This is a genomic window from Methylobacterium sp. WL1, from assembly GCF_008000895.1.
Lineage (GTDB): Bacteria > Pseudomonadota > Alphaproteobacteria > Rhizobiales > Beijerinckiaceae > Methylobacterium.
The window spans coordinates 2,070,562-2,180,557 of record NZ_CP042823.1 but is presented as its reverse complement, the minus strand read 5'-3'; the positions used below and the strand labels follow the sequence as shown (position 1 = coordinate 2,180,557).

Sequence of the window (109,996 nt, the reverse complement as noted above, 5' to 3'; positions counted from 1 at the left end):
GCGCGCTCCGGTCGGCGGCACAGATGATCTCCTACGAGGTCTCGCTCGGCTTCGTGATCATCTGCGTGCTGCTCTGCGCCGGCTCGCTGAACCTCTCGCGCATCGTGATGGCGCAGGACACCAGCCTCGGCCTGTTCGGCTGGTACTGGCTGTGGCTGTTCCCGATGTTCGTGGTGTTCTTCATCTCGGCGCTCGCCGAGACCAACCGCCCGCCCTTCGACCTGCCGGAGGCCGAGTCGGAACTGGTGGCCGGGTACATGGTCGAGTATTCCTCGACGCCCTACCTGCTGTTCATGCTCGGCGAGTACGTCGCCATCATGAGCATGTGCGCGCTGGGCACCGTGCTGTTCCTGGGCGGCTGGCTGTCGCCGATCCCGTTCGCGCCGTTCACCTGGGTGCCGGGCGTGATCTGGTTCATCCTGAAGGCCAGCTTCCTGTTCTTCCTGTTCGCGATGGTGAAATCCATCGTGCCGCGCTACCGCTACGATCAGCTCATGCGCCTCGGCTGGAAGGTTTTTCTGCCCATTTCGCTCGTCTCGGTGGTGGTCGTGGCCTTCGTGTTGAAGCTCACCGGCCTGGCCCCGGGCGCGTGATCCAACGCAAACCGGAGATCACGGCATGAAGCTGGATCAGGTCGCCAAGAGCCTTCTCTTGAAGGAGTTCGTGTCGGGGATGATCCTCGGCATGCGCTACTTCTTCAAGCCGAAGGCGACCATCAACTACCCCTTCGAGATGGGCCATCGCGGCCCGCGGTTCCGGGGGGAGCATGCGCTGCGGCGCTATCCCAACGGCGAGGAGCGCTGCATCGCCTGCAAGCTCTGCGAGGCGATCTGCCCGGCCCAGGCCATCACCATCGAGGCGGGGCCGCGCCGCAACGACGGCACCCGCCGCACCACCCGCTACGACATCGACATGGTGAAGTGCATCTATTGCGGCATGTGCCAGGAAGCCTGCCCGGTGGACGCCATCGTGGAGGGGCCGAACTTCGAATTCTCGGTCGAGACCCGCGAGGAGCTGCTCTACGACAAGCAGAAGCTCCTGTTGAACGGCGATCGCTGGGAGCGTGAAATCGCGCGCAACATCGCGATGGATGCGCCGTACCGCTAGGGCATCATCCCGAAAGGCGGTTGCCGGCTTTCGAAAAAAGATGATGCGACGCAAAGAGATAGCGCGTCGTACCGGTTCCGTTGCCCGGGATGATGCGCTAGAGCCATGCCGGGGGTGCTGTTGTGCCACCGGCGACCGGGTTCTATAGACGGGCCGCCCGCTGCGGCCCGTTTCCACGCAAGGCAGAAGGGGCCGCTCCGGCGGCCGATCCCGACGAGCGCATGACTGCAGCAGCCGCCTTCTTCTACCTGTTCGCGAGCGTCACGGTCGCGTCGGGCTTCATGGTGATCGCCTCGCGCAATCCCGTCGCCTCGGTGCTGTTCCTGATTCTCGCCTTCGTGAACGCCGCCGGGCTGTTCGTCCTGATGGGCGCCGAGTTCCTGGCGATGATCCTGGTCGTCGTCTACGTCGGCGCGGTCGCGGTGCTGTTCCTGTTCGTCGTGATGATGCTCGACGTGGACTTCGCCGAGCTGCGCCAGGGCTTCCAGCAATACCTGCCGGTCGGCGGCCTGATCGGGGCGATCTTCCTGGTGGAGCTGCTCCTGGTGGTGGGCTCCTGGACCATCGATCCGGGCCTCGTGCAGGCACCGCTGGGCAACGTCGCGGCGGCCGAGAACCTGACCAACGCCCAGGCGCTGGGCCGGGTGCTCTACACGGATTACGCCTACTTCTTCCAGCTTGCGGGCCTGATCCTGCTGGTGGCGATGATCGGCGCGATCGTGCTCACCCTGCGCGACCGCCCGGGCGTCAAGCGCCAGAACATCGCGGTCCAGAACGCCCGCACCCAGAGCATGGCGGTGGAGACCCGCAAGGTGCCCTCCCGCCAGGGTGTCGAGGTCTGATGCGCGATTTGATGCAAGGCGGGGGATACGAACGATGATCGGCCTGAGCCACTATCTCACCGTCGCGGCGATCCTGTTCACGCTCGGCGTGCTCGGGATCTTCATCAACCGCAAGAACATCATCGTCATCCTGATGTCGATCGAGCTGATCCTGCTCGCGGTGAACATCAACCTGGTCGCCTTCTCGACGCAGCTGAATGACATCACCGGACAGGTCTTCGCCCTGTTCGTGCTGACCGTCGCGGCCGCCGAATCAGCGATCGGCCTCGCCATCCTCGTGGTCTTCTTCCGCAACCGCGGCACCATCGCGGTCGAGGACGTGAGCATGATGAAGGGCTAGAGCACCCTTCTCCACGCGACCCGATTTCGCGGCCCCGCGTATACGGGCCTCGCGCATACGGGCCCCGAGTGACAATCCGGACGCCGCCCCGCGGCCGGCCCGGATGACGGACTGCAAGAGAGCGATGTATCACGCGATCGTCTTCTTCCCGCTGATCGGCTTCCTGATCGCCGGCCTGTTCGGCCGGTACATCGGGGCCCGGGCCTGCGAGTACATCACCACCGCGTTCCTGGCCTTCACGGCCCTGATCGCCTGGGGCGTGTTCCTCGACGGCGGCCATGCCGAGCGGGTGCAGGTGGCGTCCTGGTTCTCGGCCGGCGACCTCCAGGTCGACTGGGCCTTCAAGGTCGACGCGCTGACCCGGGTGATGCTCGTGGTCGTGACCACGGTCTCGACCCTCGTGCACCTCTACTCCGTCGGCTACATGCACGAGGATCCGCACCGGCCGCGGTTCTTCGCGTACCTGTCGCTGTTCACCTTCGCCATGCTGATGCTGGTGACGGCCGACAATCTCGTGCAGATGTTCTTCGGCTGGGAGGGCGTCGGCCTCGCCTCCTACCTGCTGATCGGCTTCTGGTACGAGAAGCCCTCCGCGAACGCCGCCGCCATGAAGGCGTTCATCGTCAACCGGGTCGGCGATTTCGGCTTCTCGCTGGGTATCTTCCTGGTCTTCGTTCTGACCGGCTCGGTGGCGTTCGACGCGATCTTTGGCAAGGTCGATGCGATCAAGACCCTGAGCTTCCACTTCCTCGGCTATGACTGGAACGCCCTGACGCTGGCGTGCCTGCTGCTGTTCATGGGTGCCATGGGCAAGTCGGCGCAGTTCCTGCTGCACACCTGGCTGCCCGACGCCATGGAGGGGCCGACCCCGGTCTCCGCGCTGATCCACGCCGCCACGATGGTGACCGCCGGCGTGTTCATGGTCGCCCGCCTGTCGCCGCTGTTCGAGGAGGCGCCGAACGCGCTGATCGTCGTCACGGTGATCGGCGGCATCACGGCCTTCTTCGCCGCCACGATCGGCCTGGTGCAGAACGACATCAAGCGGGTGATCGCCTACTCGACCTGCTCGCAGCTCGGCTACATGTTCGTGGCGCTCGGCGTCGGCGCCTACTCGGCCGGCGTGTTCCACCTGTTCACCCACGCCTTCTTCAAGGCGCTGCTGTTCCTCGGCGCCGGCTCGGTCATCCACGCGATGCACCACGAGCAGGACATGCGGAACATGGGCGGCCTGCGCTCCCACATCCCGTTCACCTGCGCCATGATGGCGATCGGCTCGCTCGCGCTGATCGGCTTCCCGTACACGGCCGGCTACTACTCGAAGGACGCGATCATCGAGGCCGCCTACGCCTCGACCCGGCCCGGCCACACGCTGGCCTTCCTGTGCACCGTGGTGGCGGCGTTCTTCACGTCGTTCTACTCCTGGCGTCTGTTCTTCATGACCTTCGAGGGCCCGGCCCGCTGGGGCATCCACGGATCGCATGATCACGCGGCCCCGGCTGTCGCGCATGCCGGCACCTCCCATGCCAGCACCACCCACGCCGCGATGGCGCACGAGGCCGACGGCGCCCCGGGTCATACCGAGGGCGTGGCCCACGACGATCACGGCCACGACGTCGAGCCCGCCCACAAGAGCGACCTCGTCGCGGACGACCATCACGGGCACGGCCATCACGGCGACCACACGCCCCACGAGAGCCCCCTGGTGATGACGATCCCGCTGGCGATCCTCGCCTTCGGCGCCCTGTTCGCCGGGATCATCTTCCACGACCGCTTCATCGGGTCCGGGATGGACGCGTTCTGGGGCCATGCCCTGGCGCACGGCCCCGAGAACCACATCATGCACGAGATCCACGAGGTCCCGGCGCTCGTCTCCTACGCGCCGCTGATCATGCTGATCCTCGGCTTCGTCCTGGCGTTCTGGATGTACATCCGCCGTCCGGAACTGCCGGGTACGCTCGCCGCGCAGCATCCGTCGCTGTACCGGTTCCTGCTCAACAAGTGGTACTTCGACGAGCTCTACGACCGGATCTTCGTGCGTCCGGCCAAGGATTTCGGCCTGTTCCTCTGGAAGCAGGGCGACGGGAAGATCATCGACGGCCTCGGTCCCAACGGCATCGCGGCGCGGGTCGTCGACGTGACCCGCGGCGTCGTCCGCCTGCAGACCGGCTACGTTTACCACTATGCCTTCGTCATGCTCATCGGCGTGGCCGGCCTGATCAGCTGGTACCTGATGGCCGGCCTGCCCAAGGGTGTTCACTGACATGCTCGGCCTCGGAATCCTCTCCGGCCTGCTGATCGTCCCGCTCTGCGGCGCGGCCTTCATCCTCACCCTGAAGGGCGACGAGGAATCGGTCGCGCGCAACACCCGCTGGGCTGCGCTCGCCACGACGATCGTCACCTTCGTGCTCTCCCTGGTGGCCTGGGGCCGTTACGACGCCACGTCGTCGAGCTTCCAGCTCGTCGAGTCGCACCCGTGGCTCGCCGAGACGATCCGGTTCAAGCTGGGCGTCGACGGCTTCTCGATGCCTCTGATCCTGCTCACCACGTTCCTGATGCCGTTCTGCATCGGTGCGTCGTGGACCTCGATCCACGTCCGGGTGAAGGAATACTTCGTCGCGTTCCTCGTCCTCGAGACGACGATGATCGGCGTGTTCGCCTCCCTCGACCTGGTGCTGTTCTACCTGTTCTTCGAGGCCGGCCTGATCCCGATGTTCCTGATCATCGGGATCTGGGGCGGCCAGCGGCGGATCTACGCCAGCTTCAAGTTCTTCCTCTACACTCTGCTCGGCTCGGTGCTGATGCTACTCGCCGTGATGGCGATGTACTGGCAGGCCGGCACCACCGACATCCCGACCCTGCTGCAGTACCGCTTCCCGGCGAACATGCAGACCTGGCTGTGGCTGGCCTTCTTCGCGTCGTTCGCGGTGAAGATGCCGATGTGGCCGGTCCATACCTGGCTTCCGGACGCCCACGTCGAGGCGCCCACGGCCGGCTCGGTGATCCTGGCGGGCATCCTGCTGAAGATGGGCGGCTACGGCTTCATCCGGATCTCCCTGCCGATGCTGCCGGTGGCGAGCCACGACTTCGCCCCGCTGGTCTTCGCTCTCTCGGTGATCGCGATCATCTTCACGTCGCTCACCGCGCTGATGCAGACCGACATCAAGAAGCTGATCGCCTACTCGTCGGTCGCCCATATGGGCTTCGTGACGCTCGGCCTGTTCACCTTGAACGAGCAGGGCATCCAGGGCGCGCTGTTCCTGATGATCTCGCACGGCATCGTGGCGGCGGCGCTCTTCCTCTGCGTCGGCGTGGTCTACGACCGGATGCACACCCGCGAGATCGCGGCCTATGGCGGCCTCGTGAAGCGGATGCCGCTCTACGCGGTGGCGATGATGGTGTTCACCATGGCCAATGTCGGCCTGCCCGGCACCTCCGGCTTCGTCGGCGAGTTCCTGTCGATGCTGGGTGCCTTCAAGGCGAACCCGACCGTCGCGTTCTTCTCCACCTTCGGGATCATCCTGTCGGCCGCTTACGCCCTGTGGCTGTTCGCCCGGGTGATCTACGGCAAGCTCGAGAAGCCCAATCTTCAGGGCATTCTCGATCTCGACACCCGCGAGAAGATCATCCTGGCGCCGCTGGTGGCGCTGACGATCTATTACGGCGTGCACCCGGCCCCCGTGCTCGATGTCTTCGCGCCCTCCACGGAAGCGCTGATGACCGGCATGAAGGCCGCCCTCGCCAACACCCAGACCGCGGCCGCCGCGCTGCCGCTCCCACGCTGAGACGGAACAGATGCCCACCGTCCACTCCGTCCTGCCCTCGCTGGCGCCGCTGCTGCCCGAGCTGATCCTCAGCGTCGGCGTGCTGCTCATGATCCTGTACGGCGCCTGGCGCGGCGACCGCTCCGCCGAGACGGTGAGCATCGGCGCCCTGGTGCTGCTGCTGCTGGCGCTGTTCGTCGTCCTGTCGCAGCCGACGCACGGCCGGGTCACCACCCTGTCGGGAGCGTTCGTCTCCGACGCGTTCTCCAAGGTGATGAAGTCGCTGGTGCTGCTCGGCTCCGCGTCGACGATCCTGCTGGCGCATGACTTCTTCAAGCGCGAGCGGATCGACCGGTTCGAGTTCCCGGTGTTGATCGTGCTCTGCACCATCGGCATGATGGTGATGGTCTCGGCCAACGACCTGATCGCGCTCTATCTCGGGCTGGAGCTGCAGTCGCTCGCCGCCTACGTGATCGCCGCGTTCCACCGGGACGACGCCAAGTCGACCGAGGCCGGCCTCAAGTACTTCGTGCTCGGCGCGCTGTCCTCCGGGATGCTGCTCTACGGCGCCTCGCTGATCTACGGCTTCACCGGCACGGTCTCGTTCCCCGGCATCGTCTCGGCGCTGAACGAGAATGCGGGCCTGGGCATCGTGCTCGGCATCGTGTTCGTGGCCGCGGGCGTCTGCTTCAAGATGTCGGCGGTGCCGTTCCACATGTGGACGCCCGACGTGTACGAGGGCTCGCCCACCCCGGTGACCGCCTTCTTCGCCACCGCGCCCAAGATGGCGGCCGTCTCCATGACGGTGCGGGTGTTCATCGGCGCCATGCCGGACGTGACGGCGATCTGGCAGCAGATCTTCATCTTCGTCTCGGTGGTCTCGATGGCGCTGGGCTCGTTCGCGGCCATCGGCCAGCGCTCGATCAAGCGCCTGATGGCCTACTCATCGATCGCCAATATCGGCTACGCGCTGATCGGGCTCGCCTGCGGTTCCGAGGAGGGGATCAGCGGGCTCGTCACCTACATGATCATCTACCTGGCGATGACGCTGGGGACCTTTGCGATCATCCTGTCGCTCCGGCGCCGGGACGTGATGTTCGAGTCGATCGAGGACCTGTCGGGCCTGTCGCGCACCCATCCCTGGCTGGCCTTCTGCCTCGCCGCGATGATGTTCTCGCTGGCCGGCATCCCGCCGCTCGCCGGGTTCTTCGCCAAGTTCTACGTGTTCGCGGCCGCCATCAAGGCCGGCCTGGTTACGCTGGCCGTGATCGGCGTCGTGACCAGCGTGGTCGGCGCCTACTACTATCTGCGGCTGGTCAAGATCATGTATTTCGACGAGCCGAAGGAGCCCTTCGAGGCGATGGCGCCCGGCCTGCGCGTGGTGCTGGCCCTGTCGAGCGTGGTCGTGGTGCTGTTCTTCCTGCTGCCCGGACCGCTGGTCGGCGTCGCCGGCCGGGCGGCCCGGTCGCTGTTCTAGGCCCGGTGCGTCCTGCGGCCCTTCCGATGCACCTGGGGCCTGCACGGAAACGAACGCCTTGAGCTACCGTCTCGGACCCGAGGCGCGTGCCCAGGGCCACCGCCTGCACGTTCACGGCACGCTGGGCTCGACCAACACTGAGGCCATGGCCCAGGCCCAGGCGGGTGAGACCGGTCCACTCTGGGTGGTGACCCAGCGGCAGGAGGCGGGCCGGGGGCGCCGTGGAAACACCTGGGCGTCGCTGCCGGGCAACCTCGCGGCGAGCGTGCTCTGGCCGGTGGCCGGGGTGGCGCCCGAGCACTTGGCCGAGCTCGGCTTCGTCGCCGGCCTCGCCCTGATCGAGGCGCTGGAGGCGACCTGCGGCACCCTGCCGGATACCCGGGGCGCGCCTTGCGCACGATCTCTGGCGTTGAAATGGCCGAACGACGTGCTGCTCGGCGGCGGCAAGCTGGCAGGGTTGCTGCTGGAAGCCGAGACGCTGCCGGGGGGGCGCAGAGCCGCGGTCGTCGGCTTCGGCGTCAACGTCGCGGCGGCCCCGGAGGGACTCGGCGCAACGAGCTTGGCCGCGACGGGTTACGCGGGCGGCTCCGAAGCGCTACTGGAACATCTCTCGGACCGGATGGCCGTGCGAGCACGCGCCTGGGACCGAGGACGGAATTTCGCTCCCCTGCGCGAGGATTGGCTCGCGCGGGCCGCGGGTCTTGGGTCGGAGATCGCGGTGCGGAGCGGCGGACACATCCTGCGGGGCGTGTTCGAGACCATCGACGAGGGGGGGCGGCTCGTGATCCTCGCCCCCGACGGAAAACGGCATACCGTGACGGCGGGCGAGGTGCATTTTGGAACGGCCGCGACGGCGGCATGACGTTGGACGACGACAGATGGTGATGGGACAGGAGGAGCTGGTCTTCCTGCCGCTCGGCGGCGTGGGCGAGATCGGGATGAATGCGGCCCTCTACGGGTTCGGTCCGGAGAAGGGCCGGAAGTGGATCATGGTCGATTGCGGCATGGGCTTCGCCGGCGAGGAGCAGATGCCGGGGATCGACCTGATGTTCCCCGACCTCTCCTTCATCGAGGAGAGGCGGAAGGACCTGCTGGGGATCTTCATCACCCACGCACACGAGGACCATATCGGGGCGATCTCGGAGCTGTGGCCTCGCCTCAAGGTGCCGGTCTACGCGACCCGCTTCGCCAAGAACCTGCTTGAGACCCGCCGCCTCTCGGAGCCCGGCGCCCCGAAGGTCGAGCTGCGCGAAGTGAAGCCGGGCCGCCGGGTGACGGTCGGCCCGTTCGAGCTCGAATACGTGCCGGTCTCGCACTCGATCCCCGAGTCGAACGCCATCGCGATCCGCACCGCCGCGGGCCTCGTGGTTCATACCGGCGACTGGAAGATCGACCCGACCCCCGTGGCCGGCGAGGTCACCTCGCCCGAGGCGTTCACGGCGCTTGGCGACGAGGGCATCCTGGCGCTCGTCTGCGACTCCACCAACGTGGTGCGCGAGGGCTTCTCGCCGAGCGAGCGGGAGGTCGCCGCCACCCTCAAGACGCTGATCGCGGAGTCGCCCCACCGGGTCGCGGTCACGACCTTCGCGTCAAACGTGGCGCGCATCCGGGCCGTGGCCGAGGCGGCCGTGGCCTGCGGCCGCGAGATCGTGGCGGTCGGCCGGGCCATGGACCGGGTGATCGATGTGGCCCGCGAATGCGGCTACCTCGACGGCCTGCCCGAGTTCCGCCGCTCGGATTCCTGGAAGAACCTGTCCCGCGAGCGGGTCGTGGCCCTGCTCACCGGCTCGCAGGGCGAGCCGCGGGCGGCGCTCGCCCGAGTCTCCCGCAAGGACCATCCGGATATCAGCCTGGCTGCCGGCGACCGGGTGATCTTCTCGTCGCGGGCGATCCCCGGCAACGAGCGCGACGTCGGCTCAATCATCAACGACCTGATCGAGCAGGGCGTCGAGGTGATCACCGACCGGACCGAGCTGGTCCACGTCTCCGGCCACCCGAGGCGGGACGAGATGGTCGAGATGTACAAGTGGACCCGGCCGGGCACATCCATCCCGGTCCACGGCGAGGCGCTGCACCTCGACGAGCACGCCCGCTTCGCCCGGGCCCAGGGCGTCCAGAACGTCGTCAAGGCCCGCAACGGCAGCCTCGTCCGCCTGAGCCCCGGCAAGCCCGAGGTGATCGACCACGTGAAGGCCGGCCGCCTGTTCAAGGACGGCAACGTCCTGATCGACGAGAAGGACCGGGCGATCCCCGAGCGGCGCAAGCTCATGCAGGCCGGCCTGGTCTCGGTGGCCATCGCCATCGACGAGGACGGCGTCGTGCTGGGTGATCCGGCGGTGGACATCATCGGCCTGCCCAATCGCGGCCGCTCCGGCGAGCCGTTGATCGAGACGGTGGTCGATGCGGTCTCGCGCACCCTGTCGGGGATGTCGCGGGGCAAGCTCAAGGACTCGGAGGGCGTCGAGAAGGCGGTCGACCGGGCCGTGCGCACCGCCGTCAACGAGGTCTGGGGCAAGAAGCCGGCCTGCCACGTGCAGGTGGTGGAAGTCTGAGCGGTCATCCCGAAAGGCCGGTTCCGGCTTTCGGAAAACGATGCCGCGCAACCAAAGACCGAGCGCATCGTCCGGGTTCTGATATCCAGGACGACGCGCTAGGATAAAAGAACGAGACGACGGACCACGGCAGGTCCCACCCAATCCCCTCATCCTGAGGTGCCCGGCGATCGGAGATCGCTGGGCCTCGAAGGAGCCCTCCAGCCGGCCGCGCGATCCCTGGAGGTCTCCTTCGAGGTTGCTGCGCAGCACCTCAGGATGAGGTCGGCATGAGGGAGACGCGGGACCAGCCGATCGGGGCGTCAACGGGAGGAACCAAAAATGATCGGTCGGCTCAATCACGTGGCCATCGCCGTGCAGGATCTCGAGGCGGCCTGCGCCGTGTACCGCGACACCCTGGGCGCGACGATCACGCCGCCCCTGCCGCAGCCCGAGCACGGGGTCACGGTGGTGTTCGTCGAGCTTCCCAACAGCAAGATCGAGCTGATGGCGCCCTTGGGCGAAGGGTCTCCGATCGAGGCCTTCGTGGCCCGTAACCCGGGCGGCGGCGTCCACCACGTCTGCTACGAGGTCGAGGACATCCTGGCCGCCCGCGACCGGCTGAAGGCCCAGGGCGCCCGGGTGCTCGGCACCGGCGAACCGCGGATCGGCGCTCATGGCAAGCCGGTCCTGTTCCTGCACCCCAAGGACTTCCTCGGCACGCTCGTCGAGCTGGAGCAGGTGTGAACCGGATCCTGACCGCCCTGACCCGCTCGACGCCGGCGACCCTGGCCGCCGTCGCCGTGCTGGTGGCCGCCTTCGTGACCGTGGCCGTGAGCCAGTTTCGGCTCACGATCGGCGGGGCGATCGCGCTCTACTTCGTCGTGTGGTGGACGCTGCTCTTCGCGGTCCTGCCGCTGCGCAACCAACCCGAGACCCGGCCCGGGCACGTGGTGCCGGGCCAGGATCTGGGCGCCCCGGCCCGTCCGCGTCTGCGCGAGAAGGCGATTTGGACGACGCTGGTGGCCGGCGTCGCCTTCCTCGCCGCCCTGGCCATATTCCCGCTGACGGGGCTGTAGGGGGCGCGCCGCCGACGCGGCGACCGGTTCGGCGGCAGAGCGCGTTCCAGCGAACATTTCGAGCGTACGGGCAGCGGCCCCGAAGCTCCGGACCTCCCTGTCCGCCGAGAGGCGGCGACGTCACGCATCGCCTTCCGCGAAGTGCACCCTCGCGGCTCCGGCCTAGGCAGGTCGGAGGCAGCGTGCGCTCGTGCGGGAGGACGGACCCGCGCAGATCTCGGCCGGCGCCTGGGTCCCCGCGTCCCGTGTGGCTGGAGCGTCCTGGGCCATGCCCCCGGCTCCGCGGGCGCATGAGGACCAGGACACGCGTGCGGACGCGGCACGACGAACGTGGCGACGGACAAAGGCCCGCAAGCACCGGCGGCCGGCGGATCCGGCCACCGGCGTAAAACAACGGTGATCGGGCAGCACACGCCCTGGGCCGATCCCTCGCCAAGGAATAAAAAAACGTCTACACGGCCGCTCCCCGAACACGCCGACATGACGACGCTTACCTGCCGCGTATGCAGGACTGAGCCTGGAGAGCCTGAACCATGCCGATTCTCACCTTCCCCGACGGCAACACGCGGGAGGTCGCCGCCGGCACCACCGGCCGCAGCGTGGTCGAGGGCATCGCCAAGTCGCTGGCCAAGCGGACCGTCGCCATGGCGCTCGACGGCACGGTCGCCGACCTCGACGATCCGATCGCCCGGGACGCCCGCATCGAGTTCCTCGACCGGACCGACCCGCGCAGCCTTGAGCTGATCCGCCACGATTGCGCGCACGTGCTGGCCGAGGCCGTCCAGAGCCTGTGGCCGGAGACGCAGGTCACGATCGGCCCGGTGATCGAGAACGGATTCTACTACGATTTCTACCGCGAGACCCCGTTCACGCCCGAGGATTTTCCGAAGATCGAGGCGAAGATGCGCGAGATCATTGCGCGCGATGCCCCCTTCACGAAGGAGGTCTGGAAACGCGAGGACGTGCGCGCGCTGTTCGAGGGCAAGCAGGAGAAATTCAAGGTCGAGCTGGTCGACGCGATCCCGCCCGGCGAGGATCTGAAGATCTACCGGCAGGGCGATTGGTTCGACCTGTGCCGCGGCCCGCACATGACCTCGACGGCCAAGGTCGGCGCCGCCTTCAAGCTGATGAAGGTCGCGGGCGCCTACTGGCGGGGCGATTCGAACAACCCGATGCTGACGCGCATCTACGGGACCGCCTGGGCGGCCCAAGCCGACCTCGACGACTACCTGCACCGTCTCGAGGAGGCCGAGCGCCGCGACCACCGCCGCCTCGGCCGGGAGATGGACCTGTTCCACTTCCAGGAGGAAGGGCCGGGCGTCGTCTTTTGGCACGCCAAGGGCTGGACGATCTTCCAGGAGCTGATCGCCTATATGCGCCGCCGGCTGCGCGGCGACTATGCCGAGGTGAACGCCCCGCAGATCCTCGACAAGGCCCTGTGGGAGACCTCCGGCCACTGGGGCTGGTACCGGGAAAACATGTTCGCCGCGCAGTCGGCGGGCGACGAGGCCGAGGACAAGCGCTGGTTCGCCCTCAAGCCGATGAACTGCCCGGGCCACGTGCAGATCTTCAAGCACGGCCTGAAATCCTACCGCGACCTACCCCTGCGGCTGGCCGAGTTCGGCGTGGTGCACCGCTACGAGCCCTCGGGGGCCATGCACGGGCTGATGCGCGTGCGCGGCTTCACGCAGGACGACGCCCACGTGTTCTGCACCGAGGACCAGCTCGCCGACGAGTGCCTGAAGATCAACGACCTGATCCTCTCGACCTACGCGGATTTCGGCTTCGACCAGATCGTCGTGAAGCTCTCGACCCGGCCCGAGAAGCGCGTCGGCTCGGACGCGCTCTGGGACCACGCCGAGGACGTGATGACCCGGGTGCTCGCGCAGATCGAGGCGCAGTCGGCCGGCCGGATCCGCACGGAGGTCAACCCGGGGGAGGGCGCGTTCTACGGGCCGAAATTCGAGTACGTGCTCCGCGACGCCATCGGGCGCGACTGGCAATGCGGCACCACGCAGGTCGACTTCAACCTGCCCGAGCGATTCGGTGCCTTCTACATCGACGCCGACGGCACCCGGAAGCCGCCCGTGATGGTGCACCGGGCGATCTGCGGCTCGATGGAGCGGTTCACCGGCATCCTGATCGAGCACTTCGCCGGGCATTTCCCGCTCTGGTTGTCCCCGGTCCAGGTGGTGGTGGCGACGATCACGGGCGAGGCCGATGCCTACGCGCGCGACGTCGTGCGGGCCCTGGAGCGGGCAGGGCTGCGGGTCGAGGCGGATCTGCGCAACGAGAAGATCAACTACAAGGTCCGGGAGCACTCGCTCGCCAAGGTGCCGGTCCTCCTCGCGCTCGGAAAGCGCGAGGCCGAGGAGCGCACGGTCTCGATCCGGCGGCTCGGCAGCCAGCAGACCCGCTCGCTGCCCCTCACGGAGGCGGTGGCGGCCTTCGTGGCGGAAGCGACCGCCCCGGACCTGCGCCGGGCGCAAGCCGTGGCCGACACGGTCCCGACCAGCGACACAATCCTCGACGGGCATCACGGCGTCCACGCGACGCCGTGACGTTTGGGGGCGGATGGACCGTCGGCCCGCCAAGATGAATCGGCGCAGAGTGAAGAATCAACCGATCCCCGCGGCGGGCATTCGCGGGGATCAGTTGGGGCCGGCGCAGGCTTGCCCGGTCGAGCCGGGCAACCCTAAGTCATCGACCCTGATCGCCCACACGCGTCGATTCACGCGACTTCCAGAGGGATTGGAGCCTGTGTCGCGGAGTTTCGGTGCGAACGCCGTTTCGTCAAGGTAGGCGAAAGGAATCCCATTCTAAGTCGCCCCGGTAGCAGTCTTCGGCGGATCCTCCGGCCATCGAGCAGGAGCCAGGATCCCGCCGGGTGCTTGAAGGGGGTCGCCATGAAGGCGCGGGCGGGCAGGGTTTCGGCGCGGCTGGAACGCCATGAGCGGGCGCCGATCGCCGCCTCCGGGGGCTACGGGTTCCGTCGCGACCGGCGGCTCGGGGCCCGGATCGTCCGGGCCCTGGACAGCCTGCCGCTCGGCTTCTGCCTGTTCGATGTCGGCGACTGCCTGGTCTTCGCCAATGCCGGCTACCGGCGGATCTTCGGACAGACGGCCGGGCAGGCGCGGCCCGGCATGCATGCCCGGACCCTCATCGCGCTCAACACGGCGCGGGGCCTCAAGGCCGATCAGGACCCGGCCAGGATCTGGGCGGAGCGGCGCCGGATCCTGGCCCGGCGCGATCCCGAGACCGTACTGCAGATGCTCTCGGACGGGCGCCAGGTCGCCCTCACGCTTCAGCCGCAGCCGGATGGCGGCTGGATCGCCCTCTACGAGGACGTGACCGAGCGCCGGCGGATGGAGGCGCTGCTGCGCCACAGGGCCGATCACGACCCGCTCACCGGCCTGCCCAACCGCTCCCTGTTCGAGACCCGCCTCGACCGGGCGGCGGCCGAGCCGGGCGGCTGCGCCCTGCTGTGCATCGACCTCGACGGCTTCAAGCCGGTCAACGACGTCTACGGCCACGCCACGGGCGACGCACTGCTGCGGCAGGTGGCCGAACGGCTCCGGGAGGGTCTCGACGACCGGGATACCGCGTCCCGCCTCGGCGGCGACGAGTTCGCCCTGCTGCTGGACGACACCCCGCTCGCGACCGTGCTGGACTTGGCCCACCGCATCCACCGACGGCTCACTGAACCCTACGATGTCGGGGCCGATCGGCCGGTCCTGATCGGGGCCGCCATCGGCATCGCCTGCGCACCGGTCCACGCCACCCAGGCGCAGATCCTCGTCGCGCAGGCCGACGCGGCGATGTACCAGGCCAAACGGCTGGGCCAACCCTGCCTGTGGGACGCCACGCTGCGCCTCGGCCTCGCGCCGGTCGGTCCGGTGGCCCCGTGACGGCCGGCGGCCCCGCTCACCGGGCCTTGTCGTGCTCGGCGAGACCGACGGCCTTGTAATCGTAGGTGGGGTAGAACTCGGTGCGGTATGCGCCCCAGGCGGTATCCTCGAGGACGCGGTTGATTTCGCGGAGCCGGGTCGCGGGCAGCCGCAGGACAATGATCTGCCCGATGCCCATGACGACGTTCCAGGACACGACCTCGACACCCGGCGGCGGGAAGGCCTTGTAGAAGCCCTGCTTGGCCAGCTGCGCGTTCAGCTCGGAAAGCGGACGCGACTGGTCGTGCCGCAGGAAGACCGTGAGCAGGATGGCGTTGTCCGGCGTCGCCGGGGCCGAGCCCGCCTGCGGCGGCGGCGGCGTCTGGGCCATGGCTGGAAGCGCCGTCGAGCAGGCCAGCAGCGCAAGCGCCGCCAGACCCGTCCGGGTCGCGATCCTCAAGCGTCTCATGCGTTCTCCCCGCTCCTCCGAACCGGCGCGACACCAACGCGCCACGCCCGCTTTCGTCGCAGCACGCGCGACCGGCGGCCCGGGTGTTCAGTCCGGCTCGACATCGTAGGACAGGCGCAGCCGCAGGCGGACGGCGCCCTGCTCGTCCCGGACGGCGATCACGTAATCCTGCCGCACCCGCGGGTCCGAGAGCCCCTGCGCGATCCGGGTCATCATGCGCACCGCCTGCGCCTGCGCGGCGGCGAGATCGGGCAGGTCGAAGCCCTTCTGGTCACGAACTAGGTTCGCACCATCGTGGAGATCGATGAAGTATCGGGGCACGGATATTGGCTCTGGAGACGCGATCGCGCGCCAGCATCGTGCTACGTTGTTTCTACGTAGTGTCCAGTGGGCGAAAGATGCATTTCGCCCCCGGCGTATACCTGCCGCGGTCCAGGCCTCGGTGAGATGCGTCAACCGCCCTGCAGGCTCTCGGCGAAGTCTTCCGGCACCTCACCGAACTGGCCGAGGATGGTCACGCCCTCGAGCTCGCCGGTCTCGTCGTCGGCGACCACCTTCAGCGCCGCCGCGCCCGGCATCCGGGCGGCCAGCGCCTCGGCCTTCTTGAGCGCGCCGAACTCGCTCTGGGCGGGCTCCTGCCGGGCCGGCCTCAGTCGCTTCCGATGCAGCTCGAACGGCTGCACCACGAATGTCGTCTTCATCGCCATCCGCTTCCTTTGAAGCACGCGGCGCGGTTGCGATAGGGCGTCCCCGCGAAAGATGGCCGCCGGCTCGCCGGGGGCGGCGACGCGTCCGGCCGTCCCCGGTCAGAGGCTGCGGGTCGTGACGCCGAGCGCCAGCAGCAGGTAGGCCCCGATGAAGAACCATTGCCGGTGCGCCACGACCGTCCGCCCGACCATCGGGATGCGGGTGTAGAGGCTGGCGACGGCAAGGCCGATGAGCACGGCCGAGACCAGGAAGGTGAGCAGGCGCGGGGCGGACAGCGTGGGCATGCCCCATGCTCGCGCCGGGACGGTTACCGGCGCGTTACCGGTCGAGCCCCGGAATGCGGGGCCGGTCCGGTGTGAGCGGGCCGGTGGAGCCCGGCAGCAACCCGACCTGAGCCAGCCACAGCGCCATGATTGCCCCGGCGATCAGGGTCGCCAGCGAGGCCAGCCGGCCGGTCCAGCGCCGCGTGATGATCATAACGGCCAGGACGACCAGAAGGGCGAGGAGGAGAACGAGCAGGAGCATGGTTGGCCAATGCCATGCCCGAGCCCGCGCGTCACCGCGGCGACGACCGCCTTTCAAAGACTAATCGCCTTGAAGTTGAGAATATCGGGGCACCCCAATCATGCAAGGTGCGGAGCCGGGGAGGGCTGGCGCCGGACGCCACCGGGGGATCGCGGCTGTGCCTTAACCATGACGCTCGATCCCCTCTGCGCCCCCACCGTGCAGGTCCAGCCGTGGTCGGAACGTCGGGCGCACAGTCCTGCACACACACTCACCGTGTCGCAACCAACGCCGGCAGGCCAACGCCGAGATGCTGCGGAGGCCTGACAACTTCCCCTGATCCAACGATCACTCTGTTGAAGAAGAATATTCCACGCCTGCGCTGACAAAGCATGTGGTGCTACGCTCGGGCCGGCGGACGCATCATCGGGTCTTCGACCAAACGGTTCGAATCACGGGCCGGACCAGGAATCCGTATAATCTCAGACGCGGCAAACGATTGGGCGCGGGCCGGAAACACTGGGGCAGTGATTTTTTAAATCTGCAGACCGCCAGGATAGTTCACCTGACGGTTGTGTCAGAATTCCCTACCCGGGGGCGCGAGCATGCACAGCGATCATGTCCGTTACGCATCCAGAAGAATGATTTTGTAACTTGCATTCGGGTGGGAGAAGTAGCAAATCGCGTGTGAGGGGTACATCGGGAACCATGAAGTGACAGAAGAAGCGATTGTGCACACGCCTGACCTTATCGGCTTGGCGGGCGACGTCGTCGCCGCCTACGTATCGAACAATCCCGTTCCGGCCAGCGAGCTGCCGGCCCTGATCGCCCGGGTGCACGGCGCGATCGCAGGTCTCGCCTCCGGGACGAGCGCCGCCGCAGCCAGTGCCGAGGCGCCCGTGGCCGTCGACAAGCCGAGCGCGGGCCAGATCCGCAAGTCGGTCCAGCATGACGGGATCGTCAGCTTCATCGACGGCAAGACCTACAAGACGCTCAAGCGGCACCTGACCGCCAACGGTCTCAGCCCGCAGAGCTACCGCGAGCGCTACGGCCTCCCCACCGACTACCCGATGGTCGCCCCGAGCTACGCCGAGCAGCGCTCCGCCCTCGCCAAGGCGATCGGCCTGGGTCAGCCCGGTGCCATGGCCGACCGCGAGCGCAAGGGTCGCAAGGCGGCCTGAGCGACATCGACTTCGACGCCTCCGGCGGCGGATGCCGCCGAGGTCGTCCCGGCCCTGCACGACCGGTGCGCGCCCTCCGGATCCCTCATCCGTCGCCAGCGTGCCGCCTTCGACAAGTCCGGGCCGTCACGTCATTCGGTCCGGCCCGTAGTCGTTGCCCCGTAGCCACACATGTCTGCGACGTGGCCCGACACGGACAAGCTGCCACACTCTGCACAAAGCTGATGCCCACGCCGGTACCTGTGAAGAACAGGTGCTGGGTCGAAGCATGATGAAGCGTGAGCAGACGAACTCCGTGGTGGCCTTCCCGACGCATATCGCGCCGACCGTGGCCGACGAGGACACCGCTTCGGTGATCGCGGTGCTGCAGGAGCAGCTCGCCCTCGCCCGCGAGGGGCGGCTGCGCTCGGTGGCGGTCGTCTCGGTCTCGACGGATGGCGAGGCGATCGGCACGCACTGGTCGTGCAAGGGCGCCGACATCTCCAGCCTGATCGGCAAGCTGACCGTGCTGACCCACGACATGATGTCGGCTAGGAAATAATCGGCCCGGAAATACTCGGTTTGGAAATACTCGGCCCGCACGTCGTTGGCCGGAGAGTCGCCGGCCGGAGAGTCGCTGGCCGGAGAGTCTTCGGTTCGCACGCGATCGGTGCTTCAGGGGCGTAGGGTCCAACCGGTCCTGCCGGAGGCCGACCCGCCGGGGACGGACAGGTCCGCTCGCGCGCCCCATCGCGCAGGGCCCAGGACGAACCGGGCCTGCGTGCCGCGATCCGATGCCGCTTCGCCGAGTCTCGGGCCCGGGGGGCATCCGGAAGCGGCAGCCCTATCTCTCTGTGTCGCGGGGTCGGCGCCGCGCGCGCTGCGTCGTTCCCCAGCCCACAGAGGATCCCCACACCGATGAGACGCGTTCTGCTCGCCGCCGCGCTGGCCGCGTCGACCCTGCCGTCCGCACCCGCGATGGCCGAGGACGACAAGCGCACCGAGACGATCGAGGGGCTGGTGCGGATCATCGGCGCCCAGGCCGGCATCGTCCTGTATTGCCGCAAGATCTACACCGTGGACGACACGGTGTCCGAGGGTCTGTCCCGGACGGTGCGAAGGGCCCTCGACGCCGCCCTCGGCCGTCGAAGGGCTCAGGCCGCCATCGCGGAGGAAGGCCAACGCGTCGCCAAGACCATCGCGGAGGTCGGAGCGGACCAATGGTGCGCCGACCAGCGGGACATCCTCAACACGGACGGCGTTCGGGTCTTTGTGGATTGAGGGGCTCGGCCCACCACCGTAAGCAGAGGGACCTTCCAGGTTTTTCGCCTGGAATAACCGCCGCGGGTGCCAGATAACGCGGCGCGCTCCACCGTCGTTCTGCAGTGCAGAACAGATTATGGCCTTGTTCCCACTTGGAACGTCTGTCATGTTTCGAGGACGGACGTCCTGAAAGCAGATCACGCCGGCTGCAATCGTCCTGACAAGAGCCCAAAGGGCCAGCAAGCCGGCGTCGGAGGAACACGCCATGTCCACACCGATCACCATCGCCGTCGCCCTCATCGTGTGCGGCGTCGCGGTCACCGCGTTCGCCTTCACCCGCGCGCCCCGGTCGAAGGACTTCGCGGGCTGGGACGTGATGTTCATGAGCGGGATCGGCGCCGTCGCCCTCGGGTTCCTGGCGACGCTGGTCGGAGTGGTCACCGGATAGTGAGGCCTCGCACCCTCCTTTGAGGGCGGACGCGGACAATCCGATGCATTTCCGGAACCGGTTCTGAACCCGACGCGCCGATCCTGCGCGCTTTGCAGTTCACGAGACGGCAATGCTTGATCGACGGAGCGCCCCGCGCACGGTGCTGAACGAGACCGGCAGCATCTCCATCGACGAGCACCGCAGCCTGCCTTGCATCGTCTACGATCGCTCGCTGGGCGGCGTCCGCGTCGCCCTTCCGAACGCCGAGATCGTGCCGGAGCACTTCGTGCTCAACATCGACGCCAGCGCCGAGATCCTCGTCTGCCGCTCCGTGTGGCGCAAGGCGGAGGAGATCGGCGCGACGACGAACGAGCCGGAACCCGACCGGCCGAGCCTCCGTCGCCGGCCGGCCTGAGATCCCTCCGACCGGAGATTCCCCCGGCCGGCGCGCCTGTCAGCCGGAGCGCCGCGCGTTCCAGCGGCCGCTGCAGGTGACGATCCCGCCGGTCGACCGCCACGTGCCGCTGCCGGCGCCCTGCGTGTCGAGGCTGCCGTCGATCGGCACCGTGTTCGAGCCGCTGGTGATCGTGGCCGCGACGCGACCGCTCGACGAGACGCCGCCGTCGATATCGACGTCGTCCCCCGGGATCGAGGCGTCGCTGTCCTTGATCTGGACCTGATAGCTCGTCGAGGCCGCGCAGGGCCCTTCGGAGGTCGTCGCCACGATGGTCCAGGCGCCGTCGTAGCGATTCGGTATCTTGATCTTCTTCGTACCCGCGAGGGCTGGTGTCAGGACGCCGACGATCAGGGTCGCGGTCAGGATCGGGACAAGGCAACGGGGCACGGGGTCACTCTCGCTCGCGCCGCCGGGACCGACCACGCCGAGACAGAACCGTGAGAGGCCAAAACGGTTGCCTTGGCCATTCGGCGGGCACCTTCGCGCCGGACAACCGTTCTGTCCGTGCCGGGCCCGCCGATCGCGGGACGCGGCACCGCCCCCGGGGGGACCCGCCATGCCCGATCCGAGATCACCCGGCGCCGACGAGGCGCCTGAACCCGAGCTGCCCCAGGGCCTGCCGATGCCGCCCAATACCGGCGACATGCCGCCGCCGCGATTGCCTCCGGCTCCGGAGGACGATCCCGCGCCACCGGGACGAGAGCCGGCGCCGGACATCGACGACGTGTCGGGCCTGTGAAGACCGCCGGTATCAAGCGGGCGCCCCGGCCGATGCGGGTGTGCCTGGGCCTGGCCGCCTCGCTGGCGTCGGTCCTGGCGGCCGACGCCGCCGAGCCGCTCACCGTCGAACGGCTCAGCGCCGACGGCTGGGAGATCGCCGGCTACACCGGCACCTTCGACAACCGATCGTCCCTGATCCTGTTTCGGAGGAAGGACACGCGGTACCTGGTTCAGTGCTCGATCCTGTACGACGTGACCCGCAATCCGCGCGTGATCACCAACTGCTACGAGCTGCACTGAACCGGCTGGCGGCGGATCGGGTCGAACTTCGGCGGCCCGCGACCGTTGGCGTCCGACCGCAAGGAACGGACGAACCCATGACCCGTACGACGTTGGCGCTCTCGGGCGCCCTGACCCTCCTGCTGGCCGGACCGGCAGCCGCGCAGGTGACCACCGGGGGGGCCGGCAATACAGGGGTCACCGCACCGCCCACCACAGGCGGCGTCGGAGCCGGCACGGTGGGCAGCGGACCCGGCGCCCCGATCACCACGGGCGCGACGGCCAATCCCAGCAACTCCTCCGTCCCGGGCACGACACCGGGGGTGAATATCGGCGGCACGCCGACGAGCGGCCCGCCCGGCACCGGCGGCACGGCGGGCGGTCCGGCACTCGGCAACCGCTGAAGCCGCGTTCCGGAAGGCGGCCGCCGGCTTTCGGACAAGGACGATGCGCGCGAGGCGCATCCACGCAGGCGGGTGCCGGCACCCGCCCCACGGCGCCGCGAAACGAACGTCGCGCGCCGGGGCGGCTCACTCGCCCCAGTCGATATCCAGGGACCGCTCGAACGCGGCCGCCGACATCTCCTTACCCTTGGGATCGGCGACCACGATCTCCCGGAACCCGCGCCGGACGAGTTCCCAGGTCTTCTCCATGGCCTGCTCGTCGGTCCCGCACGCGAAGGTCATGACGCGGCCGGACGGATCGATCCCCTTGACGGTGAACACGACGCTCTCCTCAAATCCCCGCCCGCATATAGCGCGGCGCACGCGATACTGCCCACCGACGCGGGCGCCCCGGGACCCGCAAGGCGGTCGCGACGTTTCCCCGGACCAGGGAGGCCACGCATGACTGATTCGCGAGAGCCCACGAGCGTACCGGATCGGACATTGCCTCCGGTCGACCCGGAGGTGGAGACCGGCCCCGCGGAGGCCGAGCCGGGCGCCTCCAACAAGCCCTTGCCGACCAGCGACGACGCGCCCGAGGTCGGGCTGTCGCAGAAGGGCGGTGGCGAGGACGCGGTCGTCCGGCGCGAGACGGAGATCTGACAGAATCGGGGGTCCCGTCACGCGCCCATCCCTGGACCTTATCGCTTGTGCAGTGCACAACAGCCATGGCCGCGGCCAGACGTGCGGCCGAAGGAGACCAGTCATGGCTAACATTCCCAGCTTCGAGGTCCCGCCGCAGATGCGCGATCTGGCCGAAACCAGTGTCGAGCAGGCCCGCAAGGCGTTCGGAACGTTCATCGGTTCGGCACGCCGCGCCACCGATACCCTTCAGGGCTCGACGGACCTGACCCGGACCAATGCTTCGGACATCTACGCCCGCAGCCTGGACTATGCCGAACAGAACGTCCGTGCGGCGTTCGACCTCGCGCAGAAGCTCGCAGCCGCCAAGTCCTTCCCGGAAGCGATGCAACTCCAGGCCGAATACGTGCGCGAGCGGTTCGCCGCGATGCAGTCCCAGGCCAAGGAACTCGGCGGCCTCACGCAGGGTGCGATGCAACAGGGGGCCGAGCGCGCCAAGGCTGCGATGCAGCAGGGTGTCGACGAGACCCGCAAGGCGGTCAAGCAAGGTCAGGATGCGGCCCAGCAGATGGGCCAGGAGACGCAGAACGCCGCTGACCAGGCGTCGCACTGAGCGCAGGCACCGGAAGACCCGGCCCTTCGGGGCCGTCGCCTCCGGTCGCGTTCGGACGAGACATGTCCTGACGCCGTCTGCGGGAGCCGTTTCCGATCACATTGCGATCGGGAGCGGCTCTCAGTCCTCGATGCCACGCGCTCGCTCACGCTGAACGGGTCTCTCCTTCGGCGGCGCGCGCTCTATCCGGGACGTGGAGGTGCCGATGATGTACGGCGAAGTTGGACACCTGATGGACGAAGCCATCCGGCTCGGCATCCGCCAGGCCGAGAACGCGGCCCTTCTCGCGGTTGCGATGCACTCTGCGTGGCTCGACCTGTGGCTGGAGAGCTACCACGCCACGAGCGCTGTGCTGAACACAGGACCGGAGCAGCGCGCCCGGACCCGCCGCCTGATCGAGCGCGGCGTCTCACCGAGTCTCGCTGCGCAGGACCTGCACCTCGTCCGATAGCCGATACGCCGAACCGGATCCCGGTCCGGCTCAACGCGGCGCGACGAGTTCAGCGAGCCGATTCGGCCGAGGCCTGGTCCATCGGCCGGACGACGGCGGCCACCGGGATGCGGCCGGCATGCGTGGCCGACACGGGCTGGGGGGTGGTGGTCAGATCGTGAGCCGAGCGCGCCTGCGTGGTCGCGCGGGCCTGGTCGCGATACAGCGGCGGCGTCAGGTGGAGGTCGTCCTGCGCGAAGGCCGGGGCGGTGAAGATGGCGGCAGAGGTGAGCGCCGCCGACGCGAGGATGAGGATCGTGCGCATGGTGCGACTCCGGTTCGATCGCGGGATGCAATCGCTGAGTGCATGAGACCACGGATTTGTGCGCTGCGGTATGCTCATTTCGCATTGCAACACAACGCATCGCCGGAACGGTTATGCAGTTTTCGCGCGCTCGTCCGAGCGATACCCGTGTTCCGGGGCAGATCGCGCCATGCATTCGAGACAATTGAACTAAATTGCCGCCCATGAACTGGAAAAGATAAATTGATCTCGCGCGAAAGTTTATTTCACCACGCAGGTCTCGGCGAGGGAAGCCTGCGGTTCCTTCGGGCAGCACTGCCGCCCTCCGCCGTTCGGCGGCCGTGATCGCTCACCCTCGAACACGTGCTCGCGCGCCCGCGCCGGCACCACGACGGTCGGACTGGGCAGACGAAACGTGAAGCGCCGCCCGGCAGCGTAGAAAAAAGTTCTCCCGAACCTCGGCGCCTCCCCCTTGTAGGAGGTCGGCGGCGCGCGACATCTCCTGACGAGGCGTCGGTTCGGAGCCGGATGCTCCGGATCGTGAGGGGCCGGCCCGGGCGCCACGTCGCACGGATCGCGGCGGTGGGCAGGCCTCGCAGCGTTCGCGACACGAACCGGCAACACGAACGCCAGGCTCACGTCACATGAGCCGGTTAGACAGAGTTCAATTCTGACGTCATCCGGAGCGCGCCCATGACGCCCGCAGACCTCGACAAGCGTGCCGAGTTGACCGTGTGGCCGAACCGCTCGCGTGGGCGGTCCGCCGAAGGGCGCCCCTACGCGACCCTGCGTGAGGCGCTTGCGGCGGCGGCCGAGGCGATCGCCTTGGAGGACGCGCAGCCCTGGATCATCACCGAGGAGGGCGACGTGCTCTCACCGGGCTGGATCCGGGCCAACACCCGATCGAGCGCCCTGCAGTGATACCCGGTGTCAGACGGCGGAAGGCGAGGGGATCCGCTCAGCACCCGATGCAGATGTCGTGCACCACATGGGCCCGGCGGGGACCGGTCCGCTGGTTCGGCAACTTTCCATCCGTCGCAGGAAAGCCGCTGCCGAGCACCTGAAACCGTCTGCGGCCGGCGGCTGGGTCGGCGGTCGCAGGTTGCACCGGCGCCGGGGCGCCCGCATCGGCCGGGGGCGCCTGGCTCGGCACGCTGTTTGCCATGCCGGGATCCGGCGGGGGCATCATCATCCCCTGCGCGGGCGCCGTCGGCGCGAACTCGCCCGCCAACGCGGAGACGGGGGCGCAGACCAGGACGACCAGGATCAGCCGAGACCGCACCGGCATGTCGCTCTCTCCGCTTCTCCCCGCAGGACGGTGACCGGCACGCCGGGGCGCGCCGGCCGGGTGAATCTCAGTATGCCCGGCCGTAGAACGGCTTGGAGACCGGATGATATCGGTCCCTCACCGGCCACGTATAGGGCTGGTCTTTAGAGGTACGGAGATCGGAGCCGAATCGCGGGGCGTTGAACCCGATGCCGTGGAGGGTGCCGGTCCGGCCCTTGGCACCCTGGGTCGCGGACGCGGCATCGCGGGCCAACGCTGCGCTCGCCAGGCCCATGGCGAGAACGGCCGCACATGAAACGCGGCCCAGCATAACGGCTCTCCTGACGTCTCGCATCGTCGCCTCCCATCCCGGCCGAGGTGCCGGACCTGAAGCAACGGCAGCCCTTTCGCGAGGGTTCCGCCAGTCCTCGCGACGGCCTCAGAACGCGTTCGCGGCGCCGAAGCAGGCCACCGCGAGCGGTCCGTTGCAGGCGGTGTCGGTCTGGCCGGTCCCGGCCGCGATGCCGGCGCCGCCGACCGCTCCGCCGCCGCCACGGGCCACGGTGTCGGCCCCGGCGAGGTCCTGGACCGGCGGCGCGTTCGCAGCGCCCGCGATGCCGGCGCCGCCGAACGCGCGCCGCCCGGTGGCGGTGGCTGTGGCGGACGCCGCGGTCACGGCCGGGTCGACGGCGGTCAGCCCTGTCGAGCTGGCGCCGATCCCGGCCCCGGTCCCGAATCCGCCCGCCCCGGAGGCCACCGCCGAGGCCGAGGTCGCATTGGTGTTCAAGCTCGTGCCGATGGCCGAGCCGCCGCCGAAGCCCCCCGTCCCGAAGTTCGAGAGCGCGTTGCCCGAGATCGACCCGATCGCCGAACGCGTCGACGTGTTGAAGCCGTTGCGCGTGCCGGTCGCGCCGATCGTGCTCCCGGTTCCGCTCGAACTCGACGGCGTTCCGGTGACGCCGGCGCCGCCGGTCGATCCGGATCCCGAGAGGCCCAGCCGGGCCGTGCCGGCGCTGGTGGCGCCTGTCGGCGGCGCGATGCTGCCGCCCCCGGAACCGCCGCCGCCGAAGCTCAGCTGCCCGGCATTCACGAGGCCGCCGCCCTGGGCCGAGAGGGTCGGGAACGGGCCGGAGGTGGAGCCGCCGCCGAGGCTGAGCTGTCCCGGGTTGGCGGTCGCCGTCAGCGGCTCCAGGGAGGCCGCCGCGGGGACCGTCGCGGTGGCGGACAGGTTCTGGGCCCAGGCCGGAGCGGCGAACGGGACCAGCAGGGCGGCGGCGAGGATGACCCGCATGGCTGTCGGATTCCACGAGACGGTGTGTCCTGGGCCAACACAACCGATTTGGGTGGGTTCCGCCGTCTCGGTTCCCGCCGCTGATTCAAGGGCCGGGTCGGGCCGTCGCGTCAGGCCGCCCGCACCCACACCGCGGTGTCGTGGAACGTGGCGCCGTCGTTGGGGGCGGCCGGCGTGTCGCCGATCAGCGCGTTGATGCCGCGCCCGCCCGAGAACGAGGCCGCCGGCCACAGGCTCTCGACCACCACGATCCCGGGCGGCTGCCCCTCCGCGAGGCGCGCGTGCAGCCGGACCTGGCCGCGGGTGTTGCCGATCTCCACCGCGTCCCCGGTGGCGATCCCGAGGCGGGCGCCGTCCTCCGGATGGAGCAGGCAGGTCGGGCGGCCCTCGCGCCGGATCGATTCCGGGCTGTTCGAGAAGGTCGTGTTGAGGAACTGGCGGGCCGGGGGCGCCACCATCCGGAACGGACGCTCGGCGTCGGCCGGCTCCGAGACCGCCCAATGGTCGGGCAGGGCCGGCATGCCGGCGGCGCGCGGACCGAGCGCCGACCAGTCCGGCCCGAACCGGAACCGCCCGTCCGGGTGGCCGAAGCCGGTGAGGAAATGGCTCTCGGCAAAGCCCGGCTGCGCGTCGATCCAGCGCTCCTGCTCCAGCCGGCCGAGGCCGCCCCAGCCCGAGCGGGCCAGGGTCGCGTCGGCCAGATCCCGGGCGTTCAGGTCGAAGCCCGCATGCCCGGCCCCGAGCCGGCCGGCGAGGGCGGCGATCAGGTCGTGGTTGGAGCGGCATTCCCCCGGCGGCGGCAGGAGGGCCGGCCCGGACTGGATGTGGCTGTGCCCGCCGGCCCCGTAGATGTCGTCGTGCTCCAGGAAGGTGGTGGCCGGCAGGACGAGGTCGGCGAGCGCCGCCGTCTCGGTCATGAACTGCTCGTGCACGGCCACGAACACGTCCGGCCGCAGCAGCCCGGCGCGCACCCGGTTGCTGTCGGGAGCCGAGGCGGCCGGGTTCGCCGACTGGATCAGCATCGCGCGCACCGGCGGCCCGCCCTGCAGGGCGTCGGGATCGTCGGCCAGGATCGCGCCGATCCGGCTCATGTCGAGTTCGCGCACCCCCGGGGCCTTGGCGTCGAGGCCCTCGGTCAGGGTCTTGTCCCAGTTGAAGATCGCGGCGTTCTGCCAGAGGGCGCCGCCGCCCTCGTGCTGCCAGGCGCCGGTCACGGTGGGCAGGCAGGTCACCGCGTGCAGGTTGACCGCGCCGTTATGCGTCCGGGTGAAGCCGAAGCCGCAGCGGATGTAGCTGCGCGGCGTCGACCCGTAGAGCGCCGCGAACGCCTCGATCTCCGCGACCGTGAGGCCGGTGATCGCGGCCGCCCACGCCGGATCGCGCGTGGCGAGATGCGCCTCGAGCGCCGCCGTGTCCTCGGCATGGGCCGCGAGGTAGGCCCGGTCGGCGTGACCGTCGCGGAACAGCACGTGGAGCACCGCGCAGGCCAGCGCCCCGTCAGTGCCGGGCCGGGGGGCGAGGTGGAGGTCGGCCGCCGCGGCGGTGCCGGTGCGGTAGGGATCGATCACCACCAGCTTGGCGCCGCGCGTCTTGCGGGCCCGGCAGATGTGGCTCATCGCGTTGACCTGGGTGCTCACGGGGTTGCCGCCCCAGACCACGATCAGGTCGGAGAGCGCCATCTCCCTCGGGTCCGGACCCGCGATGCGGCCGATCCCGGCGCTCCAGCCGGCGATGGCGATGGCGGTGCAGATGGTGCGCTTGCGCCGGGAATAGCCCATCACGTGGGTCAACCGGTGGATGCTGTCGCGCTGGACCAGGCCCATCGTGCCGCCGGAATTGTACGGCCAGACCGCCTCCGGACCGTGGCGCTCGGCCGTCTCGCGGAAGGCCGCGGCCAGTCGGTCGAGGGCCGCGTCCCAGGTGATCGGCCGCCACTGGCCGCTGCCCTTCTCGCCGACGCGTTCCAGCGGCCCGAGAATCCGGTCCGGGTGGTGGACCCGCTCGCCGTAGCGGCTGACCTTCGCGCAGATCACCCCGGCCGTGTAGGGGTTGTCGCCCCCCTTCACCGAGACGACGCGGCCGTCCGCTACCTGCACGTCCAGGCTGCAGGCCGAGGGGCAATCGTGCGGGCAGACGGTCCGGGCCAAGCGACACACTCCGTGGCGTAGTCTCGTGGTGATGGCCGGGATGATGCAAGCGCCGTGCTTTTTTGAGGCGGGCGCACGCGAAAGCCGCGCGCTGGCTGCGATCCGTCCCTGCGGCTGGTCTGCCGGCCATCGAGGAATTCCAGCCCGGTCCCTCAAAGAAAAGGCCTTCATCCTGCCGGATTGCCGGTATGGTCTCGCGGCCCGGATCCGCTTTAACCAACGATTGTGCCGTTGCCAGAAGAGTTCGCTCAAGGCTTGCGCCGCGCCGGCTGGCTCGCCGGCCTGCCCGCGCTCGCGCTGATCTGGGCCGGCGCGACGCTGTTCGCCACCCCGCAGATCGCCGACGCCCTCGACGCGGCCGGCGCGCGGGTCGCGTCCGGCACCGCCACGGCCGCCGGCGAGCCCTGGCTGCGGCTGGAGGCGCGCGGACGCGACCTGGCGGCGGAGGGCGAGGCTCCGGATGTCGGCGAGCGCGAGACGGTGCTGGCCAAGCTCGCCGCCCTGGACGGCCCCCGGCGAATCGTCTCGGAGATCGGCCTGGTGGAGACCGCCGCGCCGTTCCTGTGGGCGGCGATCCGCACCGGCTCGGCCCGGGTGGCGCTGGAGGGCAGCCGCCCGGCGGAGATCGGACGGCAGGCCCTGGAGGCGCGGATCACCGGGGCGCTGGCGCCCGGCACCGCCCTCGACGACACCGCCCGGGCGGCCCGGGCGCGCCGCCCGATTTCGCCAGCGCGGCGGCGTTTTGGCAGCGCGGCTGTCCGGGCTCGCCAAGGGCGGCCGGGCGGCGCTCAGCGACACGGTGCTCAGCCTGTCCGGCGAGGCCCTGGACGTGCCGGCCTACGAGGCGCTGCGGACCGCCCTGGCGAACCCGCCGGCCGGGTTCAGCGTCGGGCGGATCGAGATCGTGCCGCCCGCGGTGGCGCAGTTCCGGTTCTCGGTGGCGAAGTCGGCCCGGGGAATCGTGCTCGACGGGTTCGCGCCCTCCGCGGCGGACCGGGAGGCGGCCCTGCGGGCGGCCGCCGAAGCGGTCCCGGGGGCAGCGTGAAGGACCGGCTGCTCACCGCCCGGGGGCTCGACCCGGCGATCGACCCAAAGACCCTGATCGGCTTCGCGTTCCGGCTGGCCGAGCTGATCCAGTCCGGCACCGTCACCTTCGCGGACGATTCCGTCTCGGTCACCGGCGACGCCATCGACGCCCAGGCGATTCCCGACGCCGCCGCGCTGATGCGCGAGGCCCGGCCGGCCGGCGTGAAGCCCGGCCCGGTGACGCTGGCGGCACGGCCGCTCTCGCCCTACCGGGTTGCGATCCGCCGGACCCCGGAGGCGGTCACGCTCACCGGCCACCTGCCCGACGACGCCACCCGGGAGCGGGTGCTGGCCGCCCTGCGCCCGCGCCTATTCCGCGAGCCGGTGATCGACCGGACGCGCCTGGCCGACGGCGCCCGCCGGACCTCGGCGCCGCGCTGGCGGCGGCCGCCCCTGGTGGCCAACCTCGCGACCGGGGAGGTGGCGGTCTCGGACCGGGCTCTGACGCTCACCGGCGAAAGCCTCTACCGCGAAGCCGCGTCCCGGACGCCGGAGCGCTTGGCCGAGGTGCTGCCCCCGGCTGGACCGGGCGGGCCGCCGTCACGGCCCGCCAGCCCGCCGAGACCCGCGACCCGGCCGCCTGCCGGGCGGAGGCGGGCGCCGCGATCGCCGGGCGTCCCTGCGCTTCCCAACCGGCAGTGCGACCCTCGGGCCGGCCTTCTACCCGGTGCTCGACACCCTTGCGGCCCTGGCCAAGGCCTGCCCGACCCTGCGCATCGCGGTCTCGGCCCCGGCCGACCCGGCCAAGGCGAAGCCGGCCCAAGGGGTTGGGGGACGGCTGGGGGGGCCGGGGCAGTGGCCGGGGGGGCCGGGGCGGGGCCGGGGCGGGGCCGGGGCGGGGGCCGCGGTCGAGGTCCCGCCGACCCCGATGGCCTCCCAGCCGGCGGCGACCGGTGCGGTCAAGGATGCGCCGAAGGAGCCCGCGAAGCCCGCCCCGAAGGCGCAGGCCGAGACGCACGCGGCCCCGAAGAAACCCGAAGCCGCCAAGAAGGCGGATGGCAAGAAGGCGGATGGCAAGAGTTCGGAGGGCAAGAGTTCGGAGAGCAAGTCTGCCGCCTCCAGACCCGCGTCGTCCCAGAAGTCCGCGAAGCCTTCGCCCCCCAAGGAGGCCACGGACGACCCGCCCCTCGACCTGACGCGCCTGCGTGCCCAGGCCGTGATCGAATATCTGCTCCAGGCTGGCGTGCGGCCGGACCAGGTCGGCGCCGGGCCGGACGCGCCGGCCGGCCCCGTCACCCTGGCGCTGCTGCCGTGAGGGAAGGACCGCGCGCCCGCGCCGGTTTGCGCCTATGATCGCCGCCACATGACGTTCGTGACCGCCCCCTATTCCGACCCGCCCAGTCCTTCCGAGATGCCGCGCAGCGGCTTCGAAGGAGGGCGCCGGGGATCGCCGCGGCATCCGGGGGCCTCCTGCGACGCGACCGCGGCGAGGCGGCTCGTGGGAGGCTGTGAGGCGTTCGATTCATCGCTCGCGGCAGACGATGCCGCGGCGGCGTTGCTCGGAAGGGCTATCCCGCCGCGCGAACCGAGGTGGGACGTCTCCCGCAGGTTCGGGGCCGTGGTCGACGACGGACCGCGACAGGCCTGCTCTCCGGTGCGGAAGAGGGGACCGGCGCGGTATCCCGAGGCGCGATCGCGATCGGCGCCCGGGAGACCGACGGGCGATCAATCGAAGGCCTCACGGCCTCTCAGGATGCGGGAGCGGGGCGGGCAGCCCTGCCGCAGCGCCGCCGGGAGGGCCGGACGGCCGTGACGCTGCTGATCGCCGGCTTCTGGCCCGGACTCGCCGGGGCGTCCGCGCTCGGCCTGCTGGTTGGGGCGCTCGCGGGCTGGCCGGCCCGGCCGGGGGTGCCGCTCGCCCTGTGCGGGTTGGCCGTGCTGCTGGCGGGAATCGCGCTCGCCGGGATCGTGCCGGGGCTGCTCGGCCTCTGGCTGGAGGGCGCCGCCCTGATGCTGCCGCCCTACCTCGCCGGCTGCGCGCTCGGCGCCCTGGGCCGCCGCCTGGCCGCGCGGCCCTGACGCCGCGGCGTCGAACGGCACGGGAACCGGTCCACCCCCCGCCGACGTTGCGTCAGCATGCATGGCCCATGAGGCCTACAACCGGAAGAGGCGATCCGATGCCGAACCTGACGCGCTCCGCCCGACGCTACGCCCTTCGCCTGCCGCGCCCCCGGGCCGGTGCGGCCGCCACCGGCCTGTTCCTGGCCGCCCTGGCGCTCTCGGCCGCCACGGTCCCGCTGGTCGAGCCGACGAACGCCAGCACCGCCCAGGCCTCGCTGGCCCGCTGAGGATCCACGGGGGCAGCGTTCCAAAGAAGGTTCGCCCCGCCGACGACGCGCGCGCTCCCTCCCCTCTGCGGGGAGGGAATGAGCGCAACATCCACTCCGGCCTGCAACCCCCACCCCTCCGACGCCGTTGTCAGCCCGGGCGGAGCCCGCCCCGGAGGGACGCTTATGGGTTTGCTCGAATCGGCGATCGGCGGCGTGCTCGGTCAGATGTTCGGCGGCCAGAAGCAGGGGGCCGGGGGGATGTCGCCCCTGGTGAAGGCCCTGGTGATGCTGCTGCTCGCCAAGGGCGCCAGCGGCGGCTTCGGCGACATCTTCGGGCGCGGCCATCAGGGTGAGCCAGGGCCCGAGGCCGACCGGTCCGGCGGCGCCGGCCCCTACGGGCGCGATCCGGGCCAGCACCCGGCCGATTCCGGCGGGCGCGGCGACCCGGGCGACATCGGCGGCTGGGACCAGTCCGGCCAGCGCCGGGAGGCCGGCCCTTCCGACCCGTCCCTGCCGCCCGGCGATTTTTCCGACCTGTCCGGCATGCTCGACGGCCCGGGCGAGTCCGGCCCGGCCCGGACCGGCGCCGACCCGGCCCCGCGCGGCGGTTTCGGACAGGATGACGGACAGGGTGATCTCGGCGGCCTCGACGGCCTGGTCGACCGCTTCCGCCAGGGCGGTTTGGGCGACGTGATCGAATCCTGGATCGGCCACGGCGGTAACCGCCCGGTGGCCCCGGCCCAACTCGCCCAGGCACTCGGCCCCGACACCCTCGACACCCTCCAGAGCCAGACCGGGATGGACCGCGAGACGCTGCTCTCGCAGCTCGCCCAGGCGCTGCCGGAGGTGGTGCACGCGCTCACCCCGCAGGGGCGGGTGCCGGGAGCGGAGGAGCAGCGGGGGTGGTGAGAGCTGCAGTCACCCGCGTGAAAGCCGGAATGACTTGGTGGGTCGTAAGCGACCCGAAGCTTCGATCTTCTGAAGCATAAGAGCTCAAGCGATCACCGACTGCCACAGGCGGATTTATCAATCTCTCTACTCATCCTGCGGTGCTGCGTAGCAGCCTGGAAAGAGCCCGCCAGGGATCGCTGTGACCTCTGGAGAGCTTTTTCGAGGCCTACTCTTCGGCACCGCAGGATGAGGGGGAGGTTGGTACGATCATCAAACATATTCGGCGCGTCGCCGACGTCCACCTCCAGCGGAGACCGAATCGCCCGTCAGGACTTCCAAGGGTAAGCGGTGAGGAACCGCCACTGCGTAGCGCTGGTGATTTCTCAAACGCTGCGGAGCGACATGACACGTCCATCCGGTGCTTCCAGAAGGCCTTCGAACACGCGGCGCGGCAAGCCGAGGGGAAGCACCACGGCGCGCCCCGGCCAATGATCGACCGCATGTTTCACCAGATCACCGGCGAGCCGTTCGGGCTCCTCCGCGGCATAGCCGAAGGCCAGCAGATACTTGGCTTTGGAGGCGCCATCGGTATGCAGAGGGTTGAGCAGATAGCTGACGATCTTGGGCCATTCGACGGTCCAGACGACCGCTTCGACGTCGCCGATCACACCGGCGCGCGCTCGACGAGTCTGATGTCCCCGGGCCGAACCGTCGCAAGCGCGCCGACGGGTGTCGGAAACTCGACCACGTAGGCCTCACCGTCGCGATAGACGCCGACGATGGTTCCCTCCGTGCCCGGTGCCAGCACATCGCCATCGTCGCTGGTCGCAGCCGTCATCAATGCAACCCGGTCGAGATCCCGAAGATCCGACCGCGATGCGTCCTGCCGAAACCGGTAGGCGAATTCCAGCGTCATGGCGGCATGTTAGGCGCGTGCCGGGATTGCGCAACCACCGTTTCAGAAGACCAAGCTGAAGACTATCGGTCTCCCGAGAGCCGGTGTCCCTGGTCTTTCCCACCCGCAGCCTCATCCTGAGGCGCCGAAGCGAAGCAGAGGCCTCGAAGGAGGCCTCCAGCCAGCAACGCAATCCCTGGAGGCCTCCTTCAAGGCTGCTGCGCAGCACCTCAGAATGAGGTTGAGGTTTGGGATCGCACAGTCAGAAACGCAGCTGAGACCCGCGATCCTGCTTTTAATCACGCAAGACTAAGTAGCTTCGGCCGTCAGGCGACCCGCCGCATCACCAGCGACGCATTCGTCCCACCAAACCCAAACGAGTTCGACAGCACCACGTCCACCTGCTTGCGCTTCGCCTCGAAGGGCACGAGGTCGATCTTGGTCTGGACGGAGGGGTTGTCGAGGTTGAGCGTCGGCGGGATCACGCCGTCGCGCAGGACAAGGATCGAAAAGATCGCCTCGACCGAGCCGGCGGCGCCGAGCAGGTGGCCGACCGAGCTCTTGGTGGAGGACATGGTCGCCTGGGCGGCGGCATCGCCCAGGAGGCGCTCCACGGCCTTCAGCTCCAGCTCGTCGCCCATCGGCGTCGAGGTGCCGTGGGCGTTGATGTAGCCGATCTCGGCGGGCGAGATGCCGGCGCGCTTCACGGCCGCGGTCATGCAGCGGAAGGCGCCGTCGCCGTCCGGGGACGGGGAGGTGATGTGGTAGGCGTCGCCCGAGAGGCCGTAGCCGACCACCTCGGCGTAGATCTTGGCGCCCCGGGCCTTGGCGTGCTCGTACTCCTCGAGCACGACGATGCCGGCGCCCTCGCCCATGAGGAAGCCGTCGCGGTCCCGGTCGTAGGGGCGGGAGGCCTTCTCCGGGGTGTCGTTGAAGCCGGTGGTCAGCGCCCGGCAGGCCGAGAAGCCGGCGATCGACAGGCGGTTGACCGGCGATTCGGCCCCGCCCGCCACCATCACGTCGGCGTCGCCGAGCGCCACGAGGCGGCTCGCGTCGCCGATGGCGTGGGCGCCGGTCGAGCAGGCCGTGACCACCGCGTTGTTCGGGCCCTTGAGCCCGTAGGCGATCGAGACCTGGCCGGAGGCGAGGTTGATGATCCGGCCCGGGATGAAGAACGGCGAGATCCGGCGCGGGCCCTTCTCGTGGAGGGTGATCGCGGCGTCGTAGATGCCGCCGATGCCGCCGATGCCGGAGCCGATCAGCACGCCGGTGGCGCACTGGTCCTCGTGGCTCTTGGGCAGCCAGTTGGCGTCCTTCAGGGCCTCGTCGGCCGCCGCCATCGCGTAGACGATGAACGGATCGACCTTGCGCTGCTCCTTGGGCTCCATCACCGCGTCGGGGTTGAAGGTGCCGTCGGTGCCGTCGCCATACGGGACCTGCGCGGCGACCCTGCAGGGCAAGTCGGCGGATTCGAAGCCGCGGATCGGGCCGGCGCCGCTGTCGCCCGCGATCAGACGGCTCCAGGTGTGCTGCACCCCGCTGCCGAGCGGCGTGACCATCCCCAGACCCGTGACCACCACCCGCCGCATGCTACCTGTCCCGTCTCAAGAACCGTCTTGGGAAGCGCTCCCCCGCCGCCATCGACGCCGGCCCGGTGCCGGAGCGCATCTCGAACAACCGATCGCGGCCGGATCGGTGCCACCGAACCGCGAAACGCAGAACGGCGCGGGGGCTGCTTCGCCTCACCCGCGCCGCGTGAAACCGAATCCGGCGCCTTAAGCGGCCGAGTTCTTTTCCAGGAACTTCACCGCGTCGCCGACCGTCTGGATGGTCTCAGCGGCGTCGTCCGGGATCTCGACGTTGAATTCTTCCTCGAAGGCCATGACCAGCTCGACGGTGTCGAGGCTGTCGGCACCGAGGTCGTCGATGAAGTTGGCGCTCTCGACCACCTTCTCGGGCTCGACGCCCAGATGCTCGACGACGATCTTCTTCACGCGCTCAGCGATATCGCTCATCGGTCTTCCGTCCTCGTCCTTTTGGTCTGTCAGTCTTCTCGGGGTGCCGTGGCCGCGCCGCGCCCCTTCGGGCTTGTTGGCGAGCCGGTGTCGATCGCGCGTGTTTCGAGGTGAACTGGGAGGGCCCCGCCGGGGGGCCTTGGACTGAAAACCCGCTGAACCGTCAACCCCCTGTACGGCTGCGGGGCGTGGTAGCACAGGGTTCCCGCCCTGGCGAGAGCCGTTCAGAATCCCTTCATCGGTGTGGCCTGCGCGTGTCTAGGGCATCGCTTCGGACCTAGAACATCGCCATCCCGCCGTTCACGTGCAGGGTGTGGCCGGTGACGTACGCGGCCTCCGCGGACGACAGGTAGATGCAGGCGGCGGCAACCTCCGCGCCCTCGCCGAGGCGCCCGGCCGGCACCCGCGCCAGGATGCCCTCGCGCTGCTTCTCGTTGAGCGCGTCGGTCATCGGCGAGCTGATGAAGCCCGGCGCGATGCAGTTGACCGTGATCCCGCGCGAGGCGACCTCGGCGGCGAGCGCCTTGGTCATGCCCACGAGGCCGGCCTTGGCGGCGGCGTAGTTGCCCTGGCCGGGATTGCCGGTCGCGCCCACCACCGAGCCGATGTTGACGATCCGCCCGGAGCGGCGGCGCATCATGCCCTTCACCGCCGCACGCGAGAGCCGGAAGGCCGCGGTGAGGTTGACGGCGAGCACCTGCTCCCACTCGTCGTCCTTCATCCGCATGAACAGGTTGTCCCGGGTGATGCCGGCATTGTTGACCAGGATGTCGAGGGGCCCGATCGCCGCCTCGGCCGCCGGCACCAGGCCCTCCACCGAGTCCTTGTCGGAGAGGTCGGCCGCCACCGGGCTCGCCCGCTCGCCGAGTTCCGCGGCCAGGGCCTCCAGCGCCGCGGGCTTGGTGCCGGACAGCGCCACGGTGGCGCCCTGGGCGTGCAGCGCCCGGGCGATCGCCTGGCCGAGGCCGCCGGTGGCGCCGGTCACGAGGGCTTTCCGGCCGGTGAGATCGAACATGCGGGACTCCCTTTGTCCTAGAGCGAGAACGCCGCCACGTCCGCGGGCGTGCCGATGGCCGCGGCGCGGGCCTGGGGCGCGATGCGCTTGACCAGCCCGGTGAGCACCTTGCCGGCACCGAGTTCGTAGAACTGGTCGGCCCCCGCGCCCGCCATGGCGGCGACGCTCTCGCGCCAGCGCACCGTGCCGGTGACCTGCTCGACCAGGGCCGCCCGGATCGCGTCAGGGTCCGCGACCGGGGCCGCGGTCACGTTGGCGTAGAGCGGCACCCGGGGGGCGTTCAGGGTCACGGCGGACAGCGCCCGCGCCATCGCGTCGGCGGCGGGCGCCATCAGGCGGCAATGGAACGGGGCGGAGACGTTGAGCATCACGGCGCGCTTGACCCCGCGCTCCGTGGCGATGCCGACGGCGCGCTCCACGGCCGCCCGGTCGCCCGACAGCACCACCTGGCCGCCGCCGTTGTCGTTGGCGACGTCGCAGGCCGCACCGTCCGATTCGAGCGAGGCCGCCTCCGCGATGCCGCGGGCCGCCTCGACATCGGTGCCGATCAGGGCCGCCATCGCGCCGACGCCGGCGCCACCGCCGCCTGCATGGCCTCGCCGCGCAGGCGCAGCAGCCGGGCCGCATCCGCGATCGACAGGCTGCCGGCAGCCGCGAGCGCCGCGTACTCGCCGAGCGAATGCCCGGCCACGCACGCGACGTCCCGGGCGAGGTCGAGGCCGCGCTCGGCCTCCAGCACGCGCAGGACCGCGAGGCTCGCCGCCATCAGGGCCGGCTGGGCGTTGGTGGTGAGGGTGAGTTCCTCGACGGGCCCCTCGAACATCAGCCGGGAGAGCGGCTGGGACAGGGCGTCGTCGACTTCGTCGAGCACGGCCCGCGCCTGCGAAAACTCCTCGGCCAGCGCCTTCGCCATGCCGACCGCCTGGCTGCCCTGGCCGGGAAAGATGAGTGCGCGCATGGCTTGTCTTGATCGCTCTCGCCGGGCGGCGCGCGAACGCCGCCCGTGTCGGCCGAAACTCTCGAATGGGGCGCGCACTCGCACCCGGGGCAGCGGGTGTCAACAATGCGTCGCACAATCCGCCACCCGCCCGGACCCTGCCCGCCGCGAAGCACCGCAGCCGCCCCCGTCCCACGCCCCTGTCCCCGCGCCCGCCAGACGCGCGCCCTGCGCAACCCGCTGTGCTTGTTGCACAACGCCATTCCGTGTAGAGTGCGGCCACACCCGACATCACCCGTCGCTTTAGCTGAGGAGCCGCCCCGCATGGCGCGCGTCACCGTCGAAGACTGCATCGAGAAGGTCGAGAACCGGTTCGAGCTGGTGCTCCTGGCGAGCCATCGGGCCCGCCTCCTGGCCGCCGGCGCCCCGCTCACCATCGACCGCGACCGCGACAAGAACCCCGTCGTGGCCCTGCGCGAGATCGGCGACGAGACGATCACGGCCGACGACCTCAAGGAACAGCTGATCCACTCGATGCAGAAATACGTCGAGGTCGACGAGCCGGAAGCCGAGACCGTGCCGCTGCTGTCGAGCTCGCCGGCCGCCGCCGCCGTGGCCCCGCAATCCTCCAGCGACGATGGGGCGGTCCAGTTCGACCGCATGAGCGAGGAGGACCTGCTGCGCGGCCTCGAGAACCTCGCTCCGCCGGTCGAGACCGACGACGAGGGCGAGTGAGCCCGAGAATCACCGAGGCGCGTGTAAGCCCACGACAGCGAGCCGTACCACGTGGGTCTGGATGATCACGACCTGACCGCGACCGGACCCGGCGGAGACGCCGGGTTCTTGCGTTCGAACGGCGAAACGCCAGCCCCCGGCGCTTTTCCCTCGCCGGGGGCTGGCGCCGGCACGCCCGTTGCGGGAGAGTCCGCCGTGATCCCGACTCCGCGCGCCCCCCAGGAACCGACGACGTCTCGGCGGATGATGCGCCAGTACGAACTCGTCGAGCGGGTCAAGCGCTACAACCCGGCCGCCGACGAGGCGCTGCTCAACCGCGCCTACGTGTACGCCATGCAGGCGCACGGCACGCAGAAGCGCGCGTCCGGCGACCCGTTCTTCGCACACCCGCTCGAAGTCGCCGGGATCCTCACCGACCTCCACCTCGACGACGCCACCATCGTGGCCGCGGTCCTGCACGACACCGTGGAGGACACCGAGGCGACCCTGGAGGAGATCCGCCGGCTGTTCGGGCCGGAGATCGGCGCGCTGGTCGACGGGCTGACCAAGCTCAAGCGGCTCGACCTCGTCTCCAAGCAGGCCGCCCAGGGCGAGAACTTCCGCAAGCTGCTGCTCGCCGTGGCGGCGGACGTGCGCGTGCTGCTGGTCAAGCTCGCCGACCGCCTGCACAACATGCGCACCCTCCACCACATGCGGGAGGACAAGCGCCACCGCATCGCCCAGGAGACCCTGGACATCTACGCGCCGCTCGCCGGCCGGATGGGCATGCAGGAGCTGCGCGAGGAGCTGGAGGACCTGGCCTTCCGCAACATCGAGCCGGAGGTCTACGCGACCATCGAGCAGCGGCTCGCCCGCCTCACCGCCAAGTCCGAGCGGGTGGTCGAGACCATCGCGCAGGTGCTCACGGAAAAGCTCTCCGCCCAGGGCATCACCGCCGAGGTCAGCGGCCGGCAGAAGCGGCCGTTCTCGATCTGGTCGAAGATGGAGCGCAAGTCGGTCGCCTTCGAGCAGCTGTCCGACATCTTCGGCTTCCGGGTGATCGTGGATACGGTCCAGGATTGCTATGCGGCGCTCGGGATCGTCCACACCAGCTGGCCGATGGTCCCGGGGCGCTACAAAGATTACATCTCGACGCCGAAGCAGAACGATTACCGCTCGATCCACACCACGGTGATCGGGCCGAAGAGCCAGCGCGTCGAGTTGCAGATCCGCACCTGCGCCATGGACGACATCGCCGAGTACGGCATCGCGGCGCATGCCCATTACAAGGACCTCGGCAAGGACGCCGCGAAGGATCCGGGCCGGGACCCGTCCAAGGAGCCGGCCGCCCGATCCGAGGGCAGCGTGCACCCGAAGCTGGCGGCCGAGAGCGGCGCCTACCAATGGCTGCGCCGGACCATCGAGCTGCTCGCCGAGGGCGACAGCCCGGAGGAGTTCCTGGAGCACACCAAACTGGAGCTGTTCCAGGACCAGGTGTTCTGCTTCACCCCGAAGGGCCGGCTGATCGCCCTGCCGCGGGGCGCGACGCCGATCGACTTCGCCTACGCGGTGCACACCGATGTCGGCAACTCGGCGGTGGGCGCCAAGATCAACGGCCGCATGGCGCCGCTGCTGCACGAGCTCGCCAACGGCGACGAGGTCGAGATCAGCCGCTCGGACGGCGCCTCGCCGCCGGCCGCCTGGGAATCCCTGGTGGTGACCGGCAAGGCCCGGGCGGCGATCCGGCGGGCGACCCGGACGGCGGTCCGCCGGCAATATGCCGGGCTCGGCCGCCAGATCCTCGACCGGGCGTTCGAGCGCGCGGCCAAGACCTTCTCGGAGGACAAGCTGCGCGGGGCCCTGCCGCGGCTGGCCCGTGCCACCACCGAGGACGTGTTCGCCGCCGTCGGGCGCGGCGAGATGTTCTCCGGCGACGTGGTCCGGGCGGTCTATCCCGACCACCGCGACGAGCGCCGGCCCTCCTCGCTGGGGGTGCTGAACGGGGCCGGCCGCCTGGTGCGCTCGGCCGACCAGACCATGCGGCTGACCTTCCCGGCCGGCGAGGGCAAGCCCGAGGACCGCAGCGACGCGATCCCGATCCGGGGCCTGGCCGGCGACCTGCCGGTGACCTTCGCGCCGAACGGCGGCGCGGTCCCGGGCGACCGGATCGTCGGGATCCTGACCCCCGGGGTCGGTGTCACCGTCTACCCGATCCAGTCGGCGGCGCTCGCCGCCTTCGACAACGAGCCCGAGCGCTGGCTCGACGTCCGCTGGGACACCGAGGCCTCGGGCAGCGAGCGATTCCCGGCCCGCCTGGCGCTGAAGTCGATCAACGAGCCGGGGGTGTTCGCCCAGATCGCCCAGGTGATCGCCGACCACGACGGCAACATCGACAACATCTCGATGAAGCGCCGCACCCAGGACTTCACCGACATCACCATCGACCTGTCGGTCTGGGACCTGCAGCACCTCACGGCGATCATCGCGGAGCTGCGCGGCAAACGGCCGGTCAACAGCGTCGAGCGGGTGAACGGCTAAATCCGGCCGGCACCCCGGCGCGGGGCGGAGCTCAGGTTTTCCGGCGCAACCTCGGTAAAGGGTCGTCGTGGCCCGGCCGGATACGCCGGGATACGTTATCGCAATCACTTCGGCGCGCGATCGGCGGCCCAAGAGGCTCATATCCTGCGATTGACTTGACACAGCTGCGTTTCAACCGAATGGTCGATGCACCCGGATGACGGTCGCCCGGAAGGGGACCGAGCTTACGCGTCCCGGATTTCAATCCGTCTCGGCATTCGATCGCGACGATGCGGCCCCGGGTTTTCAGCCCCGGACCTCGACCAGCCGTTTCAGCACACGATTTCCGACAACCCGTATTCTTCAGGATTCGACCCATCCATGGCAGCACCGCAACGCAGCGCCCTCTTCATCGACGGCGCGAACCTCTACGCGACCACCAAGGCCCTCGGCTTCGATATCGACTACAAGAAACTGCTCAAGGAATTTCAGGCCCGCGATAATCTTCTGCGCGCGTTCTACTACACCGCGATGATCGAGGATCAGGAGTATTCCTCGATCCGGCCGCTGATCGACTGGCTCGACTACAACGGCTATCGCGTCGTGACCAAGCCCGTGAAGGAGTTCACGGACTCGATGGGCCGGCGCAAGTACAAGGGCAACATGGATATCGAGCTGGCGATCGACGCCCTCGAACTCAGCCCGCATATCGACCACATGGTGCTGTTCTCCGGCGACGGCGACTTCCGCTCGCTGGTCGAGGCGATGCAGCGGCGCGGCGTCAAGGTGACGGTGATCTCCACCATCCAGACCCAGCCGGCGATGATCTCGGACGAGTTGCGCCGGCAGGCCGACGAGTTCGTCGATCTCGCGAGCCTGTCGAACCGCATCGGCCGGGAGCCGAGCGAGCGCCCGGTCCGGGCCCCCGGCGAGACCGCCAGCCGCTACCGCGGCGATTCCCGCCCGAGCCCGAGCCTGGAGAACCGCTACGGCATCCGCCAGCCGGACGCCGAGGAAGGCTGAGTGCCTGTTTGACCGGTCATTCTCATCCTCGACCTCATCCTGAGGTGCCGGAGCGCAGCGGAGGCCTCGAAGGAGTCCTCCAGCCTGCCGCGCGATCCCTGGAGGGCCCCTTCGAGGCTGCTGCGCAGCACCTCAGGATGAGGGGAGAGATGAGGATCTCCGTCGAACAGAGCCGTCATGCGAGTTCGACCGCGCAGTCAAACAGGCTCCGAGATCGGGGCTGATTTTCAGGCGCTGCCGCCGTCGAGCCAGTCGATCACCTGCCGGGCGCTGCGATCGGGCGGGAACACCGGGTAGAACACCCACGTGACCACGCCGTCGTCGATCACCAGGGTGAGGCGGCGCAGCAGCACCTGCCCGCCCGCCTCGAACACCGGCAGGCGCGCGGCCATCGCGAAGGCCCGGTGCGGGTCGGCCAGCAGCGGGAACGGCAGCCGCAGCCGCTCGGCGGCTTCGCGCTGGTCGGCGCCGGTCTGGGTCGAGAGGCCGAAGACCTGCGCCACGCCGCGCTCTCTCAATGCGGCGTGGTGATCGCGGAAATCGCAGGCCTGCGGGGTGCAGCCCCGGGCGCCCGGGATCGCGTCCCAGTCCGGCGTCAGGGCCGGCTTCCCCGGCACGCCGGTGCGCGGATAGGCATAAGCCACCGTGCGGCCGGAGAGCTTCGCGAGCGAGACGGTCCGGCCATCCGTGGTGGTGAGCGCCACATCGGGCAGCTTCATCCCGCGCAGATGATCGGCCGCGCCGTCATCCACGGGGGCGGGGAGCTCGGCGGGCAGGCTGTCGGGATGATCGGTCATGGGCGGCTCCTCTGCTGCCGCCAGAGTAGATCGCCGGCGGCCAAAGGCGAATTGCCGGTCTTCGGGCCTCGCGCCCACCGTCATCGCGCGCGGAGCCGCTCCGAACCGATCCCCCGATGCCCCGCTCTACCCCCGGTCCCGCAACAGCCGCGCCCGGTCGCGCTGCCAGTCGCGCTCCTTGGCGGCCTCGCGCTTGTCGTGGGCCTGCTTGCCCTTGCCCAGCCCCAGCTCGATCTTCGCCCGGCCCTTGTCGTTGAAGTAGATCTTCAGCGGCACCACCGTGTAGCCCTGGCGCTGGGTCGCGCCGATCAGCTTGTTGATCTGGCGGCGGTGCAGCAGCAGCCGGCGCGGGCGCTTGGGCTCGTGGTTGAAGCGGTTCGCCTCCAGGTATTCCGGGATGTAGCAGTTGAACAGCATGAGGTCGCCGCCGGAGGGGCCCGCATAGGCCTCGCCGATGGTCGCCTTGCCGCCGCGCAGGGACTTCACCTCGGTGCCGGTCAGGGCGATGCCGGCCTCGAGCGTATCCTCGATCGTGTAGTGGAAGCGCGCCGCACGGTTGTCGGCGACGACACGCCGACTGGGCTCCGGTTTCGGGGCCATGTTTCGTGACTCTCCTCAGCCTTCCAGAAGGCCGGCGTGGCGCAGGGCGTCGTCCACGATGCGGCGCGTCGCCTCCGAGACCGGCACCAGCGGCAGGCGCAGATCCTCGGTCATGTGGCCGAGCTTGGCCAGCGCGTACTTGGTCGGGCCCGGGTTGGCCTCGGCGAACAGCCCGCTCTGGAGCGGGAACAGCCGGTCCTGGAGCGCCAGCGCCTTGGCGTAGTCCCCCGCCAGCGAGGCCTCCTGCAGGTCGGCGCAGAGGCGCGGGGCCACGTTGGCCACCACCGAGATGCAGCCGTGGCCGCCCTGGGCGTTGTAACCGAGCGCCGTCGCATCTTCGCCCGAAAGCTGGAGGAAGTTCGGCCCCATGGCCTGACGCTGCTGGCTGACGCGGTCGATCTTGGCGGTCGCGTCCTTCACGCCGGCGATGTTCTTCAGTTCGAACAGGCGGGTCATCGTCTCGACACTCATGTCGACGACGGAGCGCGGCGGGATATTGTAGATGATGATCGGAATGCCGACCGCGTCGTTGACGGCCTTGAAGTGGGCGTAGAGACCCTCTTGCGTCGGCTTGTTGTAGTAGGGCGTCACCACCAGGACGGCGTCGGCGCCGGCGCGTTCGGCATGGCGCGCCCGCGCCACCGCCTCGGCGGTGGAGTTGGAGCCCGCGCCCGCCACCACGGGGACGCGCCCGCCGGCCTCGTCGATGCAGGACTCGACCACCCGGTCGTGCTCGGCATGGGTGAGGGTCGGGCTCTCGCCGGTGGTGCCGGTCGGAACGAGGCCGTGGCTGCCCTGCTCGATCTGCCAGCGCACGAAGTTCCGGAACGCGGCCTCGTCGAAGGCGCCGTCGCGGAACGGCGTCACAAGCGCGGTGAGCGAACCCCGCAGGCGGCTCCCGGTCATCTCGGTCATCTCAGGCGTCCCAAAGAGGCTCAGCTGGGGTCTCGGCGGCGTGGCGTGTCCCGGCGTTCTCGGGGCCGCGCGTCCGGCACGCCGTTCGGCGCCGGACGGGCAGACATAGGCGGTCGCGCCACGGTGCGCAAACAGATCGTGGCGAGGGTTTACGGGTTCTTAATGCCCCCGCGCCGATCTTCATTTCTTTCCACTCCGGTCGCGAGAAGGGGGGAAACGTGATCCGAGCCCAGTCGATCCGCGGTCCACTGATCCGAGCGCTGGCCTCGACGCGCACGCCCCTGGCGGCGGTCGCGCTGGTTACGACCTTCGGGGTCGTCACGACCCTCATGGTCGACACGACCCTCGGGGTCGCGCGCGCCGGCCAAGGCGCTCACGCCGAAACCGATGCGCCCGCCTCGCAGCCGACGCCGCCCTCGAGCGACGCCGCCCTGTCGCCCGCCCAGACCCGGAGCACCGAGGCCGAGCTTGTCGCCGACCCGGTCGCGGCCGACGCCCTCAAGCTCGATCCGGCCCAGACCGCCAAGGGAAGCGAGAAGGGCTCGGACCGGGGCGAGGAGGCCGCCAGCAAGATCCCGGCCGCCGCCACCGCGTACGCATCCGCCGATCCCGACGCCCCCGTGGCGTTCCCGCTGCCCGACGCCGCGGTGACGCCGGCCGCGCCGGTCCCCGAGGTCCCCGACCCGGGCAAGCCGAAGAGCGCGGGCGACACCGATCCGACGCTGCTGCGCGGCGCCATCGACCTCTACCGCAAGGGCCGGGTCGCCGACGGCGACCGGATGCGCGACGGCTTCACCGATCCCGCCGCCCGGGCGCTGCTCGAATGGGTGGCGATCCGCGCCGGGGCCGGCATCGGCTTCGCCCGCACGGTCGCCTTCACCCGGGCCAACCCGACCTGGCCGGCCGGGCCGCTGCTGCGCCGCCGGGCCGAGGAGGCGCTGCTGTCCGAGCGCAAGCCCCCGTCCGTCGTCCGGGCCTATTTCGCCACCGCCAAGCCGGTGAGCGCGCCGGGCAAGTTCGCCCTGGCGCTGGCGCTGCGGGCCGACGGCTTCGACGGCGACGCCGCCGAGATCGTCCACGACCTGTGGCGGACCGAGAGCTTCGGGAAGAGCCTGGAGGCCAAGGTCCAGGACGCCTTCCCGGGGGTGCTCACCCGGATCGACCACCGCTACCGGATGGAGCGGGCGCTCCTGAAGGACGACTGGGAGAGCGCCGGCCGGGCCGCCGGCTACGCGGGCGGCGGCTATGCCAGCCTCGTGCGCGCCCGCCGGGCCGTCGAGGACAAGGCCGGCGGGCCGGCCGCGCTCGCCGCGGTGCCGCCCTCGTTGCGCGGGACGCCTCCTACATCTTCTCGCGGGCGCAGTTCTTCCGCCGGGCCGACAAGCCCGAGGAGGCCGCCGCGATCCTGGCCACCGCGCCCAGCAACCCGGACGTGCTGGTCGACGGCGACGAGTGGTGGGTCGAGCGCCGGATCGTGGCGCGCAAGCTCCTCGACCTCGGCGATTCCAGGACCGCCTTCACGGTGGCGAGCGGCCACGCGGCCCGCACCCCCGAAAAGCGCCTGGAGGCCGAGTTCCACGCCGGATGGATCGCCCTGCGGTTCGCCGCCGACCCGGCCAGCGCCGCGCAGCACTTCGCCCGGATGGCGACCATCGCGGAGAGCCCGGTCTCGCTGGCGCGGGCCGCCTATTGGCAGGGGAGGGCGGCCGAGGCGCTGGGCCAGCATGATGCGGCCAAGGGCTTCTACGAGCGCGCCGCCCTGCAGCCGATCGCCTATTACGGCCAGGTCGCCCGGGCCCGGCTCGGCCAGACCAGCCTGCCGCTGCGCGCGCCGGCCGACCTCGAGGGCGCCGAGCGGCAGGCCTTCGACGAGCGGCTGTCGATCCGGGCCCTGCGCCTGCTCGGCGAGGCCGGTCTCAAGGACCTGGCGCTGCCGCTCTACATCGACGCCGCCCGGGACCTCACCGATCCGCGGGAGATCCAGGCGCTCGGCGACCTCGCCACCGAGATGAAGGACGCCCGCGCCCTGGTGGCGGTCGGCAAGCTCGCGGTGCAGCGCGGCCTGCCGCTCGACGCCCACGCCTATCCGACCATCGGGATCCCCACCTACGAGACCTTCACGGCGGTGCCGCAGGTGGAGCGGGCCATGGTCTACGCCATCGCCCGGCAGGAGAGCCAGTTCGATCCCCGGGCCCAGTCCGGCGTCGGCGCCCGCGGCCTGATGCAGATGATGCCGGCCACCGCCCAGCGCACCGCCCGCAGGGTCGCCACGACCTTCGACGTCGACCGCCTGACCAGCGATCCTGCCTACTGCGCCAAGCTCGGCCAGGCCCACCTCGGCGAGCTGATGGAGGATTGGCGCGGCTCCTACGTGCTCGCCTTCGCGTCCTACAATGCCGGCGGCGGCAACGTGAAGAAGTGGATCGACGCCTACGGCGACCCGCGCAAGGGCGAGGTCGACGTGATCGACTGGGTCGAGCGCATCCCGTTCACCGAGACCCGCAACTACGTGCAGCGGGTGATGGAGAACCTGCAGGTCTACCGCTCCCGCCTGGACAACCGCAGCGCCCTGCTGATCGACGGGGATCTGCACCGCGGCGCGCGGTAGGGACCCGAACACGACGGCGCGGTTCGAGGCGGGCGGGGCGAAAAGTCCCTTCGAACCGGATACGCGCATTCCCTTCCCCGCAGAGAGGGGAGGGGGACGCGCGTGGGTCCGGCCGCCTCCTTACCGCCGCTCGTCCTCGATGATGCCGCGGATGACGGTCAGGGCGCGCGCGCGGCCCTCGCTGGTCCGGATCGCCGACCAGAGCCGCAGGCATTCCTGCGCCTCGGCCTGGCCGTCGGTCGCGCTCTCGTCGTCGAAGAACTGCTCGACCGGGATGCCAAGGATTCCGGCGAGCGTCAGCAAGGTCTTGGTCCCCGGCTTGTCCGAACCGCTCATGACGGACGATCCTCTCCCTCCAAGTCGGCTGCGATCACGGCGCAATCGGGCTCGACCCTGGGTCCTCGATTCCATGCGCGCGCTGATGCTGAGCAGCCATTCCTTTCGGAGACGCACGTAAGCCGGTATAAATTCATCACCGGCATAGTATAAAATATTGTATAAAGATCAAGGCTGCTATCTTTATTTAATTCTCACAGTTAGCTTTCATACCAACCGAGCCCTCCCGGAAGGCGGCAATGATTTTTTCGACCGATGCATCTGGTCGGTTCGTCTATCTCAGCAGTGAGTGGTCCGAAATCACGGGGCAGGACCGGTCCGCCGCGCTAGGTCTCGGCTGGCTCGACCGCGTCCCCGAGACCGACCGGGCGACCATCCAGGACGTGTTCAGCCGGGCCGCGGCCGCCGTCAGCGAGTTCAGCCTGCGCTTCCGGCTGCGCTGCGCCGACGGGAGCGTGCGGTGGCTGGGCGCCGGGGGCCTGCCCTCGTTCGGCCCCCCGGATTCGACCTTCCTGGGCTATCTCGGCTCGATGATCGAGATGACCCCGAGCGCGACGGACGGGATGCAAGCCTACGGCCATGTCGGCCGCTACCTGCCGCCGCCGACGCATCATGCGACCGCGCCGCAGGATCACCTGGACCGGATCGCCGACCACCTGATCATCGCCCACTCGCTGATCGAGGGCGACGGTGCGAAGAGCGCCCTGCCGGGCCTGCGCGCCGCCCTGTTCGAGGTCGGGCGCGCCATCGCGCGCCGGAGCACGGAAACGCCGAACGCCTACAACTGACCGGCCCCATGGGTCAGGGTCCACGACGGGGCGCCGCCGCCGGGTGCCGGTCCGGCGCGGCAGGCGAGGCCGGCGACGGGCGCGACACGCCGCCTCTCGCGAGCGGGACGGGGCAGGTCAGGGGAAAGTCGCCCCAGGCGGGGGTCGAAAGACGGGGCCTGCGCATCGGCCCGTCCCATAAACCTGTCCGGGGGCGCCCGGGCGTCCGGGGCGCGCATCTCGGGATGACGCTACCGGTCCCCGCGCCGGAGCAAGAACACCCCCTGGGCGCCGAACAGGTTCCAGACCCACCAGGGCATGGCGAAGCGCATCGGCCGGCCCCGGCCATCGAGGGCCGTGGCGCTCTCGATCTCCGCGCCGATCAGCCGGCACAGGCCGACGAAGTCGCGGATCGTGCAATGGTGGATGTTGGGCGTCTCCCACCACGCGTCGGGCATGATCTCCGTGATGGGCATCCGGCCGCGCAGGGCCAGCTCCGACCGGACCCGCCAATGCCCGAAATTCGGGAACGAGATGATCACCTGCCGGCCGATGCGCAGCAGGTGCTCCAGCACGATCCGGGGATTGCGGGTCGCCTGGATGGTCTGGGACAGCACGACCACGTCGAAGGCGTCGTCCGGGTAGTTCTCCAGGTCGGTGTCGGCGTCGCCCTGGATCACCGACAGGCCCCGGGCCAGGCAGGCGTTGACCCCGTCCCGGGACAGCTCGATTCCGCGGCCGTCGATGCCGCGCCGGTCGCGCAGCAGCGCCAGCAGGGAGCCGTCGCCGCAGCCGATATCGAGGACGCGCGCGCCCGCCGGCATCAGCCCAAGCACGACGATGTGGTCGACCCGGGCGCCGCCGCCCTCGGCGGTGCGGGGCAGGGTGTCGGTGGATTGCCACGGCGCGCCGTGGGTCGCCTTGCCCGAGGAGCCCTTGAACAGCATCGAGCCGCTCATAGGCCGCGAGCCCGAGCGGCGGCGTCGATGAAGCCCCGGGCGGCCGAGAACATCGCCGGCTCGTCGAGCAGGAAGGCGTCGTGGCCCTTGTCGGTCTCGACCTCCACGAACGCGACCGGCGCGGCGGCGGCGTTCAGCGCGTGCACGATCACCCGGGATTCGGAGGTCGGGAACAGCCAGTCAGAGGTGAACGAGACCAGGCAGAACCGGGTCTTGATCCCCCGGAACGCGTTGGCCAGCGCGCCGCCATGGTCCTCGGCGAGGTCGAAATAGTCCATCGCCCGGGTGAGGTAGAGGTAGGCGTTGGCGTCGAACCGCTCGACGAAGCTCAGGCCCTGGTGGCGCAGGTAGCTCTCGATCTGGAAGTCGGCGTTGAACGAGAAGGTCGGGGCCGAGCCGCCCTGGAACCGCCGGCCGAACTTCCGGTGCAGCGCCGGCTCGGACAGGTAGGTGATGTGCGCGCCCATCCGGGCGACGCCGAGCCCCTTGGACGGCCGCGTGCCCTCCTCGAGGTAGCGCCCGTCCGCCCAGGCCGGGTCGGCCATGATCGCCTGCCGGCCGACCTCATGGAACGCGATGTTCTGCGCCGAGTGGCGCGGGCCGGTGGCGATCGGCATCGCGGCGAAGACCCGCTCCGGGTAGAGCGCCGCCCATTGCAGCACCTGCATCCCGCCCATCGAGCCGCCGATGCACAGGAACAGGTCGCGCACGCCGAGCCGTTCCAGCAGCATCATCTGGGCCCGGACCATGTCGCGGATCGTCACCAGCGGGAAGTTCAGCCCGTAGGGCCGCCCGGTGGCGGGATCGATCGAGGCCGGGCCGGTGGAGCCCATGCACGACCCGATCACGTTCGAGCAGACGACGAAGTAGCGGTCGGTGTCCACCGGCTTGCCGGGGCCGACCAGCGTCTCCCACCAGCCGGGCTTGCCGGTGAGCGGATGCGGATGGGCGAAATACTGGTCGCCGGTGAGCGCGTGGCAGATCAGCACCGCGTTCGTGCCCGCTTCGTTCAGGGTGCCGGCGGTCTGGTAGGCGATCTGGAAGGGCGCGAGTTCGACGCCGGCATCGGTCAGCAGCGGCGCGTCCGCGCCGAACCGCATGACCAGGCTCTTCGGGTCGAGCGCCTGCGAAGGCTCCGACAGGCGCCCGGCCGTCTCGTCGATCGGGTCCGGCCGCAGCGCGGTGTCCGGTTGGGTATCCATGCGGGACTTGACGACCGTGTGTCGGCGATCCCGGTCCGCGGCAGGGGGCACGGTGTCGCGAGACCCGCCCCACTCGCCCGACGCGGCCAGCGAGACCGGGAGGTAATGCGCGCGGCCGCGAGCGTCAACGCGCGCGGTTTGCGCAGGGGGCAAAAGAGAAGAGGGGCAGCGGCCCGGCTCAGGCGAGCGGCGCGGCCATCAGCGCCAGCCCGAGGGGCGGGCAGGCCGAGCGCCAGGACGGCCCTCGCGTCGAGCCGGTCGGCGCGCACGCCGCCGCGCCAGCTCCGGCTCGCGACGTTCTCGACGCAGAGCCCGGACAGGACGAGCGCGCATCCGACGATCGCCTGGATCGAAACCATGGAAACCTCATCGCGCCGGCCGCGCCAGGGAACGCGGCCCAGGATCACGGCTGGGGAAGTGCGCGGGGCCGCCGCAGGTTCCTCCGAATCCGCGCCTTGGCGGTGATACCTTTGGCCCCCCCTCCGGCTGGCGCGCGCATGCCCATGGACTCACCGGATCGCGGCCGCGCAGGCGGCGAACACCATCGCGGCCCCGACCACCGCGATGCACCCGTTCGCCCACGGGGCGGCCTCCGCCCGGCGCAGCCGACAATCGGCGGCCACCGAGGTGAGGATCCCGATCAGGAACAGGCTGCAGGGGATCAGGTCACCGGGCATGTGGATCCGTCCAGGGGAACGCGGGACGCGACGCGCCCGACGCGGCCCCTTCTCTGGGATCAACAGGCCGAAACGTGGCGGGTGCCCCGCGGCATTTGCGCGTCGCCGCTTTGCCGCGCCGCGGGGCTTCCTCACCGAGGCGCGGGGCTTCTCGGCCGCCCCACAGGGACCGGCCCCGCCGGCTTCAGAGCGTGGCCGCACCCGGAGGCGTCGCGAAATCTTCCGGGCCCATGTCGAGCAGGTCGTTCGGCGTCGCGGTCTTGTCGTAGGCGGCGCTGGCCGCGGCCTCGATCGCCGCCTGGTTCCGGGCGAACAGGTCGAGGGGCGCGAGGTCGGCCCCGCCGGCGAACGTCTGGCGCAGAACCGGGATCGGAACGTCGATCCCGATCACCCGCTCGCCGTTGGTCATGGCGAACCGGATCAGGGTCTCGTCGGCCGGCAGGATGTGGGCGCCGCCGTCCAGGTAGCGTGTGAGGGGCATGGGATCGGTCCTCCGTGGCAAGCTCAGGTCCCCGCCGAACATAGCGACCGCCGGCGCACCAACCAGTGCGTGTCCACGCCCCGAAGGCGCCGAACCTCCCGGCGTGACGCGGGGCGCCCGGCTTCACCCACGGAGGAAATGCTGTAGACCGACCCGGCACACGAACCGTCGCACGCGCATCCGAGTCGCCAGAGCCATGTCCGCCCCCCTTCTCGCCCGCCCGGAACCGCGCCCCGGCGTTCTGGCGATCGACACCTACGTGCCCGGCAAGAGCGGACGGCCCGGCGGCGGCAAGGTCCACAAGCTCTCGTCCAACGAGACGCCGCTGGGGCCGAGCCCGGCGGCGCTCGCGGCGCTCCACGAGGCCACGGCCAAGCTGGAGACCTACCCGGACGGCCGCGCCACGGTGCTGCGCACGGCCATCGCCAAGCGCTACGGGCTCGATCCGGAGCGGATCGTCTGCAGCGCGGGCTCGGACGAGTTGCTGTCGCTGCTGGCCTACGCGTATGGCGGCCCCGGCACCGAGGGGATCTACTCGGAGCACGGCTTCCTGGTCTACCGGATCGCGATCCTGGCCGCGGGCGGAGAGCCGGTGGTGGCGCCCGAGCGCGACTTCACCACCGACGTCGACGCCATCCTGGCCCGGGTCACCGAGCGGACCCGGATCGTCTACGTCACCAACCCGAGCAACCCGACCGGCACCTACCTGCCGTTTCACGAGATCCGCCGCCTGCACGCCGCCCTGCCGGCCAACGTGCTGCTGGTGATCGACGGCGCCTACGCGGAATACGTGCGGGCGAACGACTACTCGGCCGGGCTCGAACTCGCGCTCGAATCCGAGAACGTCGTGATGACCCGGACCTTCTCGAAGATCCACGGGCTCGCCGCCCTGCGGATCGGCTGGATGCTGGCGCCAGCCCACGTGGTCGACGCGGTCAACCGCATCCGCGGCCCGTTCAACGTCTCCGGGCCGGCCATCGCGGCGGGCGCGGCGGCGATCGCGGACGAGACCCACATGGCGGCAGCCGCCGCCCACAACGCCGAATGGCTGCCAAAACTCACCGCGGGCGCCCGGGCGCTCGGCCTGACGGTGACGCCGAGCGTCGCGAACTTCGTGCTGATCCACTTCCCCGACGCGCCGGGCCGGTCGGCCGCCGACGCCGACGCGTTCCTGACCGAGCGCGGGCTGATCACCCGCCGGGTCAGCGCCTACGGCCTGCCCAACGCCCTGCGGGTGACGGTGGCGGGGGCCGAGGCGAACACGGCCTTCCTGGCCGCGCTCGGCGACTTCGTGCGGGGCGCGCATGCCTGAAGCCGGCCCCCCGCCCATCGGGCGTCTCACCATCGTCGGGCTCGGGCTGATCGGCTCCTCGATCGCCCGCGCCGCCCGTCGCTACGGCCTCGCCCGGACGATCGTGGCGCTGGACCGCGACGCGGCCGTGCGCGCCCGGCTTACCGAACTCGGCATCGCCGATCTCGTCACCGGCGACCCGCAGGCGGGCGCCACGGATGCCGACCTGGTGATCCTGTGCGTGCCGGTGGGCGCCATCGGGGCGGCGGCGGCCGAGCTGGCGCCGTACCTGAAGCCCGGCGCGATCGTGTCGGATGTCGGCTCGGTCAAGGGCGCCGTGGTGGCGGCGGTCCAGCCGCACCTGCCGGCGGGCGTCGCGCTGGTGCCCGGCCACCCGATCGCCGGCACCGAGTTCTCGGGGCCGGATGCCGGCTTCGCGACCCTGTTCCAGGGCCGCTGGTGCATCCTCACGCCCCCCGAGGGCACCGACCCGGCCGCCGTGGCGCGGGTCCGGGCCCTGTGGGAGGGCATGGGCGCCGACGTCGAGACCATGAGCGCCGAGCACCACGACCACGTGCTGGCGATCACCAGCCACCTGCCGCACCTGATCGCCTACAACATCGTCGGCACCGCCGCGGATCTCGAATCGGCGACCCAGTCCGAGGTGATCAAGTTCTCGGCCAGCGGATTCCGCGATTTCACCCGCATCGCCGCCTCCGACCCGACCATGTGGCGCGACATCTTCCTGAACAACCGCGAGGCGGTGCTGGAGATGCTCGGCCGGTTCAACGAGGACCTGTCGGCGCTGGCCAAGGCGGTGCGCTGGGGCGACGGCGACGCGCTCCACGCGATGTTCACCCGCACCCGGGCGATCCGGCGCAGCATCGTGGCCCAGGGCCAGGAGACCGCAGCCCCGGATTTCGGCCGCCCGCGGCCGCCGGAGGAATAGGGCGGCCGACGGGCTCGTCCCACCAGCGCCGTCCCGAGGTGCCGCCCGAGGTGCCGAATCGGCGGCCCCGCAGGAGCCCTCCGGCCGGCCGCGCGATCCCCGGACGGCTCCCTGCGGGGCCTCCGCTTCGGTCCGTCACCTCGGGGGCCACGAGTCGTGCGATCGATCGCCCTTCGACAGCCTGCGGGCCGAATGCCCGGGACGGGCCGGCGACGACGGACCCCGGATCCGCAAGCCCGTCCGGGGAGGGGGCAAGTCGCGCATCGCGGGGGGCGATGCGGAATCGATCGGCCCCCGGTCGACGACACGAAACGCTCAGGCCGCGAGGTCTTCCCGGGCGATGCGGCGGCAATGTTCCAGGTAGCCGCGCTGGTGGGCGCCCATCAGGTCGGTGACCGCGGACCAGAGCCAGCCGGGGGTGCCGGCGCCCTGTCCGGGGGCGCGGACGGTCTCGCTCCAGGCCTGCCGGTCGGCGTCGCCCATCTGGCGGCCGTGGGCGCGGCCCAGGATGGCGGCGAGGTGGCCGGAGACCCGCACGGCCTCGCCGCGAGAGAATTGCTCGGCGTCGATCTTGAGATCCTGCGGCATCAGCTCGCGGACCGTGACCGGGGCGCCCTGGAACGTCGCCGCGACCATCCGGTCGCCGAGGTTGGGCGAGAGGGCGCGGGCGCCGGCCACGACCCGGGCGGCGGCGTCGGCCGGCATGTCGGCCCCCCGGGCGGGCGGGGCCAAGTACGGCACCGCCTCCTTGACGTCGAGGAGCGCGAGATGCGGGCGGTCGCCGCCCACGATCTCCACGAGGCCGGCGTAGCGCAGCCGGCCGAGCGAGCTGCAGCCCTTGATCCAGTAGGCGGCGTCGCGGAGCCGGATCTCCGCCCCGGCCTCGGCGCCACCGAGCGCCAGGACCAGCCGGTGCACCTCCGCGTCGCGGCTCAGCGCCTCGAACGCCTCCTGCTCGGCGCCGTCGAGGTCGAAGAACCGGTCGCCGCGGGGCAGCCGCGCGTCCTTGCCCTTGAGCCGCTCCCGGGACAGGTGGCGCCAGCGCCGGCCGAGCGCGCGCCGGCGGGTGGTGGCGACGATGTCGGATTGGGCGATGCCCCGCTCGGCGCCCTCGGGGTCGAGGATGCCGTCCGCGTAGCCCACCGCCATCGCGTCCATCATCCGGGCGGTGACGATGCCCGGCAGGGTCGCGTTGAGGGCGGCCGTCACCAGCGACAGGGCCAGCCGGACCAGGTCGAAGGCCGGGTTCGAGACCAGGGTCTGGTCGAGGTCGCGGATCTGGATGTCGATCCGCCCGTCAGGGCCGGCGACCGCGCCGAGATTGCCGAGATGCGCGTCGCCGCAGATCCAGACCGGCGGCCCCTCCGGCAGCGTGCCGGCCGGCATGGCGGCGATCAGATCGTAGAAATGCGCGGTGCTGCCCCGGACGTAGGCGTGCGGCGAGGAGGCGATCTTGCACAGGCGGCGCTTCTCCAGCACGCTCGCCGCACGCCCCGACCGGGCCGGCACCTGCATATCCATCCGCGTCGTCCGTTCCTCTGCCGCGCCCGATCCGCAAGGGGCGGGATTCGATGTCGGGCGCGAAGCTAGAGTTTCATCCTTAAGCGCGGGTGAGCGTTTTGACTCAGCCGCGGCGCCGGCACGGACAGCGAACGCCGGATGAAACGACCTCAGGCCGCCTGCTGCTCGACCCGGTTCCGCCCCGCGGCCTTGGCCCGGTACAGGGCGATGTCGGCGCGCTTGAGCATGTCGCCGGGGCCGGTGTCGTCCGGGTGCCGGACCGCGACCCCGATCGAGACCGTCACCGGGATCGCCCGGGTGGCGCGGTGCACCGAGAACGGCATCGCCTCGACCTTCTCGCGGATGCGCTCGGCGATGGCCCGGGCCTCGGCCAGGCCCGCCTCCGGCAGGACCACGACGATCTCCTCGCCGCCGTAGCGGGCGACGGTGTCCACCGGCCGGGTGTGCTGGCGGACGCGCTCGGCGAAGGTGCGCAGCACCTCGTCGCCGGCCTCGTGGCCGTAGCTGTCGTTGATCGCCTTGAACCGGTCGATGTCGAGGATCAGCGCGGCCAGACCCGGGCGCCGGGTGGTCTCGTCGGAGAACAGCGCGCCGAGGTGGTTGTCGAGGTAGCGCCGGTTGTGCAGGCCGGTGAGCGCGTCGGTGACGGCCAGCTGCAGGGAGGCCTGCATGGCGCCCCGCAGGGCGTCCGTGAAGCGCTTGCGCTTCACCTGGGTGCGGACCCGGGCCATCAGCTCGTTGCGGTCCACCGGCCGCATCAGGAAGTCGTGGACGCCGAAATCGAGGCCGCGCACCACCCGGGCGCGGTCGTGCTCCTCGGCCAGCATGATCAGCGGCATCGCCCGGGTGCTGTCGAGCGAGCGGAGCTGGCTGCACAGGCGCAGGCCGTCCGACCCGTCGAGGTCGAGGCTGACCAGGGCGAGGTCGAACACGCCCTCGGCGGCCAGGCGCATCGCCGCCTGCGGGTCGGGCTCGATCGTGACCGCGTGGTGCTGGCGCAGGGCGCCGGCCATGCGCTCGGCCGAGCCGGGCCGGTCCTCGACCAGCAGGATCCGGGCGTCGAGGCCGGTCTCCGCGGTGGCGAGCGCCAGGGGATCGCCGATGCCGAACTCGCGCGACGCCAGCGCCCGCTGGCGCAATTCGTCGGTGACCGCCTTGAGGCGCACGAGGCTGCGGACCCGGCTGAACAGGGCGGTGTCGTCCACCGGCTTGGTCAGGAAGTCGTCGGCCCCGGCATCGAGCCCGCGCAGGCGGTCCGAGGGCTGGTCGAGGGCCGTGACCATCACCACCGGGATGTGGGCGGTGACCGGATTGTTCTTGAGGTAGCGGCAGACCTCGAACCCGTCCATGCCGGGCATCATCACGTCGAGCAGGACGAGGTCGCACAGGCCCTTCTCGCAGATCGCGATCGCGTCGGGCCCGTTCATCGCGGCGATCGTGTCGAAATACTCCAGCCCGAGCTTCGTCTCGAGAAGCTTCACGTTCGGGAACAGGTCGTCGACGATCAGGACGCGGGCCGACATGCTTCCTCGCTGACGCGCGATGTCCCTGTCCCGCCGGAGCGGGCGGTCATGCGCCGCTGATGGTGCGCCCGTGCGGCGTCACCGGGGCTCAAGATACGCGCGAACCGTTGCCAAAAACTTCGCGACCGAGATCGGCTTCGACAGGTAGGCCTCGCAGCCGCCCTCGCGGATCCGCTCCTCGTCGCCCTTCATGGCGAAGGCCGTGATCGCGATGACCGGAATGCTCTTGAGGTCGTCGTCCTCCTTGAGCCATTTGGTCACCTCGAGGCCGGAGACTTCGGGGAGCTGGATGTCCATGAGGATCAGGTCGGGGTGGTGTGCGCGGGCCAGCTCGATCGCCTCGATGCCGTGGGCGGTCTTGAGGGTCGCGTAGCCGTTCGCCTCCAAGAGGTCGTTGAACAGCTTCATATTCAGTTCGTTGTCCTCGACGATCAGCACCGTCTTTTTCATGATCCGATGTCCCGGTGCGCGCCGATCATGATTAGCGGGCCGTGAAGCCCCTTGGTGACCTTTGTAGCGATCACATGTTGATGAATGGCAAACCTCTTCAAGGGGCCGAATCTGCGGAACGGCTCGCCCTCGATGTTCTGCTGTGGATCGTCGCGGAGGACGACCGGCTCCTGCCGTTCCTGGCGGCGAGCGGCCTGAGCGCCGACACCCTGCGGGAAAGCGCCCAGGAACCGGCCTTCCTGGCCGGTGTGCTCGATCATGTGATGGGCGACGAGAACGTGCTGCTGGCCTGCGCGGGCGCCCTCGAGATCAAGCCGGAGCGGATCGCCGCGGCCTGGCGGATCCTGTCGCCGCAGCCGGAGGATGACTGGGCGTGAGGCGGCGGTTTGCCGCGCCGGGGGTCGAGCCGCGGACGGGCTTTTGGCGCGGATGCGGCCAGGGTGTCAGGCGCGGGAGGCGCGGCTTCCCTCCCCCCTCTGCGGGGGAGGGTGGCCCCCGAAGGGGGTCGGGAGAGGGAGCGACGGCGCAGGAAAGAGCGCTGACCCGCACATCGGCTCTGCCTCATTCGGACGCCGGGTTCCCCTCTCCCGACCCGGCCTGCCGGCCGGCCCACCCTCCCCCGCAGAGGGGGGAGGGAGATGCGCGCACGGCCTTCCGCCTCATCCTCGATCCGGTATGACCCTCGGGCCCGTCCTCACGGCGTGCAGCCCTTGTCGCCCTCATTGCCACCCTCCTTGGCGGCGGCGCGGCCGGATTGGACGTCGATGTCGAGGGCTGTCATGTCGCCTACGATGGCGAACTCGCCGTAATCGAGCTTGAGCGCGCCGCTGACCCCGTTCTCGTAGAGGTCGAAGCCGAGGGTGTAGATCGGCGTCCGTTCCCCCGCCCCCGGGGTGTAGTAGCTGAGGCGCACCGGCCAGTGCGGCATGCTGGAGAGCGGCCCCGTCCGCAGGGGCTTGTCGCGGGCGGTGTCGGCGGCCGGGCCGGCCCCCGCATGGCCGATCACCGCGAAGGTATCGTAGACCTTCCGGCCGTCGTCGGAGCCGTCGAACACCTTGGCCGAGAGGGTCGCCTGGCCGCCCCGCGCCGCCTCGATCAGGTGGCGCATGTGCTCGCTCGGGAACAGCACCGGTCCCTCCACGGTGAAGGACTTGGCGCCCTTCAGCTTCACCGTGACGGACTCCCCCTGTCCTTGGCCCTGCTCTGAGGCGGTGCCGTCCACCGGGGCGGCGGGCTGGTTGTTGGTCAGCGTCGTGGTCTTGAACCGGAACTCCCGGCCCTTGCCGCCCTCGAAGGTGGTGCTGCGCATGTCCGACAGGCGCGGCCCGCTCTCGCCGGAGGAGAGCTCCGTCACCTGCCGGGTCAGCATGGTGTAGCCGCGGCAGGCATCGCCCCGGAAGTCGATGACGATGCGGCCCCGGGCGCTCTCCACCGAGCGGGTGCCCCCGCCCTCGGCCAGCGACAGGTCGTAGACCGCCCGGTGGTTGGCCAGCACGATGTCCTTGGCCTCCTGGGCCGGCGCGGGAGCCTTGGCCTCGGGCGGAGGCGGCGGCTCGGAGACGGCCGGCGCAGCCTGCGCCCCCCAGGCGGAGACGAGAAGGCCGGTCGTCAGGAGGTGCGAGAGGCGCATGGATGATCCCGGTTCAAGGTCCGCCAGATAGCAGGCGACGCGAAAGGGGCAATCGTCGGACCGAACCGTGTACGGCAATCGCCGCACGGACGAACGGCCCCGACAGGCTCGATCATGTCTGGATCGTCCCTGCAATCCAGCGCGACGATCGGCCCGATGAACCACTCCGTCGTTCCGGCGCGCCGCAGGCGGGTACGGAATCCAGAGCCGCCGACGGTACCGGGACTTGCTCCACCTCTGGTTCTGGATTCCGGGCTCCGCTTCGCGGCCGGGGATGACGGGGTTGATGCTTCTGCGGGGTGGATCGTCTCCGACGTGCGTCCGATGCGCCTCTGCTGTCCCTCATCGGTAGCCTTGGGCCTGCAGGGTGAACAGCTCGGCGTAGCGGCCGCCCCGCGCCATCAGGGCGGCGTGGCTGCCCTCCTCGAGCAGCCGGCCGCCCTCCAGGACCAGGATCCGGTCGGCCATCCGCACCGTCGAGAACCGGTGCGAGATCAGCACCGCGGTGCGGCCCGCCGACAATTCGCGGAACCGGGCGAACACGTCGTGCTCGGCCCGGGCGTCGAGCGCCGCGGTCGGCTCGTCGAGGATCAGGATCTCGGCCTCGCGCATGTAGGCCCGGGACAGCGCGACCTTCTGCCACTCGCCCCCCGACAGGTCGAGGCCGCCGGCGAAGCGCTTGCCGAGCGGCTGCGCGTAGCCCTGCGGCAGGCGCGCGATCACCAGGGCGGCGAGCCCCGGACGGCGGCCGCCGCGATGCGGTCCTGGTCGCCGGCGGCCTCGATCCGGCCGACCGCGACGTTCTCGCCCGCCGTGAGATCGAACCGCACGAAGTCCTGGAAGATCGCCGCGACCCGCGCCCGCAGGGCGTCGAGGTCGTAGGCGCCGAGCGGCAGCCCGTCGAGCAGCACGCGGCCCTCGTGCGGATCGTACAGCCGGGTCATCAGCTTGACGATCGTGGTCTTGCCGGCGCCGTTGCCGCCGACCAGCGCCACGGTCTCCCCCGCCCGCACCGCGAAGGACAGGCCGCGCAGGGCCCAGGTGTCGGTGCCGGGATAGCGGTAGCCGACATCCTCGAACACCAGGCCGTCGCGGATCGGGCTCGGCACCGGCGCGGGCTGCGCGGGCGAGCGGATCTCCGGCCGGATCGCGAAGAACGAGAAGAAGTCGTCGAGATACTGCGCCTGGCCGCTGATCTGGGTGAGGCCGAGCAGCAGCCCCTCGATGCCGCCGCGTAGGCGCTGGAAGGCGCCGGCCAGGAAGGCGAGGTCGCCGATCGAGAACGCCCCGGCCACGGTCCGCCAGACGATCACCGCGTAGGCGGCGTAGTAGGCCAGCGTCCCGAGGCTTGCGAAGGCGAAGCCCCAGCGCGCCCGGGCGGTGGCCAGCGCCCGGTTCTCGGCGAGCAGGTCTTTCGCGAGGCCGGCGTACAGCGCCGTGATGTAACCCGAGAGGCCGAACAGCTTCACCTCCTTGGCGGTCTCGACGCTGACGCCGAGGTAGCGCAGGTAGTCGATCCGCCGCCGCTCCGGGCTGCGGATCCAGGCCAGCCGATAGCCGGCCTTGGTGAAGTGCCACTCGTTGAGCAAAGCCGGCACCAGCGCGGCGGCGATCAGCACCACCAGCCAGGGCGTGAAGGCCGCCACCCCGGCGGTAAGCGAGGCGAGCGTAACCAGGGCCTGGAACTGGCCGAACACCGTGCCGATCAGCCCGGTGCGGCCGCTGACCTGCCGCCGCGCCCGCTCCAGCCGGTCCTGCTGGGCGCTGTCCTCGAACTGCGCGAGATCGAGCGAGGCGGCATGCGCCATCAGCCGCACCGAGGCGGCGTTGGCGTAGAGGTCGCCGATCAGCGTCTCGGTCAGGCTCGCGAGCCGGCCGGTGAGGTCGGACAGCAGGGCGAGGCCGAGTTCGGCGGCGACCAGGATGGCGAGGCGCGCCCGGGCCGGATCCGCCAGCCAGTCCGCGAGGCCGGCCTCCGCGGCCGGGCGGGCATGCTCGGCCACGATCCCGTCGAGGATCAGCTTGGCGAGGTAGAGCGACAGGATCGGCAGGAACGCCGCCACCAGGCGCAGGGCGAGGCTCGCCGCGAGCAGGCGCGGGCTCGCCGCCGCGATCTCGCGGAACAGGGCCGGCAGGTAGCGCAGCGCCCCCAGGCGCTCGCCGAGGCGCGCGATCGGGTCGGTCACCGCCGGCCCGTCCGGGTCCGCGCCGGGGCGGAACGGCTGTTGACGGCGGGGCCCGTGCGGTCCGCGGAATGGCCGTCCGGTTGGCCGACAGGTCGGGAAAGCATTATCTGAGGCCTGAGACTGAATTTCATCGTCGAGTGACGCGTGCTGAGCGGCCCTGCAATCCTGCGTATTTCCATCTTACTGATCGTGGCCGGTATCCTGGCGGCACTGGTGCAGTTCATGTTGCCGCATCCGGCCCCCGCACCGGATCCCGCTCCGGTGGCCGAGGCCCCGCGCGCGCTCCCGCCGAGCCGGTCCCGCCCTCCCGGGCTCCGGATCCGACGCCCATGCCCGCCGCCCCGGCGGCTGCGCCAGCAGCCCCGCCGTCCCCGGCACAGCAGATGCCCCCGGCACAGCAGATGCCGGCCGACGCCCTCGCGTTCCCGGCCGAGCCCGTCCCGACTCAGCCCGGCCTGCAGCAGGGCGAGGCCGAGATCGACCGCGCCGAGGACGATGCCGGCCCCCGGGCCCTCGCGATCCTCGACCTGAACACCGCTTCGGTGGCCGACCTCAACAAGCTCCGGGGCGGCGGCGCGATCGGCCGGGCGATCACCGCCAAGCGCCCCTACGCGTCCGTGGACCAGCTCCTGTCGAAGCGCGTCCTGAGCCGGGCGGTCTACGAGAAGATCAAGGATCAGGTGACGGTGCGGTGATCGCCTTGGGGCCGGCCACCAGCGAACACCCTGGTGGCACCCGCCGCGATGTGCAAATAAATACACATCGCGGCGGAACCTTCCATGCCCAGGGTCGAGACGGATCGCAGGACCATCGTGGATCGGTTGATCGCTGCGGGCTCGGTCCGCGAAGGCGGAACCAAGCATGAGAAATTCTCTCACCCGAGCCGGCCAGGCATCAAGATCATGGTGCCGCGACAGGGTACTGACGCCGGGCGTCGCCCGCAGCATCGCCAGCGCCGCAGGCTGGATCTGAGGAGGACGCGTATGTCCCGCTACACCGTGCTGATCGATGGCGAGGCCGGCTCCTACGGGGTCGCGTTTCCCGATTGCCCCGGTTGCACCGCCATGGGGGCGACCATCGATGAGGCGATGGTCAACGCGACGGCGGCCCTCAGCGAGTGGATGAGCGATCGGATCGCCGCCGGTTTGGCGCCGCCGGCACCGCGGGCGCCGGAGGTTCTGAGGGCCGACCCGAGCGTGGCCGAGGCCCTGACTGAGGCCACGCTCGGCGTGGTTCCGCTGCTGCTCGATTCCGGCCGGCCCGTGCGCGTCAACGTCTCGCTGGATGCCGCGGTGCTGGCACAGATCGATACCGCCGCCCGGGCGCGGGGCCTCACCCGCTCGGCCTTCCTGGTCTCCGCTGCGCGGGACAAGATCCGGGCCGAGGGCTGAGCCGCTCCGCGCTCAGAGCTTCGTCCCGAAGATCTCGGCGACCTGCGGGATGTCCTTGTCGCCGCGGCCCGACATGTTGAGCACCATCAGGTGGTCGGTCGGGCGCTGGGGGGCGATGTCCAGCACCTTGGAGAGGGCGTGGGCCGGCTCCAGGGCCGGGATGATGCCCTCCAGCATCGAGCAGAGCTTGAACGCCTCCAGGGTCTCGGCATCGGTGGCCGAGAGGTATTTCACGCGGCCCATCTCGTGCAGCCAGGCGTGCTCGGGGCCGATGCCCGGATAGTCGAGGCCCGCCGAGATCGAGTGCGCGTCGGAGATCTGGCCGTCCGCGTCCATCAACAGGTAGGTGCGGTTGCCGTGCAGCACGCCGGGCTTGCCCCCGGTGAGCGAGGCGGCGTGCAGCCCGGACCCGACCCCGTGGCCGGCGGCCTCGACCCCGAAAATCTCGACCTCGCGGTCGTCGAGGAACGGGTGGAACAGCCCCATGGCGTTGGAGCCGCCGCCGATGCAGGCGATCAGCGAATCCGGCAGGCGGCCTTCCTGCGCGATCATCTGCTCCCGGGTCTCGCGGCCGATCACCGACTGGAAGTCGCGGACCATGGCGGGATACGGGTGCGGGCCGGCCACGGTGCCGATGCAGTAGAACGTGTCGGCGACGTTGGTGACCCAGTCGCGCAGGGCCTCGTTCATCGCGTCCTTGAGGGTCTTGGTGCCGGATTCCACCGGGATCACCTCGGCGCCGAGCATCTTCATGCGGAAGACGTTGGGCGCCTGCCGGGCGACGTCGACCGCGCCCATGTAGACCACGCATTTCAGCCCGAACCGCGCGCAGAGCGTCGCGGTGGCGACGCCGTGCTGGCCGGCGCCGGTCTCGGCGATGATCCGCGGCTTGCCCATGCGGCGGGCCAGCAGGATCTGGCCCAGGACGTTGTTCACCTTGTGGGAGCCGGTATGGTTCAGCTCCTCGCGCTTGAAATAGACCTTGGCCCCATGCCCGGCCGGCGCCGTGGCGCGCACGTGCTCGGTCAGGCGCTCGGCGTAGTAGAGCGGGCTCGGCCGGCCGATATAGTGGGTGCCGTAGCTCGCCATGTCGGCCGCGAAGGCGGGATCGACCTTCGCCGCCTCGTAGGCCGCCTCAAGCTCGAGGATCAGCGGCATCAGCGTCTCGGCGACGAACCGGCCGCCGAAGATGCCGAAGCGGCCGCGCTCGTCGGGGCCGGTGCGGAAGGAGTTCGGTTCGGGGGCGATGGTCACGGGGCGGGTCCTTCGACGGGGCGGTTCTTCCGGACGCGGAGAGCGGTCTGTTGCCGGGTGCCTAGACCCATGCGGGCGCCGCCGCAATGCGGCCTGCCGCCCACACGCCCGCCTCACAGGATGGCGTCGATGCCCTTCCGCTCGGCGAGGGCGAGCAGCTTCAGCGACGGCCCGCCGGGCTTCTTCTCGCCCCGCTCCCATTTGCTCACCAGCGCAGTGGTCACGTTGAGCGCCCTGGCGAAGATCGCCTGGCTCATCTGCGCGGTCTCGCGGATGGCCCGGATCGCCTCCGGCGCGAGGTCCTCGACCGGCGTCAGGCACGACACGTCGAACCGGCGCATCGTGGCCTTGTCGATGGCCCCGGCGGCATGGAGGTCCCGGGCCACCAGGTGCGCCGACCGGAGCGCGTCACTGCCGTAGGTCGTCTTCGGCTCGGTCGTCTTCGGTTCGGTCATCGTCGATTCGTCTCCAGCCGTGCGCGGCGGCGGATCGCGGTCAGCGTAACCCGTTCGATCCGGGCAGCGAAAGGTCTGGCACAGCAAGCCGCGCATCTTGCCGGAGGACAGCATGGCTCTTCGCATCACGCTTCGCCCGCTCCTCGGGGCGGCCCTCGGGCTCGGCCTGGCCGGGGCGCTGCTCCTGCCCCGGCTTCCGGCCTTCGCCGAGGAGGCGCCGCGCCGCCTGCCGGAGGCCGCGACCGCTGCGCACGAGACGCCCGGCGCGCAGGTGGCGGTGTTCGCGGGCGGCTGCTTCTGGGGCGTGCAGGGCGTGTTCCAGCACGTGCGCGGGGTGCGGGGGGCGGTCTCGGGCTATGCCGGCGGCGCGTCCGCCGACGCCGACTACAAGTCCGTCAGCCGCGGCGGCACCGACCACGCCGAGGCGGTGGCGGTGACCTACGATCCGGCCGTGATCCGCTACGACGAGCTCCTGCGGATCTTCTTCTCGGTGGCGCTCGACCCGACGCAGGTGGACCGGCAGGGGCCCGATGCCGGACGGCAGTACCGCTCGGCGCTGTTCCCGCAGGATGCCGAGCAGGCGCGGGTGGCGCGGGCCTACATCGCCCAGCTCGGCGCGGCGCACGCCTACGCGAAGCCCGTCGCCACCCGGATCGAGCCCGGCGCGGCCTTCTACCCGGCGGAAGCCTACCACCAGGACTTCATGGCCCTGCACCCCGGCCACCCCTACATCGCAGCCAACGACGCGCCGAAGCTCGACGCGCTGAAGCAGCTGTTCCCGGAGCGGACGGCGGCGCAGCCGGCGCTGGTGAACCGGCCGCCGGCTTGAGGGCGGCATCCGTGCGGGCGCCGTGACCGCAGGCCCGCATCCGCGGCCATCCTCCGCAGCGGTCGGCGCCGAGCGCGAAACCGCTTCTACCCGAGGCACCAGTCCAACCCCGCCACCGCAACCGCCCAACCTTAAAAAACGCCCGCGCGGCGCTCGCGCAAAGCTGCTCGAACCCGGGGCCGGTTGACACCACCCCCGCCATCGCCAACACCTCGCGCCCGCCGCTTCCGGAGCGGCGAACCCGGGAAGACCTGTGACACGATGGCGGTGACGCGCACCTACCTCGACTTCGAGAAGCCGGTTGCCGAGCTGGAGGCCAAGCTCGAGGAATTGCGCGCGGTCGGCGAGCGCGACGGCGCGGTCTCGATCTCCGAAGAGGTCGGCCGGCTGGAGGCCAAGGCCGGCCAGGCGCTCGCCGAGATCTACGCGAGCCTCACGCCCTGGCAGAAGACCCAGGTCGCCCGCCATCCGCAGCGCCCGCATTTCGTGGATTACTGCGCCGGGCTGATCACCGAGTTCACGCCGCTCGCCGGCGACCGCACCTTCGGCGAGGACGAGGCGATCCTGGGCGGCTTCGGCCGGTTCCGCGGGCGCCCGATCTTGGTGCTCGGCCAGGAGAAGGGCGCCACCACGGAGGCGCGGCTGCGCCACAATTTCGGGATGGCCCGGCCCGAGGGCTACCGCAAGGCGGTGCGCCTGATGGAGACCGCCGACCGGTTCGGCCTGCCGGTGATCGCCTTCGTCGACACCGCCGGCGCCTATCCGGGGATCGAGGCGGAGGAGCGCGGCCAGGCCGAGGCGATCGCCCGCTCCACCGAGGCGTGCCTGGCGCTCGGCGTGCCGAACGTCGCCGTGGTGATCGGGGAGGGCGGCTCGGGCGGCGCCATCGCGCTCGCCACCGCCAACCGGGTGCTGATGCTGGAGCACGCGATCTACGGCGTGATCTCCCCCGAGGGCGCCGCCTCGATCCTGTGGCGCGACCAGGGCCGCGCCCACGAGGCCGCCACCGCCATGAAGATCACCGCGCAGGACCTGCTGCGGCTCGGCGTCATCGACGGCATCATCCCGGAGGCGACCGGCGGCGCCCACCGCGACCGCGAGGCGGCGATCCGCGGCGCGGGCGACGCCGTCTCGGACGCGCTCGCCCAGTTCGACGGCCTGACCCCGGTGGAGATCCGCGACCGCCGGGCGGAGAAATTCCTCGCTATCGGCCGGACCCTGTGAGTCCAACCGGCGCGACGGGCGGCCTTCTGGGCGCCCTCGGGCGGCTCCTGGGGCGGCGCGACGCGCGCGAGCCGGGCGGGCACAACCACGTCTCGCTCGGCTGCAATTGCCAGATGGCGCACGTGCTCAAGACCCTGGACCTGCGCCACTGGTCCGGCCCGCTGGACTGGATCTTCTCCATGCCCGGCATGGTCCGGGATTGCCTGGACGACGATTTCACCGCGCTCACCGACCGGGCCCAGCTCGAGAGCATCCCGGAGGCGGAGCGGCGCGGGCCCGACATCTGGCGCGGCCGGCACCGGCTGTACCGGGAGCGGCACGGGCTCGAATGCGTGTTCAACCACCACGACCCGGCATCGAACGGGGCGGATTACGCCTTCCTGACCGAGGGCGTGCGCCGCCTGCGCCAGGCCCTCGACACGCCCGGCACCCAGAACCGGCTGTGGATGATGACCCACCTCCACACGCCCCGGGAGACGGTCGAGGCGATCGACGACCTGCTGGGCGCGCGCGCCAGCCGCAACCACCTGACCTTCCTGCAGCTCCAGCCGGACCATCCGGGCGTCGCGGTCGTCGAGGCCACCGACCTCCGGCCGACCTTGCGCTGGCTGACGGTCCAGACCCGCTCGACCCCGGTCGGCCTGCGGCTGGCCGACCCGGCCGAGGACGCGCAGCTCGTGGAGATCATCCGCACCGAGGCGGCCCGGCCGCCGGAGGTGTTCGGCTGAGGGGGCGCCGCGCAACGGAGCCCTCGAAGGAGCCCTCCAGCCGGCCCCGCGTTCCCTGGTGCCCTCCATCGAGGCCCGCTGGCGCGGGCACCCCAGGATGAGGTGGGGGATGGGATTCCGCTTGCCACGCAGGCCTTTCCCCGGCCTGCAGGCCCACCGCCTCACCCGTCCTGAAACAACCGCGCGCCGACGAAATCCACGAAGGCGCGCAGCCGCGCCGACATGTGCCGGCCGGACGGCCACAGGATCGAGAACTGGCCGGGATCGGTGAGGTAGAGGTCGAGGATCCGGGTCAGGACCCCCTCGCGCAGGGCCGAAGCCACCAGGAAATCCGGCATGCAGCCGATGCCCAGGCCGCCGATCGCGGCGGCGCGCAGGGCCTCCATGTTGTTGCAGGTGAGGGCGGTGCGCAGGCCCGCGGGCGGCGGCTCGGCGAGGGTCCGGTCCTGCAGCTTGCCGGAGGTGGGGAAGCGGAAGCGCAGGGCCGCGTGCCCCGCGAGGTCGGCCGGGCGCAGGGGCGTGCCGGCCCGGTCGAGATAGGCCGGCGCGGCGCAGAGCACGAACCGGAACAGGCCGAGGCGCCGGGCCATCAGGCTCGAATCGATCAGGGTGCCGCTGCGGATCGCGGCATCCATGCCGGCTTCCACCAGGTCCACCTGGCGGTCGTTGAAATCGAGGTCCAGCTCGATCTCGGGGTAGAGTGCCTGGAACTCGGGCAGCACCGGCAGGAGGAAGCGGTAGCCGACGATCGGCAGGCTGATCCGCAGGATGCCGCGGGGCGACCGCCGGCTCTGGGTGACCAGCGCCTCGGTCTCGCGCAGGTCGTCGAGGATCGCCCGGCACCGCGCCTGGAGCAGGACGCCCTCCTCGGTGAGCGACACCCGCCGGGTCGTGCGGTGGAACAGGCGCACGCCGAGCCCGGCTTCGAGCCGCGCCACGGCCTTGCCCACCGCCGAGGCCGACAGGCGCAGGTCGCGCCCCGCCGCGACGAAGCTCAGCCGCTCCGCGCTCCGCACGAAGGCCGCGATGTCGCCGAGGTTGTCCATGCCGGCGGATTAGAGCGCGCCCGTCCGGAATGAAAGGACCGGAGACCGGATTAACGGCGCGCAGGCTCCACGCGACGGTGCGGTGCCCTCCCGGCGGCGACCGGCCCGGGGACGCGCGAACGCCCAGCCGAGGAAGCCGAGCCATGACCGAAACCCCGAACCCCGCCCCGACCGGCGATCCGCTGGTGCTCGGTTCGGTCTGCCTGGCCGCCCTGATCCTGCCGCTCAGCTTCTCGGCGGGCGCGGTGGCGACGCCCGCCATCGGGCGCGCGCTCGGCGGCAGCCCCGAAGCGCTGACCTGGATCACCAACGGCTTCATGCTGACCTTCGGCAGCCTGCTGATGGCGGCCGGGACCCTGGCCGACCGCTACGGCCGCCGGCTGGTCTTCACCCTCGGCGTCGCGATCGTCACCGGCTTCTCGCTGGCGCTGGGCCTGGCGTCCTCGGTCTGGCTGATCGACCTGCTCCGGGCCGGGCAGGGCGTCGGCGCCGCGGCGGCGCTGGCGGGCGGCACCGCGGCGCTCGCCCAGGACTTCGAGGGCCACGCCCGCACCCGGGCCTTCAGCCTGCTCGGGACCACGTTCGGCGTCGGGCTGGCCTTCGGGCCGGTCATCACCGGATTCCTGATCGCCGGCGCCGGCTGGCGCTCGATCTTCCTGGTCGGCGCACTGGTCGGCGCGGCCGCGCTCGTGCTCGGGCCGCCGCGGATGCGCGAGACCCGCGACCCCGCGGCCCGGAGCCTCGACTGGCCCGGGACCGTGAGCTTCACCGCGATGCTGACCGCCCTCACGGTGGCGGTGATCGAGGCGCCGGGCCTCGGCTGGGGCAGCCCGGTGCCGTGCTTGCTGCTCGCCGCCGCCACGCTCCTCCTGATGGCCTTCGTGGCGATCGAATCCCGGGCCGCCCGGCCGATGCTCGATCTCGGCCTGTTCCGCTACCGGCGCTTCGTCGGCGTGCAGATGCTGCCGGTGGCGACCTGCGCGTGCTTCGTGGTGCTGCTGGTGATCCTGCCCCTGCGCTTCATCGGCCTCGAGGGCCGGAGCGAGCGGGAGGCCGGGCTCCTGATGCTGGCCCTGTCGGCGCCGATGCTGGTCGTCCCGATGGCCGCCGCCGCGCTGGCCCGGCGGGTCCCGCCCGGCCTGCTCTCGGGCCTCGGGCTGCTGGCGGCCGCGTCCGGACTCGTGTGGCTGGGCTTCACCGAGATCGGCAACCGCGCGGTGCTGGCGCCGATGCTGCTCATCGGCCTCGGCAGCGGACTGCCCTGGGGGCTGATGGACGGTCTGTCGGTGGCCGTCGTCCCCCGGGCGCGGGCCGGAATGGCGGCGGGCATTTTCGGCACGGTCCGGGTCGCCGGCGAGGGCGTGGCGCTCGCGCTGGTCAGCGCCACGCTGGCCGGCCTGGCCGCTGTCGCGCTCCGCCGGGCCCCGGGCAGGCCGACGGCGCCCTGTTGGCCCAGGCCGGCCAGCGCCTGGCCGTGGGGACCCGGACGCCGCCCGGCGCTGCTGCCGGGGCTCGACGGCGCCGCCCTGATCCAGGCCTACCAGGCGGCCTTCGCCACCCTGTCCTGGACGCTGGCCGCCGTCACGGTGGTCTGCGCCGTCGCGGTGTTCGGGTTACTGGCGGAGCGGACGGACAACGTGGCCGATGCCGGCGTCGGTCTCTGACGGCGCCCACTACCCCCCGCGCATCCGCGCGGCCACAAGGCCCCGCCCCTCGCCGGCGCCGCCATGGCGGCACTGGGCCTCGCCTGCCTGCCGTGGCTGCGCCGGGACGGGCGGGTGCGTACGACCGCGGCGGCGAGCCGCGGTTCAGTTTTCAGAACAATGGTTTAGCGCCAACCGTGAAGGTCCCGGATTCAAAAGCCCCGGGACCGTTTGCGGGTGCAGGACGCAGCCCTGCCGCCGGGCCGGAGACGGGCCCACGTTCCCTCATCCACCGGAGAGTCCGGTGCAGTGTTGCGCCCCGGTCCTTGCGGTAACGAAGGCGCAAGCTTAACGAGCCTATTGGGTTGGGGAGTGGCGCCCGATGTCGGCTCGCAAAAGGCCGCCGGGCGCAGACTGAAGACGACGAGGTTCCCCATGACGGCGCGTCTCGCGACTGCGCGACTGCTGGCGGCGGCGTCCCTGCTGGCCCTCGCGCTGGCCGGCTGCCAGGACGGCTCCGGGATCAACGGCCCGAGCGCGCGCAGCATCGCGCCGATCGCCCCGCAGACGGTCGCCCTGATGCAGACCAAGGGCATGCAGCAGACCGACCCGATCCTGATCCGCGCCTACAAGAAGGAAGCGGAGATGGAGGTGTGGAAGCGCGGCGGCGACGGTCGCTACGCGCTCCTGAAGACCTACCCGATCTGCCGCTGGTCCGGCCAGCTCGGGCCGAAGGTCCGCGAGGGCGACCGGCAGGCCCCGGAGGGGTTCTACACGATCACCCCGGGCCTCATGAACCCGAACTCGTCGTACTACCTCTCGTTCGACACCGGCTTCCCCAACGCGGTCGACCGGGCCAACGGGCGCACCGGCAAGTACCTGATGGTCCACGGCACCTGCTCGTCGGCGGGCTGCTTCGCCATGACGGACGCGACCATCGCGGAGATCTACGCGGTGGCCCGGGAGGCGTTCATCGGCGGCCAGCGCAGCTTCCAGTTCCAGTCCTACCCGTTCCGGATGACGGCCCAGAACATGGCCAAGTTCCGCAACGACCCGAACATGCCGTTCTGGCAGAACCTCAAGGAGGGCTCGGATTACTTCGAGGCCCTGCGCGAGGAGCCGAAGGTCGGCCAGTGCGGGACCAAATACGTGTTCGGCGGCTCGGACGCGGCGGCCGGCGCGTGCAAGCCGCGACTCGACCCGGTGGTGGCCGAGAAGCGCGAGCACGACGAGCGAGAGGTGGCCGAGCTGGTCGCCAAGGGCACGCCGGCCGTGCGCGTGGTCTACCAGGACGGCGGCCAGAACCCGGTGTTCCGGCCGCAGAACAACAGCAGCGCCTTCGCGAGCCTCGGCGGCACCGAGACGGTGCTGCCCTACGACGCCAAGGAGTTCGGCCGGCACAATCTCGGCGACGTCAGCCGCCCCGAGACCCTGGCGGCCGGGCCGCAGGAGATCGAGATCGGCCCGAAGGTGCAGCCGACGATGATGGCCGGGGCCGAGCCGGCGAAGGCCGCCACCAAGGCCGCGACGAAGGCCGGCCGGGGGCAGAATCCCGTCGCCACGACGCTGATGGCCAACCGCACCGATCCAGACCTGCGGGTCGAGACCACCGCGTCGGTCGGCGAGAAGCCCGCCCGGATCACCGTGGCCGACGCGGACGGCGATCCGAGCAGCTACCAGAAGCTGATGGGCTCGCTGTTCAGCAAGGAGAAGCCGGCCGCCCCCGCAACCCCGGCGGTGGATGCGGCGGTGGTGCCGGAGCCGGTCAAGCTGGCCCATGACGCGGACAAGCTGGCCCCGAAGGCGACGGCCAAGCCGCATGCGGTGAAGACCGCGAAGGTCGAGGGCAAGGTCGAGGGCAAGGTTGACGCCAAGGCCGCGGCCTCCCCGAAGCTCGTCCTGCGCAAGGGCGAGCCGGACGTGAAGGCCAAGCCGTAGCGGTCAGATCAGCGGCCGGTCGCGGTTCATCAGCCACAGGGCGTGGACCGTGCCGGGCAGCCAGAAGATCAGCCACAGCAGGATGTTCAGCAGGAACTGCAGGCCGAAGCCCGTGGTGACGAGCACCGCCACCGGCGGGATGAAGATCGCGAGCAGGATTCGGACGAGGCTGGACACGGGAACTCCGAGTTGAAAGGTCCCGGCTCAAACGAAGCGCGACCGTGTCCGTTCCCGGAGGGAAGGACGTCACATCCGAGTTCCCATCGGGCGCTTCCGCCACCCGCCCCTTCGTGCAGGGGCTGACGCGACCCCTCCGGAACCCTTTTCCCGCTCCTGATATTTTGATACGTGTTACGTATAACGTAGCACGCGGTGATGATCCGGAGTTTCGCGGACAAGGAGACGGAGGCGCTCCACCTCCGCGACGTCTGTCACCGGCAGTGGCGTGCCTTCAAAGCCGTCGCCGTCCGCAAGCTCGACATGATCGACGCCGCGGCCGCGTTGGGCGACCTGCGTTCCCCGCCCGGCAACCAGCTCGAGAAGCTGAGCGGCAACCGCAACGGACAGTGGAGCATCCGCATCGACGACCCGTGGCGCATCCGCTTCACGTGGGGCGACGCCGGACCCGAGTCCGTCGAGATCGTGGATTACCATCGAGGATAGTACCCATGCCCCGCCTGCGCACGCATCCCGGTGAGGTTCTCCGCGAGGAGTTCATGGCGCCGCTCGGACTAAGCGCCAACCGCTTGGCCGCCGAGATCGATGTCCCGCCCAACAGGCTCAGCGAGATCCTCCGCGAACGCCGCGGCGTGACCGCCGATACAGCGCTTCGCTTGAGCATCCGGTTCGGGACGACCCCCCAGTTCTGGCTCAACCTTCAGACCGCGCACGACCTCTCGCACGCGGAGGCCGAAAGCGACCTTTCGAAGGTACGGCGCTACGAACCGGCCTGAGCGCCTCTATTACGCCGGGCGCGATGGCACGTCAGGGAGGCGCCGGCTGGAGGTGGCCGAGGCGGCGGCGTTCGACCTCCGACACGTCGGGGACGTGATCCACGACGAGCTTCCGCCACCCGCCCTGCCATTCCGGAGCCGCAAAACGGGGCCCGGAAACCAGAACCGCCGTGGTTGCCGACTGTGAGCCGCAGCGTTCCGCGCTCTCCGTGCGCGTCGGCGGATCTGGGTTCCGGGCTCGCCTGCGGCGCCCCGGGATCCATAGTCGCGACTGTCGCGGACTTGAGCAGTCGCGTTCCAACCCGTCCGTAAGACGCGGTGGTTATGGATCCCGGGCTCCGCTACGCGGCCCCGGAATGACGGTGTTAAACCCAAAAACCTCAGTTCTTCGCCGGCGGCGTGGTCGCGCTGGGCACGGCCGCCGCCTGCTTCTCCGGGTTCTTCACCTGGCTGTAGGCGACGTTGGCAAAGGTGCCGATCACCGCGGGCCAGCTCGGGTTGGCGTATTGCGGGTCGTCGCGGCCGACCTTGCAGAAGGCCGTGGTGAGGGCGTTGACCACGTCCTCGTCGGTGGCTCCCGCGTCGGCCGCCTTGATCTGCGGCACCACCCGGACCAGCGTCGGCACGAAGTCCTGCTGCTTGAGGCCGGTGAGCGTCGCCGCCACCCCGACCTTGTCGAAGGCGGCCTTGAGCGCGTCCTGCTCGATCTCGGCGCACGGGGCGGTGCCGGCCAGCATGGTCTTGGTGGCGGCCCGGGCCTCGGAGGCCTTGTCGCCGGTCACCGGCGGCGCCTTGTTGCCCCAGGAATTGCGGATGTAGTCGGTGACGTTCCTGACCTCGACATCGGTCATCTGCTGGCCGATCGCCACCATCGGGGCGTAGCCGCTCTGGGCGGCGAGCCCGCCGTAGATCACCCGCAGCACCGTCTCGGGGCCATCCGACATCACCGAGGTGTTGCCGGCGAGCGCCGGCACCGCGCCCTCGATGCCCTTGCCGTTGGGCTGGTGGCAGGAGGAGCAGTAGGTCAGGTAGGTGGACGCGCCCGGCGCGTCCGCGGTGTCGAAGGCGGTGAGGTCCTTCGGCTTGTAGGTCTGCTTGGCCGGGACCGTGCGAAGGTAGGCGACCATCGCCTTCAGGTCCTCCTCCTTCACCTTGGAGAGGGATTCCATGATGGTCTGGCGCATCGGGCCGGCGGCGACGCCGGGGCGGTCCCCCGGGGCGGTGCCGGTCTTGAGGTAGGTCACCACCTGCTCGTCGGTCCAGGCGCCGATGCCCTGGTGGCCGTCCGGGGTGATGTTGGGGGCGTACCAGCCGTCGATGACGCCGCCGCCGAAGCGGCCGGCGAAGCTCGAATTGCCCACGAGCTTGTTCTCGTTGTGGCACATCGCGCAGTGGCCCAGCCCCTCGACCAGGTAGGCGCCGCGGTTCACCTCGGCGCTGGCGCTCGGGTCGGGCTTGAAGCGCTCCTCCGTGAAGAACGCGGTCCGCCACGTCACCAGCGCGGTGCGGACGCTGAACGGGAACGGGATCTGGTTGTCCTTGCGCTTCTCGTTCACCGGCGGCAGCGATTGCAGGTAGGCCCAGATCGCCTTGGTGTCCTCGTCGGTGACCTTGGTGTACCAACCGAACGGGAAGGCCGGGTACAGGTAGCCGACATGCTTGCTGTAGCCCTGCCGGAACGACTTCTCGAAGTCGGCGTAAGCGTAGTCGCCGAGCCCGGTCTCCTTGTCGGGGGTCAGGTTGGGGGTCATGATCACCCCGAACGGCATGTTGAGCGCGTAGTTGCCGGCCAGGAACTTGCCGCCCGGGGCGGTGTGGCAGGCGGCGCAATCGCCCATGGTGACGAGGTACTTGCCGCGCTCGACCGGATCGGACGCGTCCTGCGCCAGGGCCGGCGCGGCGAGCAGCAGGCCCGCCAGGAGGGGGGCCGCGCCACGGGCCGACGAGAGGGCGTTCCTGCGCTGCATGGCGACCTCTCCCGAGCCGTCTTTATAGGTTTTCTAGGGTGCTGCGCGTGAACGCAGCGCTTTGTGGCGTTGTTCCTGGCTGCGGCCGGGTGCGGCGATGCGCCGTGGCGCCCTGACGGAACCGAAAACCAAGATCGGCGAGGTGGGCCAGGAGGCCCGCCAGCATCCAGCCGGCGACCACCGGCCAGCCGGATCCGGTGAGGGCGGCCCGGAGCGCCAGCATCAGTGCCGCACCGGAGCCCAGGTTGGCGAGCAGCGCCGCCGGGGCCATCCCGCGGCGCCGCGCGAACCAGGCGAGCAGCAGAGCCTCGGCGGCGACCAGCGCCAGGATCGCGTCGACGATCCGGCCCGAGGCGAACAGCGCCTCCATCAGGCGAGCCCCCGGAACGGCGCGTTGAGGCGCACGATCCGCAGGTTCAGGCAGGCGGCGACGCTGACCCAGGCGAGATACGGCAGGTTCATCAGCCCGGCCATCGCCGAGACCCGGCCGGTGACCAGCACCAGCACGGCGATCGACAGCCACAGGGCCGCAACCTCGGCGAGCGCCCAGTCGGGCCGGCGGAACCGGAAGAACAGCACGCTCCAGGCGATGTTGAGCACGCCGTTGACCGCGTAGGCGGCGACCAGCAGCACCCGGGCGGTGGGATCGGGATCGCCGTTCCAGGCCGTCACCGCCGCGATGGTGGTGAGCAGGAAGATCACGGTCCAGACCGGCCCGAAGGCCCAGTCCGGCGGCTTCCAGGCGGGGAACCGGAGATGCCGGTACCAGCCATCCGTCTTGGTCGCGACCCCGCCGGCGACCGCGACCAGGATCGCCAGCACGGCCGCCACCGCGGGCGGGCCCCAGCTCGGATCGAGCCCCAGAACAGTCACGGGGAGACCCAGCGGAACAGGTGGGCGAGGTCCTTGAAGAAGATCCGGGCGTGGGCGGCGGGCTTGGCCCGGACCAGCTCCTTGTTCATGTAGCTGTCCCAGGTGAGCTGCTGGACGTCCTTGTCCCGGCAGATCGAGACGAACCGCTCGCGCAGGCCGTCGCTGCGGTACCAGACCCACTGCATCATCCCGAGGATCCAGAACACGCGGCCGTGCAGCTTCATGAACCGCTTCCGCGCGCTCGCGAGCGCCCGGACGTCGCCGGTGGCCAGGAAGGCCTTGGCCGCCTCGGCCGAGAGCTGGCCACCCAGCATCGCGTAGTAGATGCCCTCGCCGGAGGCCGGGGCGACGACGCCCGCGGCATCGCCCGCCAGCAGCACGTCGCGGCCGTTGTCCCAGCGCTTGAGCGGCTTCAGCGGCAGGGGCGCGCCCTCCCGGCGGATGGTCTCGGCGCCGTCGAGGCCGGTGGCGACGCGCAGGGCCCGGATCGAGGAGCGCAGGGAGAAGCCTTTCTTCGCGCTGCCGGTGCCGATGCTGGCGGTCTCGCCGTGCGGAAAGATCCAGCTGTAGAAGTCCGGCGAGTGCCGGCCCTGGTAATAGACGTCGCAGCGGGCGGCATCGACGGCGCCGCCCCCCGGCGCGTCGGGGGCCGGCACCCGGACGATCTCGTGATAGGCGAAGACCTGCTTCATCCTGTCGTGGCCCGGCACCTCGGCCCGGCCGACCGGCGAACAGGCCCCGTCGGCGCCGATGACCAGCCGCGCCCGGACTGCGTGACGGGCCTGGGCCTCGCCCTTGCCGGTGGTGAAATGCACCAGCGGCGGGCCGTCGTCCGGCCGGGTCATCTTGTCGTAGGCCGCCTCGCGCAGGTCGGCGCCGGCCTCCTCGGCGCGGGTGCGCAGCCACGGGTCGAAATGCTGGCGGTCGACCATGCCGACGAAGCCCTCGCCCACCGGCATGTCCACGGCCTTGCCGCTCGGCGCCACCATCCGGGCGGAGCGGATCTTGGCCACCAGCAGCGCGTCGGGGATCGCGAAGTCGCGGATCAGCCGGGGCGGGATCGCGCCGCCGCAGGGCTTGATCCGCCCGGGCTTGTCCAGCAGCAGCACCGCGTGCCCGGCCCGGGCCAGCTCGGTGGCCGCCGTCGCCCCCGCGGGGCCCCCGCCGACCACGACGACGTCGTAGGGGGCGTCATCATTCAACCGAGCCATCGCGTCACCTCGCGCCGAGGATGGGATTGAGCGGGATCGCGCCCCGAGCGGGAGCCCGGACGGGCTCGAGCCGCAGGGCCAGCACCACCGCGACGAGGAACAGCACCCCCTCGGCGGCGAAGACGGCGGCGTAGGCCTGGACCGGCTGGGCCGTGAAGAGCCGCACCAGATCCACCGCGGCCGCGCCCAGGAATCCGCCGGCCCCGAACGCGATGCCCTGGGCCGCGCCCCAGACCCCCATGCGGGTGCCGCGCTCCCGTGCGTCGCCGCGGCCGGCGAGCGCCATCATCGACCCGATGGCGGCGACCGCGTAGGCGCCGTTGGCGACCCCAACGCGAACACCACCGGGCGCAGGGGACGACGCCGCCGCCGGCGGCGAGCGCGAACAGGGCGGCGGCCGAGCCGGCGCAGCCGAGCGCGATCCAGAGCCGCAGGGAGGCCAGCGCGGTGCCGCGCGCCGCCAGCGTGACGCCGGCCACCAGCAGCATCCCGGCGAGCACGCCGCCGTGCTGGAGCCCGGCGAGCTTGGTGGTGGCCCCCGGGCTCATGGCGAAGACCAGCCCGGCATAGGGCTCCAGGATCAGCTCCTGGGCGCTGTAGGCCAGCATCGAGACGAACACGAAGATCGTGAAGGTCCGCGCCACCGGATCGGCAAGCACCTGGACCAGCACCGTGAAGAACGGTTTTTTGGCCGCCGCGGGCTCGGGCGCCCGGGCGGGCAGGCGTCGCTCGACCCCGATCAGCGCCAGCACCGCGACGCAGAACGCGATCGCCGAGACCGTGCCCGACACGGCGACCAGCCGCAGGCCGGAGAACGGATCCAAAAAGTGCCCGGCGAGCGGCGCCGTCAAGGCGAAGCCCAGGATCATCATCACCCACACGATGGTGGCCGCCGCCCCGCGCCGGGCCGGCGCGACGCCCCCCGAGAGCAGGACGAGCAAGGAGGTCCCGGCGGCCCCGGCCCCGATCCCGACGCACAGGAACGACAGGGCGGCCAGCGCGAGGCCGAGCACGAGGTCGGTGGCGGCGAGCGCCGTGCCGCAGGCCGCCCCGAACCCGCCAAGGCAGAGCGCGGCCATGCCGCCGACGATCCAGGGGGTCCGGGTCCCGCTCCGGTCGGAGCCGTAGCCCCAGCGCGGGCGCAGAACCTGCGCGGCGTAGTGCAGGGCGACCAGAAAGCCCGGCACCAGGGCGGGGAGCGCCAGCTCCACCACCATCACCCGGTTCAGCGTCGCGGTCATCAGCACGACGACGCTGCCCAGGGCGGTCTGGACCAGGCCGAGGCGGACGATCTGGGGCCCGCCCAGGGTCGTCTCACCCGCGCTCGAACCGGATTGCCGCATCACGCCCCTCCCACCAGAGGCCGCAGCGCGAAGGCGGCGACCAGCATGCCGAGCACGTAGAGGGTCGTGCCGGTGCCGTTGTACCAGGCCGCCCGCTCGCGCGGGCTCTTCAGGAACCGGACCATCAGGGCGAGCTGCCCGGCGAGCAACGCCGCCACCAGGGCGGCGTGGGCCTCGCGCTCCCAGGCGACCAGCAGCCCGATCACCACCACCTGCGGCACCGCCATGACCAGGCAGGCGAAGCGGGCGGCCCGGTCCGAGCCCATCTGCACCGGCAGGGACCTCAGCCCCATGCGCCGGTCGCCCTCCACGGACTTGAAGTCGTTGAGCGTCATGATCCCGTGGGCGCCGATGGAATACAGCAGGGCGACCAGCAGCACCCGCCGGTCGGGCAGGGCGGCGGCCATCACGGCGGCCCCGGTGAACCAGGGCAGGCCCTCGTAGCAGAGCCCCACCGCGGCATTCCCCCACCACCCGTTTTTTTTGAGACGCAGGGGCGGCGCGGAATAAATCCAGGCCAGGACCAGGCCGAACAGGGCGGCCCCGAGGATCCAGGGCCCCAAAGCCGCCGCGACCAGCAGCGACAGCAGGGTCCAGCCCAATGCCAGGTAGAGGCCCCAGCGGCCCGGGATGCGCCCGGACGGGATCGGCCGGTTCGGCTCGTTGATCGCATCGACGTGCCGGTCGAACCAGTCGTTCGTCGCCTGGCTCGTCGCGCAGACCAGCGGCCCGGCGAGCACGATTCCCGCGGCGATCACCGGCCACTGCCCGTGGGCCGGCTGCCCGGACGAGATCACCCCGCAGGCGAACGCCCACATCGGCGCGAACCAGGTGAGGGGCTTGAGTAGCTCGACGACTGCGCTCGGTGCGGGCGTGGCGGCCATGGACGCAGGCTACCGGGGCCGCCGAGCGTGTCAAGCTGGATTTACACTTGGCGAAAACGTGTCGCGCCGGCTTGGCGAACGAGGTCCGCCGAAGTTTACGAATACAAAATCCATTATCAGTCTATCCCGAACACGAAGGCGCGATCAGCGACCGCTCGACTGTGCGCGGGAACGGGTCGATCCGGGCCGATGCGGGCCAGCCTTCGTGAACTCCGCGAAGTCTGACGGTGCCAATTCTTCGTGAATCCCGCACGCTCACGAGGCGCCAGACGCGGCAGCGCGCAGTCTGGCGGCCCGTGAACCGGCCGGGGCCCCGCATCCGGCATCGACCGCAGCGGATGGACCGACCGCGCCCTGAACGAAAAACAGCCCCGGGCTTGCGCCACGAGGCTGGAAGGTTGCCCCTCACTTTATTGCAGCGTGGCTGAAGCACAGGGCGCCACCTGAAGACACCCGCGCCGACGGATCGAGGGGAATGGACGTCGGCGCGGGCGGTGCTGGCTCGTCGCCGACAACTCGATTTTGCACAATCGATCCCGGAATGCACGGCGGAAAACCACGCAGACACAGAGATAATTCTCAGTCGTCGATCAAATTTTCGTCAGGCTTCGCCCTGCGATACTGCAACGAATTGAATACAAGATCACATATTCCGGCATGGCCTCGGAAGAGCGCTGCGAATGCTACCTGTGATCTGCAGCAATCCCATGATTCTCGCCGCATGATCCATACGAGCCCGCCATGTCCTTGCCGGCCCGGGATGCCGGAGCCGATCATCGAACCTGGCGCGCTTCCCCGGGGACTCCAAAAGACGTGTCGTGCAAAGGACTTGCATCGATGCGCGCGGGGGCATCCGTGCGGGCTAACGCGTCCCCACATCGCCTTCGAGCGAGGCTCGTCCGGCTCTCCTCCCTGGCAACCGACGGACTATGCCCTCCGGACGATTCATCCCCTGAGGATCGATACCTCAGGCCTCAAGACCCGCGCCGTCATTCCGGGGCGCCGGAGGCGAGCCCGGAACCCAGAACTGCCGTCGGTGCAAGAGCTTGCCACGTCGGCGTCCCTGGATCCCGGGCTCCGCTGCGCGGCCCCGGGATGACGGGCCGCGGCTGCATCGGCCCAGCCGCCGCTCGAAGATGAAATCCGGTCCGCCGCGCAGGAAGCGCAGGCGTAACAGCCCGGATCGCAGGCACCGCTACGAGACCGTGCCGGGCACGCGGGTCGACCGGGAGTTGAGCCGGCCCAGGCTTTCCGCCAGCCCGGACGCGGCGTCGGACACGGCGCCCGCCACGGCGGCGAAGCCGCGTGCCCGCAGCGCCTCCGTAAGGTCGGCCAGGGCGGCTTCGAGCTGGCGGGTCAGGACATGCTCGCCGAGGCTCGACAGCGCCCGGCTGGCGACGTCGGCGAGCCGGGCCGCGGTGGCCGGATCGACATGGCGCAGCAGGATCGCCACGCTGGTGAGGGCTTCGGCAAGCGTCTGGGACTGCATCGATTCCGAGGCCACCAGGATCACGGCCTCCAGGGCGTCGGTGGCCGCGATCGGGGCGGCATCGCCATACACGATGCCGGATCGCGCATCCTCGCCCGTTGCGGTCGCGCCGTCGCCCCAGTGCGCGATGATGTCCCGCAGGGCCTGGATGACCGAGAGCCCCGGGCTGGGATTCGACTTCGACGTGGACACCGAGGTCCACGCAATGGTGGCGAGCTGGTGCAGACCGTAGGTGGCATCGTTCCGGAGGTCGCGCCCGTCATCGTAGGACAGCGCCTTCAGCGCCTCCCCGACGACGGCCTCGCGCGCCGCCGCTTCGAGCGGCGCGCCGGGCCGGCCGCGCAGCCGGAACAGCGGATCGTGCAGGGCCCGATAGGTCCCGACCGCGATCTCGAACTCGATCTCCACGGCCCCGCCTGCATGCCGGTCCAGGGCCGCCTGGATCCGTTCGAGGTCGAGGTCGACGATGTAGCCGCACTCGCGGGAGCGGATCACGGCGACGACCGGCCAATCGCCCCGGGCGGTCCTGCGCGTCGCGGCGAGCCGGCGCAGATCGGTCGCCCTGGCCTCCAGCACGCGGCCGTGGATGAACTGGATGATCTGGGCGGGCCGCATCTGGTCGATCGTGTTGTAGATCATCACGATGATCAGGCAGAGCGCCGAAGTGGTCAGCACCAGGGCCAGGGATGTACCGAACACCGGCCGGTGAAAGCCTGTATTGGTCACGAGGGTCATCAGGACGAAGACCGACAGGCCGACGAAATACCCGAAGTAGAACTGGTTGGTGCGCCGGGCCATGAACTGGTCGGTCACCTGGGCGGTGAGCGCGGCCGCGCCCTGCTGCACGGCGATGAGCAGAAGGGAGAAGGTGATCGACGTCACCGTGATGATGCTCGACGCCACGGTGGTCAGCAGGCTGCCCAGGGCGGCACTGTCGCCCAGCAGGTCGCCGAGCCACCGGAACCCCGCCGGCGCCTGCCCGGCGGACCACGACCGGTCGGCGAGATAGATCAGGGCGTTCAATCCCACGAAGCCGAGCACGGTGGCGAGCGGCAGGGCGAGGAATTGCCGGAACGACCGCTTCACGGCGTTGAGGAACCGGTTCGGCAGCGACGTGATGGTGGCCATGCTCGACGTTCGCTGTCGCGCGGCGTGCGCTCGGGATGCGTATGGCACGGATGCGGGGGACCGTCCGCCCTCGGGGTGATGCGGATCGGACGGCTCGCGGCCGTTCACGCACCGGCTGTCGGAGAAGGCGACAACCCCTATCCCGTGCCGGGTTGCAGATTTACGGAACGTGGTCCGGATCGTTCATGGCGGCCGGAGACGGCGCATCGCAACCGACAGGCGCTCTCCCTCCCCCAATGCGGCCTCCGGGCTGGAGAGCTTGGAATTCCGATCTCTGCTCGGGGCGGAAGGCCCGGTCTTCATCGGATGTCGGCTTGACCGGTACAGCCACGCACCGTCATCCGGGGCCGCGCAGCGGAGCCCGGGATCCAGAGACGCAGACGTACCAACCTCTTGCATCGACAGCGTTTCTGGGCTTCGGGCTCGCCTGCGGCGCCCCGGACTGACGGCGCGGGCTATCACAGATGGGGGATCAAACCCTGGGAGATGGATCTTCCGACCTGTCTAACCCACGGCGCAGAGGGGGAGGGAGACGCGCCCGCGTCCGGTCATCGCCCTCATCCCGTGTGAAGCGCCACCCCTATCCGGCGGAGTAAACCGTTGTCTTGTCTGTGCTTTCAGCCAAGCCCGCTGGACGCAGCCGTCAGCCGCGCCTTCCCCAGGTCAAAAAGAATCACGCGTCCTCGGCCGGCGAGTCGAGGTCGCCGACGCCGTAGCGACGCATCTTGGCGTAGAGGCCCTGGCGGCTGAGGCCGAGCATCTCGGCCGCGGAGGCGCGGTTGTCCCGGGTGATCCGCAGGGCCGCCTCGATGCACAGCTTCTCGATCAGGTCGGTGGTCTCGCGGACCAGGGTCTTCATCGAGACCCGGCCGACCAGCTCGGCCATCTGCTCCACCGAGCGCGGCACGTCGCGGCTGCCGGCGAGCCGCCCCTCCGGGATCCGACGCGGGGCGGAGCGGATCGCGAAGCCGAGGCACGGGCGGGACCCGGGCACCGAGACGGCGGCGACCTCGACATCCTCGACGCCGCCATAGGTGCCGCGGATCACGGTGGCGAAGCGACGCACGGAGCCGTGGTCCACCAGGCTGGCGAACAGGGCCTGCGCCTCGGTATCCTCGCGGCCGAGCCACTGGTCGAGGGTGCGGCCCCGGGCCTGGCTCTCGGTGGCAAGCTGCGCCAGCTCCAGGAAGGCGGCGTTGGCCATCAGGACCCGGCGGGCCGAATCGGTGACCACGAAGCCCTCGGGCATCGCCTCGATCACCGCGCGGGTCGGCGCCTCTTGGTCGGAGCCGACCTCGGCGGCGGCCGAATCGGCCACGATCCGCATCAGCGCGCTCGGGCCCCCCTCGCCGCGGAACAGCGACACCGAGACCGTGACCTCGCCGCGCCCGTGCGGCAGCGCGGCGCGCAACTCGCCGGCCTGCCCGGTCGCCCGCAGGGCGGCGAACTGCGCCTCCAGGGAGCGGGCGCTGCCCGCCTCGAACAGGTCGACCGCGTCCTGGCCGGCCAGCCGCTTGGCCGGGCGGCCGAGCAGGCGCGCGGCGGCGGGTTCGCCTCGATCACCCGGCGGGTGCCGGCATCGAGCACCAGCACCGGCTCGCCGGAGATCTGGAACAGCAGCCGGTACCGGGTCTCGGCGGCGCGCAGGCGGTCGTAGTCGCGCTCCAGGGCCTGCTGGGCGTCGGTCAGCCGGCGCTGGAGCGCGGCCACCGCCCGCATGTCCCGGCCGAGGATCAGGATCGGGCCGCCCTCCACCGAACGCAGGGAGGCGTAGCGGATCGGCAGGTCGACGCCGCTGGGGGAGGGGTGGTTGATCTGCCGCCAGCGGGTGATGCCGCCGGTCTGGGCGTCGCGCAGCAGCGCGTCGACCTTCGGCCGGCTCTCGATCGTCACGGTGTCGATCCAGCGCCGCCCGAGCCAGCCGGGGATGTTCTCGGCGTCGAGGTCGGCCGCCGCCGTGGCATCCCGAATCACCCCGTCGGCATCCACCACCAGGGACAGGTCGGCCGATGCCGCGACGAGACGTCCGACCGCCTCTCCGTCGAGGTGGCCGGCCACCTGGAGCAGCGCCTGGGGCGGCGGCTGCGGGGTGGGGTGAGGCTGGGGCGTCACGATCACCATTACGTGAGAGTTGAAAATTTTGCCCCTTTCAGCAGGCCATGGCCCGTCTGTCCAGCAAGGCTTCTGCGGTTGCCGGCGCCAAGCAGCCGTCCGGAGCGCACGCATCCGCCCCGACGATGCCCGCCTCGCCGCCGTAGCGCGCGAAATACGGGCCGCCGACGATGACCCGGACCTCTGGATTGCAGGAGGCCTTCCGGACATCCGTCACGGTGCCGGACAGCGCCGGCAGGAACACGTCGCAGGACAGGGACAGGCCGACCACGTCGAACCACTCCGCGCGCAGCAGGGTCAGGGGATCGACCCCGGGGCCGGGGACCGCCGTGGTCACGTCCCAGCCGGCCTCGCGGAAGAAGCTCGCGACGATCGACAGGCCGAAATGGTGGGTCTCGCCCGGGCAGGGCAGCAGCAGCACGCTGCGGCCGTTGGCCGGCACGGTCTCGTCCTCGAGCTGGGCGCAGAGGCGCCGGCTCACCGCCTGCAGCCGGCCGAGCCCCTCGGTCACGGCCAGGAAATCGCAGGCGTCCTCCTCCCAGAGTTCCCCGAGATGGCGCGCCGCCGGGGCGAGCAGGTCGAGCAGCAGGCGCGGCAGCGGCAGCCCGCCCTCGCGCAGAGACGCGACCTGGCCGTCCAGGTCGATCGGCCCGGGGGCCAGCAGCAGGGCGCTGAAGGCCGCGATCTCCTGCGGGCTGGGCGCCCGGTCGCTCTGGGCCCGGCGCCCGACCGGCCGGTGGGCCATCATCAGGCGGGGCAGGATCTCCGCCTCGACCAGGCGGGCCAGCGCGTCCGGTACCGCCTTGTCGTCGGGGGAGGGGCGCGGGATGGCTTGGTGGCGCACCCGCGGCCCGTCGCCGTAGGCCGACAGGCCATCGCCGATCGCGCCGCAACCGCCAGCGATCGGACCCGGATCCAGACGCTCGCCGAAATGCCTCCAGTCTCCCATAGGCATCCCTCCCAGAAGCGGCCCCGGCCCAGGTGGGCCGGCGGTTCCGCAAGCGCGTCGAGTGCGGCGTTGCCCGCCGATCTTCTCAAGTCTTCGTCGTCGCAGATCCTCGAATCGAACCAGCCAAGCCACGGAAGGCATCGACCAGCGTTCGGAACGATACCTGAGCCGTCGATCTTGGCAATGACTTGGAACAAAGAAAATATATCAAACTCGATGTCACCGGAACGAAGCGTCAAGCGCACTTGACACTTTTGGTGCCTGGGCCCTAGCCTCTGCCAACGACGACACCCGACGGGCGTCGCCGAGCACAGGGGAGCGGATGCATGGGTCCCGGGGACCGGCCATCACGACCGCTCTACACGTCCGCCCAGCGGCAGAGGCGCGACGCCTCGCCCTGGACGCTGGTGCAAGGACTGCTCGCCCCGCTACAATTCCTGATTTTCCTGATGAGTCTGGCCCTGGTGCTGCGGGCGCTCGCCACTGGGCAAGGCCTGCTCGCCGCTCAGATCTCGGTCGTGGCCAAGACTGTGGCGCTCTACGCAATCATGGTGACGGGCTCGATCTGGGAAAAGGTCGTGTTCGACCGCTGGTTGTTCGCGCCGGCCTTCTTCTGGGAGGATGTGGTCAGCATGCTGGTGCTGGCGCTCCACACTGCCTACCTCGCCGCGTTGGTCACTGGCGCGCTGGCTGAGCGGGCCCTGCTGATCCTCGCTCTGGCGGCCTACGCCACCTACGTGATCAACGCCGGTCAGTTTCTGCTCAAGCTCCGGGCCGCCCGCCTGGAGGGCACCGGCGCCGGCGGGCCGCATCTGGCGGAGGCGCTGTCGTGAACGCGCCCGTCCAGCCCCCCGTCACTGCAACGTCGGCCGCCTGCGGCGGCATCGACCTCCATCAGGAGCACGGCCAGCGCGCGGTGTTCTGCGGGCTCACCGGCATCGTCTGGCTGCACCGGAAGATCCAGGATGCGTTCTTTCTGGTCGTCGGCTCGCGCACCTGTGCCCACCTGATCCAGTCGGCCGCCGGGGTGATGATCTTCGCAGAGCCGCGCTTTGCTACCGCGATCATCGACGAGCGCGACCTCGCCGGCATCGCCGACGCCAACGAGGAGCTCGACCGGGTCGTCACCCGGCTGATCGAGCGCCGTCCGGACATCAAGCTGCTGTTCCTGGTGGGCTCCTGCCCGTCCGAGGTGATCAAGCTCGACCTGTCCCGGGCGGCCCAGCGCCTGTCGGGACGCCTCGCACCGGTGCGGGTGCTGAACTATTCCGGCTCCGGCATCGAGACGACCTTCACGCAGGGAGAGGATGCCTGCCTGGCCGCCCTCGTGCCGGAGCTGCCCCGGTCATCCTCCGAAGCGGAGCCCTCGCTCCTGATCGTCGGCGCGCTGGCCGACGTGGTCGAGGACCAGTTCGTCCGGATGTTCTCTGCGATGGGGATCACGGACGTCCGGTTCCTCCCGGCCCGCCGCGCCGGGGCCATGCCGGCGGTCGGGCGGAACACCCGCTACCTGCTGGCCCAGCCGTTCCTGGCCGACACCGCCCGGGCCCTCGACGAGCGCGGCGCGCACCGCCTCGCCGCTCCGTTCCCGCTCGGCGCCGAGGGCACCACTGGCTGGCTGCAGGCGGCCGCCGAGGCATTCGGCGTCACCGACGAATCCTTCGCGGCAGCGACCGCGGCCGGTCGCGCCAGGGCTCAGACCGCGCTTGCGGCCCACCGCGAAAATCTCACTGGCAAGCGGGTGTTCTTCTTCCCCGACTCCCAGCTCGAAGTGCCGCTTGCCCGGTTCCTCGCCCGCGAACTCGGTGCGGAACTCGTCGAGGTCGGGACCCCGTACCTGCACCGGGCGCATCTGGCGGCCGAGATCGAGATGCTGCCGGCGGGGACCCGCGTGACCGAGGGCCAGAGCCTCGACGACCAGATGGACCGCTGCCGGGCGGCGCGTCCGGACCTCACAGTCTGCGGCCTCGGTCTCGCCAACCCGCTTGAGGCCGAGGGCCTGTCGACCAAGTGGTCGATCGAGCTGCTGTTCACGCCCGTGCAGGGCTACGAGCAGGCCGGCGACCTCGCCGAATTGTTCGCGCGTCCGCTCCGGCGTCGCGCGCTGTTGGAGGTGTAGGGCGATGCAGCTCACCCTCTGGACCTACGAAGGCCCCCCGCATATCGGCGCGATGCGCATCGCCACCGCGATGACCGGACTTCACTACGTGCTGCACGCGCCGCAGGGCGATACCTACGCGGACCTGCTGTTCACGATGATCGAGCGGCGCGATGCCCGCCCGCCCGTCACCTACACGACCTTCCGGGCTCAGGATCTCGGCCGCGACACCGCCGAGCTGTTCAAGACCTCGGTCGCCGCCGCCTACGCGCGCTTCCAGCCGCATGCGATGATCGTCGGCGCCTCCTGCACCGCCGAGCTGATCCAGGACGATCCGGGCGGGCTGGCCAAGGCCCTCAACCTGCCGATCCCGGTGATCCCACTGGAGCTGCCGGCCTATCAGAAGAAAGAGAACTGGGGGGCGTCCGAGACCTTCTATCGGTTGGTCCGGGCGCTCGCCGGAGCGCCCGGACCGCGTCCCGCGCGGGAGCCGGGCCGGCATCCGCTTTGCAACATCCTCGGCCCGACGGCGCTCGGCTTTCGCCACCGCGACGACCTGATCGAGATCCGCAGGCTGCTTGATACGCTCGGGGTCGACGTCAACGTGGTGGCGCCGCTGGGTGCCAGCCCGGCCGACCTCGGTCGCCTCAAGGATGCCGACTTCAACGTCGTGCTCTACCCGGAGACCGCCCGCAGCGCGGCCGAGTATCTCAAGAAGAGCTTCGGGCAGCCGTTCACCCGTGAGGTGCCGCTCGGCGTCGGCGCCACGCGCCGCTTCGTCGCCGAGATCGCGGGCCTCGCCGGCCTCGATCCGGCACCGCTCCTCGAGGGCCCTGGCTCGCGGCTCCCGTGGTACTCGCGTTCTGTCGATTCGACCTACCTGACCGGCAAGCGCGTCTTCGTATTCGGCGACGCCACGCACGCGATCGGCATCGCCAGGATGGCGGCCCGGGAGCTGGGCTTCACCGTCGTCGGCCTCGGGACCTACAGCCGCGAATTCGCCCGCGAAGTTCGGGCCGAGGCCGCCGAGCACGGCATCGAGGCGCTGATCACCGACGATTATCTCGACGTCGAGGCTGCGATCCGCGCCGCCGCCCCCGAGTTGGTCCTCGGAACCCAGATGGAGCGCCACGTCGCCAAGCGGCTCGGCATCCCCTGCGCGGTGATCTCCGCCCCGATCCACGTCCAGGATTTCCCGGCACGCTACGCTCCGCAGATGGGTTTCGAGGGCGCCAACGTCCTGTTCGACACCCTCGTCCATCCGTTGATGATGGGCCTGGAGGAGCACCTGCTCGGTATGTTCCGGGAGGATCCCGAATTCCACGACGGCGTCGGGCCCTCGCATCTCGGCGGCAACGCCCTCGCGGTCTCCGCGCCGCAGGAATCCGAAGCGGCCGATCCGGCACCGGCAGCGACTGCCGCGATCCTCCTGGACGAAGACGTCGTGATCACGGCCGCGCCCTGGGCGCCCGAGGCCGAGAAAGAGCTGAAGAAAATCCCGTTCTTCGTGCGCGGTAAGGCGCGCAGCAACACGGAGAAATTCGCCCGTGAGCGGCGGCTGCCGCTCATCACCCTCGAAACCCTCTACGACGCCAAGGCGCATTATGGCCGCTAGAGCGCTCACCGCCGGCCTGGCGGCCGGCTCGGCCAAGGCGGACGCATCCAAGCGCCGGCCGCCGATTCGGGTCGTCATCGTCACACTCGACAACCACCTCGCGAGCGCGGTGGAGCGGGCGCGTCTGCGCCTGCGGTCCGAGATGCCGGGTCTGGTGCTCGACTTCCACGCGGCGGCCGAGTGGGACAACGATCCTGCCTCGCTCGACGCCTGCCGCAGCGACATCGCGCAGGCCGACATCGTGCTCTCCGCGATGCTGTTCATGGACGAGCATGTCCGGGCGATCCTGCCGGCGCTCGCGGCGCGGCGTGACGCTTGCGACGCGATGGTCGGGTGCCTGTCCGCCGGCGAGGTGGTGAAGACGACCAAGCTCGGCCGCTTCGACATGAGCGGCAACAAGCGCAGCGCCCTCGACTTTCTGAAGAAGCTGCGCGGCAAGCCGGGCCAGCAGGGCAATGCCGGCCGGCAGATGGCGCTTGTGCGCAAACTGCCGAAGATCCTGCGCTTCATCCCGGGCTCGGCGCAGGATGTGCGCGCCTATTTTCTCACCCTGCAATACTGGCTCGCCGGCTCGGATGAGAACGTCGCGGCGCTGGTCCGCTTCCTGGTACACCGCTACGCCGCCGGTGCCCGCGCGGCGTGGCGCGACGGACCGGCCGCGCCGGCCCCACTCGACTATCCTGAAACCGGCCTCTACCACCCTCGCTTGGCCGGCCGGATCGGCCAGGACCCATCCCGGCTGCCCCGCGGCGCCGACGCGAAAGGCCGCGTCGGGCTGCTGCTGATGCGCAGCTACGTGCTGGCCGGCAACACCGCCCATTACGATGGTGTGATCGCCGCCCTCGAAGCCCGGGGCCTCGACGTGGTTCCCGCCTTCGCCAGCGGCCTCGACAACCGTCCGGCCGTGGACGCCTTCTTCATGCAGGACGGCCGCGCCCGCATCGACGCGCTGGTGTCGCTCACCGGGTTCTCGCTAGTCGGCGGCCCGGCCTACAACGACGCCGCCGCCGCCGAGGCGATGCTGGCCCGGCTGGACGTACCCTACATCGCCGCGCAGGCTTTGGAGTTCCAGACGATCGAGCAATGGGAGGCGGGCGAGCGTGGCCTGTCGCCCGTGGAGGCGACCATGATGGTCGCGATCCCCGAACTCGACGGCGCCACCGCCCCGATGGTGTTCGGCGGCCGCTCGTCGGCCTCCGGCAGCGACAACGCCCGGGACATGCGCGCCCATCCGGAGCGAGTCGCCCGCCTCGCCGAGCGTGTCCGGAGCCTCGTTTCTCTGCGCCGCACTCCGAAGGCCGAGCGCAAGCTCGCCGTGGTGCTGTTCAACTTCCCGCCGAATGCCGGCGCCACCGGCACGGCGGCGTTCCTGTCGGTCTACGCTTCGCTGCTCAACACCCTGAAGGGCTTGGCGGCGGAGGGCTACACCGTGGATGTTCCGGAGACCGTCGATGCCCTGCGCGACGGGATCCTCGAGGGTAACGCCAAGCGCTACGGGACCCAGGCCAACGTCCACGCCCGCATCCCGGCCGAGAACCACCTGCGCCGGGAGACATATCTGGCCGAGATCGAGGCCCAGTGGGGCCCGGCACCCGGCCGCCACCAGACCAACGGCGCCGACCTGTTCGTGCTGGGCGCCCGGTTCGGAAACGTCTTCGTCGGCGTACAGCCGGCCTTCGGCTACGAGGGCGACCCGATGCGGCTGCTGTTCGAGCGCGGCTTCGCGCCGACCCACGCGTTCTCGGCCTTCTACCGCTACCTGCGCGAGGATTTCGCCGCCGACGCCGTGCTGCATTTCGGCACCCACGGGGCGCTCGAGTTCATGCCCGGCAAGCAGACCGGACTGTCCGAGGCCTGCTGGCCGGAGCGGATGATCGGGGCACTGCCAAACATCTACCTCTATGCCGCCAACAACCCTTCTGAAGGGACCCTGGCCAAGCGCCGCTCGGCCGCGACATTGGTGAGCTACCTGACCCCGAGCCTGGCCACCGCCGGGTTGTACCGCGGGCTGCTCGACTTGAAGAGCTCGATGGAGCGCTGGCGCGGGCTCGATCTCGAAGCGACGGCCGAGCGTGGGACCCTCGCCCGGATGATCCAGGACCAGGGCGCGGCCCTCGACCTCGTCGCCGCCGAGCCGGCCTGGACCGGCGATCTCGGCGTCCGGGTCGGCAACCTCTGGTCCGCCGTGCAGGAGTTGGAGCAGACCCTGATCCCGCACGGGCTGCATGTGGTCGGCCAAGGCGTCCCGGAGGAGGAGCGGGTCGATCTGCTGCTCGCCCTGGCGGAAGCCTCGCACGGGCTGAAGCCGGACCGTGCCGGCATCGCCGCCCTGGTGGCCGGCGGCGCCATCGAGGATGCCTTCGCGGCCTCCGGGCTGCCCGAGCATCCCGAGACCCGCACCGCGTTCTCTGACCTCGCCAGGACCGAGACCCTGCTGGCGAGGGACCACGAGGTCCCGGCCCTGCTGCGGGCGCTCGATGGCCGCTTCATCCCGCCGGTGGCCGGAGGCGACCTTCTGCGCAACCCCGCGATCCTGCCGACCGGGCGCAACATCCACGGCTTCGACCCGTACCGCTTGCCGTCGACCTTCGCGGTCGCCGACGGCGCCCGGCAGGTCGAGCGCATCCTCGAGCGCTTCGCTGCGGACGGCAAACCCTATCCCGAGAGCGTGGCCTTGGTCCTGTGGGGGACTGATAACCTCAAGAGCGAGGGCGGCCCAATCGCGCAGGCGCTGGCGCTCATCGGCGCGGCCCCGCGCTTCGACGGTTACGGCCGTCTCAGCGGCGCCGCGCTGATCCCGTTAGAGACCCTCGGCCGCCCGCGGATCGACGCGGTCGTCACCCTCTCGGGCATTTTCCGCGACCTTCTGCCCTTGCAGACCAAGCTCCTCGCCGAAGCCTCCTATCTCGCCGCCACCGCCGACGAGCCATTGGAAAAGAATTTCGTCCGGAAGCACGCGCTGGCGATCCAGGCGGAGCAGGGCTGCGACCTGGAAACCGCTGCGCTACGGGTCTTCTCGAACGCCGAGGGCGCCTACGGGGCCAACGTCAACCACTTGGTCGATTCGGGGGCCTGGGACGACGATGCCGAGCTGTGCGAGACGTTCTCGCGCCGCAAGAGCTTCGCGTATGGCCGCACGGGCAAGCCCACGCCGCAGCGGGACCTGATGAAGACGGTGCTGGCCTCCGTCGACATGGCCTACCAGAATCTCGACTCGGTCGAGGTCGGCGTCACCTCGGTGGACCACTACTTCGACGGCCTGGGCGGCATGGGCCGGGCGGTGGCCCGCGCCCGCGGCGAAGCGGTGCCGATCTACATCAGCGACCAGACCCGCGGGGAGGGGCGCGTGCGCTCCCTGGAGGAGCAGGTGGCGCTTGAGACGCGCACCCGCATGCTCAACCCGAAATGGTACGAGGGCCTGCTCGGACACGGCTATGAGGGCGTGCGCCAGATTGAATCCCACCTGACCAACACGGTCGGCTGGTCGGCCACCGCCAACGCGGTCCAGCCCTGGATCTACGAGCGGATCACCGAGACCTACGTGCTCGACCCGGCCATGCGCGAGCGCATGGCTTCCCTCAACCCCACCGCCTCCGCCAAGGTCGCCCAACGGCTGATCGAGGCACACCGGCGCGGCTTCTGGACTCCGAACGCAGAGATGCGGGACGCCCTCGACCGGGCCGAGGAGGAACTGGAAGATCGTCTCGAGGGCGTCACCACAGGAGTCGCCGCATGAACATCGCCATCCGTAATCCGGTCGTTGCCCGGAAGGAAGAAGGCAGCCTCCAGGTCGCCCTCGATCCGGACCTGAAGATCGAGACCGCGAAGGTGTTCGCGGTCTACGGCAAGGGCGGCATCGGCAAGTCAACCACCTCGTCGAACCTGTCGGTGGCGTTCTCGAAGCTCGGCAAGCGGGTGCTGCAGATCGGCTGCGACCCTAAGCACGACTCGACCTTCACGCTGACCAAGCGCCTCGCCCCAACGGTCATCGACGCCCTGGAAGCGGTGAACTTCCACTCGGAGGAGCTGCGCGTCGAGGACTTCGTGGTCGAAGGCTACAACGGCGTGATGTGCGTCGAGGCCGGCGGCCCGCCCGCGGGTACGGGCTGCGGCGGCTACGTGGTCGGCCAGACCGTGAAGCTCCTCAAGGAGCATCACCTGCTTGAGGACACCGACGTCGTCGTGTTCGACGTGCTGGGCGATGTGGTCTGCGGCGGCTTCGCCTCGCCGCTCCAGCATGCCGACCGTGCGCTGATCGTCACCGCCAACGACTTCGACTCGATTTTCGCGATGAACCGGATCGTGGCGGCGATCCACGCCAAGTCCAAGAACTACCCGGTGCGGCTCGGCGGCGTCATCGCCAACCGCTCGGCCAAAACCGACGAGATCGACCGGTTCAACGACGCGGTCGGCCTGAAGCGGCTGGCGCACTTCCCCGATCTCGACGTGGTCCGCCGCTCGCGGCTCAAGAAGTCGACCCTGTTCGAGATGGACTCCTCCCCCGAGCTCGACGCGGTCACGGCCGAGTACATGCGCCTCGCCGAGACGCTCTGGGCCGGCGGGGAGCCCTGCGAAGCCCTGCCGATGAAGGACCGCGACCTGTTCGAATTCCTAGGGTTCGATTGAGATTGGGGTTCGATTGAGATTGGGGTTCGACTGATGGCGGGCGCGAGCTACGACACAAGACGGGGCGAACTGACCACCTATTTCGACCGCACCGCGGTCGAGGCCTGGTCGCGCCTGACCTCCGATGCGCCGGTGAGCCGGATCCGCGCCACCGTGCGGGCCGGCCGGGACGCGATGCGCGGAACGCTGCTCTCTTGGCTGCCCGCCGACATGACCGGCCTGCGCCTGCTCGATGCCGGCTGCGGCACCGGGGCGCTCAGCGTCGAGGCTGCACGGCGCGGCGCCGAAGTGGTCGCCATCGACGTCTCGCCGACCCTGGTCGAGCTCGCACGGGAGCGCCTGCCGGCGATCCCCGGCGCCGGCCGGATCGATTTCCGCGTCGGCGACATGCTCGACCCGGACCTCGGCCGCTTCGACCACGTGGTGGCGATGGATTCGCTGATCCATTACCGCGCCGCCGACATCGTCCGGGCGCTCGCTCTCCTAGGCGCCCGCACCGACGGCTCGGTGCTGTTCACGGTGGCGCCCCGCACGGCGCTGCTGACCCTGATGCACGCGGCCGGGCAGTTCTTTCCCCGCGGCGACCGCTCGCCGGCGATCGTTCCGGTGACGGAGGGCGGGCTCCGGCGGCGCATCTCTTCGGAGCCGGCGCTCGACGGGTTCGCCTGGGCGCGGAGTCACAGGGTCAACAGCGGGTTCTACCTGTCGAACGCGGTGGCGCTGACACGGACGCGCCCGTCCACGCCTTGCGAACGCGGGGACGCGGCCCGGCCCGGGGCGTCGTCATGAGGACCGCCTCCCGGAAACTCACCCACGCCCTGATGCGCCTCGGCCCGGCGATCCTGCCCTTCGCGGATGCCGCCACTGTCGAGCTGCCGATGGGGCGTCTGCTGCGGCTCGCGCTGTTCCAGGTCACGGTCGGCATGGCGGCGGTGCTGCTGATCGGCACGCTCAACCGGGTGATGATCGTCGAGCTCGGCGTTCCGGCCTGGATCGTCGCCGTGATGCTGGCCCTGCCGCTGATCTTCGCGCCGTTGCGGGCCCTGGTCGGGTTTCGCTCGGACACGCACCGCTCGGTTCTGGGCTGGCGGCGGGTGCCGTATATCTGGTTCGGCACCCTGCTCCAGTTCGGCGGCCTGGCGATCATGCCGTTCGCGCTGCTGATCCTGTCCGGCGACACCACCGGCCCGCTCTGGGTCGGGGACGTGGCGGCGGCCTTCGCGTTCCTGCTGGTCGGGGCCGGTCTGCACACCACCCAGACCGTTGGTCTCGCCCTCGCCACCGACCTCGCCCCCGCGCATGCCCGGCCCAAGGTGGTGGCCCTGCTCTGCGTCGCCCTGCTGTTCGGCATGATGGCGAGTGCCCTGCTGTTCGGGCTGTTCCTGGCCCACTTCTCCCCCGTGCGGCTGATCCAGGTGATCCAGGGCGCGGCCCTGGTCACCATCGTGCTGAACGGGATTGCCCTGTGGAAGCAGGAGCCGCGCGACCCGAACCGGAGCCGGACCGCTCCCACACGGGACTTCCGCTCCTCCTGGCGCGACTATGCCGGGCAAGGTGCCGCGCGGCGGCGCCTCGTGGCGATCGGGCTGGGCACCGCCGGGTTCTCGATGCAGGACATCCTGCTGGAGCCCTATGGCGGCCAGATCCTGCACCTTTCGGTCGGGGCGACCACGGCGTTGACCGCGCTGCTCGCCGCCGGCGGCGGGCTTGGCCTGCTGATCGCCGCCCGCTGGCTCGGGCGCGGCGGCGACCCGTTCCGGGTTTCGGCGGTGGGCGTCGGCATCGGCATCCTGGCGTTCTCGGCGGTGGTCTTTGCGGCGCCGCTGGCTTCGGCCGACCTGTTCGCGGCCGGTGTGAGCCTGATCGGCCTGGGCGGCGGCCTGTTCGCCCACGGCACGCTCACCGCCTCAATGAACCGGGCCGGGCCCGAGGATACCGGGCTGGCGCTCGGCGCCTGGGGCGCCGTGCAGGCGACCGCAGCCGGCCTCTCGATCGCCGCCAGCGGCGTGGTACGCGACGTCGGCGGCGCCATCGCCCAGTCGGGGGTGCTCGGCGAGGGCATGAACGAGCCCGCGATCGGCTACCTCATCGTCTACCACATCGAGATCGCCCTCCTGTTCGCGGCCCTGATCGCCCTGGGTCCGCTCGTGCGGGAGGACGCGCGTGCAACGGTTCGAGATCGCCTCGGCGGCACCCTTGCCGAACGGACGGCCTGAGACTCGGGGAGGACAACCATGCCAACCGGCGCCATTACGGGTTACGTCGACGTCGCCCAGGTCGTGCTCTACGCCTTCTTCATCTTCTTCGCCGGCTTGGTGTTCTGGCTGCGCCGGGAGGATCGCCGGGAGGGCTACCCGTTGGAGAACGAGATCGTCGGCCGTCGCAAGGCGCCGGACCCGGTCCTGATCCCGCGCTCCAAGGCGTTCCACCTGCCGGGCGGCGAGACCACTTACGCGCCGCAGGCGATGCAGGGCCGCGACGACATCGAGACCGGGATCCCGGCCCGCAAGGTCGAGCCCTGGCCCGGCGCGCCGTACGAGCGGACCGAAACGTCGCTCCAGGCCGGCGTCGGCCCCGGTTCCTGGGTCGTCCGCCACGACGTGCACGACAGGACCTGGGACGACGAGAAGCGGATCGTGCCCCTGCGGGTCGCCACCGCGTTCGTCGTCCACGAGGACGGTCCGAACCCGATCGGCATGACCGTGTTCGGCACCGATAACGGGGTGGCGGGCGTGGTCAGCGATGTCTGGATCGACCGCGGCGAATCGCTGATTCGCTACTACGAGGTCGAATTGCCCGCGGGCGGACGCCGGCTGATGCCGTCCGCGTTCTGCCGGGCCGGCGGCTTCACCAAGACGGTGAAGTCCGAAGCCCTGCTCGCCGACCAGTTCGCCGACATCCCGGCGACGCGGGATCCCGACAGCATCACCTTCCTGGAGGAGGAGCGGATCATGGCCTATTTCGGTGCCGGCACGCTCTACGCCACCCCGGCCCGGGCGGAGCCCCTGCTATGAGCGGCGATTTCCTGCCCGAGGGCACCCCGCGCGGGTTGCCGGGCCCGCTTCCTGCGGGCGAGCGCATCCTGTGGCAGGGCGCGCCGACCACCGCGGGGGCACTGGTCCGGATCTATCACGCCCGCCTGGTCGCCGCCTGGTTCGCCGCCTGCGCCCTGGCCTTTGGGATCAGCGCCGGCTCGCCCGCGGCGGCGCTCTCCACCGTGGGGCCGACGCTGGTGGTCGGCGCGGTCGGATTGGCCCTTCTGCGTCTGTTCGCCTGGCTGACCCACCGCACCACGGTCTACACGATCACCAACCGCCGGGTGGTGCTGCAGGCTGGGATCGCCCTGCCGGTGACCCACAACGTGCCCTTCGCCCAGATTGAGGGTGCGGCGTTGCGTGCCTTCACGGACGGGAGCGGAGACTTGCCGCTCCAGTTGCGGCCGGGCCTCCGCATCGCCTACCTTCAGCTGTGGCCGCATGCCCGGCCCTGGCGTCTCGGCCGGACTCAGCCCATGCTGCGATCCGTGCCTGATGCGGATGCGGTTGCGATGGTCCTGGCGCGGGCGATCGAGGCCCATGCCGAGGCGTCTCAGACGGTACGGCCCATGATCGTCCCGCGTCCGCGGGCGGTCCAAGACAATCCCGGCCGCCTCGTCGCGGCCGAGTAGGGAGAGGCGCGATGGGCGATCGGGCGGAGAGCGTCGGCCGGGCCAAAAGCTCGGCAGCCGGACCGGCACCGGCTCTGCTGATGATCGGCGCCGGCGCGCTGATGGGCTTCTCCATGCTGGCCGTCCTGATCGGGCGCAGCGAAGGCATCGGCATGATTGCCCTGCCGCCGGCCAAGCCCGTCGAGCGGCTCGAATTCCGCGCCGAGGACCAGGTCGACGGGTCGATCGCACTGCGCAACGCCGCCGACCGGCACATCGTCGCCTGGATCCGCCCCGGCGAGGACGGCTTTCTGCGCGGGACGCTGCGGGGCCTGGCCCAGGCCCGCCAGCGCGATGGCCTCGGCCAGGAACAGCCGTTCAGCCTGACCCGCTACGACGACGGCCGTCTCTCGCTCGCGGACGACGCCACCGGCCGCCGGGTGCCGCTAGAGGCGTTCGGCCCGACCAATGCCGGCGCCTTCGCCCGGCTGCTCGCCGCCGCCACGACGGAGACCCGCTGATGGGCCTGTTTGGGAGCCGCACCGTCACCGTGCCCTGCACGGTCGAGATCGAGCAGACGCCCGAGAGCCTGCACGCGCACGTGACCCTGGATTCCGGCTTCGAGATCGAGCCCGGCGACGAGGTCCAGGTCCACGACGCGCCGACCTCCGTGCCCTATGGCGAGCGGCTCACCGTCCGCCGCACCGCCACCGTCACCCGGGCCGGCCCGCTCGAGCGGGCCTGGACCAAGCTCGTCGCCCATCTCGAACTGACCGAACTCTACGAGGTCAGTTTTTCCGAGAGGAGGAAGCTGTGAACGCTCCTGTCCCGCCGCTCTCCGGCCAGCCGGTCCCGAAAACACCGGTCAACGAATCGACCAAGGCCGCGCAGGAGACGACCTTCCTGAGCCCGCGCTTCTACACCACCGATTTCGTCGAACTCGACCGCACCGATGTCGAGCCCGTGCGCCGGGACTGGGACCTGCTCATCGCCGAGTTGCGCGACGACCCCAACAAGCGCCACTTCACCCGCAACGCCGACTTCGACTGCGACCTGTCGCAGATGGAGCCCGAGCTGCGGAAGGAGTTTCTGGATTTCCTGGTTTCGTCGATCACCGCCGAGTTCTCCGGCTGCGTGCTTTACGCCGAGATGAGGAAGCGCGCCAAGAACAAGGACATCAAGGAGCTGTTCGGCTTCATGAGCCGTGACGAGGCGCGCCACGCCGGCTTCATCAACGACACGCTGAAGGATTTCGGCATCGGCGTGGACCTGGGCTTCCTCACCAAGTCGAAAAAATACACGTTTTTCCGGCCGAAGTTCATCTTCTACGCGACGTACCTGTCCGAAAAGATCGGCTACGCCCGCTACATCACGATCTTCCGCGAGCTGGAGAAGCACCCGGAGCGGCGCATCCACCCAATCTTCAAGTGGTTCGAGCTGTGGTGCAACGACGAGTTCCGCCATGGCGAGGCGTTCGCGCTGCTGATGCGCGCCAACCCCAAGCTGACCAGCGGCATCAATCGCTACTGGATCCGGTTCTTCCTGCTCGCGGTCTTCGCCACGATGTACGTGCGCGACCATCACCGCCCGGCCTTCCACGCCGCGCTCGGGGTCGATCCGACCGACTACGATTACAGGGTCTTCCGCATCACCTCCGAGATCTCGCGGCAGACCTTCCCGCTGGAGCTCGATCTCGACAACCCGACGTTCCACGCCGGGCTGGAGACGCTGCTGGCCTGCTCCCGGGCGATCGCGGAAGCCCGGGCTCAGGGCAGCGTCCTGGGCAAGCTGAAGCACGGGGTCCAGGTGCTGCGCGCGGCCGCCACCTTCGTCCGGCTCTATCTCCTGCCGGTGAAGGCGAACGCATTGCCGGCCGACATCCGCCTCCAGCCGGTCTGGTAGAATGGCGACCTACGCCGCGCCGGTGGTCTACGCGCTTCTGCTCTGGTGGTTCTCCACCGGGCTGATCCTGCTGCTCGACCATGCGCCGCGGCGCACGCATCCCTGGAGCATGGCCGGCGCGACGCTGCTGCTTGCCGGCGCCCTGGTGGCGATCCGTACCAGCGCCCAGGATACCAGCGCCGCAGGGGCCTACACGGCCTTCACGGCGGCCCTGGTGGTCTGGGGCTGGCAGGAGATGAGCTATTACATGGGCTTCCTGTCGGGCCCGAAGCCGTTCGCCTGCGCGCCGGGCCTGCGCGGTTTCGACCGGTTCCTGGCTGCGCTCGCCACCAGCCTGTGGCACGAATTCGCCATCGTGATCGGCGGCCTGGCGATCCTGGCGCTGGTCTGGGGCGGGGCCAACACCATCGCGTTATGGACCTACGGCGCGCTGGTGGTGATGAACCTGTCGGCGCGGTTGAACCTGTTCCTCGGGGTGCGCAACCTGCACGCCGAGTTCCTGCCTGATCACCTCGGCTACCTGGCCTGCTACCTGTCGCGCAAGCCGATGAACCTGCTGTTCCCGGTCTCGGTGAGCCTCGGCACGATCGCGGCGGGGCTGCTCGGGCGGGCGGCGCTCGGTCCGGACCTGCTGGCGCACGAACTGATCGGTTTCACCGTGCTGGCGACCCTGATGGCGCTGGCGACGCTCGAACACTGGTTCCTGATGCTGCCGCTGCCCTCGGCCGAATTGTGGCGGTGGAGTCTGCCGGCCCGCGGGCCGGACGGCGCGGCACGGCCGCGGGACAACGGGTAGACCCGGGCATCACAACGGGAGTTCGCGCGCGCACCAGTTTGGAACTGGTCGCGTGCGAAATCCAACCACACAGGCGGGGGCAACCCGCGAACCCATCGGGGAGAGGCGACATGGACTACGAGACCTTCTTCGGAGCCGAGATCGCCGGTCTCCACCGCGAAGGGCGCTACCGGGTCTTCACCGATCTCGAGCGCCACGCCGGCAACTTCCCGCACGCCACGCACCACCACCCGGCCGGCACGCGCCCGGTCACGGTCTGGTGCTCGAACGACTATCTCGGCATGGGCCAGCACCCCACGGTTACCGGGGCGATGCACGAGGCGATCGACCGCTGCGGCGCCGGGGCCGGGGGCACCCGCAACATCTCCGGCACCAACCACTATCACGTGCTGCTGGAGCAGGAGCTCGCCGACCTCCACCGCAAGGAGGCGGCCCTGCTGTTCACCTCCGGCTACGTCTCGAACTGGGCGGCGCTCGGGACCCTGGCGTCGCGCCTGCCGAACTGCGCGGTCTTCTCCGATTCCGAGAACCACGCGTCGATGATCGAGGGCATCCGGTTCTCCCGGGCCGAACGCCACATTTTTCGTCACAACGATCCGGAGGATCTGAACCGGAAGCTCGCCTTGGTCGATCCGGCCCGGCCGAAGCTCGTCGCGTTCGAATCCGTGTACTCGATGGACGGCGACATCGCCCCCCTCGAAGAAATCTGCGACGTGGCCGAGGCCCATGGGGCGCTCACCTATCTCGACGAGGTCCACGCGGTCGGCCTCTACGGCGCCCGTGGCGGCGGAATCTCGGAGCGCGACGGCGTCGCCCACCGCCTCGACGTGATCGAGGGGACGCTGGGTAAGGCGTTCGGCGTGCACGGCGGCTACATCACCGCCTCGGAGAAGCTGTGCGACTTCGTGCGCAGCTTCGCCTCCGGCTTCATCTTCACCACCTCGCTGCCCCCCGCGGTGGCGGCGGGCGCCGCGGCCTCGATCCGCCATCTCAAGGCCAGCGGCACCGAGCGGGCGCGCCATCAGGAGCGCTGCGCCAAGGTCCGGACCGCCCTGGAGGCCGCCGACATCCCGGTCCTGCCCAACGACAGCCACATCGTGCCGGTGATGGTCTGCGATCCCGTGCTGTGCAAGGCGATCTCCGACACCCTGCTCGACGAGTTCGGCATCTACGTGCAGCCGATCAACTACCCGACGGTGGCCCGCGGCACCGAGCGCCTCCGGATCACCCCGTCGCCGCTGCACACGGACGCGGATATCGCCAATCTGGTCGGGGCGCTCTCCACGATCTGGGCGCGGATTGGGCTCCGGCAGAAGGCGGCGGAGTAGCGGTTCCCTTCTCCCACCCGCTCCCGCATCCTGAGAGCCCGCGCGAGCGGGCGTCGACGGAGCCTTCAAGCCGGCGACCCGATCCCCGGAGGTCTCGTTCGAGGCCTTCGCTGCGCTTCGGCACCTCAGGATGAGGGGGGTGGATCGGATTCCCCAGTAGCATCGAGTCACCGCGTGCCAACCTTCCCCTTCTCGGCCATCGTCGCGCAGGACGAGATGCGCCAGGCGCTGCTGATCGCCGCCGTGGATCCCTCCATCGGCGGCGTGCTGGTGTTCGGCGACCGCGGCACGGGGAAGTCCACGGCGATCCGGGCGCTGGCTGCCCTGCTGCCGCCGATGCGGGCGGTGGTCGGCTGCCCGTACCGGTGCGACCCCGACAGCCCGGCCGAAGCCTGCCCGCACTGCGCGGCCACGCCGGGCCCGCGCAAGAGTCACAAGACGGCGGTGCCGGTGGTGGACCTGCCGCTCGGCGCCACCGAGGACCGGGTGGTCGGCACCCTCGATCTGGAGCGGGCGCTCGGCGCCGGCGTGAAGGCGTTCGAGCCGGGCCTGCTGGCCCGGGCCAATCGCGGTTTTTTGTATATTGACGAAGTGAACCTCCTCGAGGACCACCTGGTGGATCTCCTCCTCGACGTGGCGGCCTCCGGGATCAACACCGTGGAGCGGGAGGGCCTCAGCTTGCGCCACCCCGCCAAGTTCGTCTTGGTCGGCTCCGGCAACCCGGAAGAGGGGGAGTTGCGCCCGCAGCTGCTCGACCGGTTCGGGCTGGCCTGCGAGGTCGTGACCCCGCGGGACATCGCCACCCGGATCGCGGTGGTGCGCGCCCGCGACGCCTACGAGCGCGACCCCGAGGGGTTCTGTGCCGCCCGCGCCCGGGACGAGGCCGCCATCCGGAAGAAGATCCTGTTGGCCCGGGAACGCCTGCCGGGCCTGACGGTGCCGGATTCGGCGCTGGAGCGCGCCGCTCAGCTTTGCCTGGCGCTCGGCACCGACGGCTTGCGCGGCGAGCTGACCCTGATGCGCACGGCCCGGGCCTTGGCGGCCCTCGACGGCGCCGGGTCGGTCACGGACGACCACATCCGCCGGGTCGCCCCGGCCGCCCTGCGCCATCGCCTGCGACGCAATCCGCTGGACGAATCCGGCTCGACCGCCCGGGTCGAGCGGGCGCTGGCGGAGGTGTTCTCGTGACGGAGCCGCCGTCTCTCCCTCCCCGCGCTACGGGGGAGGGTACCCTGCGCAGCATAGGGGGCCGGGACGAAGTCCCGCGAGAGGGGCAGCGCGTCGGCTCAGAATGCGAGACCCGTCGCGGCTCCTCCGGCAGCGGCGCTCCCCTCTCCCGACCCTCGCTGACGCGAGGGCCATCCTCCCCCGCAGAGGGGGGAGGGAAGGCGGAAGCACCAAAAAAAACCTGGCTCGAAGCCAGCGTCGCCGCACGCCTCCTGGCCGCGGACCCGAGCGGATGCGGCGGCGCGGTGGTGCGGGCGGGGCCCGGCCGTGCGCGACCGCTGGCTCGATGACTGCGGGCGTTGCTTCCCACAGGCACGCCCTGGCGGAGGCTGCCGCCGGGCATCGGCGACGACGGCCTGCTCGGCGGCCTCGACCTCGCCGCGACGCTCGCGGCCGGCCGGCCGATGGCGCGGGCCGGCTCTCGCCGAGGCGATGGTGGGCTGATCGTCTGCCCATGGCCGAGCGGCTGCCCCCGGCGTCGCGGCCCGCCTGGCCGCCGCCCTCGACACGGTACCGCGTCGGAGCGGCCGGCGCGCTTCGGCCTCGTGCTGCTCGACGAGGGCGAGGGCGACGAGACCGTGGCGGAGTCCCTCGCCGACCGCCTGGCCTTCCGGATCGACCTGAGCGGCGTCGGGCTCGCGGATTGCGATGCCGCTCAAGTCGATCCGGAGTCCGATCCCGGCGCCCCGGAAGCCGACCCGCTCGGCGTACTGTGCCGATTGTCGGAGGCGTTCGGCGTCGCCTCCCTGCGCGGGCCAATGCTGGCCGCCCGGGTGGCCAGGTCCCTGGCAGCCGGGAACCCGGTCGGCGCGGCCGAGCTCACCATGGCGGCTCGCCTGGTCCTGGCGCCGCGGGCCACGCGGCTGCCCATGCCGGAGGACGCGCCACCCGAGGAGGCCGAGGCACCACCTCCGCCCCGCCCGCGGAAGACCAGGCTGCCGCGGAAGACGTCGGATCCCGCCCCGCCGAGGCGGCCGACGACCGCGTGCTCGATGCGGTGCGCACGGCGATCCCGGCAAACCTCCTGGATCAGTTGCTGGCGGGGGCGTACGGCTCTCGGCCGCGAAGGCCGGGCGGGTCGGCCAGCCGGCGTCCCGCCGGGCGGCCGATCGGCAGCCGGCGGGCGATCCGCGGCGCGGGCGCCTCGACCTGCTGGCGACCCTGCGGGCGGCGGCCCCGTGGCAGACGCTGCGGCGGGCGGAGGGGAAACCCGCCCGATCGTGGTCCGGCGGGACGACCTGCGGATCCGGATCCTGCGGCAGCGGACCGAGACCACGACGGTGTTCTGCGTCGACGCCTCGGGCTCGGCCGCCCTGGAGCGGCTGGCCGAGGCGAAGGGCGCGGTCGAGCTGCTGCTGGCCGAGGCGTATGTCCGGCGCGACCGGGTCGCCCTGGTGGCGTTCCGCGGCAGCGGTGCGGAACTGGTACTGCCGCCGACCCGCTCGCTCACCCGGGCGAAGCGCGGCCTCTCGGCCTGCCGGGCGGGGGTGGGACGCCGCTGGCCGCCGGGATCGATGCGGCACTCAACGTGGCGCTCGGCGTGCGCCGGAGCGGAAGCCGACCGGTCATCGTGCTGTTGACTGACGGACGCGCCAACGTGGCACGCTCGGGGAGGCGGCCGGGCCGGGCCGGGCCGAAGCCCTGCAGGCGGGCTGGCGTCTGGGCGGCCGGGTTGCCGGCCCTGGTGATCGATACCGGGGCCCGGGGCGAAGGCGCCCGGCGGTCGCCGAGGCGATGGCGGCCCGCTATCTCGTGCTGCCGCGGGCCGATGCCGGCCTGCTCAGCGCCGCGGTACGGGTCGCGCTCTGAGCAGAGAGGTTGGGCGGGGCCGAACCCGGTCGAGGATCAGAGGTGGTAGCCGGCCCCGAGATCGGCGACGCGCTGGTTGTGGGACATCCAGGCGTTCAGCATCTCGCGGAACAGGCCTCGGAAGCTCCAGCGGCCGTTGGTCGAGCCGGCAAAGTGATGGGTCGAGGAGGTGAAGACGATCATGGCCGGTTCCAACGATGAGAGATGCGCGGTGCCTGCGTTCGCCCCTTTGATGCTCTCGATGCTGCGTCGCAGCAATCCAGGCTGTGGCAGCGGTGGCATGCGATTTCCGCATGCGTTCTCAGTGGCTTACGAAATAATTCCAACCCAGAACGATAGCGCAGCCATGATCCATGTAGCTACCTTTGGTGCGTCGCGGGACGATGGCCGGTGCTGAGGCCCCGCGACGCCGACCGGCCCGATTGGGCAGTCGAGGGCCGGGATTGGCCGCATCGGGACGCGAGCCGCTTCGTTGAGGCGGCGGGCCTGCGCTGGCATGTCCAGGAGTTCGGGCGGCCCGAGGCGCCGGTGCTGCTGCTCCTGCACGGGACCGGGGCGGCCACCCATTCCTGGCGCGGGCTCGCACCGCTCCTGGCCCAGGATTTCTTCGTCATCGCCCCGGACCTTCCGGGCCACGGCTTCACCGATCCCCTGCCGGACGCCGACCTGTCGCTGCCCGGCATGGCCAGGGCCGTGGCGGGGCTCGTGGGCGTGCTCGGACGCCCGCCCATCGTGGCGGCCGGTCACTCGGCTGGGGCGGCCGTGCTGGCGCGGATGTGCCTGGACGGGTCGATCGCGCCGCGCCTGCTCGCGGCATTCAACGGTGCGCTGGCGCCGTTGCCCGGGGCGGCGAGCCTGCTGTTCCCCGGCATGGCGAGGCTGCTGTTCCTCAACCCGTTCACGCCGAGGATCTTCGCCTGGACGGCGGACCGGTCGGCGGCCAAAAAGCTGATCGAGGGGACGGGCTCGCGGCTCGATCCGCAGGGCGTCGATCTCTACAGGCGCCTGTTCGCCCGGGCCGGGCACGTCCGCGGGGCGCTGGGCATGATGGCGAACTGGGATCTCGCCGGCCTGCACCGGGCGCTGCCGGAGCTCACGACCCGGACCCTGCTGATCGTCGGCGGCGACGACCAGGCGATCCGACCCGACACCGCCTTCTCGGTCCGCGACCGCTTGCCCGACGCCCGCGTCGCGCTGATCCGGGGGCTCGGCCATCTCGCGCACGAGGAGGCTCCCGAGCGGGTCGCCGAGGTGCTGCACGAGGAGGCCCGGGCCGCGGGCATTCTCGGCGTCTGACGGGACTGGCGCCGGGTTTGCGTGGGTCGTAGAGCCAACCGCAAGGTGCAGGGCCTGCGGCGAGGCCAAGATGAAGGAGTGGCCGGGACGATGGCGAGACCCGTGATCGGCGTCATCGGAAACGCGCGCCTGCTCGACAACCGGTTCACGGCACAGATCGTCGGCCAGAACAACCTCCGGGCGGTGGCCGAAGTGGCCGGGGCCCTGCCGCTGATGTTCGCCGGCTGCCCCGGGATCACCGATCTCGGCGACCTCCTCGACACGGTCGACGGCATCCTGCTCACCGGCGGCCGCGCCAACGTCCATCCAACCCGGTTCAGCACCGCGGCGGACCCCGCCCACGAGCCCTACGACGAGGCCCGCGACGCGACGGCGCTTCCGCTGATCGAGGCCTGCGTGGCGCGGGGCGTACCACTGTTCGGCATCTGCCGCGGGTTTCAGGAGATGAACGTCGCCTTCGGTGGCAGCCTGCACCCGGAGATCCGCAACCTGCCCGGGCGCCTCAACCACCGGATGCCACGGCTCGAGAATGGCGAGATTCACCCGGACCTCGAAGTGGTGTTCGCCGACCGCCACGCGGTCCGCCTCACCCCGGGCGGCGCCTTCGCGCGGCTGCTCGGGTGCGAGACGATCCGGGTGAACTCCTTGCACGGCCAGGGCATCTTGAAGCCGGGCGCCCGTATCGTGATCGAAGGCATCGCCGAGGACGACACCATCGAGGCGATCCGCATCCACGACGCGCCGGGCTTCGCCCTGGGCGTGCAATGGCACCCGGAGCACGACGCCGCGACCAACCCGATCAACCGGGCGTTGTTTGCGGCGTTCGGGGCTGCGACGGCGCGGAGGCGGGCCTCACGATGAGAGGCGTTGGATAGACCCTGCGACGGCCCACTATCGGCATCGCCGATCAGGCCGGCACCCTTCGATATCGCGCCGCTGCGAACGCATTTACTGCAGAAAGCAAATTGACCACACCGCGAAACGCTTTTGTTTTGATCTAGTAACAGCAGCACCGGGCGTCTGGGCGGGATCAGCACGGTCCGGCAGATGGGCAACGCGCTCGGGGACCCTGCGCGGGCGCGTCGGCTACGCCTTCGACCGCACCCTCGTGTACGGCACCGGCGACTTCGCCTACGCAGGCGAGACCTGCCGCGGCGTCTTCCAGACGGCGGCAGCTCGCGCGTCGAGACCGGCTATGCCGTCGGCGGCGGCATCGAGTTCGCCCTGTTTACCGATTCGGCGTTCAATATCTTCCACACCAACGCCGTGACCCTCAGAGGCAAGGCGCTGTACTACGATTTCGGACGCCGCACCGTCCCGGTCGTGGCGGTCGGACCGGGCGTCGGCGCCTACGTGGCGCGCTTCCGGAACGCGGGCGTGCTCGGCCGCTTCGGCTTGAACTACAAGTTCGGCAGCTAAAGCATCGCTCCGGAAGGCGGCCGCCGGCTCGTCGATGGCTTCGCGGTCCGCTCAGGACTGCAAGCGCTCGCCGCCGACAGGGATCCCGGCTCGGTCGAGCGAGGGCCTCGCATCAAGGATCTGGCGCATTCGGCAAAAGGCCGAGTAAGTATGGCCTTCTGTTTCCGTCGGTCGGCCTTTCGTCCTCCGCATCGGCCCTGACGAGCCCGAGCGGCGTTCGCATCCGCGCCTCACGGCCGCTTCGGCACCGGCCGCCGGCAATAGGCGCGCGCCTCCGCGTCCGAGAGGCCGTCCTGGGCCGTCACACATTGATCGAGGGTCAGGCCGATGCTGGCCGCGTAGGTCTGGTTCGGCGACAGGGCCTCGCGGGCGAGACCCGCCAGGTAGACCAGGAACGCGGCCACCGCGACCAGGGTCACGGCCACGACGGCGCGGTTCAGCATCGGTCCCGCTCCCGTCCACGCCGGAGGACCCAGCGGCCCATCACGGGAACCCGACCAACAGTTGCGCCAGCGCGAGCAGCACGAGGCCCGCGCAGATCAGCACGACGGCGGTGCGATCGAGATCAGGCCGGCCCATCGCGGGCCGGCCTAACCCATCGTGCCGGGTACTGGAACCGGTACGATACGCTGGCTTTCTGATGCGCATCGGCTTTTTGCCGAACACCGGTGGCCGCCTTTCAGGATGATGCTCCCGCGTCCGCCGTGGAGCGGGCGGCGCCCGGCGCGGAGCTCACTGGAGCACGCCCCACAGGCCCGCTGCCAGGCCGAAGGTGAGCGCCAGCATCGCGGCGCCGAGCAGGGCGCCATCGATCCTGCGTGCGACGCGAGCCTCAGACTGCAACACGATCATGGCGCGCCCTCCCTCGGGCCGGAGAATGGGGAGCGCCTGTTGCTGCTCGATGTCCCCGCGTCTCTGTCCCCATCGGCGCGTCGGCGCGGCACAGGAACACCCCGGTCGAGCCATCGTTGGACCCAATAACCCAACGAGAGACCCCGCATGACCACAGATCCGCTGCACAAGTATCCCCGTCCGCCGTTCGAGGCGCAGCCGCAGAGCTTTCCGGGCAAGACCGGCCGCATGGCGCCCGAGCCCGATCACGGCGAGGACAGCTACAAGGGCGCGGGCAAGCTCACCGGCAAGGTCGCGCTGATTACCGGTGGCGACAGCGGCATCGGCCGCGCGGTGGCGATCGCCTACGCCCGCGAGGGGGCCGACGTCGCCATCTCGTACCTGCCCGACGAGCAGGCGGATGCCGAGGCGGTGAGCGGCTGGATCGAGAAGGCGGGTCGGCGCGCGCTGCTGCTGCCGGGCGACCTCAAGGATCCCGCCTACGGCCGCTCGATCGTGGCCCGCACCGCAGAGACCTTTGGACGCCTCGACGTGCTTGTGAACAACGGCGCGTTCCAGCAGCCGAACCAGGGCCTGGACGCCATCGAGGACGCCATCTTCGAGGACCATTTCCGCACGAACGTGTTCGGCCCGTTCTACGTGACCAAGGCGGCGCTCGCCCACCTGAAGCCCGGCGCGTCGGTGATCTTCACCTCCTCGGTGAATTCCAAGCATCCGATGCCGTCCCTCATGGCCTATAGTGCGACCAAGGGCGCACTGAGCAACATGGTGCTGAGCCTGTCCCAACTCCTGGCCGAGAAGGGCATCCGGGTGAACGGCGTGCTGCCGGGCCCGATCTGGACGCCGTTCATCCCGTCCGGGATGAGCCAGGATTCGGTGAAATCCTTCGGTAGCCAGGTGCCGTTCGGCCGCCCGGGCCAGCCGGCCGAGCTCGCCTCCGCGTACGTGATGCTGGCCTCCGAGGAGAGCAGCTACACGTCGGGGGCGCTCGTCACCGTGGCCGGCGCGATGCCGGTGTTCTGAGCCGGACCGCTCCCGCTTTCTGCATCCGGGAACACCGCCGGGCTTGCCACCGGGCGGTGTCCCACACCCGCGCGCTTTTCGAGGCTCGCCCGCCCGTGGTATCAACAGGCCTCCTCCTCGATCCACCGGAAGACACCGACCGCGCCCCGAGGCGCGGGGCGCCGGCAGGACACGGGTCAACACGGATCTTGCACACGTGACGGCGGCTGAGACTTGCGGCGCACTTCCGGGATGGCGGTTCTCCGTCGCCCCGATGATGGACTGGACCGATCGCCATTGCCGGGCCTTCCACCGCACCCTCTCGGCGCGGGCGCGGCTCTATACCGAGATGGTGACCACGGGCGCGGTGCTGCATGGCCCGCGCGAACGGCTGCTTGGGTTCTCCGAGCAGGAGCATCCGGTCGCGGTCCAGCTCGGCGGGTCGGATCCGGCCGAGCTGGCGCAGGCGGCGCGGATCGCGGCGGAGTTCGGCTACGCCGAGATCAACCTCAATGTCGGCTGCCCGTCCGACCGGGTGCAGGACGGCCGCTTCGGCGCCTGCCTGATGCGCGAGCCGGCCCTGGTCGGCGACTGCGTGGCAGCCTTGAAGGCAGCCGTGTCGGTTCCCGTGACGGTCAAGTGCCGGATCGGCGTCGACGACCAGGATCCCGAGGCGGCCCTGGATGCGCTCGCCGACGCGGTCGTGGCCGCGGGGGTGGACGGGCTGATCGTCCACGCCCGCAAGGCCTGGCTCCAGGGGCTGTCGCCCAAGGAGAACCGCGACGTGCCGCCCCTCGATTACGGCCGCGCCGCACGGCTGAAGCGGCGGCTCGGCGCCCTGCCGGTGGCGGTCAACGGCGGCCTGCGCGACCTGGATACGGTGCGCGCGCGCCTCGCCGAGGTGGACGGCGCGATGGTCGGGCGCGCCGCCTATACCGAGCCGGCGCTGCTGCTCGGCGTCGATCCGGAGCTGTTCGGCGTGGCCGCGCCCGTCCCCGACGCCTTCGCGGCCATGGCGGCGTTCGAGCCCTACCTGGCTGAGGTCCTGGCCCGGGGCGAGCGTCTGCATGCCGTGACTCGCCACATGCTCGGTCTGTTCAACGGAAGGCCCGGCGCCCGGGCCTTCCGGCGCCACCTCTCGACCCACGGAATGCGGCCCGATGCCGGACTCCAGACCCTGCGGGATGCGGTCGCCCTGGTCTCGCGCGAAGTGCCGGAGGCGCGGGCGGCGTGAGCGGCGCCCCGTCTCAGCGTATCGTGCCGGGCATCTGTACGATGCGCTAGATCACTGATCCGCATTGTCTTTTCCGAAGGCGGCAGCCGGCTCTCGGAACGATGCTTCAGGGCGGGCTCAGGATCAGCCGGTCGCCTCGGACCTCGTAGGCCGACAGGCGCGTCAGGAAGGTCTGGCCCAGCAGGTTGCCGGCCAGCGAGCCCGGCCGCGCCACCATGGCGTTCACCCGGCGCTCGGTGATGGTGCCGATGCGCAGAGAATCCAGCTGGATTGGCGCCGCATACGCGATGCCGTTGGCCGTGGACACCCGGGCGGTGAAGTCGGCCGCGGCCGGGTTGAGACCCAGGGCGGCGGCATTCTCGGCGGTCAGCACCACGCTGCTCGCGCCGGTGTCGAACAGGAACGGCTGCACGCGGCCGTTGACCTCGGCCTCGACCCGGAAGTCGCCGTCCGCCCGCCGGGTGATCGTGACGCCGCCGCCGGGCCCGGAAACGGCCGAGCCCGGCCGGAGTTCGCCGAGCATCCGGGCCCCAACGCCCTGGAACTGGTCGCGGTAGCTGTAACCGATGACCAGGGCGAGCCCGATCAGCGCCCAGGCCAGGAGCGCCCGCAGGCTCGGGCCGAGCGAGGTCGTGATCTGCCGCCAGTAGCCGGCGACCACTAGGATCAGGATGCCCCCCGTCGAGGCGAGCCCGGCGAGGTGGTCGGGCTCGATCACGCCGCCGATGGTGTCGCTGCCGTCGCTGAGGACCAGCACGGCCATGACCAGCGCGATGGCGGCGAGCCCGAGATAGATCATGACGGCAGCGGCTCCTCGATAGGGATGAAACCCGCCGCGCGCAGCCGCGCGCCGAGACCGGCCATGATGGTGCGCCGCCGCGCCTCCGGCATCCCGCCCCAGGTGGCGATCTCGTCGCGGGTCCGACCGCAGCCGCGGCACAACCCGCTGCCGGCGTCGAGCACGCAGACCTTGGTGCAGGGGGACGAGGGTTTGGGCGCGGGCTGCATCGCGGATCCTTGGCCGACGGATCGTGGCCCGATCAAGGCCCTGAATGCCGCATCAATCCGCCAACGCCGCCACCAGGGCCAGCAGCGCGGCGATCTCGGCGAGCTGCTGGCAGGCGCCGATCACGTCGCCGGTCTGGCCGCCGATCTTGCTTCGGGCGAGCCGGGTGAGGGCGAGCGCCGCGAAGCCGGCGCACGGGATCATCAGCGCGACGCCGGCCACCGGCAGGCCGAGGAGAACGCTTCCCAGCGCGACGGCGAGGCCGCTGCCGAGGGCGATCCGAAGGTTCCCCGGTCCGGGCGGCCGACCGCGGCGGATAGCCCCAGGGGCGGGCCGGCGGCAGCAGCACCATCGGGGCGAGCGCCGCGAGCCGCGAC

General features: G+C 70.6%; 112 protein-coding genes and 6 pseudogenes (2 of these 118 running past the window's edge). 68 read left to right on the top strand and 50 right to left on the bottom strand.

Features of this window, described 5'->3' with window-relative positions; genetic code table 11:
• From nuoH to FVA80_RS10730, 13 genes are all read left to right on the top strand, one after another.
• On the top strand, positions 1–593 hold the 3' portion of the coding sequence (gene nuoH, locus FVA80_RS10790) for an NADH-quinone oxidoreductase subunit NuoH (RefSeq protein WP_147853845.1). The gene continues 430 nt to the left of window position 1, outside the view; only the last 593 of its 1,023 coding nucleotides appear in the window; its start codon lies off the left edge, out of view; its stop codon occupies positions 591–593.
• 25 nt (positions 594–618) lie between these two features.
• Positions 619–1,107 carry an NADH-quinone oxidoreductase subunit NuoI gene (gene nuoI, locus FVA80_RS10785; protein WP_007560744.1) on the top strand — a complete coding sequence of 163 codons (489 nt, stop codon included), beginning with the start codon at positions 619–621 and terminating at the stop codon, positions 1,105–1,107.
• Positions 1,108–1,328: 221 nt separating this feature from the next.
• Positions 1,329–1,949: an NADH-quinone oxidoreductase subunit J gene (locus tag FVA80_RS10780; protein WP_147907018.1), complete on the top strand. Its 621-nt coding sequence runs from the start codon at positions 1,329–1,331 to the stop codon at positions 1,947–1,949.
• A gap of 34 nt (positions 1,950–1,983) precedes the next feature.
• Entirely contained in the window at positions 1,984–2,289 is a 306-nt protein-coding gene (gene nuoK / locus FVA80_RS10775) for an NADH-quinone oxidoreductase subunit NuoK (protein WP_147853847.1), read from the top strand.
• A 124-nt stretch (positions 2,290–2,413) separates the two neighbouring features.
• Complete coding sequence (gene nuoL, locus FVA80_RS10770; protein WP_147907019.1) at positions 2,414–4,549, top strand: NADH-quinone oxidoreductase subunit L; 2,136 nt, start codon at positions 2,414–2,416, stop codon at positions 4,547–4,549.
• Between the two features lies 1 nt (position 4,550).
• Positions 4,551–6,071, top strand: a complete 1,521-nt coding sequence (locus FVA80_RS10765) for an NADH-quinone oxidoreductase subunit M (RefSeq protein WP_147907020.1) — start codon at positions 4,551–4,553, stop codon at positions 6,069–6,071.
• Between the two features lie 10 nt (positions 6,072–6,081).
• Complete coding sequence (nuoN, locus tag FVA80_RS10760; RefSeq protein WP_147907021.1) at positions 6,082–7,527, top strand: NADH-quinone oxidoreductase subunit NuoN; 1,446 nt, start codon at positions 6,082–6,084, stop codon at positions 7,525–7,527.
• Positions 7,528–7,585: 58 nt separating this feature from the next.
• The gene (locus tag FVA80_RS10755) at positions 7,586–8,389 is read left to right on the top strand and encodes a biotin--[acetyl-CoA-carboxylase] ligase (RefSeq protein WP_147907022.1); all 804 of its coding nucleotides are present in this window, start codon (positions 7,586–7,588) and stop codon (positions 8,387–8,389) included.
• Positions 8,390–8,405: 16 nt separating this feature from the next.
• Positions 8,406–10,079 carry a ribonuclease J gene (locus tag FVA80_RS10750; RefSeq protein ID WP_147907023.1) on the top strand — a complete coding sequence of 558 codons (1,674 nt, stop codon included), beginning with the start codon at positions 8,406–8,408 and terminating at the stop codon, positions 10,077–10,079.
• Positions 10,080–10,400: 321 nt separating this feature from the next.
• Positions 10,401–10,805 carry a methylmalonyl-CoA epimerase gene (gene mce / locus FVA80_RS10745; protein WP_147907024.1) on the top strand — a complete coding sequence of 135 codons (405 nt, stop codon included), beginning with the start codon at positions 10,401–10,403 and terminating at the stop codon, positions 10,803–10,805.
• Positions 10,802–11,137, top strand: a complete 336-nt coding sequence (locus FVA80_RS10740) for a DUF1467 family protein (protein WP_147907025.1) — start codon at positions 10,802–10,804, stop codon at positions 11,135–11,137. The genes mce and FVA80_RS10740 overlap by 4 nt, the downstream gene beginning before the upstream one ends.
• A 533-nt stretch (positions 11,138–11,670) precedes the next feature.
• Positions 11,671–13,698 carry a threonine--tRNA ligase gene (thrS, locus tag FVA80_RS10735; RefSeq protein WP_147907026.1) on the top strand — a complete coding sequence of 676 codons (2,028 nt, stop codon included), beginning with the start codon at positions 11,671–11,673 and terminating at the stop codon, positions 13,696–13,698.
• Positions 13,699–14,028: 330 nt separating this feature from the next.
• Positions 14,029–15,045 carry a sensor domain-containing diguanylate cyclase gene (locus FVA80_RS10730; RefSeq protein WP_246692354.1) on the top strand — a complete coding sequence of 339 codons (1,017 nt, stop codon included), beginning with the start codon at positions 14,029–14,031 and terminating at the stop codon, positions 15,043–15,045.
• A gap of 16 nt (positions 15,046–15,061) precedes the next feature.
• On the opposite strand, the gene FVA80_RS10725 is transcribed toward FVA80_RS10730, so the two are convergent.
• The 5 genes from FVA80_RS10725 to FVA80_RS10705 form a co-directional block, all read right to left on the bottom strand.
• The gene (locus FVA80_RS10725; RefSeq protein ID WP_147907027.1) at positions 15,062–15,493 is read right to left on the bottom strand and encodes a hypothetical protein; all 432 of its coding nucleotides are present in this window, start codon (positions 15,491–15,493) and stop codon (positions 15,062–15,064) included.
• Positions 15,494–15,580: 87 nt separating this feature from the next.
• Positions 15,581–15,814, bottom strand: coding sequence for a hypothetical protein (locus tag FVA80_RS10720; RefSeq protein ID WP_147907028.1), 234 nt, complete (start codon positions 15,812–15,814; stop codon positions 15,581–15,583).
• A gap of 131 nt (positions 15,815–15,945) precedes the next feature.
• A complete protein-coding gene (locus tag FVA80_RS10715; RefSeq protein WP_058194295.1) occupies positions 15,946–16,200 on the bottom strand; it encodes a hypothetical protein in 255 nt (84 codons plus the stop codon).
• Between the two features lie 99 nt (positions 16,201–16,299).
• On the bottom strand, positions 16,300–16,485 hold the full coding sequence (locus FVA80_RS10710) for a hypothetical protein (protein ID WP_147853858.1): 186 nt from the start codon (positions 16,483–16,485) through the stop codon (positions 16,300–16,302).
• A gap of 34 nt (positions 16,486–16,519) precedes the next feature.
• A complete protein-coding gene (locus FVA80_RS10705; RefSeq protein ID WP_147907029.1) occupies positions 16,520–16,726 on the bottom strand; it encodes a hypothetical protein in 207 nt (68 codons plus the stop codon).
• A gap of 710 nt (positions 16,727–17,436) precedes the next feature.
• Between FVA80_RS10705 and FVA80_RS10700 the strand changes: the two genes are divergently transcribed.
• The 5 genes from FVA80_RS10700 (at position 17,437) to FVA80_RS10680 (ending at position 19,973) form a co-directional block, all read left to right on the top strand.
• Complete coding sequence (locus tag FVA80_RS10700) at positions 17,437–17,886, top strand: MucR family transcriptional regulator (protein ID WP_281408710.1); 450 nt, start codon at positions 17,437–17,439, stop codon at positions 17,884–17,886.
• A gap of 271 nt (positions 17,887–18,157) precedes the next feature.
• A complete protein-coding gene (locus tag FVA80_RS10695) occupies positions 18,158–18,427 on the top strand; it encodes a hypothetical protein (protein WP_187193712.1) in 270 nt (89 codons plus the stop codon).
• 356 nt (positions 18,428–18,783) lie between these two features.
• On the top strand, positions 18,784–19,146 hold the full coding sequence (locus tag FVA80_RS10690) for a hypothetical protein (protein ID WP_147907032.1): 363 nt from the start codon (positions 18,784–18,786) through the stop codon (positions 19,144–19,146).
• 247 nt (positions 19,147–19,393) lie between these two features.
• A complete protein-coding gene (locus tag FVA80_RS10685; protein WP_147857066.1) occupies positions 19,394–19,576 on the top strand; it encodes a hypothetical protein in 183 nt (60 codons plus the stop codon).
• Between the two features lie 112 nt (positions 19,577–19,688).
• Positions 19,689–19,973, top strand: a complete 285-nt coding sequence (locus FVA80_RS10680; protein WP_147907033.1) for a PilZ domain-containing protein — start codon at positions 19,689–19,691, stop codon at positions 19,971–19,973.
• 39 nt (positions 19,974–20,012) lie between these two features.
• Here FVA80_RS10680 and FVA80_RS10675 read toward each other — a convergent pair whose 3' ends face one another.
• Positions 20,013–20,402: a heme utilization protein gene (locus FVA80_RS10675; RefSeq protein WP_147907034.1), complete on the bottom strand. Its 390-nt coding sequence runs from the start codon at positions 20,400–20,402 to the stop codon at positions 20,013–20,015.
• 169 nt (positions 20,403–20,571) lie between these two features.
• Between FVA80_RS10675 and FVA80_RS10670 the strand changes: the two genes are divergently transcribed.
• From FVA80_RS10670 to FVA80_RS10660, 3 genes are all read left to right on the top strand, one after another.
• Positions 20,572–20,754, top strand: coding sequence for a hypothetical protein (locus FVA80_RS10670; RefSeq protein WP_147907035.1), 183 nt, complete (start codon positions 20,572–20,574; stop codon positions 20,752–20,754).
• Complete coding sequence (locus FVA80_RS10665; RefSeq protein ID WP_246692353.1) at positions 20,751–21,035, top strand: hypothetical protein; 285 nt, start codon at positions 20,751–20,753, stop codon at positions 21,033–21,035. The genes FVA80_RS10670 and FVA80_RS10665 overlap by 4 nt, the downstream gene beginning before the upstream one ends.
• A 77-nt stretch (positions 21,036–21,112) precedes the next feature.
• Positions 21,113–21,418 carry a hypothetical protein gene (locus FVA80_RS10660; RefSeq protein WP_147907036.1) on the top strand — a complete coding sequence of 102 codons (306 nt, stop codon included), beginning with the start codon at positions 21,113–21,115 and terminating at the stop codon, positions 21,416–21,418.
• Between the two features lie 126 nt (positions 21,419–21,544).
• Here the strand turns inward: FVA80_RS10660 and FVA80_RS10655 are convergent, their stop codons facing one another.
• Positions 21,545–21,739, bottom strand: coding sequence for a hypothetical protein (locus FVA80_RS10655; RefSeq protein ID WP_147857078.1), 195 nt, complete (start codon positions 21,737–21,739; stop codon positions 21,545–21,547).
• Positions 21,740–21,859: 120 nt separating this feature from the next.
• Here FVA80_RS10655 and FVA80_RS10650 point away from each other — a divergent pair, with 120 nt between their 5' ends.
• The 3 genes from FVA80_RS10650 (at position 21,860) to FVA80_RS10640 (ending at position 23,103) form a co-directional block, all read left to right on the top strand.
• Positions 21,860–22,060, top strand: coding sequence for a hypothetical protein (locus tag FVA80_RS10650; protein WP_147907037.1), 201 nt, complete (start codon positions 21,860–21,862; stop codon positions 22,058–22,060).
• Between the two features lie 103 nt (positions 22,061–22,163).
• Positions 22,164–22,652 (top strand): phasin, encoded by a 489-nt coding sequence (locus tag FVA80_RS10645; RefSeq protein ID WP_147907038.1) that lies wholly within the window; start codon positions 22,164–22,166, stop codon positions 22,650–22,652.
• Positions 22,653–22,884: 232 nt separating this feature from the next.
• A complete protein-coding gene (locus tag FVA80_RS10640) occupies positions 22,885–23,103 on the top strand; it encodes a hypothetical protein (protein ID WP_246692352.1) in 219 nt (72 codons plus the stop codon).
• A 49-nt stretch (positions 23,104–23,152) separates the two neighbouring features.
• Here the strand turns inward: FVA80_RS10640 and FVA80_RS10635 are convergent, their stop codons facing one another.
• Positions 23,153–23,407 (bottom strand): hypothetical protein, encoded by a 255-nt coding sequence (locus FVA80_RS10635; protein ID WP_147907040.1) that lies wholly within the window; start codon positions 23,405–23,407, stop codon positions 23,153–23,155.
• 672 nt (positions 23,408–24,079) lie between these two features.
• On the opposite strand from FVA80_RS10635, the gene FVA80_RS10630 reads away from it, so the two are divergent.
• The gene (locus tag FVA80_RS10630) at positions 24,080–24,307 is read left to right on the top strand and encodes a hypothetical protein (RefSeq protein ID WP_147907041.1); all 228 of its coding nucleotides are present in this window, start codon (positions 24,080–24,082) and stop codon (positions 24,305–24,307) included.
• Positions 24,308–24,344: 37 nt separating this feature from the next.
• Here FVA80_RS10630 and FVA80_RS10625 read toward each other — a convergent pair whose 3' ends face one another.
• From FVA80_RS10625 to FVA80_RS31200, 4 genes are all read right to left on the bottom strand, one after another.
• Entirely contained in the window at positions 24,345–24,674 is a 330-nt protein-coding gene (locus FVA80_RS10625; RefSeq protein WP_147907042.1) for a hypothetical protein, read from the bottom strand.
• A gap of 418 nt (positions 24,675–25,092) precedes the next feature.
• Positions 25,093–25,944: a hypothetical protein gene (locus FVA80_RS10615; protein WP_147957829.1), complete on the bottom strand. Its 852-nt coding sequence runs from the start codon at positions 25,942–25,944 to the stop codon at positions 25,093–25,095.
• Between the two features lie 110 nt (positions 25,945–26,054).
• On the bottom strand, positions 26,055–28,091 hold the full coding sequence (locus tag FVA80_RS10610) for a molybdopterin oxidoreductase family protein (RefSeq protein ID WP_147907045.1): 2,037 nt from the start codon (positions 28,089–28,091) through the stop codon (positions 26,055–26,057).
• A 248-nt stretch (positions 28,092–28,339) separates the two neighbouring features.
• A complete protein-coding gene (locus FVA80_RS31200) occupies positions 28,340–28,768 on the bottom strand; it encodes a hypothetical protein (protein WP_246692351.1) in 429 nt (142 codons plus the stop codon).
• Positions 28,769–28,833: 65 nt separating this feature from the next.
• Between FVA80_RS31200 and FVA80_RS31195 the strand changes: the two genes are divergently transcribed.
• From FVA80_RS31195 to FVA80_RS10595, 5 genes are all read left to right on the top strand, one after another.
• Complete coding sequence (locus FVA80_RS31195) at positions 28,834–29,136, top strand: hypothetical protein (protein WP_246692350.1); 303 nt, start codon at positions 28,834–28,836, stop codon at positions 29,134–29,136.
• A gap of 708 nt (positions 29,137–29,844) precedes the next feature.
• The gene (locus FVA80_RS31190) at positions 29,845–30,432 is read left to right on the top strand and encodes a hypothetical protein (RefSeq protein ID WP_246692349.1); all 588 of its coding nucleotides are present in this window, start codon (positions 29,845–29,847) and stop codon (positions 30,430–30,432) included.
• 494 nt (positions 30,433–30,926) lie between these two features.
• Complete coding sequence (locus FVA80_RS10600) at positions 30,927–31,196, top strand: hypothetical protein (RefSeq protein WP_147910680.1); 270 nt, start codon at positions 30,927–30,929, stop codon at positions 31,194–31,196.
• Positions 31,197–31,294: 98 nt separating this feature from the next.
• A complete protein-coding gene (locus FVA80_RS30470; RefSeq protein ID WP_187193645.1) occupies positions 31,295–31,465 on the top strand; it encodes a hypothetical protein in 171 nt (56 codons plus the stop codon).
• A 165-nt stretch (positions 31,466–31,630) separates the two neighbouring features.
• Positions 31,631–32,356: a YidB family protein gene (locus FVA80_RS10595; RefSeq protein ID WP_147910681.1), complete on the top strand. Its 726-nt coding sequence runs from the start codon at positions 31,631–31,633 to the stop codon at positions 32,354–32,356.
• A gap of 365 nt (positions 32,357–32,721) precedes the next feature.
• Here the strand turns inward: FVA80_RS10595 and FVA80_RS10590 are convergent, their stop codons facing one another.
• The 6 genes and pseudogenes from FVA80_RS10590 to fabD all read right to left on the bottom strand — a co-directional run bounded on the left by FVA80_RS10590 (position 32,722) and on the right by fabD (position 37,221).
• Entirely contained in the window at positions 32,722–33,006 is a 285-nt protein-coding gene (locus tag FVA80_RS10590) for a DUF6883 domain-containing protein (protein WP_147910682.1), read from the bottom strand.
• Positions 33,003–33,254, bottom strand: coding sequence for a DUF4926 domain-containing protein (locus tag FVA80_RS10585; RefSeq protein WP_147910683.1), 252 nt, complete (start codon positions 33,252–33,254; stop codon positions 33,003–33,005). Before FVA80_RS10585 ends, FVA80_RS10590 begins: the two co-directional genes overlap by 4 nt.
• A gap of 305 nt (positions 33,255–33,559) precedes the next feature.
• Positions 33,560–34,822: a beta-ketoacyl-ACP synthase II gene (fabF, locus tag FVA80_RS10575; RefSeq protein ID WP_147910684.1), complete on the bottom strand. Its 1,263-nt coding sequence runs from the start codon at positions 34,820–34,822 to the stop codon at positions 33,560–33,562.
• Between the two features lie 186 nt (positions 34,823–35,008).
• Complete coding sequence (locus FVA80_RS10570) at positions 35,009–35,248, bottom strand: acyl carrier protein (RefSeq protein WP_007559070.1); 240 nt, start codon at positions 35,246–35,248, stop codon at positions 35,009–35,011.
• A 277-nt stretch (positions 35,249–35,525) separates the two neighbouring features.
• A complete protein-coding gene (gene fabG / locus FVA80_RS10565) occupies positions 35,526–36,263 on the bottom strand; it encodes a 3-oxoacyl-[acyl-carrier-protein] reductase (protein ID WP_147910685.1) in 738 nt (245 codons plus the stop codon).
• Between the two features lie 17 nt (positions 36,264–36,280).
• Positions 36,281–37,221: pseudogene (fabD, locus tag FVA80_RS10560) on the bottom strand (ACP S-malonyltransferase).
• A 303-nt stretch (positions 37,222–37,524) separates the two neighbouring features.
• Between fabD and rpoZ the strand changes: the two are divergent.
• The 3 genes from rpoZ to FVA80_RS10545 all read left to right on the top strand — a co-directional run bounded on the left by rpoZ (position 37,525) and on the right by FVA80_RS10545 (position 41,454).
• Positions 37,525–37,935: a DNA-directed RNA polymerase subunit omega gene (gene rpoZ / locus FVA80_RS10555; protein WP_147855510.1), complete on the top strand. Its 411-nt coding sequence runs from the start codon at positions 37,525–37,527 to the stop codon at positions 37,933–37,935.
• 243 nt (positions 37,936–38,178) lie between these two features.
• A complete protein-coding gene (locus FVA80_RS10550; RefSeq protein WP_147910006.1) occupies positions 38,179–40,452 on the top strand; it encodes a bifunctional (p)ppGpp synthetase/guanosine-3',5'-bis(diphosphate) 3'-pyrophosphohydrolase in 2,274 nt (757 codons plus the stop codon).
• A gap of 360 nt (positions 40,453–40,812) precedes the next feature.
• Positions 40,813–41,454, top strand: a complete 642-nt coding sequence (locus FVA80_RS10545) for an NYN domain-containing protein (protein WP_147910007.1) — start codon at positions 40,813–40,815, stop codon at positions 41,452–41,454.
• A gap of 227 nt (positions 41,455–41,681) precedes the next feature.
• On the opposite strand, the gene FVA80_RS10535 is transcribed toward FVA80_RS10545, so the two are convergent.
• The 3 genes from FVA80_RS10535 to dapA form a co-directional block, all read right to left on the bottom strand.
• Positions 41,682–42,251 (bottom strand): peroxiredoxin, encoded by a 570-nt coding sequence (locus FVA80_RS10535; protein ID WP_147910008.1) that lies wholly within the window; start codon positions 42,249–42,251, stop codon positions 41,682–41,684.
• A 126-nt stretch (positions 42,252–42,377) separates the two neighbouring features.
• A complete protein-coding gene (gene smpB, locus FVA80_RS10530) occupies positions 42,378–42,851 on the bottom strand; it encodes an SsrA-binding protein SmpB (RefSeq protein ID WP_147910009.1) in 474 nt (157 codons plus the stop codon).
• A 15-nt stretch (positions 42,852–42,866) separates the two neighbouring features.
• Positions 42,867–43,766 carry a 4-hydroxy-tetrahydrodipicolinate synthase gene (gene dapA, locus FVA80_RS10525; RefSeq protein ID WP_147910010.1) on the bottom strand — a complete coding sequence of 300 codons (900 nt, stop codon included), beginning with the start codon at positions 43,764–43,766 and terminating at the stop codon, positions 42,867–42,869.
• Between the two features lie 248 nt (positions 43,767–44,014).
• On the opposite strand from dapA, the pseudogene FVA80_RS10520 reads away from it, so the two are divergent.
• Positions 44,015–46,374: pseudogene (locus FVA80_RS10520) on the top strand (transglycosylase SLT domain-containing protein).
• Between the two features lie 120 nt (positions 46,375–46,494).
• Here the strand turns inward: FVA80_RS10520 and FVA80_RS10515 are convergent.
• A complete protein-coding gene (locus tag FVA80_RS10515; protein WP_147910011.1) occupies positions 46,495–46,710 on the bottom strand; it encodes a hypothetical protein in 216 nt (71 codons plus the stop codon).
• Positions 46,711–46,949: 239 nt separating this feature from the next.
• Between FVA80_RS10515 and FVA80_RS10510 the strand changes: the two genes are divergently transcribed.
• Positions 46,950–47,498: a PAS domain-containing protein gene (locus tag FVA80_RS10510; protein WP_147910012.1), complete on the top strand. Its 549-nt coding sequence runs from the start codon at positions 46,950–46,952 to the stop codon at positions 47,496–47,498.
• Positions 47,499–47,728: 230 nt separating this feature from the next.
• Here FVA80_RS10510 and metW read toward each other — a convergent pair whose 3' ends face one another.
• From metW to FVA80_RS10490, 4 genes are all read right to left on the bottom strand, one after another.
• A complete protein-coding gene (gene metW / locus FVA80_RS10505; RefSeq protein WP_246692348.1) occupies positions 47,729–48,436 on the bottom strand; it encodes a methionine biosynthesis protein MetW in 708 nt (235 codons plus the stop codon).
• Positions 48,433–49,638, bottom strand: coding sequence for a homoserine O-acetyltransferase (locus tag FVA80_RS10500; protein WP_147910013.1), 1,206 nt, complete (start codon positions 49,636–49,638; stop codon positions 48,433–48,435). Before FVA80_RS10500 ends, metW begins: the two co-directional genes overlap by 4 nt.
• Before the next feature lie 509 nt (positions 49,639–50,147).
• Positions 50,148–50,315 (bottom strand): hypothetical protein, encoded by a 168-nt coding sequence (locus FVA80_RS30465; RefSeq protein ID WP_187193644.1) that lies wholly within the window; start codon positions 50,313–50,315, stop codon positions 50,148–50,150.
• A gap of 184 nt (positions 50,316–50,499) precedes the next feature.
• Complete coding sequence (locus FVA80_RS10490) at positions 50,500–50,796, bottom strand: hypothetical protein (RefSeq protein WP_147910014.1); 297 nt, start codon at positions 50,794–50,796, stop codon at positions 50,500–50,502.
• A 196-nt stretch (positions 50,797–50,992) separates the two neighbouring features.
• Here FVA80_RS10490 and FVA80_RS10485 point away from each other — a divergent pair, with 196 nt between their 5' ends.
• Positions 50,993–52,108, top strand: coding sequence for a histidinol-phosphate transaminase (locus FVA80_RS10485; protein WP_147910015.1), 1,116 nt, complete (start codon positions 50,993–50,995; stop codon positions 52,106–52,108).
• Complete coding sequence (locus FVA80_RS10480; RefSeq protein WP_147910016.1) at positions 52,101–53,036, top strand: prephenate/arogenate dehydrogenase family protein; 936 nt, start codon at positions 52,101–52,103, stop codon at positions 53,034–53,036. The genes FVA80_RS10485 and FVA80_RS10480 overlap by 8 nt, the downstream gene beginning before the upstream one ends.
• Positions 53,037–53,351: 315 nt before the next feature.
• Here FVA80_RS10480 and FVA80_RS10475 read toward each other — a convergent pair whose 3' ends face one another.
• From FVA80_RS10475 to FVA80_RS10465, 3 genes are all read right to left on the bottom strand, one after another.
• Positions 53,352–54,557: a DUF2252 family protein gene (locus FVA80_RS10475; RefSeq protein ID WP_147910017.1), complete on the bottom strand. Its 1,206-nt coding sequence runs from the start codon at positions 54,555–54,557 to the stop codon at positions 53,352–53,354.
• A gap of 149 nt (positions 54,558–54,706) precedes the next feature.
• Complete coding sequence (locus FVA80_RS10470; RefSeq protein WP_147910018.1) at positions 54,707–56,080, bottom strand: PleD family two-component system response regulator; 1,374 nt, start codon at positions 56,078–56,080, stop codon at positions 54,707–54,709.
• Between the two features lie 78 nt (positions 56,081–56,158).
• Positions 56,159–56,530 carry a response regulator gene (locus tag FVA80_RS10465; RefSeq protein ID WP_007560977.1) on the bottom strand — a complete coding sequence of 124 codons (372 nt, stop codon included), beginning with the start codon at positions 56,528–56,530 and terminating at the stop codon, positions 56,159–56,161.
• Positions 56,531–56,610: 80 nt separating this feature from the next.
• On the opposite strand from FVA80_RS10465, the gene FVA80_RS10460 reads away from it, so the two are divergent.
• Entirely contained in the window at positions 56,611–56,907 is a 297-nt protein-coding gene (locus FVA80_RS10460; protein WP_147910019.1) for a DUF3572 domain-containing protein, read from the top strand.
• Between the two features lie 317 nt (positions 56,908–57,224).
• On the opposite strand, the gene FVA80_RS10455 is transcribed toward FVA80_RS10460, so the two are convergent.
• On the bottom strand, positions 57,225–58,160 hold the full coding sequence (locus tag FVA80_RS10455) for a cell envelope integrity EipB family protein (RefSeq protein ID WP_147910934.1): 936 nt from the start codon (positions 58,158–58,160) through the stop codon (positions 57,225–57,227).
• A gap of 342 nt (positions 58,161–58,502) precedes the next feature.
• Positions 58,503–60,346 (bottom strand): annotated as a pseudogene (locus FVA80_RS10450) (ABC transporter ATP-binding protein).
• Between the two features lie 329 nt (positions 60,347–60,675).
• Here FVA80_RS10450 and FVA80_RS30460 point away from each other — a divergent pair.
• Both FVA80_RS30460 and FVA80_RS10435 read left to right on the top strand, forming a co-directional pair.
• Positions 60,676–61,041 (top strand): helix-hairpin-helix domain-containing protein, encoded by a 366-nt coding sequence (locus tag FVA80_RS30460; RefSeq protein ID WP_246692347.1) that lies wholly within the window; start codon positions 60,676–60,678, stop codon positions 61,039–61,041.
• A gap of 288 nt (positions 61,042–61,329) precedes the next feature.
• Entirely contained in the window at positions 61,330–61,737 is a 408-nt protein-coding gene (locus FVA80_RS10435; protein ID WP_147910642.1) for a type II toxin-antitoxin system HicB family antitoxin, read from the top strand.
• A 12-nt stretch (positions 61,738–61,749) separates the two neighbouring features.
• Here the strand turns inward: FVA80_RS10435 and trpB are convergent, their stop codons facing one another.
• Positions 61,750–62,991: a tryptophan synthase subunit beta gene (gene trpB, locus FVA80_RS10430; protein ID WP_147910643.1), complete on the bottom strand. Its 1,242-nt coding sequence runs from the start codon at positions 62,989–62,991 to the stop codon at positions 61,750–61,752.
• Between the two features lie 113 nt (positions 62,992–63,104).
• A complete protein-coding gene (locus FVA80_RS10425) occupies positions 63,105–63,446 on the bottom strand; it encodes a DNA-binding transcriptional regulator (RefSeq protein ID WP_147910644.1) in 342 nt (113 codons plus the stop codon).
• Between the two features lie 112 nt (positions 63,447–63,558).
• Between FVA80_RS10425 and msrA the strand changes: the two genes are divergently transcribed.
• From msrA to FVA80_RS10410, 3 genes are all read left to right on the top strand, one after another.
• Positions 63,559–64,275, top strand: coding sequence for a peptide-methionine (S)-S-oxide reductase MsrA (msrA, locus tag FVA80_RS10420; protein WP_147910645.1), 717 nt, complete (start codon positions 63,559–63,561; stop codon positions 64,273–64,275).
• 261 nt (positions 64,276–64,536) lie between these two features.
• Positions 64,537–65,499, top strand: coding sequence for an acetyl-CoA carboxylase carboxyltransferase subunit alpha (locus tag FVA80_RS10415; RefSeq protein WP_147910646.1), 963 nt, complete (start codon positions 64,537–64,539; stop codon positions 65,497–65,499).
• Complete coding sequence (locus FVA80_RS10410; RefSeq protein ID WP_147910647.1) at positions 65,496–66,227, top strand: DUF1796 family putative cysteine peptidase; 732 nt, start codon at positions 65,496–65,498, stop codon at positions 66,225–66,227. Before FVA80_RS10415 ends, FVA80_RS10410 begins: the two co-directional genes overlap by 4 nt.
• 161 nt (positions 66,228–66,388) lie before the next feature.
• Here FVA80_RS10410 and FVA80_RS10405 read toward each other — a convergent pair whose 3' ends face one another.
• The gene (locus FVA80_RS10405) at positions 66,389–67,273 is read right to left on the bottom strand and encodes a LysR substrate-binding domain-containing protein (protein ID WP_147910648.1); all 885 of its coding nucleotides are present in this window, start codon (positions 67,271–67,273) and stop codon (positions 66,389–66,391) included.
• 143 nt (positions 67,274–67,416) lie between these two features.
• Between FVA80_RS10405 and FVA80_RS10400 the strand changes: the two genes are divergently transcribed.
• Together FVA80_RS10400 and FVA80_RS10395 are read left to right on the top strand one after the other, a co-directional pair.
• Positions 67,417–68,937: an MFS transporter gene (locus tag FVA80_RS10400; protein WP_147957828.1), complete on the top strand. Its 1,521-nt coding sequence runs from the start codon at positions 67,417–67,419 to the stop codon at positions 68,935–68,937.
• Positions 68,938–69,351: 414 nt separating this feature from the next.
• A complete protein-coding gene (locus FVA80_RS10395; protein ID WP_147909126.1) occupies positions 69,352–70,854 on the top strand; it encodes a murein L,D-transpeptidase family protein in 1,503 nt (500 codons plus the stop codon).
• 3 nt (positions 70,855–70,857) lie between these two features.
• Here the strand turns inward: FVA80_RS10395 and FVA80_RS10390 are convergent, their stop codons facing one another.
• A complete protein-coding gene (locus tag FVA80_RS10390; RefSeq protein WP_147909127.1) occupies positions 70,858–71,031 on the bottom strand; it encodes a YqaE/Pmp3 family membrane protein in 174 nt (57 codons plus the stop codon).
• A gap of 198 nt (positions 71,032–71,229) precedes the next feature.
• Here FVA80_RS10390 and FVA80_RS10385 point away from each other — a divergent pair, with 198 nt between their 5' ends.
• Both FVA80_RS10385 and FVA80_RS10380 read left to right on the top strand, forming a co-directional pair.
• Complete coding sequence (locus FVA80_RS10385) at positions 71,230–71,517, top strand: type II toxin-antitoxin system RelE/ParE family toxin (RefSeq protein ID WP_147909128.1); 288 nt, start codon at positions 71,230–71,232, stop codon at positions 71,515–71,517.
• A 5-nt stretch (positions 71,518–71,522) separates the two neighbouring features.
• Positions 71,523–71,807, top strand: a complete 285-nt coding sequence (locus tag FVA80_RS10380) for a HigA family addiction module antitoxin (protein ID WP_147909129.1) — start codon at positions 71,523–71,525, stop codon at positions 71,805–71,807.
• Positions 71,808–72,187: 380 nt separating this feature from the next.
• Here FVA80_RS10380 and FVA80_RS10375 read toward each other — a convergent pair whose 3' ends face one another.
• The 9 genes and pseudogenes from FVA80_RS10375 to FVA80_RS10335 all read right to left on the bottom strand — a co-directional run bounded on the left by FVA80_RS10375 (position 72,188) and on the right by FVA80_RS10335 (position 83,763).
• Complete coding sequence (locus FVA80_RS10375; protein WP_147909130.1) at positions 72,188–73,774, bottom strand: c-type cytochrome; 1,587 nt, start codon at positions 73,772–73,774, stop codon at positions 72,188–72,190.
• A 22-nt stretch (positions 73,775–73,796) separates the two neighbouring features.
• A complete protein-coding gene (locus FVA80_RS10370; RefSeq protein WP_147909131.1) occupies positions 73,797–74,144 on the bottom strand; it encodes a hypothetical protein in 348 nt (115 codons plus the stop codon).
• Entirely contained in the window at positions 74,144–74,647 is a 504-nt protein-coding gene (locus FVA80_RS10365) for a TspO/MBR family protein (RefSeq protein ID WP_187193643.1), read from the bottom strand. Before FVA80_RS10365 ends, FVA80_RS10370 begins: the two co-directional genes overlap by 1 nt.
• On the bottom strand, positions 74,644–75,858 hold the full coding sequence (locus FVA80_RS10360) for a geranylgeranyl diphosphate reductase (protein ID WP_147909132.1): 1,215 nt from the start codon (positions 75,856–75,858) through the stop codon (positions 74,644–74,646). The genes FVA80_RS10365 and FVA80_RS10360 overlap by 4 nt, the downstream gene beginning before the upstream one ends.
• Positions 75,859–75,862: 4 nt before the next feature.
• Positions 75,863–77,201 (bottom strand): annotated as a pseudogene (locus tag FVA80_RS10355) (BCD family MFS transporter).
• Complete coding sequence (gene chlG / locus FVA80_RS10350; RefSeq protein ID WP_147909134.1) at positions 77,201–78,085, bottom strand: chlorophyll synthase ChlG; 885 nt, start codon at positions 78,083–78,085, stop codon at positions 77,201–77,203. The pseudogene FVA80_RS10355 and the gene chlG overlap by 1 nt, the downstream one beginning before the upstream one ends.
• Positions 78,086–79,280: 1,195 nt before the next feature.
• Entirely contained in the window at positions 79,281–80,702 is a 1,422-nt protein-coding gene (locus FVA80_RS10345; protein WP_147909135.1) for a DUF2254 family protein, read from the bottom strand.
• Between the two features lie 673 nt (positions 80,703–81,375).
• Positions 81,376–82,823 (bottom strand): annotated as a pseudogene (gene ppsR / locus FVA80_RS10340) (transcriptional regulator PpsR).
• A 28-nt stretch (positions 82,824–82,851) separates the two neighbouring features.
• Positions 82,852–83,763 (bottom strand): cobalamin B12-binding domain-containing protein, encoded by a 912-nt coding sequence (locus FVA80_RS10335; protein ID WP_147909137.1) that lies wholly within the window; start codon positions 83,761–83,763, stop codon positions 82,852–82,854.
• Between the two features lie 326 nt (positions 83,764–84,089).
• Here FVA80_RS10335 and bchF point away from each other — a divergent pair, with 326 nt between their 5' ends.
• The 16 genes from bchF (at position 84,090) to FVA80_RS10255 (ending at position 102,581) form a co-directional block, all read left to right on the top strand.
• A complete protein-coding gene (bchF, locus tag FVA80_RS10330; protein WP_147909138.1) occupies positions 84,090–84,596 on the top strand; it encodes a 2-vinyl bacteriochlorophyllide hydratase in 507 nt (168 codons plus the stop codon).
• 50 nt (positions 84,597–84,646) lie between these two features.
• Positions 84,647–85,882: a ferredoxin:protochlorophyllide reductase (ATP-dependent) subunit N gene (locus FVA80_RS10325; RefSeq protein ID WP_147909151.1), complete on the top strand. Its 1,236-nt coding sequence runs from the start codon at positions 84,647–84,649 to the stop codon at positions 85,880–85,882.
• Positions 85,883–85,886: 4 nt separating this feature from the next.
• Positions 85,887–87,476, top strand: coding sequence for a ferredoxin:protochlorophyllide reductase (ATP-dependent) subunit B (gene bchB / locus FVA80_RS10320; protein ID WP_147909139.1), 1,590 nt, complete (start codon positions 85,887–85,889; stop codon positions 87,474–87,476).
• A complete protein-coding gene (locus tag FVA80_RS10315) occupies positions 87,466–91,212 on the top strand; it encodes a magnesium chelatase subunit H (RefSeq protein ID WP_246692346.1) in 3,747 nt (1,248 codons plus the stop codon). Before bchB ends, FVA80_RS10315 begins: the two co-directional genes overlap by 11 nt.
• Positions 91,209–92,102 carry a ferredoxin:protochlorophyllide reductase (ATP-dependent) iron-sulfur ATP-binding protein gene (gene bchL / locus FVA80_RS10310; RefSeq protein WP_147909140.1) on the top strand — a complete coding sequence of 298 codons (894 nt, stop codon included), beginning with the start codon at positions 91,209–91,211 and terminating at the stop codon, positions 92,100–92,102. The genes FVA80_RS10315 and bchL overlap by 4 nt, the downstream gene beginning before the upstream one ends.
• 33 nt (positions 92,103–92,135) lie before the next feature.
• A complete protein-coding gene (gene bchM, locus FVA80_RS10305) occupies positions 92,136–92,891 on the top strand; it encodes a magnesium protoporphyrin IX methyltransferase (protein WP_147909141.1) in 756 nt (251 codons plus the stop codon).
• Positions 92,888–94,318 carry a BCD family MFS transporter gene (locus tag FVA80_RS10300; RefSeq protein WP_147909142.1) on the top strand — a complete coding sequence of 477 codons (1,431 nt, stop codon included), beginning with the start codon at positions 92,888–92,890 and terminating at the stop codon, positions 94,316–94,318. The genes bchM and FVA80_RS10300 overlap by 4 nt, the downstream gene beginning before the upstream one ends.
• Positions 94,319–94,336: 18 nt before the next feature.
• Positions 94,337–95,116 (top strand): photosynthetic reaction center subunit H, encoded by a 780-nt coding sequence (gene puhA / locus FVA80_RS10295; protein ID WP_147909143.1) that lies wholly within the window; start codon positions 94,337–94,339, stop codon positions 95,114–95,116.
• Entirely contained in the window at positions 95,113–95,769 is a 657-nt protein-coding gene (gene puhB / locus FVA80_RS10290; RefSeq protein ID WP_147909144.1) for a photosynthetic complex putative assembly protein PuhB, read from the top strand. Before puhA ends, puhB begins: the two co-directional genes overlap by 4 nt.
• Positions 95,770–95,780: 11 nt before the next feature.
• The gene (gene puhC, locus FVA80_RS10285) at positions 95,781–96,269 is read left to right on the top strand and encodes a photosynthetic complex assembly protein PuhC (RefSeq protein WP_147909145.1); all 489 of its coding nucleotides are present in this window, start codon (positions 95,781–95,783) and stop codon (positions 96,267–96,269) included.
• Positions 96,269–96,565: a hypothetical protein gene (locus tag FVA80_RS10280; protein ID WP_147854059.1), complete on the top strand. Its 297-nt coding sequence runs from the start codon at positions 96,269–96,271 to the stop codon at positions 96,563–96,565. The genes puhC and FVA80_RS10280 overlap by 1 nt, the downstream gene beginning before the upstream one ends.
• Positions 96,562–97,650: a magnesium-protoporphyrin IX monomethyl ester (oxidative) cyclase gene (gene acsF / locus FVA80_RS10275; RefSeq protein ID WP_147909146.1), complete on the top strand. Its 1,089-nt coding sequence runs from the start codon at positions 96,562–96,564 to the stop codon at positions 97,648–97,650. The genes FVA80_RS10280 and acsF overlap by 4 nt, the downstream gene beginning before the upstream one ends.
• Before the next feature lies 1 nt (position 97,651).
• Complete coding sequence (gene puhE / locus FVA80_RS10270; protein WP_147909147.1) at positions 97,652–98,446, top strand: putative photosynthetic complex assembly protein PuhE; 795 nt, start codon at positions 97,652–97,654, stop codon at positions 98,444–98,446.
• 110 nt (positions 98,447–98,556) lie between these two features.
• Positions 98,557–99,774, top strand: a complete 1,218-nt coding sequence (hemA, locus tag FVA80_RS10265; protein WP_147909148.1) for a 5-aminolevulinate synthase — start codon at positions 98,557–98,559, stop codon at positions 99,772–99,774.
• Positions 99,775–99,948: 174 nt separating this feature from the next.
• Positions 99,949–100,962 (top strand): magnesium chelatase ATPase subunit I, encoded by a 1,014-nt coding sequence (bchI, locus tag FVA80_RS10260; protein ID WP_147909149.1) that lies wholly within the window; start codon positions 99,949–99,951, stop codon positions 100,960–100,962.
• Between the two features lie 338 nt (positions 100,963–101,300).
• Complete coding sequence (locus FVA80_RS10255; RefSeq protein WP_246692345.1) at positions 101,301–102,581, top strand: VWA domain-containing protein; 1,281 nt, start codon at positions 101,301–101,303, stop codon at positions 102,579–102,581.
• Positions 102,582–102,846: 265 nt separating this feature from the next.
• Here FVA80_RS10255 and FVA80_RS30455 read toward each other — a convergent pair whose 3' ends face one another.
• Entirely contained in the window at positions 102,847–102,993 is a 147-nt protein-coding gene (locus tag FVA80_RS30455) for a hypothetical protein (protein ID WP_187193642.1), read from the bottom strand.
• 207 nt (positions 102,994–103,200) lie between these two features.
• On the opposite strand from FVA80_RS30455, the gene bchO reads away from it, so the two are divergent.
• The 3 genes from bchO (at position 103,201) to FVA80_RS10240 (ending at position 105,525) form a co-directional block, all read left to right on the top strand.
• Positions 103,201–104,106: an alpha/beta fold hydrolase BchO gene (bchO, locus tag FVA80_RS10250; RefSeq protein WP_147909065.1), complete on the top strand. Its 906-nt coding sequence runs from the start codon at positions 103,201–103,203 to the stop codon at positions 104,104–104,106.
• 90 nt (positions 104,107–104,196) lie between these two features.
• Positions 104,197–104,967 carry a gamma-glutamyl-gamma-aminobutyrate hydrolase family protein gene (locus FVA80_RS10245; protein WP_147909064.1) on the top strand — a complete coding sequence of 257 codons (771 nt, stop codon included), beginning with the start codon at positions 104,197–104,199 and terminating at the stop codon, positions 104,965–104,967.
• Positions 104,968–105,153: 186 nt separating this feature from the next.
• Positions 105,154–105,525 (top strand): hypothetical protein, encoded by a 372-nt coding sequence (locus FVA80_RS10240; protein ID WP_147909063.1) that lies wholly within the window; start codon positions 105,154–105,156, stop codon positions 105,523–105,525.
• A 230-nt stretch (positions 105,526–105,755) separates the two neighbouring features.
• Here the strand turns inward: FVA80_RS10240 and FVA80_RS10235 are convergent, their stop codons facing one another.
• Positions 105,756–105,968, bottom strand: coding sequence for a hypothetical protein (locus FVA80_RS10235; RefSeq protein WP_147909062.1), 213 nt, complete (start codon positions 105,966–105,968; stop codon positions 105,756–105,758).
• A 40-nt stretch (positions 105,969–106,008) separates the two neighbouring features.
• Positions 106,009–106,191 (bottom strand): hypothetical protein, encoded by a 183-nt coding sequence (locus FVA80_RS10230; protein WP_147909061.1) that lies wholly within the window; start codon positions 106,189–106,191, stop codon positions 106,009–106,011.
• A 333-nt stretch (positions 106,192–106,524) separates the two neighbouring features.
• Between FVA80_RS10230 and FVA80_RS10225 the strand changes: the two genes are divergently transcribed.
• Entirely contained in the window at positions 106,525–107,400 is an 876-nt protein-coding gene (locus FVA80_RS10225) for an SDR family oxidoreductase (RefSeq protein ID WP_147909060.1), read from the top strand.
• Positions 107,401–107,653: 253 nt separating this feature from the next.
• The gene (dusA, locus tag FVA80_RS10220) at positions 107,654–108,613 is read left to right on the top strand and encodes a tRNA dihydrouridine(20/20a) synthase DusA (protein WP_246692410.1); all 960 of its coding nucleotides are present in this window, start codon (positions 107,654–107,656) and stop codon (positions 108,611–108,613) included.
• A 106-nt stretch (positions 108,614–108,719) separates the two neighbouring features.
• Here dusA and FVA80_RS10215 read toward each other — a convergent pair whose 3' ends face one another.
• The 3 genes and pseudogenes from FVA80_RS10215 to cobS form a co-directional block, all read right to left on the bottom strand.
• The gene (locus FVA80_RS10215; RefSeq protein ID WP_147909058.1) at positions 108,720–109,412 is read right to left on the bottom strand and encodes a TIGR02281 family clan AA aspartic protease; all 693 of its coding nucleotides are present in this window, start codon (positions 109,410–109,412) and stop codon (positions 108,720–108,722) included.
• A complete protein-coding gene (locus FVA80_RS10210; protein ID WP_147909057.1) occupies positions 109,409–109,621 on the bottom strand; it encodes a DUF1289 domain-containing protein in 213 nt (70 codons plus the stop codon). Before FVA80_RS10210 ends, FVA80_RS10215 begins: the two co-directional genes overlap by 4 nt.
• A gap of 52 nt (positions 109,622–109,673) precedes the next feature.
• Positions 109,674–109,996, bottom strand: a pseudogene (cobS, locus tag FVA80_RS32180) (adenosylcobinamide-GDP ribazoletransferase) (it continues 500 nt past the right edge of the window).

What these genes read in the sequence shown, in the direction of transcription:
- FVA80_RS10715 (WP_058194295.1), bottom strand. Translation starts at nt 16,200, where the DNA reads ATGGCGATGAAGACGACATTCGTGGTGCAGCCGTTCGAGCTGCATCGG.
- FVA80_RS10335 (WP_147909137.1), bottom strand. Translation starts at nt 83,763, where the DNA reads ATGGGAGACTGGAGGCATTTCGGCGAGCGTCTGGATCCGGGTCCGATC.
- FVA80_RS10225 (WP_147909060.1), top strand. Translation starts at nt 106,525, where the DNA reads ATGACCACAGATCCGCTGCACAAGTATCCCCGTCCGCCGTTCGAGGCG.
- puhB (WP_147909144.1), top strand. Translation starts at nt 95,113, where the DNA reads ATGAGCGGCGATTTCCTGCCCGAGGGCACCCCGCGCGGGTTGCCGGGC.
- nuoN (WP_147907021.1), top strand. Translation starts at nt 6,082, where the DNA reads ATGCCCACCGTCCACTCCGTCCTGCCCTCGCTGGCGCCGCTGCTGCCC.
- FVA80_RS10405 (WP_147910648.1), bottom strand. Translation starts at nt 67,273, where the DNA reads ATGGACAACCTCGGCGACATCGCGGCCTTCGTGCGGAGCGCGGAGCGG.
- bchM (WP_147909141.1), top strand. Translation starts at nt 92,136, where the DNA reads ATGGCGGGCGCGAGCTACGACACAAGACGGGGCGAACTGACCACCTAT.
- FVA80_RS10535 (WP_147910008.1), bottom strand. Translation starts at nt 42,251, where the DNA reads ATGACCGATCATCCCGACAGCCTGCCCGCCGAGCTCCCCGCCCCCGTG.
- nuoK (WP_147853847.1), top strand. Translation starts at nt 1,984, where the DNA reads ATGATCGGCCTGAGCCACTATCTCACCGTCGCGGCGATCCTGTTCACG.
- FVA80_RS10695 (WP_187193712.1), top strand. Translation starts at nt 18,158, where the DNA reads ATGAAGCGTGAGCAGACGAACTCCGTGGTGGCCTTCCCGACGCATATC.
- hemA (WP_147909148.1), top strand. Translation starts at nt 98,557, where the DNA reads ATGGACTACGAGACCTTCTTCGGAGCCGAGATCGCCGGTCTCCACCGC.
- FVA80_RS10455 (WP_147910934.1), bottom strand. Translation starts at nt 58,160, where the DNA reads ATGCGCCTCTCGCACCTCCTGACGACCGGCCTTCTCGTCTCCGCCTGG.
- FVA80_RS30470 (WP_187193645.1), top strand. Translation starts at nt 31,295, where the DNA reads ATGCCGAACCTGACGCGCTCCGCCCGACGCTACGCCCTTCGCCTGCCG.
- FVA80_RS10415 (WP_147910646.1), top strand. Translation starts at nt 64,537, where the DNA reads ATGGCGGTGACGCGCACCTACCTCGACTTCGAGAAGCCGGTTGCCGAG.
- FVA80_RS10780 (WP_147907018.1), top strand. Translation starts at nt 1,329, where the DNA reads ATGACTGCAGCAGCCGCCTTCTTCTACCTGTTCGCGAGCGTCACGGTC.
- bchB (WP_147909139.1), top strand. Translation starts at nt 85,887, where the DNA reads ATGCAGCTCACCCTCTGGACCTACGAAGGCCCCCCGCATATCGGCGCG.
- FVA80_RS10395 (WP_147909126.1), top strand. Translation starts at nt 69,352, where the DNA reads ATGACGGCGCGTCTCGCGACTGCGCGACTGCTGGCGGCGGCGTCCCTG.
- FVA80_RS10585 (WP_147910683.1), bottom strand. Translation starts at nt 33,254, where the DNA reads ATGACGCTGGAATTCGCCTACCGGTTTCGGCAGGACGCATCGCGGTCG.
- thrS (WP_147907026.1), top strand. Translation starts at nt 11,671, where the DNA reads ATGCCGATTCTCACCTTCCCCGACGGCAACACGCGGGAGGTCGCCGCC.
- FVA80_RS10510 (WP_147910012.1), top strand. Translation starts at nt 46,950, where the DNA reads ATGATTTTTTCGACCGATGCATCTGGTCGGTTCGTCTATCTCAGCAGT.
- bchF (WP_147909138.1), top strand. Translation starts at nt 84,090, where the DNA reads ATGGGTCCCGGGGACCGGCCATCACGACCGCTCTACACGTCCGCCCAG.
- FVA80_RS10375 (WP_147909130.1), bottom strand. Translation starts at nt 73,774, where the DNA reads ATGCAGCGCAGGAACGCCCTCTCGTCGGCCCGTGGCGCGGCCCCCCTC.
- FVA80_RS10300 (WP_147909142.1), top strand. Translation starts at nt 92,888, where the DNA reads ATGAGGACCGCCTCCCGGAAACTCACCCACGCCCTGATGCGCCTCGGC.
- FVA80_RS10690 (WP_147907032.1), top strand. Translation starts at nt 18,784, where the DNA reads ATGAGACGCGTTCTGCTCGCCGCCGCGCTGGCCGCGTCGACCCTGCCG.
- FVA80_RS10545 (WP_147910007.1), top strand. Translation starts at nt 40,813, where the DNA reads ATGGCAGCACCGCAACGCAGCGCCCTCTTCATCGACGGCGCGAACCTC.
- FVA80_RS10480 (WP_147910016.1), top strand. Translation starts at nt 52,101, where the DNA reads ATGCCTGAAGCCGGCCCCCCGCCCATCGGGCGTCTCACCATCGTCGGG.
- puhE (WP_147909147.1), top strand. Translation starts at nt 97,652, where the DNA reads ATGGCGACCTACGCCGCGCCGGTGGTCTACGCGCTTCTGCTCTGGTGG.
- FVA80_RS10640 (WP_246692352.1), top strand. Translation starts at nt 22,885, where the DNA reads ATGGACGAAGCCATCCGGCTCGGCATCCGCCAGGCCGAGAACGCGGCC.
- FVA80_RS10425 (WP_147910644.1), bottom strand. Translation starts at nt 63,446, where the DNA reads ATGACCGAACCGAAGACGACCGAGCCGAAGACGACCTACGGCAGTGAC.
- FVA80_RS10400 (WP_147957828.1), top strand. Translation starts at nt 67,417, where the DNA reads ATGACCGAAACCCCGAACCCCGCCCCGACCGGCGATCCGCTGGTGCTC.
- FVA80_RS10465 (WP_007560977.1), bottom strand. Translation starts at nt 56,530, where the DNA reads ATGAAAAAGACGGTGCTGATCGTCGAGGACAACGAACTGAATATGAAG.
- FVA80_RS10215 (WP_147909058.1), bottom strand. Translation starts at nt 109,412, where the DNA reads ATGATCTATCTCGGGCTCGCCGCCATCGCGCTGGTCATGGCCGTGCTG.
- FVA80_RS10380 (WP_147909129.1), top strand. Translation starts at nt 71,523, where the DNA reads ATGCCCCGCCTGCGCACGCATCCCGGTGAGGTTCTCCGCGAGGAGTTC.
- FVA80_RS10680 (WP_147907033.1), top strand. Translation starts at nt 19,689, where the DNA reads ATGCTTGATCGACGGAGCGCCCCGCGCACGGTGCTGAACGAGACCGGC.
- FVA80_RS10210 (WP_147909057.1), bottom strand. Translation starts at nt 109,621, where the DNA reads ATGCAGCCCGCGCCCAAACCCTCGTCCCCCTGCACCAAGGTCTGCGTG.
- chlG (WP_147909134.1), bottom strand. Translation starts at nt 78,085, where the DNA reads ATGGCCGCCACGCCCGCACCGAGCGCAGTCGTCGAGCTACTCAAGCCC.
- FVA80_RS10235 (WP_147909062.1), bottom strand. Translation starts at nt 105,968, where the DNA reads ATGCTGAACCGCGCCGTCGTGGCCGTGACCCTGGTCGCGGTGGCCGCG.
- FVA80_RS30460 (WP_246692347.1), top strand. Translation starts at nt 60,676, where the DNA reads ATGCCCGCCGCCCCGGCGGCTGCGCCAGCAGCCCCGCCGTCCCCGGCA.
- FVA80_RS10615 (WP_147957829.1), bottom strand. Translation starts at nt 25,944, where the DNA reads ATGCGGGTCATCCTCGCCGCCGCCCTGCTGGTCCCGTTCGCCGCTCCG.
- metW (WP_246692348.1), bottom strand. Translation starts at nt 48,436, where the DNA reads ATGAGCGGCTCGATGCTGTTCAAGGGCTCCTCGGGCAAGGCGACCCAC.
- fabF (WP_147910684.1), bottom strand. Translation starts at nt 34,822, where the DNA reads ATGCGGCGGGTGGTGGTCACGGGTCTGGGGATGGTCACGCCGCTCGGC.
- FVA80_RS10630 (WP_147907041.1), top strand. Translation starts at nt 24,080, where the DNA reads ATGACGCCCGCAGACCTCGACAAGCGTGCCGAGTTGACCGTGTGGCCG.
- FVA80_RS10725 (WP_147907027.1), bottom strand. Translation starts at nt 15,493, where the DNA reads ATGAGACGCTTGAGGATCGCGACCCGGACGGGTCTGGCGGCGCTTGCG.
- fabG (WP_147910685.1), bottom strand. Translation starts at nt 36,263, where the DNA reads ATGTTCGATCTCACCGGCCGGAAAGCCCTCGTGACCGGCGCCACCGGC.
- FVA80_RS10475 (WP_147910017.1), bottom strand. Translation starts at nt 54,557, where the DNA reads ATGGATATGCAGGTGCCGGCCCGGTCGGGGCGTGCGGCGAGCGTGCTG.
- FVA80_RS30455 (WP_187193642.1), bottom strand. Translation starts at nt 102,993, where the DNA reads ATGATCGTCTTCACCTCCTCGACCCATCACTTTGCCGGCTCGACCAAC.
- mce (WP_147907024.1), top strand. Translation starts at nt 10,401, where the DNA reads ATGATCGGTCGGCTCAATCACGTGGCCATCGCCGTGCAGGATCTCGAG.
- puhC (WP_147909145.1), top strand. Translation starts at nt 95,781, where the DNA reads ATGGGCGATCGGGCGGAGAGCGTCGGCCGGGCCAAAAGCTCGGCAGCC.
- FVA80_RS10710 (WP_147853858.1), bottom strand. Translation starts at nt 16,485, where the DNA reads ATGCCCACGCTGTCCGCCCCGCGCCTGCTCACCTTCCTGGTCTCGGCC.
- FVA80_RS10765 (WP_147907020.1), top strand. Translation starts at nt 4,551, where the DNA reads ATGCTCGGCCTCGGAATCCTCTCCGGCCTGCTGATCGTCCCGCTCTGC.
- FVA80_RS10705 (WP_147907029.1), bottom strand. Translation starts at nt 16,726, where the DNA reads ATGCTCCTGCTCGTTCTCCTCCTCGCCCTTCTGGTCGTCCTGGCCGTT.
- FVA80_RS10660 (WP_147907036.1), top strand. Translation starts at nt 21,113, where the DNA reads ATGACCCGTACGACGTTGGCGCTCTCGGGCGCCCTGACCCTCCTGCTG.
- FVA80_RS10370 (WP_147909131.1), bottom strand. Translation starts at nt 74,144, where the DNA reads ATGGAGGCGCTGTTCGCCTCGGGCCGGATCGTCGACGCGATCCTGGCG.
- smpB (WP_147910009.1), bottom strand. Translation starts at nt 42,851, where the DNA reads ATGGCCCCGAAACCGGAGCCCAGTCGGCGTGTCGTCGCCGACAACCGT.
- FVA80_RS10485 (WP_147910015.1), top strand. Translation starts at nt 50,993, where the DNA reads ATGTCCGCCCCCCTTCTCGCCCGCCCGGAACCGCGCCCCGGCGTTCTG.
- FVA80_RS10315 (WP_246692346.1), top strand. Translation starts at nt 87,466, where the DNA reads ATGGCCGCTAGAGCGCTCACCGCCGGCCTGGCGGCCGGCTCGGCCAAG.
- FVA80_RS10360 (WP_147909132.1), bottom strand. Translation starts at nt 75,858, where the DNA reads ATGGCTCGGTTGAATGATGACGCCCCCTACGACGTCGTCGTGGTCGGC.
- dusA (WP_246692410.1), top strand. Translation starts at nt 107,654, where the DNA reads ATGATGGACTGGACCGATCGCCATTGCCGGGCCTTCCACCGCACCCTC.
- rpoZ (WP_147855510.1), top strand. Translation starts at nt 37,525, where the DNA reads ATGGCGCGCGTCACCGTCGAAGACTGCATCGAGAAGGTCGAGAACCGG.
- FVA80_RS10500 (WP_147910013.1), bottom strand. Translation starts at nt 49,638, where the DNA reads ATGGATACCCAACCGGACACCGCGCTGCGGCCGGACCCGATCGACGAG.
- dapA (WP_147910010.1), bottom strand. Translation starts at nt 43,766, where the DNA reads ATGACCGAGATGACCGGGAGCCGCCTGCGGGGTTCGCTCACCGCGCTT.
- FVA80_RS10470 (WP_147910018.1), bottom strand. Translation starts at nt 56,080, where the DNA reads ATGTCGGCCCGCGTCCTGATCGTCGACGACCTGTTCCCGAACGTGAAG.
- FVA80_RS10595 (WP_147910681.1), top strand. Translation starts at nt 31,631, where the DNA reads ATGGGTTTGCTCGAATCGGCGATCGGCGGCGTGCTCGGTCAGATGTTC.
- FVA80_RS10650 (WP_147907037.1), top strand. Translation starts at nt 21,860, where the DNA reads ATGACTGATTCGCGAGAGCCCACGAGCGTACCGGATCGGACATTGCCT.
- nuoI (WP_007560744.1), top strand. Translation starts at nt 619, where the DNA reads ATGAAGCTGGATCAGGTCGCCAAGAGCCTTCTCTTGAAGGAGTTCGTG.
- FVA80_RS10550 (WP_147910006.1), top strand. Translation starts at nt 38,179, where the DNA reads ATGATGCGCCAGTACGAACTCGTCGAGCGGGTCAAGCGCTACAACCCG.
- FVA80_RS10280 (WP_147854059.1), top strand. Translation starts at nt 96,269, where the DNA reads ATGGGCCTGTTTGGGAGCCGCACCGTCACCGTGCCCTGCACGGTCGAG.
- FVA80_RS10385 (WP_147909128.1), top strand. Translation starts at nt 71,230, where the DNA reads ATGATCCGGAGTTTCGCGGACAAGGAGACGGAGGCGCTCCACCTCCGC.
- FVA80_RS10635 (WP_147907040.1), bottom strand. Translation starts at nt 23,407, where the DNA reads ATGCGCACGATCCTCATCCTCGCGTCGGCGGCGCTCACCTCTGCCGCC.
- FVA80_RS10645 (WP_147907038.1), top strand. Translation starts at nt 22,164, where the DNA reads ATGGCTAACATTCCCAGCTTCGAGGTCCCGCCGCAGATGCGCGATCTG.
- FVA80_RS10460 (WP_147910019.1), top strand. Translation starts at nt 56,611, where the DNA reads ATGAATGGCAAACCTCTTCAAGGGGCCGAATCTGCGGAACGGCTCGCC.
- FVA80_RS10240 (WP_147909063.1), top strand. Translation starts at nt 105,154, where the DNA reads ATGGGCAACGCGCTCGGGGACCCTGCGCGGGCGCGTCGGCTACGCCTT.
- FVA80_RS10245 (WP_147909064.1), top strand. Translation starts at nt 104,197, where the DNA reads ATGGCGAGACCCGTGATCGGCGTCATCGGAAACGCGCGCCTGCTCGAC.
- FVA80_RS10750 (WP_147907023.1), top strand. Translation starts at nt 8,406, where the DNA reads ATGGTGATGGGACAGGAGGAGCTGGTCTTCCTGCCGCTCGGCGGCGTG.
- bchL (WP_147909140.1), top strand. Translation starts at nt 91,209, where the DNA reads ATGAACATCGCCATCCGTAATCCGGTCGTTGCCCGGAAGGAAGAAGGC.
- FVA80_RS10625 (WP_147907042.1), bottom strand. Translation starts at nt 24,674, where the DNA reads ATGCCGGTGCGGTCTCGGCTGATCCTGGTCGTCCTGGTCTGCGCCCCC.
- FVA80_RS10490 (WP_147910014.1), bottom strand. Translation starts at nt 50,796, where the DNA reads ATGCCCCTCACACGCTACCTGGACGGCGGCGCCCACATCCTGCCGGCC.
- FVA80_RS10570 (WP_007559070.1), bottom strand. Translation starts at nt 35,248, where the DNA reads ATGAGCGATATCGCTGAGCGCGTGAAGAAGATCGTCGTCGAGCATCTG.
- puhA (WP_147909143.1), top strand. Translation starts at nt 94,337, where the DNA reads ATGCCAACCGGCGCCATTACGGGTTACGTCGACGTCGCCCAGGTCGTG.
- FVA80_RS30465 (WP_187193644.1), bottom strand. Translation starts at nt 50,315, where the DNA reads ATGCCCGGTGACCTGATCCCCTGCAGCCTGTTCCTGATCGGGATCCTC.
- FVA80_RS10435 (WP_147910642.1), top strand. Translation starts at nt 61,330, where the DNA reads ATGTCCCGCTACACCGTGCTGATCGATGGCGAGGCCGGCTCCTACGGG.
- FVA80_RS10345 (WP_147909135.1), bottom strand. Translation starts at nt 80,702, where the DNA reads ATGGCCACCATCACGTCGCTGCCGAACCGGTTCCTCAACGCCGTGAAG.
- FVA80_RS10685 (WP_147857066.1), top strand. Translation starts at nt 19,394, where the DNA reads ATGTCCACACCGATCACCATCGCCGTCGCCCTCATCGTGTGCGGCGTC.
- nuoL (WP_147907019.1), top strand. Translation starts at nt 2,414, where the DNA reads ATGTATCACGCGATCGTCTTCTTCCCGCTGATCGGCTTCCTGATCGCC.
- FVA80_RS10515 (WP_147910011.1), bottom strand. Translation starts at nt 46,710, where the DNA reads ATGAGCGGTTCGGACAAGCCGGGGACCAAGACCTTGCTGACGCTCGCC.
- FVA80_RS10670 (WP_147907035.1), top strand. Translation starts at nt 20,572, where the DNA reads ATGCCCGATCCGAGATCACCCGGCGCCGACGAGGCGCCTGAACCCGAG.
- msrA (WP_147910645.1), top strand. Translation starts at nt 63,559, where the DNA reads ATGGCTCTTCGCATCACGCTTCGCCCGCTCCTCGGGGCGGCCCTCGGG.